The 115,343-nt window shown below is 57.0% G+C and carries 79 protein-coding genes and 1 tRNA gene (1 of these 80 running past the window's edge); 42 read left to right on the forward strand and 38 right to left on the reverse strand.

The window, feature by feature from the left end:
• A partial coding sequence (locus NB063_RS05100; protein WP_250927672.1) for a hypothetical protein occupies positions 1-223 on the forward strand: 223 nt, incomplete at its 5' end.
• Between the two features lie 24 nt (positions 224-247).
• Here NB063_RS05100 and NB063_RS05105 read toward each other — a convergent pair.
• A complete protein-coding gene (locus NB063_RS05105; protein WP_322975071.1) occupies positions 248-1,231 on the reverse strand; it encodes an ABC transporter permease subunit in 984 nt (327 codons plus the stop codon).
• Entirely contained in the window at positions 1,231-2,256 is a 1,026-nt protein-coding gene (locus NB063_RS05110; RefSeq protein ID WP_250927674.1) for an ABC transporter ATP-binding protein, read from the reverse strand. The genes NB063_RS05105 and NB063_RS05110 overlap by 1 nt, the downstream gene beginning before the upstream one ends.
• Before the next feature lie 154 nt (positions 2,257-2,410).
• Between NB063_RS05110 and NB063_RS05115 the strand changes: the two genes are divergently transcribed.
• Positions 2,411-4,747 carry a DUF1592 domain-containing protein gene (locus NB063_RS05115; protein ID WP_250927675.1) on the forward strand — a complete coding sequence of 779 codons (2,337 nt, stop codon included), beginning with the start codon at positions 2,411-2,413 and terminating at the stop codon, positions 4,745-4,747.
• Between the two features lie 405 nt (positions 4,748-5,152).
• On the opposite strand, the gene NB063_RS05120 is transcribed toward NB063_RS05115, so the two are convergent.
• Both NB063_RS05120 and NB063_RS05125 read right to left on the reverse strand, forming a co-directional pair.
• Positions 5,153-6,325, reverse strand: coding sequence for a M20 family metallopeptidase (locus NB063_RS05120; protein ID WP_250927676.1), 1,173 nt, complete (start codon positions 6,323-6,325; stop codon positions 5,153-5,155).
• A gap of 173 nt (positions 6,326-6,498) precedes the next feature.
• Positions 6,499-7,815, reverse strand: a complete 1,317-nt coding sequence (locus NB063_RS05125) for a DEAD/DEAH box helicase (RefSeq protein ID WP_250927677.1) — start codon at positions 7,813-7,815, stop codon at positions 6,499-6,501.
• Positions 7,816-8,847: 1,032 nt separating this feature from the next.
• Between NB063_RS05125 and rny the strand changes: the two genes are divergently transcribed.
• From rny to NB063_RS05150, 5 genes are all read left to right on the forward strand, one after another.
• The gene (gene rny / locus NB063_RS05130) at positions 8,848-10,416 is read left to right on the forward strand and encodes a ribonuclease Y (RefSeq protein ID WP_250927678.1); all 1,569 of its coding nucleotides are present in this window, start codon (positions 8,848-8,850) and stop codon (positions 10,414-10,416) included.
• 99 nt (positions 10,417-10,515) lie between these two features.
• Positions 10,516-11,844, forward strand: coding sequence for a leucine-rich repeat domain-containing protein (locus NB063_RS05135; protein WP_250927679.1), 1,329 nt, complete (start codon positions 10,516-10,518; stop codon positions 11,842-11,844).
• Between the two features lie 5 nt (positions 11,845-11,849).
• Positions 11,850-12,395, forward strand: coding sequence for a DinB family protein (locus NB063_RS05140; RefSeq protein WP_250927680.1), 546 nt, complete (start codon positions 11,850-11,852; stop codon positions 12,393-12,395).
• Between the two features lie 101 nt (positions 12,396-12,496).
• Positions 12,497-13,483, forward strand: coding sequence for an ion transporter (locus NB063_RS05145; RefSeq protein WP_250927681.1), 987 nt, complete (start codon positions 12,497-12,499; stop codon positions 13,481-13,483).
• Positions 13,484-13,574: 91 nt separating this feature from the next.
• Positions 13,575-14,405 carry a zinc-ribbon domain-containing protein gene (locus tag NB063_RS05150; protein WP_250927682.1) on the forward strand — a complete coding sequence of 277 codons (831 nt, stop codon included), beginning with the start codon at positions 13,575-13,577 and terminating at the stop codon, positions 14,403-14,405.
• A gap of 3 nt (positions 14,406-14,408) precedes the next feature.
• Here the strand turns inward: NB063_RS05150 and NB063_RS05155 are convergent, their stop codons facing one another.
• On the reverse strand, positions 14,409-14,963 hold the full coding sequence (locus NB063_RS05155) for a hypothetical protein (protein ID WP_250927683.1): 555 nt from the start codon (positions 14,961-14,963) through the stop codon (positions 14,409-14,411).
• Between the two features lie 250 nt (positions 14,964-15,213).
• Here NB063_RS05155 and NB063_RS05160 point away from each other — a divergent pair, with 250 nt between their 5' ends.
• From NB063_RS05160 to NB063_RS05200, 9 genes are all read left to right on the forward strand, one after another.
• Positions 15,214-15,777, forward strand: a complete 564-nt coding sequence (locus NB063_RS05160) for a sigma-70 family RNA polymerase sigma factor (RefSeq protein WP_250927684.1) — start codon at positions 15,214-15,216, stop codon at positions 15,775-15,777.
• Positions 15,778-15,784: 7 nt separating this feature from the next.
• Positions 15,785-18,355: a serine/threonine-protein kinase gene (locus NB063_RS32415; RefSeq protein WP_250927685.1), complete on the forward strand. Its 2,571-nt coding sequence runs from the start codon at positions 15,785-15,787 to the stop codon at positions 18,353-18,355.
• Between the two features lie 72 nt (positions 18,356-18,427).
• Positions 18,428-18,982, forward strand: coding sequence for a transcription termination/antitermination protein NusG (gene nusG / locus NB063_RS05170; protein ID WP_250927686.1), 555 nt, complete (start codon positions 18,428-18,430; stop codon positions 18,980-18,982).
• 255 nt (positions 18,983-19,237) lie between these two features.
• Complete coding sequence (locus NB063_RS05175; RefSeq protein ID WP_250927687.1) at positions 19,238-19,900, forward strand: FKBP-type peptidyl-prolyl cis-trans isomerase; 663 nt, start codon at positions 19,238-19,240, stop codon at positions 19,898-19,900.
• 32 nt (positions 19,901-19,932) lie between these two features.
• Positions 19,933-20,397, forward strand: a complete 465-nt coding sequence (locus NB063_RS05180; RefSeq protein ID WP_250927688.1) for a superoxide dismutase, Ni — start codon at positions 19,933-19,935, stop codon at positions 20,395-20,397.
• A gap of 12 nt (positions 20,398-20,409) precedes the next feature.
• Positions 20,410-21,747, forward strand: coding sequence for a hypothetical protein (locus tag NB063_RS05185; protein ID WP_250927689.1), 1,338 nt, complete (start codon positions 20,410-20,412; stop codon positions 21,745-21,747).
• A gap of 292 nt (positions 21,748-22,039) precedes the next feature.
• Positions 22,040-23,383 (forward strand): HD-GYP domain-containing protein, encoded by a 1,344-nt coding sequence (locus NB063_RS05190; protein ID WP_250927690.1) that lies wholly within the window; start codon positions 22,040-22,042, stop codon positions 23,381-23,383.
• A gap of 166 nt (positions 23,384-23,549) precedes the next feature.
• Complete coding sequence (locus tag NB063_RS05195) at positions 23,550-25,028, forward strand: succinate CoA transferase (protein ID WP_250927691.1); 1,479 nt, start codon at positions 23,550-23,552, stop codon at positions 25,026-25,028.
• Between the two features lie 36 nt (positions 25,029-25,064).
• Positions 25,065-26,099 carry a peptidase M42 gene (locus NB063_RS05200; protein WP_250927692.1) on the forward strand — a complete coding sequence of 345 codons (1,035 nt, stop codon included), beginning with the start codon at positions 25,065-25,067 and terminating at the stop codon, positions 26,097-26,099.
• Here NB063_RS05200 and NB063_RS05205 read toward each other — a convergent pair.
• Together NB063_RS05205 and NB063_RS05210 are read right to left on the reverse strand one after the other, a co-directional pair.
• Entirely contained in the window at positions 26,070-27,083 is a 1,014-nt protein-coding gene (locus NB063_RS05205) for an RluA family pseudouridine synthase (RefSeq protein ID WP_250927693.1), read from the reverse strand. The genes NB063_RS05200 and NB063_RS05205 overlap by 30 nt on opposite strands.
• A gap of 555 nt (positions 27,084-27,638) precedes the next feature.
• Complete coding sequence (locus NB063_RS05210; protein WP_250927694.1) at positions 27,639-30,092, reverse strand: sodium-translocating pyrophosphatase; 2,454 nt, start codon at positions 30,090-30,092, stop codon at positions 27,639-27,641.
• A 424-nt stretch (positions 30,093-30,516) separates the two neighbouring features.
• On the opposite strand from NB063_RS05210, the gene NB063_RS05215 reads away from it, so the two are divergent.
• On the forward strand, positions 30,517-32,736 hold the full coding sequence (locus NB063_RS05215; RefSeq protein ID WP_250927695.1) for a c-type cytochrome domain-containing protein: 2,220 nt from the start codon (positions 30,517-30,519) through the stop codon (positions 32,734-32,736).
• Positions 32,737-32,780: 44 nt separating this feature from the next.
• Positions 32,781-34,184, forward strand: a complete 1,404-nt coding sequence (locus NB063_RS05220) for a hypothetical protein (protein WP_250927696.1) — start codon at positions 32,781-32,783, stop codon at positions 34,182-34,184.
• Positions 34,185-34,206: 22 nt separating this feature from the next.
• Here the strand turns inward: NB063_RS05220 and NB063_RS05225 are convergent, their stop codons facing one another.
• The 4 genes from NB063_RS05225 to NB063_RS05240 all read right to left on the reverse strand — a co-directional run bounded on the left by NB063_RS05225 (position 34,207) and on the right by NB063_RS05240 (position 40,185).
• Entirely contained in the window at positions 34,207-37,146 is a 2,940-nt protein-coding gene (locus NB063_RS05225; RefSeq protein WP_250927697.1) for a protein kinase domain-containing protein, read from the reverse strand.
• Positions 37,133-37,777 (reverse strand): ECF-type sigma factor, encoded by a 645-nt coding sequence (locus NB063_RS05230; protein ID WP_250927698.1) that lies wholly within the window; start codon positions 37,775-37,777, stop codon positions 37,133-37,135. The genes NB063_RS05225 and NB063_RS05230 overlap by 14 nt, the downstream gene beginning before the upstream one ends.
• Positions 37,778-37,782: 5 nt before the next feature.
• Positions 37,783-38,805, reverse strand: a complete 1,023-nt coding sequence (ygfZ, locus tag NB063_RS05235; protein WP_250927699.1) for a CAF17-like 4Fe-4S cluster assembly/insertion protein YgfZ — start codon at positions 38,803-38,805, stop codon at positions 37,783-37,785.
• Positions 38,806-38,946: 141 nt separating this feature from the next.
• On the reverse strand, positions 38,947-40,185 hold the full coding sequence (locus NB063_RS05240) for an LOG family protein (protein ID WP_250927700.1): 1,239 nt from the start codon (positions 40,183-40,185) through the stop codon (positions 38,947-38,949).
• A 337-nt stretch (positions 40,186-40,522) separates the two neighbouring features.
• Between NB063_RS05240 and NB063_RS05245 the strand changes: the two genes are divergently transcribed.
• Both NB063_RS05245 and NB063_RS05250 read left to right on the forward strand, forming a co-directional pair.
• The gene (locus NB063_RS05245; protein WP_250927701.1) at positions 40,523-41,095 is read left to right on the forward strand and encodes a hypothetical protein; all 573 of its coding nucleotides are present in this window, start codon (positions 40,523-40,525) and stop codon (positions 41,093-41,095) included.
• A complete protein-coding gene (locus NB063_RS05250; protein ID WP_250927702.1) occupies positions 41,096-43,060 on the forward strand; it encodes a DEAD/DEAH box helicase in 1,965 nt (654 codons plus the stop codon).
• 302 nt (positions 43,061-43,362) lie between these two features.
• Here the strand turns inward: NB063_RS05250 and NB063_RS05255 are convergent, their stop codons facing one another.
• From NB063_RS05255 to NB063_RS05280, 6 genes are all read right to left on the reverse strand, one after another.
• Positions 43,363-45,966 (reverse strand): glycoside hydrolase family 2 TIM barrel-domain containing protein, encoded by a 2,604-nt coding sequence (locus NB063_RS05255; RefSeq protein WP_250927703.1) that lies wholly within the window; start codon positions 45,964-45,966, stop codon positions 43,363-43,365.
• A gap of 660 nt (positions 45,967-46,626) precedes the next feature.
• Entirely contained in the window at positions 46,627-48,294 is a 1,668-nt protein-coding gene (locus NB063_RS05260) for a DUF1598 domain-containing protein (RefSeq protein ID WP_250927704.1), read from the reverse strand.
• A 245-nt stretch (positions 48,295-48,539) separates the two neighbouring features.
• Positions 48,540-48,938, reverse strand: coding sequence for a Dabb family protein (locus tag NB063_RS05265; protein ID WP_250927705.1), 399 nt, complete (start codon positions 48,936-48,938; stop codon positions 48,540-48,542).
• 381 nt (positions 48,939-49,319) lie between these two features.
• Positions 49,320-50,666, reverse strand: coding sequence for a transcription termination factor Rho (rho, locus tag NB063_RS05270; protein WP_250927706.1), 1,347 nt, complete (start codon positions 50,664-50,666; stop codon positions 49,320-49,322).
• Between the two features lie 630 nt (positions 50,667-51,296).
• Positions 51,297-53,285, reverse strand: a complete 1,989-nt coding sequence (locus tag NB063_RS05275; RefSeq protein WP_250927707.1) for a sodium/solute symporter — start codon at positions 53,283-53,285, stop codon at positions 51,297-51,299.
• Positions 53,282-53,596, reverse strand: a complete 315-nt coding sequence (locus NB063_RS05280) for a DUF485 domain-containing protein (protein ID WP_250927708.1) — start codon at positions 53,594-53,596, stop codon at positions 53,282-53,284. The genes NB063_RS05275 and NB063_RS05280 overlap by 4 nt, the downstream gene beginning before the upstream one ends.
• A 387-nt stretch (positions 53,597-53,983) precedes the next feature.
• Here NB063_RS05280 and NB063_RS05285 point away from each other — a divergent pair, with 387 nt between their 5' ends.
• The 8 genes from NB063_RS05285 to NB063_RS05320 all read left to right on the forward strand — a co-directional run bounded on the left by NB063_RS05285 (position 53,984) and on the right by NB063_RS05320 (position 67,098).
• Positions 53,984-55,474 carry an anthranilate synthase component I family protein gene (locus NB063_RS05285; RefSeq protein ID WP_250927709.1) on the forward strand — a complete coding sequence of 497 codons (1,491 nt, stop codon included), beginning with the start codon at positions 53,984-53,986 and terminating at the stop codon, positions 55,472-55,474.
• A gap of 123 nt (positions 55,475-55,597) precedes the next feature.
• Positions 55,598-56,209 carry a DUF3467 domain-containing protein gene (locus tag NB063_RS05290; RefSeq protein ID WP_250927710.1) on the forward strand — a complete coding sequence of 204 codons (612 nt, stop codon included), beginning with the start codon at positions 55,598-55,600 and terminating at the stop codon, positions 56,207-56,209.
• Between the two features lie 201 nt (positions 56,210-56,410).
• On the forward strand, positions 56,411-59,950 hold the full coding sequence (locus NB063_RS05295) for a hypothetical protein (RefSeq protein ID WP_250927711.1): 3,540 nt from the start codon (positions 56,411-56,413) through the stop codon (positions 59,948-59,950).
• Between the two features lie 99 nt (positions 59,951-60,049).
• Complete coding sequence (gene purD / locus NB063_RS05300) at positions 60,050-61,369, forward strand: phosphoribosylamine--glycine ligase (protein WP_250927712.1); 1,320 nt, start codon at positions 60,050-60,052, stop codon at positions 61,367-61,369.
• 463 nt (positions 61,370-61,832) lie between these two features.
• Positions 61,833-63,236, forward strand: coding sequence for a UTP--glucose-1-phosphate uridylyltransferase (locus tag NB063_RS05305; RefSeq protein WP_250927713.1), 1,404 nt, complete (start codon positions 61,833-61,835; stop codon positions 63,234-63,236).
• Between the two features lie 144 nt (positions 63,237-63,380).
• Positions 63,381-65,000 carry an HlyD family secretion protein gene (locus tag NB063_RS05310; RefSeq protein ID WP_250927714.1) on the forward strand — a complete coding sequence of 540 codons (1,620 nt, stop codon included), beginning with the start codon at positions 63,381-63,383 and terminating at the stop codon, positions 64,998-65,000.
• Positions 64,997-65,770 (forward strand): ABC transporter ATP-binding protein, encoded by a 774-nt coding sequence (locus NB063_RS05315; protein ID WP_250927715.1) that lies wholly within the window; start codon positions 64,997-64,999, stop codon positions 65,768-65,770. Before NB063_RS05310 ends, NB063_RS05315 begins: the two co-directional genes overlap by 4 nt.
• Positions 65,764-67,098: an ABC transporter permease gene (locus tag NB063_RS05320; RefSeq protein WP_250927716.1), complete on the forward strand. Its 1,335-nt coding sequence runs from the start codon at positions 65,764-65,766 to the stop codon at positions 67,096-67,098. Before NB063_RS05315 ends, NB063_RS05320 begins: the two co-directional genes overlap by 7 nt.
• 82 nt (positions 67,099-67,180) lie before the next feature.
• On the opposite strand, the gene NB063_RS05325 is transcribed toward NB063_RS05320, so the two are convergent.
• From NB063_RS05325 to NB063_RS05345, 5 genes are all read right to left on the reverse strand, one after another.
• Positions 67,181-68,296 (reverse strand): EAL domain-containing protein, encoded by a 1,116-nt coding sequence (locus NB063_RS05325; RefSeq protein ID WP_250927717.1) that lies wholly within the window; start codon positions 68,294-68,296, stop codon positions 67,181-67,183.
• Positions 68,297-68,928: 632 nt separating this feature from the next.
• Complete coding sequence (locus NB063_RS05330) at positions 68,929-69,465, reverse strand: hypothetical protein (RefSeq protein ID WP_250927718.1); 537 nt, start codon at positions 69,463-69,465, stop codon at positions 68,929-68,931.
• Between the two features lie 122 nt (positions 69,466-69,587).
• Positions 69,588-71,033: a coiled-coil domain-containing protein gene (locus NB063_RS05335; protein WP_250927719.1), complete on the reverse strand. Its 1,446-nt coding sequence runs from the start codon at positions 71,031-71,033 to the stop codon at positions 69,588-69,590.
• A gap of 53 nt (positions 71,034-71,086) precedes the next feature.
• Positions 71,087-71,506 carry a DUF6384 family protein gene (locus NB063_RS05340; protein WP_250927720.1) on the reverse strand — a complete coding sequence of 140 codons (420 nt, stop codon included), beginning with the start codon at positions 71,504-71,506 and terminating at the stop codon, positions 71,087-71,089.
• Positions 71,507-71,837: 331 nt separating this feature from the next.
• Positions 71,838-73,568 carry a flagellar basal body P-ring protein FlgI gene (locus tag NB063_RS05345; protein WP_250927721.1) on the reverse strand — a complete coding sequence of 577 codons (1,731 nt, stop codon included), beginning with the start codon at positions 73,566-73,568 and terminating at the stop codon, positions 71,838-71,840.
• Between the two features lie 799 nt (positions 73,569-74,367).
• Between NB063_RS05345 and NB063_RS05350 the strand changes: the two genes are divergently transcribed.
• Positions 74,368-76,017: a DnaA/Hda family protein gene (locus NB063_RS05350; RefSeq protein ID WP_250927722.1), complete on the forward strand. Its 1,650-nt coding sequence runs from the start codon at positions 74,368-74,370 to the stop codon at positions 76,015-76,017.
• Between the two features lie 147 nt (positions 76,018-76,164).
• Positions 76,165-77,616 (forward strand): replicative DNA helicase, encoded by a 1,452-nt coding sequence (dnaB, locus tag NB063_RS05355; RefSeq protein WP_250927723.1) that lies wholly within the window; start codon positions 76,165-76,167, stop codon positions 77,614-77,616.
• A gap of 109 nt (positions 77,617-77,725) precedes the next feature.
• On the opposite strand, the gene NB063_RS05360 is transcribed toward dnaB, so the two are convergent.
• The 4 genes from NB063_RS05360 to epmB form a co-directional block, all read right to left on the reverse strand.
• Positions 77,726-78,172: a response regulator gene (locus NB063_RS05360; RefSeq protein WP_250927724.1), complete on the reverse strand. Its 447-nt coding sequence runs from the start codon at positions 78,170-78,172 to the stop codon at positions 77,726-77,728.
• A 21-nt stretch (positions 78,173-78,193) separates the two neighbouring features.
• Entirely contained in the window at positions 78,194-78,889 is a 696-nt protein-coding gene (locus tag NB063_RS05365; RefSeq protein ID WP_250927725.1) for an alpha/beta hydrolase, read from the reverse strand.
• Positions 78,890-79,352: 463 nt separating this feature from the next.
• A complete protein-coding gene (locus NB063_RS05370) occupies positions 79,353-81,041 on the reverse strand; it encodes an ABC transporter permease (RefSeq protein ID WP_250927726.1) in 1,689 nt (562 codons plus the stop codon).
• Between the two features lie 199 nt (positions 81,042-81,240).
• Positions 81,241-82,254, reverse strand: a complete 1,014-nt coding sequence (gene epmB, locus NB063_RS05375) for an EF-P beta-lysylation protein EpmB (RefSeq protein WP_407652549.1) — start codon at positions 82,252-82,254, stop codon at positions 81,241-81,243.
• A 280-nt stretch (positions 82,255-82,534) separates the two neighbouring features.
• On the opposite strand from epmB, the gene efp reads away from it, so the two are divergent.
• Positions 82,535-83,104 (forward strand): elongation factor P, encoded by a 570-nt coding sequence (gene efp, locus NB063_RS05380; protein ID WP_250927728.1) that lies wholly within the window; start codon positions 82,535-82,537, stop codon positions 83,102-83,104.
• A gap of 291 nt (positions 83,105-83,395) precedes the next feature.
• Complete coding sequence (locus NB063_RS05385) at positions 83,396-85,138, forward strand: hypothetical protein (protein WP_250927729.1); 1,743 nt, start codon at positions 83,396-83,398, stop codon at positions 85,136-85,138.
• 21 nt (positions 85,139-85,159) lie between these two features.
• Here the strand turns inward: NB063_RS05385 and NB063_RS05390 are convergent, their stop codons facing one another.
• Positions 85,160-85,363 carry a hypothetical protein gene (locus NB063_RS05390; RefSeq protein WP_250927730.1) on the reverse strand — a complete coding sequence of 68 codons (204 nt, stop codon included), beginning with the start codon at positions 85,361-85,363 and terminating at the stop codon, positions 85,160-85,162.
• A gap of 393 nt (positions 85,364-85,756) precedes the next feature.
• Here NB063_RS05390 and NB063_RS05395 point away from each other — a divergent pair, with 393 nt between their 5' ends.
• From NB063_RS05395 to NB063_RS05405, 3 genes are all read left to right on the forward strand, one after another.
• Entirely contained in the window at positions 85,757-87,202 is a 1,446-nt protein-coding gene (locus tag NB063_RS05395) for a sugar MFS transporter (RefSeq protein WP_250927731.1), read from the forward strand.
• Entirely contained in the window at positions 87,199-88,296 is a 1,098-nt protein-coding gene (locus NB063_RS05400) for an ROK family protein (protein ID WP_250927732.1), read from the forward strand. Before NB063_RS05395 ends, NB063_RS05400 begins: the two co-directional genes overlap by 4 nt.
• A gap of 126 nt (positions 88,297-88,422) precedes the next feature.
• Positions 88,423-90,747 (forward strand): GH92 family glycosyl hydrolase, encoded by a 2,325-nt coding sequence (locus NB063_RS05405; protein WP_261367225.1) that lies wholly within the window; start codon positions 88,423-88,425, stop codon positions 90,745-90,747.
• 107 nt (positions 90,748-90,854) lie between these two features.
• Here the strand turns inward: NB063_RS05405 and NB063_RS05410 are convergent, their stop codons facing one another.
• The 5 genes from NB063_RS05410 to NB063_RS05430 form a co-directional block, all read right to left on the reverse strand.
• Positions 90,855-94,751, reverse strand: a complete 3,897-nt coding sequence (locus NB063_RS05410; protein ID WP_250927734.1) for a PVC-type heme-binding CxxCH protein — start codon at positions 94,749-94,751, stop codon at positions 90,855-90,857.
• A gap of 724 nt (positions 94,752-95,475) precedes the next feature.
• Positions 95,476-95,871, reverse strand: coding sequence for a hypothetical protein (locus NB063_RS05415; protein WP_250927735.1), 396 nt, complete (start codon positions 95,869-95,871; stop codon positions 95,476-95,478).
• The gene (locus tag NB063_RS05420; RefSeq protein WP_250927736.1) at positions 95,843-96,130 is read right to left on the reverse strand and encodes a hypothetical protein; all 288 of its coding nucleotides are present in this window, start codon (positions 96,128-96,130) and stop codon (positions 95,843-95,845) included. The genes NB063_RS05415 and NB063_RS05420 overlap by 29 nt, the downstream gene beginning before the upstream one ends.
• A 42-nt stretch (positions 96,131-96,172) precedes the next feature.
• Positions 96,173-96,433, reverse strand: a complete 261-nt coding sequence (locus NB063_RS05425; RefSeq protein ID WP_250927737.1) for a hypothetical protein — start codon at positions 96,431-96,433, stop codon at positions 96,173-96,175.
• 156 nt (positions 96,434-96,589) lie between these two features.
• On the reverse strand, positions 96,590-97,123 hold the full coding sequence (locus tag NB063_RS05430) for a macro domain-containing protein (RefSeq protein ID WP_250927738.1): 534 nt from the start codon (positions 97,121-97,123) through the stop codon (positions 96,590-96,592).
• Positions 97,124-97,620: 497 nt separating this feature from the next.
• Between NB063_RS05430 and NB063_RS05435 the strand changes: the two genes are divergently transcribed.
• The 6 genes from NB063_RS05435 (at position 97,621) to NB063_RS05460 (ending at position 106,420) form a co-directional block, all read left to right on the forward strand.
• A tRNA-Ile gene (locus NB063_RS05435) sits at positions 97,621-97,694 on the forward strand.
• Positions 97,695-97,730: 36 nt separating this feature from the next.
• A complete protein-coding gene (locus tag NB063_RS05440; RefSeq protein ID WP_250927739.1) occupies positions 97,731-98,900 on the forward strand; it encodes a pseudouridine synthase in 1,170 nt (389 codons plus the stop codon).
• Positions 98,901-98,906: 6 nt separating this feature from the next.
• Complete coding sequence (locus NB063_RS05445; protein ID WP_250927740.1) at positions 98,907-99,764, forward strand: dihydroorotate dehydrogenase electron transfer subunit; 858 nt, start codon at positions 98,907-98,909, stop codon at positions 99,762-99,764.
• A gap of 3 nt (positions 99,765-99,767) precedes the next feature.
• A complete protein-coding gene (locus NB063_RS05450; protein ID WP_250927741.1) occupies positions 99,768-101,054 on the forward strand; it encodes a glycosyltransferase family 2 protein in 1,287 nt (428 codons plus the stop codon).
• Entirely contained in the window at positions 101,054-102,697 is a 1,644-nt protein-coding gene (locus NB063_RS05455; RefSeq protein ID WP_250927742.1) for a hypothetical protein, read from the forward strand. Before NB063_RS05450 ends, NB063_RS05455 begins: the two co-directional genes overlap by 1 nt.
• A 180-nt stretch (positions 102,698-102,877) precedes the next feature.
• Entirely contained in the window at positions 102,878-106,420 is a 3,543-nt protein-coding gene (locus NB063_RS05460) for a hypothetical protein (protein ID WP_250927743.1), read from the forward strand.
• 13 nt (positions 106,421-106,433) lie between these two features.
• On the opposite strand, the gene NB063_RS05465 is transcribed toward NB063_RS05460, so the two are convergent.
• From NB063_RS05465 to NB063_RS05485, 5 genes are all read right to left on the reverse strand, one after another.
• The gene (locus NB063_RS05465; RefSeq protein ID WP_250927744.1) at positions 106,434-107,888 is read right to left on the reverse strand and encodes an MATE family efflux transporter; all 1,455 of its coding nucleotides are present in this window, start codon (positions 107,886-107,888) and stop codon (positions 106,434-106,436) included.
• Between the two features lie 5 nt (positions 107,889-107,893).
• A complete protein-coding gene (gene nusB / locus NB063_RS05470; protein WP_250927745.1) occupies positions 107,894-108,337 on the reverse strand; it encodes a transcription antitermination factor NusB in 444 nt (147 codons plus the stop codon).
• Positions 108,338-108,639: 302 nt separating this feature from the next.
• Positions 108,640-109,050, reverse strand: a complete 411-nt coding sequence (gene queD, locus NB063_RS05475) for a 6-carboxytetrahydropterin synthase QueD (protein WP_250927746.1) — start codon at positions 109,048-109,050, stop codon at positions 108,640-108,642.
• Positions 109,051-109,245: 195 nt separating this feature from the next.
• Positions 109,246-110,049, reverse strand: a complete 804-nt coding sequence (locus NB063_RS05480) for a hypothetical protein (RefSeq protein ID WP_250927747.1) — start codon at positions 110,047-110,049, stop codon at positions 109,246-109,248.
• Positions 110,050-110,189: 140 nt separating this feature from the next.
• Complete coding sequence (locus NB063_RS05485) at positions 110,190-113,465, reverse strand: hypothetical protein (protein WP_250927748.1); 3,276 nt, start codon at positions 113,463-113,465, stop codon at positions 110,190-110,192.
• Positions 113,466-113,649: 184 nt separating this feature from the next.
• Here NB063_RS05485 and NB063_RS05490 point away from each other — a divergent pair, with 184 nt between their 5' ends.
• Positions 113,650-114,639, forward strand: coding sequence for a lysophospholipid acyltransferase family protein (locus NB063_RS05490; protein WP_250927749.1), 990 nt, complete (start codon positions 113,650-113,652; stop codon positions 114,637-114,639).
• Here NB063_RS05490 and holA read toward each other — a convergent pair.
• Positions 114,622-115,343, reverse strand: the 3' portion of a protein-coding gene (gene holA / locus NB063_RS05495) for a DNA polymerase III subunit delta (protein ID WP_250927750.1). 328 nt of this gene lie beyond the right edge of the window; the window shows 722 of its 1,050 coding nt (coding positions 329-1,050); its start codon lies off the right edge, out of view — the gene reads right to left on this strand; it ends in the stop codon at positions 114,622-114,624. The two genes, NB063_RS05490 and holA, sit on opposite strands and share 18 nt — an antisense overlap.

A 115,343-nucleotide genomic window follows, 5' to 3' on the forward strand; every position in this document is an offset into this window, starting at 1 on the left:
GTTATTTCCGAACAAGTCCTTAGGGTTATGTGGGACACAGTGTTTCGCGAATGGTCAGTCACCAAGTGAACAAGAATCGAAACAAAACGTGCGCAGCTTCTACACCCACGGCTTCGCAAAGATCGAGCTGCCCAGGCAACTTATCTCCAACCATTTGCCAAGCCGCCCCAGACTGCCACTTACCGCAGGTGACGAACACCAAGCCTCGCCGGCCGACGACTAAGTAATCGCCAAATGCGTGTTGCGGCTACAACGGCGCGGGCAGGTCTCGTTGTTGGAACCGGACCACCGCGATGATGTAGAAGACGCTTCCGATCACCAGCAGCAACCCTGGGTAAAACATCGGTGGGAACATGCCTTCGCCAACCGGCGTGCTGAAACTCCACGGCGACCAAAGATCACCGTCCCGAACGAGCGTGGTCATCTTCTGCGGTTTATAGCAGTTGAAGAACGACCACGACTGCAACCATGCGAGCGATTCGGCGGCTTTGCCCAACCCGAACATGACCAATTGAATCACGTACACCGTCATCACCGCGCCGATCGTCCGCCACCGATAGCGATCAAAACTGCTGAAACAACTACTCATCCCAAGCAAGAAGAAACCAAATACGAACAACTGAAACACAGCGGACGTGTAGGTTTCCGGTGCCACCCGTTCGCTCATCGGAAAAGAAATTTGAGTCGGTTCATCATTCGTAAGCGGCAGTTCGAATCCCAAGAATGGCACGCGGATCGATGGCGGGGGAACGGTTTCGGTCAACGTGGTGGTTTCAATCCCGACCGTCATGCCACCCCACAGCAAAAGACATAACGCCATCAAACCGGCGGTGCTGACCACGGCGTGTGACAACAGAAATCGCGTGCGACTGATCGGTTGGCTCAGCAACATCTCCAGTGTTCCCCGCCCGAGTTCGCCACTGACCACATCGCTGCCGCGTGCCACACACCAAATCACCGTGCACAAGATGACGATCGGTTCGTCAAACGTCATTCCCACGCGGCCGGTGTAAGTGAACAACGCATCGAAGGACACCGGGGCGAATTTTTCGTAGTCACGGAACTGCTCGATGATCGTTTGAAACTGGCCCATATCGAGCAGCTTCACGACCCACACCCGCACCCAACCGAACGCGAACAAGGCAACCGCGAGGAAAGAAAACAACAACGACGATTGGCCGATGTTCTTGCGAACCATCATCCGATCAATTCCAACGTCTCGCAGCCGGATCATGTCGACGCTCCCACGACGTCAGTAACTTTTTCCGCGTCTGCCGCCCAGTGAGAATCCGTTTCACTGCGTCCGAGGTGCACCGATTCATAGACCGAGTGCAAACCGAGGGGCTCGATCCGCACGTGCTGCAAATTCAGCGACGCGATCCAGGCAAGCGTTGGCGCCAAATCACCCGCCGTGTCGATACACACGACGCGGCCATGCGGCCCCGGCGCACTGATCTGGTATCTCTCGACACGCGAGCGAAGTTCCTCAGGAATTTCGGATCGCAGATCGACCGACTCCACCGTACCGCCATGCTCAGCCGAATCCGAAAGAAGCGCGGTGAGGCGATGTCGCTGAAACAAGTCTTCCATCACCAGTTTTCTAGCCAAGACGCCCTTGCGAAGAAAAGCAACCCGGTCACACGTTTGCTCGATCTCAGACAAGACGTGCGATGAAAACATGACCGTCCTCCCCTCCTCTCGTTCCGCCAAAACCAATTTGAGCACTTCGCCACGAACGGTCGGGTCTAGATTAGCGGTAGGTTCGTCAAGAATCAGCAGGGGCGTGCGTGGGCCAAAGACGACCGCAAGTGCGAGTTTCTGACGCATTCCGGTCGACATGAACGCGACCCGGCGTGAGAGGTCGAGCTCCAAACGCTCCGCAACGTCAAGTGATCGGGCCAGGTCGCCGCTGGGATGCATCTGCGAGAAAAACTCAAGCAACCCACGGCCACGCATGTGCCGTGGCAATCGGGCATCGCCAGGCAGATACGCCACGCGGGTGCGGACGGCAACAGAGTCCTGTTCGGGATCAAAACCGACAACCTTGCTCGATCCAGACGTCACGTGGAGATAGCCCAGCAACAACCGGATCAACGTCGTTTTGCCGGCACCGTTGGGGCCCAACAACCCGAATATCTCGCCACCGCGGACGTCGATGTTGCACTGCTTGAGAGCCTCAAAACTGCCGTACCGTTTGGTCAGATCCGTCGTCACGACGATGCTGTCGGGCGTTATCGAATCGGATGGAGAATCCACTGTTGGCGATCGCGGTGAAGGGAAGATGTGAAGGAAACGCGGTTCGGGTTGAATCTCGGCCGGCTTGCGTTGCCAAGTGAAACATACCTGCAACGACCTCGAGGCTGCTACAATGTGAAGCGATTTCTCGCCATGTCTTTATTGAATGTTGTCAATGCAGCAAATCGCGTCCCCGCCTCGTACCGGTCGATTGAGCTACCAAAATGCGATAGCCATCGCTCTGGTCTGCCTCGGTTGCATTGTGACTTCCGTTCCCGCCAAAGCAACCGAGGCGGAAAACGAAGCAATCTTCCAGAAAAAACTCGCCCCCCTGCTGAGGACGTACTGCTACGACTGCCACGGCGAGAGTGACGGGGAAGGCGACTTGTCACTCGCGGCCGACGATTCGGCTGAAAAGCTGATTCAAAACCGCGGGCATTGGATGCGATGCCTGACTCAAATTCGTCTGGGAACAATGCCGCCCGCCGACGCCGACCCGATGCCCGCGTCGATCCGGTCAGAGATGGCTGATCTGATCGAACAGCTCGCCAACGCGGTCGACTGCGTGCAAAATCCGAACGCCGGTAAGGTCGCGCTACGTCGTCTCAACCGCGCCGAGTACCGCAACACGATTCGCGACCTTACCGGGGTCGACTACGCCCCGGCCGAAGATTTTCCCGGCGACGATGTCGGATACGGCTTCGACACCATCGGCGATGTGCTTTCTCTGCCGCCGCTGTTAATGGAGAAGTATCTCGATGCCGCCGAATCGATCATGGGGCAGGCGATCCACACCCCTCCTCCGCCACTAATCTTTCACACGCAAGAAGATCCCCTCAAGCTAATTGGTGCCGCCAAATGGAACGGCAAAAATGAACTCACGATTTTTTCTAACGGCACGGTGGGCTTAGAGATCGACGCCCCTTTCGCTGGCAACTACACGGTGACGATCGTAGCCAGTGGCACGCAGGGCGGGGACGAACCCGTTCGCGCTGAAATACGGGTGGGCAAGAACAAGAAGGTCGTTGAAATCCCCGAAACCGAACCGACGGAAAAAGCTGCGAGCTTTCAACTCGGCCGAGGCAAACGCAAAATCGAGATCGCGTTTATCAACGACGCGTACGTCGCCAAAAAGTATGACCGCAACCTCATCTTGCACCACGTCGAAGTGCGCGGGATCGAAAGCGAGCGAGTGGCGACCACGCTGCCGGATCTTCCCGCGTCGCACCGCGTGCTGTTATTCCAAACTCCGAGCCGCGACCGTTCATTTGAGCAAGCCGCGACGGCCGTGCTGAGCCGATTTGCGAGCCGTGGATACCGTCGCCCCGTCACGCAGTACGAAGTTTCCCGGTTGGTCGAACTCGCCGACTCGGTGCGCTCGGGCGGTGGGAGTTTCGAAGAGAGCATGCAGGTCGCAATGCAAGCCGTTTTGGTTTCGCCCTATTTCCTGTTTCGTATCGAACGCCCTCGTAAACCCTCCGCCGATGGTGCGATGCCGCTGGTGAGTGAATACGAACTGGCCACGCGAATCTCGTACTTTCTCTGGAGCAGCATGCCCGACGACGAGTTGTTGCTTTTGGCCTACCGCGATCAACTCCGTGATCGCACAAAATTGTTTGATAAAGTCGGAAGGATGATCCTCGACGCGCGAGCGAGCCGATTTGTCGAGAATTTTGCCGCCCAGTGGTTGCAGCTTCGCAACCTCGACAATGTCTCTCCGGACACGCGCATCTATCGCGGGTTCGATGACGAGATTCGCCAAGCGATGCGGACCGAGACACTGATGTTTTTCTCCGAAGTGATGAAGAAGAGCATGCCGATTCCAACACTTCTGGACGCCGATTTCAGCTACATGAACGAACCGCTCGCAAAGTTCTACGGGATTGATGGCGTGCGTGGGGACGAGTTCCGCCGCGTCTCTCTGTCAGGAACTTCACGGGGCGGATTGTTGACCCACGCCAGCGTTCTGACCGTGACCAGCAACCCGACTCGGACGAGCCCCGTAAAACGTGGTAAATGGATCCTCGACAATCTATTAAACATGCCGCCTCCGCCTGCTCCTCCCAACGTCCCCGAACTCGAGAAAAGCATCCTTGCAGGATCGCTCCGTGAGCGAATGGAACAACACCGGGCCGATCCGGCGTGTGCGGCCTGTCATAACATGATGGACCCGCTCGGTTTCGCGTTAGAAAATTTTGATGCCGTTGGTCGTTACCGCACACGAGACGGGAAAGACGAAATCGATGCCTCCGGCGAAATGCCCGACGGAACCACGTTTCGGGGCGCCGAAGGCCTGCGTGAACTTTTGGCAAATCAACGCAAGGATCAATTCGTCCGCTGCTTGGCTGAAAAGATGCTGATCTACGCGCTCGGTCGTGGCACCGAGTATTACGACAAGTGCGCAATCGATGAGATCATGAACACGGTGCGTGCCAAAGACTATCGCTTCGCCTACCTGATCGCGGCGATCATCGAGAGCGATCCGTTCCAGAAACAGGGCTCACGCGAATAGCCTAATTGGACAGCACCACTTCCTGGCAGACCCACTGGAGTTTTCGCCTCTCACGTAGCTGAGTCTCTCCTAGGCTGTGAATCTATTCGCCGGGGGGCGAAGCAATGTGGCCGTTTGTTCGGGACATCGATTTCATTACTGCAGGATTTCAAAAGTAGCGAAACGGCGCGAGCCGTCCGGTAACTCGGGACAGAACAGCTTGCACCGTTTCGCTATAAAAAGCACTAAAACAATCGATGTCCCCCGTAAACGAAGCCTACGGGAACGCTCGTTCGCGGAGCGAACGGCCACACTAATAACTTCACAGCCTGTCCGAAGATCCGGAAGCAAGCTGCGTCCGCGATTCTCGGTCACCGAGAGATCGAGCTACGTGAGAAATAACGCTGTCCAGCTATACGACGCCGTTCAGCAGCACCAATGTCGGATCGCGTCTTGGTAAAAGCGAACGCCGTTTTCGAGTTGCTCGATCTCAATAAACTCATCCGACGTGTGCGCCTGCGCAATGCCCCCGGGTCCGCACACGATTCGCCGATTCAATTCGCCTAACACGCATCCATCGGTCGCATAACAGACCGCGTGCGGCTCGTTGGCTCCGATGTACGGTTCAGCCAACTCGCACAGCTCTTTTACAAACGGAGCGTCGCGATCCGTATGCATCGGGTCACCGCCCGAATAGAGGTCGAAGCTCAGCCCTAACTCTTCGGCGCGGCGACGAACACGTTCAACGATCTCGCGACCATCGACGCCAGGCATCGTCCGCATGCTCGCCCAAGCGGTGCAGTGATCAGGCACGATATTGACCGTCTTCATTTCGTCACTGACACCAAAGTTCCACGTCAACGTCGGTGGATCAAAGGCATCATTTCGCAGCGTCTCGTCTGTCCGACATTGTTCGTCGATCTCCAGCAGCGTTTGCAACATCGGCACCATCGCAACGTTGGCGTTGATTCCCATGTCGGTGCTGCTGTGGGCGGCTTTGCCCTGGGAGCGAATCCGCATTCCGACGATTCCTTTGTGCGCGTGAATCACGCTTAAACGGGTCGGCTCACCAATAATGCTGACAGGATCCAATGAAGCCAAATCGCGAAAAGCGGCGGAGTGATCAACGAGATACTGCGCCCCTTCGAACCCGACCTCTTCATCGGCGGTGCATACAATCCACAACGGCCGCATCTGGTCTGCGAGACTGATCGATTGCGCGGCATCCAGCATCGCAGCGAGCGAACCTTTCATGTCGCAGGCACCACGGCCGTAGATGCGTCCGTTCTCGAAAACGGCATGGAACGGATTGCCACCCGGCCCCGTCCATCGATCGGCGGTCACCGTATCGGTATGACAAAAATAAGCGAGCCCACCGGTACCGGACGCGAGCGTTTGCTCCTGTGCCGCAATCGGATCGCGCCGCGCCAACAAGTTGCACTTGCGCACACCACGCGGGTCCACATAGGTCGTGCGTTCGACCTCAAAATTCAGTTCCTGCAGCCACGCGGCAACGCAGTCAGACACCGGCTCGTTACTATTTCTACTAACCGAGTCAAATGAGATGAGCCGCGATAAATAGTCGGAAGCGGTAGACATGAACTCTATTTATCATGTTGTCAACGTCTCGAACAGATCCAACGCAAACGCAGCCCACTCCAGACGATCAATCGAGAATCGTCTGTGTTGAACAACGCCGCGGCAAACGTGGACTTCGCCAGCACGTGGTGCCAGCGAAGTACAACCGCGGTACGGCTGAGACGCGAGTCCGATTATCGAGCCGAGGCGTGACGCCCAGGCTTCTTGTTGCGTCCGAAGCTGTGATTGCTGCTCGATCCACCGGACCGTCCACGAGACGGGCCGCCACCGGAACGTTCACCACCGCCGGAACGTCCACGCCCCCGACCGCCACCACCACCGCCGCCGCCACGAGATTTCGGAGCGCCGCTGGGTGCTTCAAAACGCTCCTCAGGGTTTTCGATCTTGAGTTTCTGACCAATCAAGCTTTCGATCGCATGCAGTTCGCCACGTTCGTCGCCGGTGCAGAACGAGATCGCGATCCCATCGGCGCCGGCTCGTCCGGTTCGACCGATCCGGTGGACATAGCTTTCTGGCTCAACGGGCATGTCGTAGTTGATCACATGGCTGACGCCATCGATATCGATCCCACGTGCGGCGACATCGGTAGCCACGAGTACGTTGATTTGATCGCTACGGAACGCGTGCAAAGCTTTCTGCCGGGCGTTTTGCGTTTTGTTACCGTGGATCGCGACCGCTTGAATTCCGCTCTTGTCGAGTTTTTTGACCAAAGCGTTTGCGCCGTGTTTGGTCCGGGTGAACACGATCGAGCGTGTGACGTCTTTGCCTAACAACAACTCCGTCAGTGAGCTGACTTTGTTTTCACGGCGAACGATCCGCAATCGCTGCTCGATCAACTCGACGCTGGTCTTCTTCGGAGTCACATTGATCGACACCGGATTGAACAGCAATGAATTGGCGAGTTCGCGGATTTTAGGTGCGAGAGTCGCGGAGAAGAACATCGACTGCCGCTGACTCGGCAACGCGGCGATGATCTTTTTAAGCGCGGGGAGGAACCCCATATCAAGCATCCGGTCGGCTTCATCGAGCACGAAGATCTGCACGTCACGAAGGCTGACGTGGCCTTGATCCATCAGGTCGATTAATCGGCCCGGTGTGGCGATCAATACGTCCACGCCTCGGCGTAGCGAGCTGACTTGGCCGGCTTGGCCGACGCCACCGTACACGAGCGCGGAGTGAAATTTCATGTGTTTGCCATAGCGGCGAAAACTGTCGCCGATTTGAATGGCGAGTTCACGCGTCGGTGCGAGCACCAACGTGGTGGGGCGATTCGGAGCCGCACGAGGTTTCTCGTGACCGAGAAAATCGAGGATCGGCAATGCGAAGGCAGCCGTTTTTCCGGTGCCCGTTTGGGCACATCCGAGGATATCTTGGCCGGCTACCGCCGGTGGAATGGCTTGGGCCTGGATCGGCGTGGGCGTGGTGTAGTCTTGATCGGCAAGGGCACGTTTCAGGGGCTCAAACAGGTCAATCGATTCAAAAGTCTTCAAGGGTGTTCTTTTCAAAATGGTAGGTGAACGCTCGCAGAACCTGGGCACCGCAACAACAGACCGATTCATCTCTCTCTATTGGAGAGGGATCGCGTCCAAAGAACTGTGCCAATACAAACTGCGAGGGTGAGCGGTCGAGTCGTTCGTCGACAAAAGCCACTCACGGGAGGGAGCTGGTGCGGGAAAACGCCGTTGCGAGTTCCCGAAGACCTCGGACTAACAAGAAGAGTCACGAAATCGTTTGCACTTGCTGTCGCGAGTGCGGGTGGAGCAGCTTTCCAGAGCCGGTCGACGGGACCGTACAGGTTGGCAGCGTGGGCGACGTAATCGGACACCCGGGGGACGAGAGGCTGAAACCCTAGCTCAGCGGAGGAATCTCGTCGGTCGATCAAACGCTCGCTTTCGCAGCCACGTTTCTTGTTGCCGATCGACCTGAATTGGAATCTCGCCAATCCGTTTGGCAAGTTATCTTCTGCGGCAACTCTACACCCCGGACGGGCGGCAGCCAAGCCCAAACGAGCGATTTTGCCGACATCAACTGCCTGAGCGGTACATGTTGTGCCGGGAGGTGCGGTCGCGACGTTCGCGCGTTCCCCTGCAGGGGCGGGTGCATTACACTAATGGAATACACGAAGAAAACGTGAGTTCTTCCCGTTTTTTTCCTTAACTCTTTTCCACCAACCATCCCACGCTTCACTCGTCTTCGACCTCTGTTACGTATTCCGCTGCACTGAAACACGATCTCAGTACCGCACCGGCCAGATCGGAACAGGCGTTGTTTTCGAGGAACCGTCCCGGTTTGACCTTAGTAGATCTTTTTGGCGATGTGGCCCATCCTTTGGAGCTTTGTTTTGACGTTTCCCGTTTTCGGCGATCGCCGCCGCGTGGCTATCGCTGCGCGCTCAATCGGCAATCGATTCGTCACGTCCAACATCAGCTCGAGAACCACTCGTTTCGTCCGATTCAGCACACATGACGAACATGACTCCTTAGATCAAACGCCGGGCTTGTGGAAGCGGATCCTAAGCCACCATGAATCCAGAAGTCGCGACGACGATTCTTTATTGCATCTTCTTCTTCTTTCTCGGCGTCGCAGCCGTGTTAGGGATCGCGCAGCGTCACGCTGCGCGCCGAAACGCGCGGCTGCAGGCCGAGGCCGATGCGATCCTCTCGGTTGCCCGCCGTGAAGCGGAAAACCAATCCGCGCAAATTGTTCTCGATGCCCGCGAGAAAGCGCTCGCGATCAAAGCGGAAACCGAGCGTGATCTTGCCGCGCTGAAAGAGAAAGAACTGGCCCGAGATCGAAAACTCGACGCCCGTGAAGATCAAATCGCGGCAAACCAAGAGACGCTGCGCAAAGCACAACGGGGGCTCGAAAGCAGCCAAAACCGGCTCGCTGCGCAGATGCGCACGTTGACCGAACAGCGTGCCGAACTCGATCGTTTGGTTCAAGAAAACCAGCGTGCGCTCGAACACGTCAGCGGCATGACGCGTGAAGAAGCGTCGGCCAAGCTCCTCGAATCGGTTCACGCCGATCTCGAACATGAAATCGGAACCGCGGTGCTGAAGAATCATCGTGAACTCTCCCGACGGGTGGACGATCAAGCCCGCGAGATGCTGCTGACGGCGATGCAGCGTTATTCGTCCGCTCACACCGCCGACACCACGACCAGTACGGTCGGCGTGCCGTCGGATGACATCAAAGGCCGCATCATCGGCCGTGAAGGTCGCAACATCCGCGCGTTTGAAAAGGCCACCGGGGTGGACTTGATCATCGACGACACGCCCGGCGTGGTCGTGGTCAGCGGGTTTGATCCGGTCCGCCGCGAGATCGCCCGCATGTCGCTCGAAAAACTGATCGCCGATGGACGCATCCATCCGTCAAAGATTGAAGAGATTGTGGAACAGACCACTCAAGAGATTCAAGCGTTCATTGTCAAGAAAGGGATCGAAGCGGCTAACGAAGTCAACGTTTCGGGACTGCACGATCGCGTGATTGAGATGCTCGGCCGACTCCACTTCCGAACCTCCTATAGCCAAAACGTATTGCGTCACAGCGTCGAAGTCGCATTCCTATCTGGCATGATGGCAGAGATGATCGGGATGGACGGCGACGTTGCTCGCCGTGCCGGGCTATTGCACGACATCGGCAAGGCGGCGGACCACGAACTCGAAGGCGGCCACCCCAAGATCGGCGGCGACCTTTTGCAACGACACAAAGAAAGCGAAGAAGTCGTCCACGCCGCCCGGGGACACCACGACGAGATCGTCACCGAAAAGCCGTACACGATGCTCGTCGCGACCGCCGACGCCTGCAGCGCCAGCCGCCCGGGTGCTCGTCGCGAGTCGCTCGAACGATACGTCAAACGGATGGAGGAACTCGAAACGATCGCCCACCGATTCGATGGCGTTCAACAGGCGTATGCGATTTCGGCAGGCCGCGAATTGCGAGTGATCGTTGCCAGCGGTCAAATCAGCGACGAACGGGCCGCCGCGATCTGCCGCGACATCGCTCAGTGTTTCGAGAAAGAACTGACCTATCCCGGCGAAATCAAGGTGACTGTCGTACGTGAATCACGGTTCACCAGCACGGCAAAATGACCCCAAGGGATAGTTGCGTTCGCCGCACAAATCCATAAGTTGACTACGCGCCACCTTGCGTCCCGCCTCCGCTTCCTACCTACCCAGCGATCTTTTGCCATGACACGCACTTTCTTGAGCCTCCTGTTCGTCACGTTGTGCCTCAACGTCGGATGCCGCCGCGAGACCGCGTCGACATCGCCGGCCGAATCGCCGCAAGCCGCGACCGAGAGCATTCAACAACCCAGCAAACCGGCACCGCGTCCCGCCGACTCTCCCGAAGCGGTCGCGGCGATCGAATCGGCCGGATTTGCGGTGACCAAGGATGCCGAAGGGATCGTTGTCGAGATTGGCGGTGGTAATGACAAAGTCGATGACGTGGTCGCGCAGCTCGGTGGAGTCCCCAACGTGAAAACGCTGGCGCTGATCGGCCCGACCGTCACCGACAAGGGGCTCGAGAATCTTGCGAAACTGAAACAGCTCAAACGTCTCGACTTGACCGGATCGGCGATCACCGACAAGGCACTTGAAACAATTGGAAAATTGACCACTCTCGAATTTCTAGGGCTCCGCCGCACCGGCGTCACGGATGAGGGACTTGGCCAACTGACGGATCTCGATCGACTCCGCGCACTCGACTTGCGGAACACCAACATCGGCGATGACGGCATGCAGCCGATCACGGAAATGAAATCGCTTGTCGACCTGCAACTCGAAAAATCGAAGGTCACTGACGCCGGCTTGGTGCAACTGGCACCGTTGAAACTGAAGGCACTGAACTTCAACTACTGCACAACGATCGGCGACGAGACGATGGCAGTCTTGGGTAAGATGCCAACGCTGGAATCGATCCAAGGGGACTACTCGAAAGTCAACGATGTGGGACTCGAAAAACTGAAATCGCTAACCAATTTGAAACGGCTCCGGCTTCGGGGCTGCGACGTGACAGGCGACGGAATCGAACACATTCAAGGGAATTCGAAACTCGCCCGCGTCGAACTGCGTGACTCATCACTGGATCGCAAGGGCCTCGAGATTCTTTCTGGAATGCAGTCGATCACGTTTCTCGACATGAGCGAATGCCGATTGGCAAAACCCGACGACATTGCCTTGTTGGGCAAACTCACCGACCTGACTTACCTGGGCTTATGGGAAACCGCGACGAATGACGAAACGATCGCCGCCTTCGGTGACTTGACGAAACTGCAAGAACTGAATCTGAAATCCGCTTCCGTGAGCGACGAGTCCTTGCCAACGCTACTAAAGTTAACCAACTTGGAACGTCTCAACGTCGCCGGAACGCAGTTCACCGACGAAGGATTCTTGCAGCTCGGTTCGCTGCCGAACTTGAAGTACCTCAACGTTGCCAATACCAGCATCGGATACGACGTGATCGACAGCCTTACCGAGTCGCATGAAGGACTCGAAGTGGTGGATTTTGAAAACTAGGTAACATGACGCATAAAACCCGACGCCCTACACAGTCCGACCTCTCGCTGGAGGCGCACTGGAATTATGTCAACCGGATCGAAGGCGAGTGCATCATGAAGGTGCTCGCCGATCAGCTGTATTGGTTCTGCGAATTGGGCAGCTGCCTTTCGGCGGAATTGATTGACCGCGTGCATTCCCCTTACACATGGACCGTCCGACAGGTCGTCGAACATTGCGTCGATGCCGAACGGATCTTTGGTGACCGGATGCTGCGCATCGCGGCGGGTGACGAGACAAACCTTCCCTGCTGGGACGAGAACGCGTACGCCGACGCACGATTTGGTTTGGGGAACGTCGGCCACCTGATCAGTGAACTCGGGCACCTGCGTCAAGCCAACTTGGTGCTACTCGGCAGGATCGTTCCCGCAGCGTGGGATCGGGTCGGCACCGTGGATTCCCATCCGATCACCCCACGCGGGATCGCTTGGTTGGCCGCCGCCCACGTGCACCATCACTTCGAGATCATCGAGAAACGATGTGATATCTCGCCACAGCGCGGGCCGATGTAGCCTACCGATCGGTAAGGTATGCTGTTGGGCTAAGACGTGAACACGCGTTGGCCTGCGAGTAGGGTCGCGCCGGGCCAGCACTTTTCTCCGCCACGACTGCGATGAACACCCAACGACGCCCCAAATCCGCCGAGGCATCTGCCGCTTTGATTCGCCGGCGACTGGTGCAACGTCCTGAACAGCCGGGCGTTCGCCAGCAGATGTATGACATCATTTTCGAAGCCGACTGTGCTGCGGGGCGGGCATTCGACGTCGGACTGCTAATCGCGATCATCGCCAGCATTATATTGGTTTCGATCGAAACGCTGCCCGCGTACCAGAGCATCATTCCCGCCTCCGTCGAAGGGGAACTCGCTGCCGTTGACCCGTCGGTCATGGAATCGAACATCCCGTTTTGGCTCGTCGCTAGTGAGTGGTTCCTAACGATTCTGTTCACGATCGAATACGTGGCGCGGCTTTCATGCGTCCGTAGACCGATGCGATACGTGACGAGTTTTTGGGGAGTCGTGGACCTGCTCAGCATCCTGCCCAGTTATCTGGTGTTCTTTGTCGGCACATCGGTTCGGTCGTTTGCGATCCTGCGGAGCGTTCGGTTGCTCCGCGTCTTCCGTATTCTGAAACTATGGCGGATGATGAGCCAAGCGGACGAACTCGCCGATGCGGTTTGGCAGAGCCGGGATAAAATCGTCGTATTTTTGGCGGTCGTTCTGGTTGCCGTCACGATCAGCGGCACGTTGATGTATCACATCGAAACGGTGCTGATCGAAGACCCGACGGACAGCGATTTCACGTCGATCCCACAGTCGATGTATTGGGCAATCGTCACGATGACCACGGTCGGATACGGTGATGTTGTGCCCCACACCACCATTGGGAAAATCATTTCCGCGGTTTTGATCTTGTTGGGCTATAGCCTGATCATCGTGCCGACGGGATTTGTCAGCGCCGAGTTGTCCCAGCGATCAAAACAAGAGGGCATCGACATCCATCCATGCCCCAACTGCTCCGTTTCAAGGCACCGCAGCGACGCGGACTATTGCTACCGATGCGGGGCGCATTTAGAAATCCATCCGCCCCAGATGACGTAGATAGGTTTTGGAGTAGCATGTCACACGCGACTGCCTCTCGCCGTCTGATTCCTTCCACCTTACTCATCTCGCCCCTTTTGCTCATCTCGTTATGCCCATTGCAGTGAAATGCGGCTGTGGAAAACAGCTCAACGTCAAAGACGAACTAGCCGGCAAGGCGATCAAGTGCCCCGGCTGCGGGAACGTGATCAAAGTGGTCGCCGGTGGAGCCGCCCGCCCCGCGGCGCCTGCTCGTCCCGCGGCCCAGCCCACCGCTGCCCGCCCGGCCGCACCCGCTCGCCCAGCCGCACCCGGCCCCGCCGCAACCTCCTCTTCGACCATGGACGACTTGTTCGCCGAAGAAGGGATGGACCGGCAAGTGCACGCGATTTGCCCGGCATGCAACAAAGAGCTTGCGCCCGGCGCGGTCCTCTGCACGAAGTGCGGATACAACTTGACAACAGGCGAAAGGCTCAACGCCCACCTAGTCGAAGGCGTCGACATCGATAAGGGCACGATGGCGTTGAACAAGGCAGCCCGAGATATTGAGGCGGCCAAAAAAGCTCAACAAGACATGATCGGCAAAGCGGGGATGCCCCCTTGGATGCTCGCGTTGGTGCTGTTCATTTTGGGCAGTGCAGTCAGCATCGCGGTGCTCGCCGTCAACGCATCGCGTCGTGAAGAAGCGATCACGTTCAAACCGATGCAGATGTTCATGAACCTCGGCGGGGCGGCGTTTCTGCTCGTGTCGATCGGCGCGTTGCTGAGTTTGATCGCATTGGCGTTTCGCACCGACCGCAAACAAGGCTTTCTGACTTTGACGATCGTTTACCTGTTCGTCTTCCCGTTTAAACACGGCAAGGGAAGCTGGAAAATTCTCGCCGTTGCGTTGCTGTGCGGCGGAATCGCGGGTGCATTCTTCGCCGGCGCTTCCAACATGTGAGCCTTAGGGTTCCACCACTAATCGGACTCGGCGGATTTCGCCGCTAGCGGGATCACGCGCGTCCTGCGGCGTGATCGGCCGAAAACCACCGCGATCGATCACACGACCGGCTGGCGCGGGGGCTCCTGGGAACTGAACGACACAAAAATCGTCGCTCCATGCCGCCCCGAGTTCTCCGGGGTCATCGACAACACCGTCACCGTTATCGTCCCACGTTGCCCATCCCGGTTGCCCGTCGTTTCCAGGCGTGATCCAGACGGCCAAGCTAGCATCCCAAAGATCGGTGCCGGATCGTCGGAGATTGATCTGGGATTGGACGGCGTCAGGATTTTTCTCCCAATTGGCGAACGAAATCCGCCAAGGCACCGCAGCCGGACGTGAATTCGTTTCGCCGGCTCCGCCCGCAATCAGTACGTCTTGAGTTGCAACCAACTCCGATGCAGCCGCGGCCGCGCCATCCGCAATCGCACACGTGTCGGAAACACCTGACATCAGCCAAACGCCTCGCCAGACTGCCAGACAAACGACAAGGGCGATCGAGATACGAGAGATAGTCATGATGCGATCGTCGTCGTTAACGTGATGATTCCAACGCATTATTCAGATAGAACCGTGAATTTCAAACGGCCCCGGAGAGAAAACCAAACGGTGCCACCGGAATTATCCGACCGCTGCCATCCGGCCGTTTCTACGAGCGGTTTGAGCATTCCATGTCGCTAATAGGTGTCGTTGACGCAACTTCGTGTAGAATGCAAACCATCGCAACTCTTGCCTCCTCACTTTCTATCGTCATCACGCTTCCAATCACATGGCTTCCGTAACCGAAATCTTGCAGTCGAGCCAGAAAGGCGATGTGAAGAAGACGGACCAGCTGTTTACGGTGTTGTATGACGATTTGCACAAAATGGCGGGCCGTTTCCTTCGCTCGGAACCCCAGCGGCAAAAGCTCAGCAGTTCGTCGTTGGTCCACCAGGCGTATGTCCGCATGGTCGATCAGAACGAGGTCGATTGGCAGGGAAAAACCCACTTCTTTGCCATCGGTGCGACCGTGATGCGGCGAATTCTCGTCGATCACGCCCGGCACACCCGGGCCCAGAAACGCGGTGGGGGATGGCTGCGGCGGCAACTCGACGAAGAAATCACGTTCGTACTTGATCGCGATGACGACGTCGTTGCTCTCGATGAGCTGCTCAACACGCTCGCCGAGCTAAGCCCGCGCCAGGCAAAAATTGTCGAATTTCGATTCTTTGGCGGGTTAGCGATGAAAGAAATCGCGAACGAACTCAACCTGGGTTTGCGCACCGTTGAGAAGGACTGGGCGATGGCACGGGCCTGGATGAGACGCGAACTTCGAGATCCCGACCAGGAGTAAGGGCGTTGTGGACGCGAAACGCTACCAGCAGATCCAAGACATTTTTTGGAAGGCTGAAGAACTCCCACAACAGGATCAGGAATCGTTCGTTCGCGAATCGGCAGGCGACGATTATCAGCTGATCGATGAAGTCCTCTCGCTACTCCGCGAGCACGATGCCGATGCCGCGTTGCTCGAGGGACGATCCGTTCAGCCGGTTCGATTGCCAGGATCGACCAAAATCGGGATCGCCGTTGAAGACAGGCAAGAGGCAGCCTCATATGTGGGTGGGGAGGGCAGCGGTGAGAGCGACCGCCCTGACATTCGAAAAACAGTCCCGATGGATCGCCCGGACGGTCCGCCTTCTGAATTCTCCGGTAAACCACCCAGTGGTGCCAACGCTTCCGGTTCGGGAAAAGCACCGACGACTAAAAAAGGGCCCAAAGGCGACTCTCGCCGAAACGCTGGCCAACGAACCGTCGGCGGTTCCCAGCGGACACACGCGGCACCACGACATCCCAAAACGCCGCGTGAGAAACGCAAACGCCGACCAGGGTCCGATTCGAGAGTCCCCGCGAACCTGCCAACGTCGATTGGTCCAAAACGGTTTCGGTTTTCATGGCTGCCCCTATGGATCGCAATCGTGCTTTCGGCCCTCGTTCCGATTTGGTTTGCCGCGTGGACGATCGGTAGTCGACAAATCGAACAGGAAGAATTGGCTAACCACCGGCTCCTGTCGTCGGTGCTCGAACGATCCCGTTTGCAATTCGAAAGCCTCCTTTCGACCGACCGTCAGATCAGCGAACGGATCGCCCTCGAAGCAAGTGAGGGGGCCATCGTTCAGGATGGATCTCCGGGGGGCGATGCCAGCCACGCACCGACGGTTTTGAATGCGTTTATGGCGAATCAAGACCAACGCGAACGAGACGAAACCACGTTCATCATTTGGGACCGCACCTTCCGCATCGTGGCCAAGTCAACACCCCACGACGTCCCTGACGAGTTCTGGACTGCACGCTACGCGGGCCCCGTCTCCCGATGTCTCGAACATCAATCGGTATTCATCGGTCCCGCGACGAGGCACAGCCTCAATAGCCAAGGGGCACGCGATGTCGTCCCCGACCACGGCGACGGTTGGATGTTTCCGATCAAGGACCACGACAACCCCGAAGACGTTCTCGGCGTGGTCCTGATCACGCGGCATGGGCTGCGGTCGGTCATCAATGCCGCATTCGAAGAGCTTTCCCTTGAAACGGGCGTCGATGTCTATCTGGTCGATCGACAAGGCATCATGCAGACCGAGAGCCGATGGGTCCTGGCTATGCGTGATCGAAACGAGCTTCCGAACGATCCGAACAAACCGTTTCGGGTTGCCGAGTACACTCCGTTGCACAAGAGCGCCCCCAACAGTAGACAAGTCCAACCGTTGACGGTTGCGGCCGCATCGGTCAGTACCAACCGCGGCAGTATCGTGTACCCGTCTGCGTACCCCAGTTATCACGGCGGCTACACTTCCGGTGCATCGGTTTGGTTACCCGCGTGTGAGCTCGGAATGATTGCGGAAATTCCTGTACAACGCTACGTATCGGCGTTCTCGTTAACTTGGCCGGGCGCACTCCTGGGCAGCCTCTTGGCATGCGGCGTCGCTTCGGCGGTAACATGGTGGCACCAATCGAAGATTCATTCTATTACTGACGCCCGGCAACCACTCGGCCGATACGAAATTCGACGCGAACTCGGTTCCGGCGGCATGGGCGTCGTGTACTTAGCCCGACACAAAGAACTCAGCCGCGACATCGCGTTGAAAGTGCTCCGTGGCGACCGCCAAGACGAGGACGACCGGCAACGCTTTGATCGCGAAGCACGTTTGGCTGCATCGTTGTCGTGTCCACACAGCGTCACGGTGTATGACTTTGGATACACCGCCGATGATTCCGCGTTTTGTGTGATGGAGTTGCTGCACGGGCTTACGCTCGCCGAAGTCGTTGCCCGCGGTGGGGCGCAGCCTCCTGGCCGTGTTGTCTGGATCATGCAACAGATTTGCCAATCAATGCTCGAAGCACACGGCAAAGGACTCATGCACCGCGACCTTAAACCGCAAAACGTGATGCTGCGGTTCGACAGTATTGTCGGCGACTGGGCGACCGTGTTCGATTTCGGCTTAGCCAAACCGATTGAACCCGATCACGACGTTTTTCAAACCTCGGAAACCGTTTGGGCAGGGACCCCGATGTACATGGCTCCCGAACGTTTTCGCGACCCATCGTCGATGGATCCACGCAGCGACATCTATTCGATCGGCTGCATCGCATACTACTTGCTCGCCGGGAATCCGCCGTTCGCGGAGTGCGATCCCGAATCGATGTTTGCCTTGATTATGAGTGAGCACCCCATCAGCATCGCCACCCACCGCAGCGAAGCGATCGACGATCGGCTGAACCACTGGGTCAACGAATGCATGAGAAAAGACAAGCGATCACGTGCCGAGAGCATTCCGGAACTGATCCGTTCTCTGCAAGAGATGTCCGATGACATGCCGTGGAACCGCAGCGATGCCGACACGTGGTGGACCACGCACGCCCCAGAACTGCACGGATGACTGGTCACCTCCGGGTGAGATATGTTATGCCAGCTTTTCACTGGCCCTTTTCGTTTCCTTTGCTGCAAATCCATGCCGATTCTGCCTCCCGAACCTGACATTTTCCCCGACGACTTACTCGATCAACCTGAGTCACATGATTCGCCGTGGTGGTTGCTTTACACGCGAACGCGACAAGAAAAAAAAGTGCTGCGACACTTGCGCGAAGCCCAGATCGGCCATTACGGACCGATGATTCCGCAACGGACGCGTTCGCCGGCCGGCCGGATTCGCACCTCTTACATCCCGCTCTTCTCAACCTACGTGTTCCTGCGTGGGGGCGATGAAGAACGGCATGCGGCAATCTGCACCGGATGTGTTCTCAAAGCCGTCGAGATTCTCGAGGTCGAAGAGCTTATTCAAGATTTAACACAAATCCGTAACCTTATCGCCCTCGGCATACCGCTGACGCTCGAAAGTCGTCTCAAGCCGGGTGCAATCGTCCGCGTGAAGAGCGGCGCGTTCCAGGGATACGAGGGAACCATCATCCGACGAGAAAACGAATCCCGCCTGCTCGTTGCCGTCCGCTTCATGGAACAGGGCGTCAGCGTCAAACTCGAAGACTGCCAGGTCGAGACGATCGGTTAGTCCGAGACCGCGGCGCAGCTGCATCAGGTCCGTTCACTACTTCTAGCCATGTCAGGGGAGTGCACGGGTCGCCCGACTTGGTATTCTGGGGGATGGAGTGATCCGCTTGCGACGCGCATTTGCCGTCGCGACGCCGGATTTGCTTCCCACCTGGGACTCACTCGAGTCCCAAACTTCCTGCCCATTCCATACTCGGACGACACCAAACCCATGCGATTCACGCTACTTTCACTATCCCTTTTGACACTGCTGACAATGACAACGTCGACACACGGACAAGACACCGAAACCACAGTCGACGACACAGTCGGTTACTACCTGGGCTTCTCGGTTGGGCAGTCTTTTGCCCAACAAGGCTTTGAAGCAGACGATTTCACTTTCGCAGGAATGCAACAAGGCTTGACCGACGCCTTGACCGGCGAAGCCCCTACCTTGACAGATGAACAGCTCGCCGAGGTCCAAGGCAAAATCCAAGCGATTTTGCAAAAACGCCAAGCCGCCCGCGAGGAAGAAATGCAAAAGCAGGCCGTGCTGAACCTGGAAAAGAGCAACGTCTGGATGGAGCAGAACAGCAAAGCGGAAGGCGTCAAAGACCTCGCCCAAGGGATTCAGTACAAAGTCATCAATGAAGGCGAAGGCGGCTCACCATCACCTCAAGACACTGTCCGAGTTCACTACACTGGCAAACTGACTAATGGAGAAGTCTTTGACAGCAGTGTTGCTCGCGGCAAGCCCGCCGAGTTCCCCGTCAACGGTGTCATCCAAGGCTGGCAACTGGCATTGCAAAAGATGAAAGTTGGCTCGAAATGGATGCTCTACATCCCGCCAAACATGGCTTACGGCGAACGTGGCTCGGGATCGGCAATCGGCCCGAACGAGGTTTTGATCTTCGAAGTTGAACTGCTTGAGATTCTCTAATTCACCCCTGCGATTTTGAAGAGGAATTGAAAATGTTGCGTTGCATTACCTTGACCGCGCTGCTGCTCGGAAGCCTTATGGTTGCCTCGACCGCCGAGGCGCACTGCCAAGTTCCCTGTGGAATCTACGGCGACCAAATGCGTTTTGAAATGATGCTCGAAGACGAGCACACGATTTCCAAAGCCCAGATCGAACTGAACACGCTCAAACCAACCGACGCGCAGTCGATCAACCAATTGACCCGGTGGGTGACCACCAAAGAAGATCACGCGTCGAAGATCCAAGAAACGATCGCAAGCTACTTCATGGCTCAGCGGATCAAGGCTGACGATCCTTCGTATCTGAAAAAGCTGTCCGCCGCTCACGCGGTCATGGTCAATGCCATGAAAGCGAAACAGTCAGCCGATCCGGCAACGGCGAAGGCCCTGGAAAAATCGATCTTCGATTTCTATCGTGCCTACGAAGGCAAAGAACCTGAGTTCGAGCACAGCCACTAATCGCGTTCCGACGTGAATCCAACACCACCGGCTCCTGATCAACGACGAACGCGTCGCTATTGGCTCTCAAAGTCTCGCGGCGCGGCCAGTTTCGGTCGCGGCGTCCGGTGGTGGTTTTGTTCGATCGGCCGAGTTCAATGGTCGATCGCGTTGTCATTGCCGCTCGCGGCAATCTCGGTTTTCTTGATCGCGATGGCCCCGAGCATGTTCGGTGGTGCCGACCACAGCGATACGGGGTCGTGGGCCGTGCACCTCGCCTTCGTGTGGTGCATCGGGCTGTTCATCCAGGCGGCGATCACACAAACGCTGTTCTCGGTTCGACCGCCCGCGAACACGATCAACCAGATTCATCATTTCCCACCTCTGCCCACACACCTCGCCAGCCACAGCGTCACGCTCACGATTGGCGGCGTCTGGATCGCGATCCCAGACATCGACGCTTCGCCCTCGCCCGAGGAGTTCGTCGATCACGAGCATAATTCGCTCTTCGCCGACGCACCCGAAGAACTGTACCTTCGCGACAACAGCCAAACGATCCTAGAATCGTTCGGTGGTGCTAGCCGGGTGCTGCTGCTGTGGTCGGCCGTGCTGATGTCACTCGGCGTCGCTGCGTTGATCTGTTTGCTGTTCGATCGGTTCAGCTTGTATTCGTTGCCGCAATCCGCCGAGGCGGGTGATGCCTCCGACGCTGCGATCGCACTGGTTGATCGCGTCTGGATCGCTTCGGCGTGGATCTTTTGTCTGCAAGGGTTCTGGCAATTGCTGCCGGTCCCCCAATCACTTGGGCGAGTGGGTTGGTCAGCCGTCATTGGACTTTTCTCGGGGGCCCCGAACGACGAGGCGGGCGATCGAGAGAAGGCGACTCATGCCGCGAGAATGGCTAGATGGGGCATCGTTGCATTCGCGTTGGTCACCTTGGTCGGCGGTGTGATGGCGATCCATGCCAGCGGAATCAGTACCCAGGCCGGAGGTCGAGCGTTACCGGCCTTCGCAGGTATCTCGCTCCTGGCCGTTTGGCTGTTCGCTTCGACACGCGGCGAAGATCTGTTCGCGTCACAGATGACGTTAGCGGCAAACGGCGAAACCGGCGTCATGAAATCTCGACTCGGAATTCGCGCCGCACTGCAACGTCGAGAATACAAAAAGTCCGAGAAGGAACGAATCCGAAAACTCAGGGAAGCCGCCGATCGAGAACACTCCGAAGCGAGCGATGCGGCCCGGGCCGACGAGATCCTGCAACGACTCCACGCCAACGGCCCCACGTCACTGACGGACGAGGAACGTGCCATTCTCGGCCGAGTCAGCGAAGCGATCCGACGAGAAAGGGAACGCAACCAAGACGGAGGTTGAGCCGCCACGCCGACCTAAAAGAACAGCACCACAGAGGTATTCATGGACGGGTCTACGGATGTCCTCGTCCAAGCAGACCACCTTTTCGGGTGGTTGGCCCGCGTGACGCACACGCCGTCCAACCGGCACGACCGGAAATCTCAATGGTAAATCGATTGACGCGAGACCCGTTTTGCCGTGTTGCTAACCCAAACATCGGTTTGACGTGGCATATGGTTTTGTCGGAACACCTGCGATTACGCGTGCGTCAATTTTCCCTATCCGGCCCATATCCCTCACCGCAGCCCGATTCATGCAATCACGTCTCAACACGACCGCGCCTCTCGGTGGCCCTCTGCACGTGAGCGACGACAACGTTCCGTGTTCAGTGGACGACACCGATCGCGGCCAAGTCGAGGCCGAACTGTCACTGCTATCGGACATCGAGTCGCTTTCGGCATCGCTTGGTGAAAAGTTCGAAGAAATTCGAATGATCCACGATCTGACAGCGCGGCTTGAGCTTCAGGACGACCCCAGCGAAACTTGCCAAGAGCTCCTTGAGCAGTTAATCGTTTGCGTCCCCTGCGAAACGCTCATCATTCAGCTCGATCCCGATGAGGACGATTTCCTCGGCGGAGGCATTCAGGGAATCGGCACTCCGATCGCTCTGAGCGATCTCGACAAGATCGTCCATGCGGCGATCAGCGAGAACGGTCTCCAACACCGCAGCGGCAACGTCTCAGACGCCGGGTTCTCATTGATTGCCCCGGAGACCGATGCGGTTTCGAACGGGCGACGTGTCGGTGACCGGCCTGATTGGCAAAAAGAAACCGTGATCGTCAACCAATCGGACGATGAAGCGTTGGTGGGGCGCCGGGTCGTCTTGATGCCCATCGCCCGCGGATCGATACGACTCGGACGGCTTATCGCAATTCGTCAAATGTCGGCAACCGAGTTCGGCACGATCGAGGTGGATTTGATGCGATCGGTGCTGATGGTGCTCGCATTGCATCTGATGAACAAGCGGCAATTCCACGAGATGCAATCCATGCTCGAGGGTACCGTCCGATCACTCGCATCGGCCCTCGACGCCAAAGACGCCTACACGCACGGACACAGTTCCCGTGTCGCCGACTTGGCGGTACAACTGGCACTTCGTCTCGGTCTTGGTGATCGTTCGGCCGAGTCGCTACAACTGGCGGGGATCCTACACGATATTGGCAAGATCGGAATTGATGATTCGGTGTTGAAGAAGACGGGATCACTCACCGAGGAAGAATTCGACCAAATCAAACGCCACCCCATGCTGGGCTACGAGATTCTCAAAGACATTCGGCCGTTTCGCCACATCCTACCGGCGGTTCGACATCACCACGAATCATGGGATGGCCGTGGCTATCCCGACGGGCTGGCCGGTGATGAGATTCCCCGCGATGCCCAAATCCTCGCTGTCGCCGATGCGTTTGACGCGATGATCAGCGATCGTCCGTATCGTCGAGGCATGCCACTGGCAAAAGTCCGTGAGATTTTCCTCAAAGGCCGCGGCCAACAATGGGCCGCCGACGTGGTCGACGCGTTGCTGCAGAGCAACGATTTGATGCAGGCTTATGCCGAGCAACGTCCGTTTGCCCGGCCTGACCTGGAGGCGCCGGCGTAGCCAGCTGCCAATAACGAATCGCATGGGTTGGTTCGATAAACCCATCGTCCTAATTGTCGCAGGGGCTTACCTAAGCCTCCGATTCGCTTGAAACTATGGTTTGTCTTCTGCGATAAACATCGCACATCAACCATCAAGAAACGCGACTCTTTAAAGGACTTTCCCCATGTCTTTGCCATTCCCCACCATGTCTGCCGAGCAGGCCGCAGAGTTGGTCGAACATGGAATGATGGTCGCCATGAGCGGTTTCACTCCCGCGGGATCCGCGAAAGCGGTCCCGAGAGCAATCGCCGTCCGCGCGAAGGAAATCCATCAATCTGGTGAACCATTTCAAATCCGCTTGCTCACCGGTGCGTCAACCGGCGCGAGCGTCGACGAACACCTCGCCGAAGCGAACGCCGTCAGTTGGCGTGCCCCGTATCAGTCGTCGCGAGCCATGCGGAAGCGGATCAACGCGGGTGAAGTCGATTTTGTCGACATGCACCTCTCGCACCTTCCTCAGTCCGTGATGTTCGGGCACTTCGGTGACATCGACGTCGCGATCATCGAAGCGACCGAGGTCACCGCCGACGGAAAAGTCTACCTGAGCACCTCGGTGGGCGCGTCACCGACGTTTCTGAAGAAGGCAAAGAAGGTCATCATCGAGCTCAACCGGGGGCAATCCCGCGACATCGGCGACATGTCTGACATCGTGATCCCCAGACGCCCACCGAACCGACTATCCCTATCAATGAGCCATCCGCTCGAACGGATCGGTAAGAGATACGCCGAGGTCGATCCGGCCAAGATCGTCGCGATCGTCGAAACCGACCAAGCCGATGAACTCGGGGGCTTCACCGACTCGGACGAACTGAGCGAAAAGATCGCCGGCTACGTCGTCGATTTTCTCAGCAACGAACTCGCTTCGGGACGGATCCCATCGAGTTTCCTACCGCTGCAAAGCGGCGTCGGAAACGTTGCCAACGCCGTCACCGCGGGCGTCGGCAAAAGCCCTGACATCCCGGACTTCTTCATGTACACCGAAGTCCTCCAACCGGCGCCGTTCGACTTGATGCGGAGCGGCCGCTTACGTGGCGCCAGCTCCTGCGGTCTCACGCTATTGCCCGAACAGATGCAGGAGATCGCAGACGACATCGAGTTCTTCCGCGACCGAATCGTGCTGCGTCCGCAGGAAATTTCGAACAACCCCGCCGTCGTGCGACAACTCGGCGTGATCGCCATGAACACGGCACTCGAAGTTGATTTGTATGGGCACGTTAACTCCACACACGTCTGCGGCCAAAACATCATGAACGGGATCGGCGGTAGCGGTGACTTTGCCCGCAACGCTTATCTCTCCATGTTCGTCTGCCCGTCGGTAGCCAAGGGAGGCAAGATCTCCGCCATCGTGCCACTCTGTTCGCACACCGACCATAATGAACACTCGGTGCACGTGATCGTGACCGAACAAGGGCTCGCCGACCTGCGTGGGCTGGCACCTGGTGAACGGGCACGCACTATCATCGATAACTGCGCCCATCCGATGTACCGAGATTATTTGCACCAATATCTCGATAAGTCGACCGCTGCCCATATCCGCCATGATCTGCAACACTGTTTCGATCTGCATCGCAACCTGATGGAAACCGGCAGCATGCTTGCTTAAGCTCAGTCGGTCATCAATCGAAACACGCTAGGGATTATGAACGAGTTCCTCCATCTTCTGCGCGCTTTGGTGCGTGAACCCTCCGTGGTCGGAATGGAGGACGCGTTCTTCCGAGTGATCCGACGTGAACTTGAGGAGTGCCCCATCCGGGTCACACGATTCCACGGGCTGTTGGTCGCCGAAGGCGCCGAACCCGAGAGCACATTCGTTTCCGCGCACGTTGACCGACACGGTCTGATGTGCACCGGGCCAAACGAATTTCAATACGCCGCCTTCATCGCCGGAAACCGAGGCGAACTTACCGGCGATTCGATCTCCGAACAGTTCATGGAAACGATCGCTGGACGATTCCAAGGACAACGCGTTCAAGCCCACACGCCCTACGCGGGTTCGTATCTTGGACAGGGAAAGATTATCCAGTCCTACATCTGCCCGCGTCGAAAAAACCTGATTTTTGAACTCGACGGACTCGATTTCCTCCAACCGGGAACCCCGGTCGCGTTCTTGGACCGACTGAAGGAAGCCGATGGCTTGATTTCGGCTCAGTTAGACAACGTGGTTTCGGTCGCGATGCTGATCGAATTGATCCGGTCAGGCTTCCAAGGCACCGCCTTGTTCACCGCCGGGGAAGAAGCCGGGCGGAGTTGGCGGTTTGCCGCCGAATGGTTCCAGCGACACAACATACGCACGAATCGCTTGATCGTTCTCGACACGAGTCCGTTTCCGACCGTCGATGACTTGTTGATCCAGGATGTGGTACTCAGGCATCGTGATGCGAATGCGGAGTTTGACATATCGCTCACTGCGGAAATCGAAAAGACATGTCAAGAACTCGGAATCACATTCCGGTACAAAGACACCTACATCGAAAAAATCAATTTAACTCGCGAGAAACCAATGTCGCTCGGACGAACCGAATTGGGCAGATTGATCTCCGCATCAGGCGGCGACATACGAGGCACAACCTTGCAGTTGCCCACGTCGGCTTATCACACCCAACTCGAAACGGCGAGACTCTCCAGCGTGGATGCTACGCTGAAATTATTGGGGCGTCTCACTGCCGTTGGTTGATTGGCGAAGCAACGCCTGACTCGCCATTGCCCAGGCCGGTGCGGGACTTTGATACCGAACCGATTGGCGTGACTTCGGATGGGTGAGTGTCAGTTGCCAAGCATGCAAACACATCGGCGGCTGATCGATGCGTAACGTTTGCGCGAGCGTCGTTGGATGCGCCCCCGAGTCGTTTGCACGGTTGTAGAACGGGTCACCCATCACCGGAAAACCGAGGGCGGCGGCGTGAACCCGGATCTGATTCGTTCGACCAGTGATCGGCGAGGCGTGCAACAGCGTCGTGCCATCGTCGAATCGTTCGAGACAGCGAAAGATCGTCTCGGCGGGCAGTCCGCGATCGTGTGGGATTCGCGCCCCGCCGGTGCCACCGTCGCTCGCCGGATCGACATGTCGGGCATGCCCGATTTTCAAATCACAATGGTAGTCGTCCCACGGTACGTGCCCGCAAACACGGACGAGATACTCTTTCGTAACCCGACGTTGCTCGAATTGGGGTTGAACGAATGCGGCCGCAGAAGACGTGCGAGAGAACACGACAACTCCCGTCGTGTTGGCATCGAGCCGATGGGCGATCCGCAGTTTTCCGTCAGGATAGACGCGTTCTAATAACTTCGACAGCGTGTTGAGATTAAAGCGACCACTGGGATGCACGGGCAACGGCGCCGGCTTGTCGACGACGAGCAATTCGGAGTCTTCGGAAATGATCCCGATCGTCGCCCGCACTTCCGGTTCGACAAAATCTCGCATCGCATGGCGGTACTGGCCGCCAACGCGGACGCGATGATTCTCGTTGAGAGATTGTGAATCCAGGGTGATATCCCCTGCCTGAATCCAGTTCAGCCAATCTCGACGAGGTGTCGGCGGGTGGTACTGACGAAGAAAATCGATCAGGCGCATGCCCGACTGTGATTCACGAACCCGAATCGTTCGCTCGTTGAGGTAGGGCTGGCAGCCTGGCAAGGTTTCAAATTGGATCCGTTTCATCATTCTCAATCAAAGGCATCGGGGACGCCTCGCAACTTTATCCGCGGATCCAAAATCTCTCTACCACGCCGGACGATCGAGGAATCGATGGATATCGACAAAAATGCCTGACCAATGATGCGGTTCATGCCCTGTTACTTCGTTGACGCTCCCGTCTGGCCGCACACCCCGATCCGATTCCTAGGTCCTCAGCAAATTGTGCGAACTCTTCATCGGGGACCTCTGTCGCGAGACTCATTTCCACAAGTTCGAACACCGGAAAATCTCCAAAGGATGAGAGCGGATTCTTACATTCCCGGCATGACGCTCGACGTAGGCAGTCCCCACTCGGCCAGCTCCGCCTATGTCGACCAAACTCGGCCGACGGTTCAAGTCCAGCTGAACGGCAAAACCGAGCGGTTCGTGATGTCACGGGTCAACGAAATCATATTTTCCGGACACAGGGAATCCGGACACAGGGAAAACGACGTTTCGAAAACACCAGCACCATCAAGAACACTGCCTACGGACACTCAACGAAGTCGAGACTTGCGTTGGCAGCATTGCCGGGAGTGCTCAGAAGATCTCGAGTGCCACCAAGGAATAACGCACGATCAAACCGGCAACCACGACGCTGACCATGCTCATGAGTTTGATCAAGATGTTCAAGCTCGGGCCACTCGTGTCCTTGAACGGATCACCCACCGTGTCACCAACCACCGCGGCTTTGTGAGCAGCGCTCCCTTTGCCCCCGTGGTGTCCGGCTTCGATGTATTTCTTCGCGTTGTCCCACATCCCGCCGCTGTTTGCCATGAACACGGCCAAGCAAAACCCGCTGGTCAAGCACCCGGTTAACAACCCGAGCACCCCACCAACTCCCAACAGCAGACCGACAACAATCGGTAGAAGCAGGCCGAGTAAACTCGGCAAAATCATTTCCCGCTGCGCCGCTTTGGTACTGATTTCAATCGGGCGTTGATAATCCGGCGTCACCGTGCCATCCAGGATCCCCGGGTTTTCTTCAAATTGCCGCCGCACCTCAATCACCATTCCATTTGCAGCCCTGCCCACCGACTTCATCGTCATCGCACAAAACAGGAACGTGCTCATCGCCCCAAGGAAGATGCCAACGAGCACCCTCGGATTCATCAGCGTGGTGTCGAAGTAATGCAGAAAGTCTTGCAACGTCGCTTCGGAAACATGGACGCGTTCTCCTTCGATCGCGGTGGACACCACGTCATCAGTGATCCCATCTCCGCCGGCGACCGCATGCCACGAGGCCCGTTGTTCGGGCGTTTCCGAGCGTGTCGGCATGATCAAATACGTTTGTGTTCCCTCCGGCGTTTTTTCGATCATCAAACTATTGTTGAGTTTGAAGTAACCGTCTCCGGAAACCTCCGACGCGACGTCTTCTCCCCAACGATCAAACCCGTCTCGCACCCCTTCCACATACGCCGCCAACAGCGCCAACGCCGTCAATGCCGCCGAACCGATCGCGAATCCCTTCCCGGTCGCTGCCGTGGTGTTACCAAGACTGTCGAGAGCATCCGTCCGCTCCCTCACGATGGGTTCGAGTCCAGCCATCTCGGCGTTGCCGCCTGCATTGTCAGCGATCGGACCGTAAGCATCTGTCGCCAACGTGATCCCAAGCGTGCTCAACATCCCCACCGCTGCCAGGCCGACACCATACAATCCGAGCGAGAATCGATTGAGATCATTGAAGTGACCACCGTTGGCGAATCCGAACGCCAGAAACATCGCTGCCGAGACGACCAACACCGGAAACCACACGCTCAACATCCCATCGGCAACACCGCCGATAATAATGGTTGCTGACCCCGTCTCCGCTTCCGCCGCGAGATGCTGAGTCGTCGCATACTCGTCGCTCGTTACCCGTTCGGTCCACCAACCGATCGCCCAACCGGCCATCAGTCCGACGATCACACTGATCGCGATCCCCGGAATGAGGTCAAAAAACATCGTTCCAGGAACACGCGGCATCAACCACATAGCGAAGAAAACAGATCCGATCGTCACCAGCAGCGACGAAAGGTTGATCCCGCGGGCGAGAGCTTGCAGCAGCGCTTTCTGAGAAAGTTTGTCGCCAGTCTTAACCGCGTAAACGCCTGCGATCGAACACAGGATCCCGAGCGATGCGATCGCCAACGGCAACACCATCGCATGCAATTGAGCGGACACAACGTCGCCACCTTCGGGCAACATTCCCTGCTGGGTCATCGCGGCAACGCCGAGCGCTGAGGCCGCCAAAATCGATCCCGTGTAGGACTCATAGAGGTCCGCCCCCATCCCCGCAACGTCTCCGACGTTATCGCCGACGTTATCCGCGATCGTCGCCGGGTTCCGTGGCGAGTCTTCCGCTAGACTCTGTTCGACTTTTCCGACCAAGTCGGCACCGACGTCGGCGGCCTTTGTGAAAATGCCACCGCCCACCCGGGCAAACAACGCCTGGGCACTCGCCCCCATCCCGAACGTAAGCATCGTTACTGAGATTTGGTGTAGGCTCATTTCGGCATCTTCACCACCGACCAGCGGCACGCCCCAATAAAGAATCGCGAACCAGATACACAAGTACAGCAACCCCATCCCGACGACGGTCAGTCCCATCACCGCGCCGCTGCGGAAGGCGACCTGCAATCCGTCATTGAGTGACACTCGGGCTCCGGCGGCGGTGCGACTGCTCGCCTGCGTGGCGGTTCGCATCCCAATCCAGCCGCACAAACCGCTGAAAAGTCCCCCGGTCAAAAATGCGATCGGCGAAAATACGGACAACACCCGCAACCCGACCGCCGCAAACGCGAGTAACAAGGTCACCGCCACAAAAACGATCGCGACTACCTTGTTCTGCTGATTCAAGTATGCCCCCGCGCCGACGCGAACACTCTCCGCGATCGCTCGCATCTCCTCGGTGCCCTCATCCGCTTTCATCATTTGCTGATGAAAGTACCTAGCCCAAAACAAGGCGAGCACTGATGTTCCTGTCGCAAGTGACCAAACTAGAATCGCGTCCACTCGGTTATCCTCCCTAAGTTGCGTAATAAAGGTTCTATAGATGCCCTAAATGGTAGCTTAACAGGATCACGAGTGTCCGGTGAGGGCGGGCATCGATTTTCCAATTCTCCCCACTCGCCCACAGATTCCGTGTCCGCTCCCGCTATCAAAATCGCATCCTTCAGATAAGCGTTGGTCAGAACATCTTTCGCAGCTCGAGGGATGGACGCCATCACACGCCCCGCCAACCCCGGATGAGCTGCCGAGTGTCAGACCAAATTGCCATACGAAAACATGATGAACACCAAAAGATCGCACTGCAATCACCGGGCCGGTTGCCGTCCCGCCCGCTTAGCGTAGTAAACTAAGTAGGTGCCACCTGGACCGGATCGTGTCCAGCCCGCGTCTCCTCATCGCACCTTGTCCTGAATTGAGTCGCTCAACCATGTCATCTTCACATTGGTTCTCCCGCGTTTCCGTGCTCACGGTTTGGTTCGGATCGATCGCAATCTTATCAGCCGGTTCGCTCGCCAACGCCGACGACGACGGGGCGAGCAAGTCATCACGGTTGGCAGCCGACGTCAAAGAGTTGCTGCGTTCTCGCTGCTCCCAGTGTCACGGCAACCACCAAAAGCTCGCGGACTTGAATGTCCTTTCCCACGAATCGCTTCTCGAAGACGACCAAGTCGTTCCGGGCGACGCGAGCAATTCACGTTTGTACGAAATTTTGCTTGAGGAAGATGAAGACACGCGGATGCCCAAAGGAGCCCCGCCGCTCTCCGAAAAAGAACTCGCACTCGTGCGACACTGGATCGAAGCCGACGCGCCGGCGTTCCCCGCCGACATCAAACAACCGATCGAACAGGACCGTGACGATTCGCTCAACCAACTCGTCGGGGTTGACTACGTCCTCAAACAAATCCTCGCGCACCAACGAACGCTTCCCGTCGAAAAACGCGTGCGGATGCGTTACTTCAGCTGCAATCATTTGATCGCCGGCGGTGCCACTCGCGAACAACTCGACCTGCAACGCAAAGCACTCGCCAAAGCGGCCAACCATCTTTCCTATCAAACACGCATCGCCCCGCTGACGATCGTGGATGGCGAAACGGCCACGGTTTTCGCGTACGACCTGCGTGACCTCGGATGGCACGTGCAACCGTATCGCGACGCAACCAATGCGGCCAACCGAGCGGAATACAATCTGTTTGACCTCGTCTTGCTCGAATACCCCTATTCGATCGGGTACGAAGCTTCGGAGACTTACGATCGGCTCGCGATGGAATACATGCATCCCGCCGGCATGGTTCGCCCGATCCCTTATGTCCGCGTAGATTGGTTCTGCAGCACCGCTCTGCAACCGGCGCTCTACAACGATCTGATGCAGTTACCGCGTCATCTCGATCAATTGGAAAAACAACTCGGTGTTGATTCACGTGCCAACATCCGCGACGGCATCGCCCAACGCGGAGCGGTCGCGGTGTCCGGCGTTTCGCACAACAACCGTGCGATGGAACGTCACCCATCCAATCACGGGTCCTATTGGAAGAGCATCGACTATGCATCGAGCAAGGGACGTGACAACTTGTTTGCCGATCCGATCAATCTGCACGGTGCGGGCGGTGAAATGATCTTCTCGCTACCTAACGGGTTGCAAGGCTACTATCTCGCAACCGGGGATGGGCTGCGACTCGACGCGGCACCAACGACGATTGTCACGGACAAATTCTCCGAAGACAAAAACGTCCGCAACGGGTTGTCTTGCATCCGCTGTCACGACCGCGGCATGAAACCGTTTCGCGATGACGTCCGGGTCTCCGTGATTGATCTGCCCGGCAGCTACGGTTTCGATAAACGCAAAGTCGCCGAACTGTATCCGCCCAAAGAAGTCATGGACGAACTGCTCGAAGAAGACCGGATACGTTTCCTCACGGCGATGAAGAAAGTGAACGGCGACGACTCCGACAACGAAGCACTCACCCCGGTGGCACGCCGCTTTCTCGACGCACCGATCGCGTACCACACCGCGGTCGGTGAACTTGGGCTGCAAAGTCAAAATGCGTTCGAGGGGATGTTCCGCTCACCCCAGTTCGCGGGCGCCGGCCTCGTGCCGCTGAGTAACAACGGCGTCATCCGCCGGGACATGTGGGAGGACTACTTCCCGTCGATCGTCCAATTCCTCGGGCTCGGCGTTCCCGTGATTCCGATCGACGGGATCACACGCCCAGATTTCCTGGTGGACAATTCCAACATTTCCGTTGCACTGACCACGTCCAACGCCAACAACCTCTACAGCCCTGGCGATGACCTCGTGATCTTCGCAAAGAACGAAGGTCACACCACGGTCTATGTCGAAATGATCGGCACCGGCGTCGGGGGAGAGAAAGTTGTCCTCGTGCCAGCTGGCAAAACCCTCCAACCGGGCGAAACCTTGCGGTTTCCCGAGAAAGGTGCCCTCAAAGTTCAGTCCACGCTGGGCAACGAAGCAATCACCCTCTTTGCGAGCTTGGATGAATTTGCCGCCGGACAGGTTTTGCGAGCAAAGAACATGGCCGACCGCTACGTCCATCCGTTTTACAGTCTGAACGTGCATGGCGGCATCGCTCAAATCAACCACAAAGCCACCAAGATCGAAAAGCATACGATCACCATTGAGACTCGTTAATTGCCCGCCTTCAACTCATCACGTTTTCGATGAAAGTCATCACGATGAAAACCAAGTTTGGCCGACTTCTCTTCGCCGTCCTCATGATCGGCATGAGTTCCGTGTTCAGTCCGCCCGCGAACGCCGCCGACGAACTCGAAAGGGAGTTGGTCCGTGTCTCCAAAGAGATCCTCAAACACGCCAAGGCGGAAGGCTACCGAAATATCGGCGTCCTCAAATTCGCCGTCGAAAACAAATCAGACCCCTTGGGTGGACATGATTCCGCGCTCGGCCGTCGATTGGCCAATAAACTCGAAATGGCCCTCATTCTGAACGTCGACATCACCGACCCGATCGGCGTCGCGAAGCATGCTAGCGACACGGCGGCCACAATCGCGGGAGCAAGCCATGTCTCGAACTCACTCGACGCACGCCAGCGACTGTTCACGAAGAACTACCCCATGTCATGGGGATCCAAGGACTTGCCCATTGATGCCTTCTACACCGGTTCCGCGGTTCTGACGCAAGATCTTTCCCAAATCGTCGTCGGGATTCGAGTACTCGATGGCAAGACCGCATCACTCGAATGGCTGCCGGACTCGCAATTCAAAACCAAACCTGGCTTCGACGAATTAATGGATGCGGGCCAAAGTTTCACCACACGAGGCATCTTTGACGCTGCCAATATCAAACTAACCGAATCAGAGCGAAAAGAGAAAGCGACCGAGGCGGCGACGTTGACATCTCTCGACGTGTCAGACGCATCCGACCAGCAGCGGACCAGCAGCAAGCATCCGCTCTCGGCCGACAATCCTGATTCACCGGTCAAGTTTGAAGTCCACTACGATAACCAACCTCAACCGATTCGTATCGAGGGAGGACTCGCCTTCGTTGCCGAACCCAAAGAGCATCAAAATGTCATGTTTGTTGTCCGTCGCAAGGGCAACGAGCGTCCGCGTCTCGCCGTCGTCGTCAAGGTCAACGGGGAAAACACCCTGAAGAAAGAAACGTTACCTGACGCGAAGTGTGGGGCTTGGATTTTTGAACCACACATGGATGTGTTCGGCATCAAGGGTTACCAAATCAGTCAAAACGAACGGGAACCGTTCCACGTGCTATCAAACAGCGAGTCGATTGCAAAAGAAATCGATTACGGCTCCCACGCGGGAACGATCTCCATTTCGGTATTCCCGGAGCTCAAGACGCAGCCGAAATCCGATCCGATCACGCCGGCAAACGATCTGCTCGCCCTGCTCGAAGATGCCGAGCATCCCACCGACAAACCCAGCACTTTGGCGGCCCTTCGCTCGAAATTGGATCCGTCGTTTAACCACCTCGCCACCCGAGGTTTGATCGCCGGCCAAGGACGGATCAAAGCGGAGGTCGAAAAGACAACCATGAAACGCGATTCCGTTCCACTGATGACGGCGACGCTTCGCTATTACAGCCCGAGCGATCTTCCCGAGTAAATCTAATCCGCTCGGGTTCGGTCTATCCGAACCGCAATACGCTATACGTTTCGGCCGCTTGTTCGAGCAGCGTCATCGAAGTCATCGCCGGATGTTTGCACAAAACCAACGGCAGCATCGGCAACTGAGCCGCGATCAGCCGTGCCAACAACAGATCCGGTGGCTCACGCTCGGCGAGATCATTCCGTCTCAGTTGCAAGATCGCCGCATTGATCGTCGGTCCAAATGGGCCATAGGGCAATTCAGACAAACGCTTTTCGCGGGCGGCGAAATATCCCATGCCACCGATCGTCGGCGACCATTCCAAATCAGAATCCAATTTGGCGGCCTCAATGAAATTACTCGACTGCTCATGGATGTCGATCAACAGTCCGCGTGCGAACCGGTCTTCTTCCATAGCCACGTTGTCTCGGATTAACCCGATCGCCGATTGAATGGCACGATCAGCATTGCCGCGGAACCACTCGGCACGGGCAAGCTCGGTTTTCAAAAATCGCGAGGCCGGGTGCAAACCGGTAGCCCGCCGCATGAACTGCATCCCTTGCGAATCTTCCAACTGAATAATCTTCAGCCAACCCGCCTGATGATGGACCTGCCAATGATTCGGACTCGTTCGCACGAGACTGCGGAGAGTGTCGTCGGCGGTGTCGAAGTCCGCAAGCACCTGGTAATTCAACATCGCGCGTGCCAACAACGCATCGCGATTCCCCGGTGACAGCGCGAGTGCTCGGGAAGATGCCTCTTGGCTGAGTGAAACCAGATCGTTCGCCTGTTCATCGTCCTCGCGTGCGGCAAGACTGATCGCGGTGAGGGCAACACCCGCGTGCGCTTGGGCGTAATTTGAATCAACGGAAAGGGCATGTTGAAAACACCGCAACGCCGTTTTCATGGCCTCGGCGGTGTCGGGATCCGAAAGCGTACGTCCTTTGACAAGGCACGTAAATGCTTCCGGATTACTCAGTTTGCCGTTCTCGTCGTTCTGCGATAGTTCGCGTCCGATCGCAGCGGCGAGTTCCTGGGCGAGTTCAGCCTGTTCGATCAAGTTGTCGCCCGCAGCGGTCGGAATCACCAACCCTTCGATCAGATAGCCCGTCCGCCCCGAGATGATGTCAACGTTCACCGTCATGATTCGCTTGGTACCCGTTGCGTCGAGCCCGATCGGGTCCGGCCCCGCCTGAGTGAGCGAGAAAGTCCCCGTCACCAATGCGTCAACTTCGAGTAACCTCGCCGCTTCGCGAAACTCTTCTGGCTGCGTCGCCGTGATCGGCACGTATTTGGGAACCGTGATTCCATCGATTCGCGAAAGTTCGTTGACGAGCAACCCAGACAACAATTCTCCTTGATCGAGCATGCGATCGGGAGGAACGGCGTCATCGTTCGAAATTGTCGCGGCGCTAGCATTCTGGAACCGCAGCACACCGATCGAACGGATCGCTCGCAACTCTCCCTTCGCCTTTCCGGGTAGCAACGTCGCACCGAGCACGCCACCAGCGACCGCGCCGCCTAATAGTTCGACCAACCGACGTCGGCTGATCACGACGCTTCCATCATGCCTCGCCTCGTTGGCACCGATGAGCGTGGAACCGTCCCGACTTGGGTTACGAAGCCCCGGGCCAGACGACTGTAACGTGTTGAGCACTTCCGCAGCGGAAGGTCTCGCCGACGGATCCTTGGAAAGCATCGAAAGAATAAGATCCGCCAATGCGACGTCGTCGCGGCGACGCGCGGGATCGGCGAGCGGCTGCTTTTCCAGCACCGCGGTAAATCGCTTCGTTGCCGTCTCGCCTGAAAAAGCAGGTCGCCCAAACATCGCTTCAAACAAGACACATCCCAACGAAAACACATCAGCGGCGGGCGTGATGACTCCCCCGCGCGCTTGTTCGGGGGCCATGTATCCAGGGGTTCCCAAGATCATGCCGACACGGGTCGCCGAATCGTTGTCAGAGATTTTGCGGGCGTTCTCAGGCGTCAGGATGGGCGAGAGGCCCGAGTCCTGTTGCCAATTCGTCGACCCCACTCGCGAGAGGCCAAAGTCGAATAACTTCAAACTCGATCCAAAGCCACTTTTCGAGTCGCCGCTGTTGCTCCCGCCCTCGCCATCAGACGTCGACGGCCGCGCGCGATTCATCACCATCACGTTTTCGGGTTTGATGTCACGATGGATCACGCCGCTTGCGTGAGCGACCGCGAGCGCGTCGGCGAGTTGGATGCCCCAATTGCGAATCTGCTGAGTCGTGATCGGCTCGCTCGCGATTCGATCCTTTTGCATCCGGTGCATCAATGTTTCACCACGCAGATGCTCCATCACGACATAAGGCATGCCCTCATAGACGCCGATGTCAAACAATTCCACAATATGCGGGTGGGTCAGTGCAGCGACCGCTTTAGCCTCACGCTGGAATCGCTCGACCAAGACGTGTGATTGTCGATCATGCAACGAGAGCATCTTGATCGCAACACTCCGATCCAATCGTGTATCGGTCGCACGATAAACGATGCCCATCCCGCCACGACCAAGCACGCTGGTCAACAGGTACGGACCGATCGTGTCACCGAGGTTAGGCAGATCATCGGGAGTTTCGTCGGCACCATGTTTGTCGGCTGCCGCTATTCCGATCGCCTCCGTCGGCGCACCATGAACATCACCTGGGGTGGGATGACCATGTTCGGTATCACTCGTTGTGCTACCTGCCCCCGCAGCGATCTTGGCGACGTCCAACTGACCACTCGAAGGCCCACCTTCACGATGTTCTCGCATCAGTTCTTCTAAGATTGCTTCGAGTTCGGTACGAAGCAGCGGCGCGTGCTCGCCGCCATACCGCTCGACGAGTGGAGCGATCTCGGTCTGCACACTTTGGGGGTCGCCCCCGGTGCGTAACACTTCTCGTACGCGAGATTCATACTCAAGACAGATCGCGTCGAGCCGCGCCAGTTCACGAGCAGGTAGATCACTGAGTTTCATCATGCTCCTCCTCCGACTCGCGCTGTTCCGACCACGTCTTGCGAATTAATTGCAATCGACGCTCAACCGCCCGCTTGCTGATGTCCAAGCGCCCGGCGATTTCATCGACCAAATATCCGTCCATTCTCAACACCGCGATCTCTCTCAATTGTGCGTCAGGCAACGCGTCGAGCAATTGTTCACAAGCTTCCGCCAGCTCGGCTCGCACGTCGGGCCGCGCCGCATCATCTCCGCCGCCCATCTGTTCCAACCCGGCCGGCCCCGCATCGCCTCGCGCGTCGAGGAAAACCGATTCTCCTCGAACGTTGCCGCCACCTCTCTTTTGACGTGTCTGGCGGCGTAAATGTGCGTTCACTTTTCGGCTGGTTAGCGTGATTAACAATCCCCACAGGTTATCCGGCCCAGCCAAATCAGGAAACTGATCCCGCCGGACCCCCGCGATGAAACTATGGAACGCTGACAACGCGATGTCCTCCTCATCGCCCGTGCGACGAAGATTTTTGGGTAATCGCGTCCCCGCGAGCCTTACGAGTGGATGGAAGTAACGTTCCCACAGAATGGTCGTTGCCTGCTCGTCACCGTCACGAACCTGGTCAAGCAACTCCGCAAATTTCTCGAACGTGTATTCCATTGCCTTTAATTCTCCACCACTCTCGCCACGAATGTAAGCTCGCCGATTGTTCCGGTCGCTTCCGCTCCGGCATCAAAATGGCTGCGTCGGGCAAAGCCAATCGCTAAGACACGAGGCTGCCCACCATCCTGCGAGTCTATCCTCACGACGCTTGTGAGACGACCGACCGGTTTTTCTCCGCCCGCGAACAACTTGGTGTCCGGCCCTGGTGGAGGGCCATCACCACCCCCCTCGATTGACCAGCTCACCAACTTCTTTTGGACCTGACCAAGGGCATCTAACCGAGCGATCGTTTCCTGGCCGAGGTAACAACCTTTCGTAAAAGAGATGGTTTCCTCCTCGCGGCTGATTTCTTGCGGAAGGTGCGTGTCGTTAAAATCAGTCCCGAACCAAGGGTAGCCAGCCGCCACCCGCAATTCTCGAAATCGATCATTCGCGACATCGCCTGCGAGTTCCGCGAAAGTGGCGTCGGTGGTACCTAACCTCCCGCCCAACGCGTCAGAGATCCCCCGGCTCGATACATCGTCAGCCTTCTCGGTCAGAACCAGCAGGCCGGAAAACGGACTCCCCGTCCCGATCCAAGGCACCCCATATGTCGGAACCGACCGAACCTCTTTCGAATGACCGCCGGAGGAATCACCACGAGGGTGCAGTGAGATTTCCGAACGATAGAGCGGGTGGGTATTCTTCTTGTCCGGGGGTCGGGCGACTCGCGTGTCTTTGGATTGAACGACCAACCAAGCCTGAAATTCTTCGTCGCGTACCTGCGGCACGGCATCTTCGCGGATGGTGTATCGATCCATTTGAGCGGCGATGACCGCTGACTGACCGGCAGCACCGATCAATCGGTAGCCCTCATTGGTTCGGAACACCAACACGTGTCCGATGCATTTGCCTTTGACATTCGTGATGAATGTTTCAACGCCCGGTCCGTTCGCTTCGAGCGATTTGACTTCGTTGGTCGTCAGGTTGTGCAAGATCGCCGCGGCATCTTTGCCGACGAGATCGAGCACGCTGAGGGGAGGCATTCGTAGAATCAAAATATGCGTCTCTCGTTATGGTAATGTTGCGGCCCCGGAATGCCCCTCCCGCCGACCGATCGCTTCGAATCGGCGATCGACGACAACCTGGAGTCCGATGCAGGGGTTGTGACGTCTGTTCTCGCTTCGCTATCGCGAGGACATCAGTGACGTCTGCGTCTCTGCATGACCGTTGATTTGATTGATTAGCATTCGTAACCGTCCGAGTGAGCGACGGTTGAAGTTGAACACCAGCCGGGGATAAGCAGCGAGTTCCTTTTCGCCTGATTCCTCAGGCAACGGACCTCGCTGCTCATAGGTTCCTTTTTTCACGATATCGGCAAAGTCCGTTCGAATCCGTTCAAGCACTTCGTCGCTCAACGGCGCCCGCAGTCGCAGCACCAGCTGATCACGAACGTATCGCATCGAGTGATACACCTTGTAGAAAGTCAGCAACTCATCGACAGCTTCGTCGACCGAATTGGTGATCTTGTACAACGAGATGTCTTCGGGGCTGATCATTCCATTCTGCAGGAGCTGCTTTTGAAAGAACACGCCGAGGTCTTTCCAATAACTGCCCTCGGGATGATCCAGCAGAACGAGCGGGATCATCGTTTGTTTTCCCGTCTGCAACAATGTGAGCGTTTCACACGCCTCATCCAGGGTCCCAAAACCACCCGGCAGACAGACCACTCCGCTGCACTCTTTGACGAACATCAATTTGCGAGTGAAGAAGTACTTCATCGTAACGAGTTTGGGGTCGTTGTCGATGTATTCGTTCGCCCCCTGCTCGAACGGAAGCATGATGTTGAGCCCCATCGAAGCGTCGCGACCGGCGCCTTTGTGGCCCGCTTCCATGATCCCGCCGCCGGCCCCGGTAATGACCATCCAGCCGTGAGCCGCCATCCGCCGACCGAGATCCACGGCGGACTGGTAGTCAGGCTGGTCGGGAGCCGTCCGTGCCGAACCAAAAATCGTGACCTTGCGTCGTCGCCGATAGGGTCGGAACACCTGAAACGCGTATCGCAATTCTCGTAGGGTTCGCGACAGGATCTTGATATCGCCGCGAGCGGTCTCGTCACGTTCGAGTCGCTCGATCGTGTGCCGCATCACCTGAAAAAGATCTTGCGAATTCACTCGTGAAATCGGTTCATCGGCCGGTTGTGGGCGATGCAACTCGTCCTCGCCGATCGCCTCACTGGGCAGCCGCTGAATTTCCTCGCCTGGGTTATTTTTGCGAGGCCGACGTCGTCCTCGCGGTCGAGGTTCGCGGGCGGGCGGTGGTGTGGGCTCAGCAGGGGGTTCGGCAGCGGGCTCTGATGTGGCTTCCAGGGGCTTTTTCGTCGATCCGTCCTGATCAGATGGTGGGGGGGGCTCTGAGCGATTCATCGTTGATCCTTTGTCAAGTTCTAGGCAATCCTGCATTCACGGCGATTCAAACAAAACGCCATTTAGACGACATTTCTCTTTTGGCGCAGATTCTACAGGGATCGCACGACCGGCCACAGCCACACAACCCCAACAGTTAGGAAGCCTAGGAAGCCGGGGTAAGCTGCGGACGCCCGGGGGCCGCGTAATCCATGCAATCAGACGCATCCGAGCGACCCGAGGAAAAGGAACTCGGTAGCTCAAGTTCCACCGAAATGGGTGCCGATGGTGGAGAGAGTGTCGACGAGGAGGGAACCTCGCCGAACACGTTCACCGACTGGGGGGAAGACGACAAGGCATGGGATCAAGCAAGGACGCTGCTGCGGCCACGACCATCGGGTATTTCACGACCGTGGAATCCGAACGCACAGGATGGACCGGCGGGCTGCTGGTTCTCAATGGGGCCGGACGACCGCTCGAGTTTCAGTGCACATTGCCGATTCGGCCCTCGCGAGCCCATGAAATTCTATTCGGCACGACCCTTCGCCATCATCTGATCAGCGAAGTGATCGGCCCCACGCTGCTGCAAAAGTGCCGTACCCCCATCTCGCTGCTGTGCTGCGGGCAAGCCGAAGCGGTCTCTCTGCAGGAAAATCTGCCGCCGTCGGCCGCCACTCTGCCGGGGAACTCCGCGGTTCGTTCCACCGTCGTGGCGATCATCCAACGCGATGATGATAAACGGTCTCGCGAATTGGACGGACATTGCCGCATCGCGCTTGGCAATGCGAATTTGCACGTTGCGATGGAGTGCCTCGAAGACGCCGAAATTGCGATCGCGGGTTTGAACGATATCATCGACACCTTTGAACCGTTCGAACGCATCACTGAAGCGATCCGTGAAGCCCAGAGCCAGATGGCGAGGGCGGCGTGAATGTGGTTTCGATCCAAACCTGAACCAACGAACGGACAGTCTCCGGCAGCACCAACCATCCCGGTTGGCACTCTGCCTCCCGAACAGGCCACCGCTCCGCAGGCACCAACCGGCACCCGGCCGACGTTGACGTGCGAAATCGACGAGATGCTCAGTTGGTCGATCTTTCCTGGCGACACGGTCTCCCTGGAAGGCACGGAGGACTCGGCAGACGTTGATACGTTTCACTTCGGCGGGTTCGAAGTGCAAACGCGATCGCTAGCGTTATCACCCCTGCAAACCACTCGGGTGCCGATCAAACTGCCGAAACTGCGTGCCGCCACCAACGGATTCCTATTTCCCGAAGCCGCGTCATGGATTCCGAAAACGCAAACCGCGACGACCGCTTCGGTTGCCGGCCGGATTGGGTCGGACGATTCCGGTGAGAACCAGTCGGCCAAAAAGCGGACTCGCAAGATCGGCAAGCACGCCCGGATCAAACCGCCCAACGATATCGTCAAGCTGCAAGACCGGCTTTACTATCTCTTGCAACCACCCCTCGACTTGCTCGTCGGCAGCGGACAACTGAACTTCCCGTTCGAACCATTTCCCTACCAACTCGACGGAATCGCGTTCCTGTTTCCAAGGTACGCGTGTGTCCTGGCCGACGAGATGGGACTTGGCAAAACGATGCAGGCAATCAGCACCATGCGAATGCTGTTGTGCAGCGGTGAACTGCGCAACATTTTGCTGGTCTGTCCCAAACCCCTGGTCAGCAATTGGTTGCGCGAATTCGGGGTTTGGGCTCCCGAGATTCCAGTCATGGCGATTGAGGGCAATGCGGCCAAGCGAGAGTTTCAGTGGCGCGCGACCAACGCGCCTGTAAAGGTCGCCAATTATGAATTGCTGATGCGAGACAAAGAGATCGTGCTCGAAAGCGGGTTGCACTTTGATCTCGTTGCGCTCGATGAAGCGCAGCGAATTAAGAACAGCAATAACACGACCAGCGAAATCGTCCGCGCGATCCCACGAACACGTTCGTGGGCGTTAACCGGAACTCCTGTCGAAAACTCACCCGATGACCTCGTGGGCATATTTGACTTCCTTTCGCCCGGTTATCTGACCGCCGGCATGACGTTGCCTCAGATGGCCCGCGCCGCCGGAGACTATATCCTTCGCCGCACCAAAGACATGGTGCTCGAAGACATGCCGCCGAAACTCTTTCGTGACGCTGACATCGACCTAACCCCTGAACAATGGGCACGCTACGAAGCCGCTGAGTCGGACGGGATCATCCACCTCGAAGAACTCGAAGAATCGCTGACGATCCAGCACGTGTTCGAACTCGTGCTACGGCTCAAACAGATCTGCAACTTTGATCCGGTCACCGGATCGAGCGCGAAATTGCAACGTCTCGAAGCTGACATGGAAGAAGTCGCCGCAAGTGGTCACAAAGCGATTCTGTTTAGCCAATGGACCAAGACGATCGAGAAGATGCGTCCGACACTCGAGCGATTTGGCGTGCTGGAATATCACGGAAAAATCCCGCACAAGAAGCGGGAAACCGTCATCGACCAGTTCAAACATGATCCCGATAAACGCATCATCTTGATGAGTTATGGCGCCGGCAGCGTGGGATTGAACTTGCAGTTCTGTCGCTACGTGTTCTTATTCGACCGTTGGTGGAACCCGGCGATCGAAGACCAAGCGATCAACCGAGCCCACCGCATCGGCGCCGCTGGCAGCGTCACGGTGACTCGCATGATGGCCGCCGGCACGATCGAACAACGAATCGCCGCGGTGCTCGATCAAAAACGCGAGATGTTCGAAACCCTCTTCGCCGCCCAAGGCGAACCGGCCAGCACGCAGGACCGAGCCCCCACACCCGCCTCCAACAGTCCGCTAACCCGAACTGGCGGCCTCACCCGAGACGAAATCTTCGGCCTCTTCGACCTCAGAGCCCCCGGCGGCAAAAAAGTCGCATAGGCGTCAGTGAGAAACACGTAGCGAAGGTGAGTTAGGAAAGTGGTGTCAGTGACGGGAATCGGAAACCGACATGGACGCCTCCAATAACACCCACCGTCACCTCTCGCATTAGTTCACTCGGAATCCCGAACGACAGACTACACGCGCGAGAACGCCTGAACTTGCAAACGTTGCCGAAGTGTTGCCCAATCCATGAGCAGATGCAGTACCGAATGGGGCGGCGTGGTGAAGATCGATGTTGGGGTGCGATTGTGGAACGCTGATCGGGCCGACCAATCACTCCAAGATCTGATCAACGGCGACTACAGTTCGGTGGCTCGGCTGACGTTGATCTGGCATTGCACTGGCGGCATGCCATCGGCTGAAGCGGAGAGTACGATCTCACCTGGTTCGCCATTATCCGCGACAATCGCCAGAGCTAGGCCATTGAAGGTCGTGACAACGTTCTGTTGAAAACTCTCATGGCTCATCGGGTCGCCGTTGCCGACCGCGAGCAATCGTCCAGGACCTTCCACATTCAACGTCACCTTGGTCGCCGCTTTCGGAACGAAGTGCCCGTCCGCATCCTGGATGCGAATTGTTACATACGACAATTCGCGTTTGCCAGCAGTCAATTCGGATTGATCGGGCAACACTGACATCGCGTTTGCGTCACCGGCAGTGTGCGTGACCGAGGTACGTACTACTTTGCCGTCCTTGGTCGCAACCGCTTTTAACTCGCCCGGTTGATACGGAACAAGCCATTCCATGTGCATGTCGTTCTCGGCTGTGAAATGTCGACTGCCGAGTGATTCACCATTCAAAAACAATTCAACGCTATCGCAGTTCGTGTAGCACCAGACCGGGATCGTGGTGCCCTCCATCCCCGGCCAAGTCCAATGCGGAAGCAAATGAACCATCGGTTCCACGGTCCACTGGCTCTGGTAAAAGTAGTAGGTGTCTTTCGGAAAATGGCACAAGTCGATGATTCCGAAATTGCCCAGCACGCGAGGCCAACCACCGGATTCACCGATGTAATCAAATCCGGTCCAGCGAAACTCGCCCGCCACGAACGGCAGCGTCTTGCTCAATCGCCACGAGTCGCGGGCGGTAATCCGAACTCCTGCGTTGTCGTAAGAAGATTCATACCGATCATGAGTGTCGGAGAAGGCTTCTGCAGGAGTCAGGTGCGGCGGCTGGCTTTGCTTTTCGCGAAACCGGGACTGTGTTCGGTACTCACCGCGAGTCTGCAGAGTGTGAGGGACTTCCGATGCATAGATAAAACGATTAGGAAATTGCTCGTGATCGGCCTCGTATTGGAAACACGAACGACCACCGCCGTTGTACCCAACCAAGTCCAGCATCTCCGCGAAGCCACTTTCGTTGGCACCGGCAATAAAATTACAACCTGCCGTGACCGGACGAGTCGGATCCAGCTCGTGACAGAGATCACTCATCCGCTTAACCGTCTCGAGTTCACCGTGCTTTTGAGCCTCTGGCAATTCATTACCGATGCTCCACATGATCACAGAGGGGTGATTACGGTCTCGCAACAAATGATCCGTGAGATCTTTTTCCTGCCATTGGTCAATGTACGCGGCATAGCCTTGTTGTGATCGACGACCGCAGACCAGCTTGCCGTCTTCAAATCCCCATCCAAAACGCCACTTATCAAACGTTTCGTTGATGACCAGGAAGCCCAGTTCGTCGCACATCTCCAACAGTTCCGGAGGTGGCGGATTGTGGGCCGTACGAAGCGAATTGCATCCCATTGCTTTCAACATTCGCAAGCGGCGGAGGAGGGCTTCGTCCCAAAGTGCTCCACCCAACGGTCCCAAATCATCGTGGTTGCAGACTCCTTTGAAGAGCATGCTTTTTCCGTTCAGAAAAAATCCCTGGTCAGGGTCAAACCGCATTTCGCGGACGCCAAAGGGGGTCTCGTATCGATCCGCTAAACGGCCTCCAGGCGCCGTGCCACTCGAATCTTCTGCATCAACTAATTCCGTTCGCAGCGTGTAGAGACTTGGCGAATCAGGTGACCACAACTTGGGATTGGGCAATTCGATCGTTTGCGAGAGCACCTGCTCGGCACCACCGTCCAACTTCACGACATCACTGCCAGATGCCACAACGTTACCGTCCGCAGCAATGATCTGCTGTTTGACAATCACGTTCTTAGGCGCGGTATCGCTATTGTTGATCGACGTGTTAACAGCAACCGTTGCCTGCGACGATGTAATCGTTGGCGTGCTCACCTGAGTTCCCCACTGCGGCACGCGCAGATGGTCGGTCGTCGTCAACCAAACGTGGCGATAGACCCCTGTTCCCGTGTACCATCGCGATGACGGTTGTTTAGCGTTGTCGACGCGAACTTCCAAAATGTTCTCGTCATCAGCGGTGAGATACGGCGTCAGATCATAGTGAAAGCTGATATAGCCATACGGACGTTGACCAAGATGATGTCCGTTGATCCAAACGTCGCTGTTCATGTAGACGCCGTCAAAGCAAATCGAAACCGCTTTGTCTTTGGCCCCCTCTGGCAAACGGAATGTCTTGCGGTACCACCCGATTCCGCCAGGAAGATAGCCGCCCGGACCTCCGCTCTTGTTGGACTTGTCAAACGGCCCCTCGATTCCAAAGTCATGCGGTAGATCAATTCCGATCCAGCCTTCCTGATCCAATCGTTGCTCGGCCAAGGAGTCCCCATCCAGTTCGCCATGGTGAAACGACCAGTCCCGATCGAAATTCTGACGCGACCTCGGACTGTCATGCGCCTCAGCGGTACGAACCGCGATGCCCGATCCCGCAATCAGGATCGCCAACAGCAGCCACCACATCGTCGCGGGAGTCCCTGAGATTGTTATCTTTGCGGCAACAAATCTGACCACGAAATTCCACGCACCCGCCACCTTTTGCGGACAAAACATCGCTCTAAACCATCTAAGCAAACTACCCGCTAGAAGGGAGTACTTCTTAGGTGTTTTCACTGACTGATAGGCTGAACGAATCATAAGGCTCATCTCATTGAGTGTTGATTTGTACTTTCCATGCGGCCAAGGACATACAATGCGCACAAACGTCTCTTTAAGGCTTCGCTTAAGCGGAAATCCACCGGTTTCATGGGCCAGAATAAGATCACCAATTCGCCCTATTCGCAAGCGTCGATACCACGTAATCGCATAAGGGAAGCGAGCATAACCTAGGCCTGCTGTTAGAGTTCACGGATGTGTTCGCAGGAGATTGATCGCGTTGTTGCAGCGGCCCAGCGTCACAAAGGTTCCACGCAGGAGGGCACACGCCTCTCAGCGTCTTGGACGATTTGGGCCAAGCGTCATAGAACTTGCACACGTAGTCCTGGCCGCAACGTCCCAACCACGATCGGCTCAACGACCGCCGCGGTTTCCATCACAACAACGGTGGGCAAAGCTGTTTGGCTGAGCCAACGAATGGTCTTTTTAGCGGAACGACGCAAGCCGTCCGGTTCCGCGTCACCGGACGGCTTGCGCCGTTCCGCTACATTTGCAATCCCGTAGTAATTAAATCGATTCCCCCAGAAGCCGATTTACGGGAAAAGAAGCGCTGTCCACTTATTGCTTCGCAATCTGGCCGTTCCACCACCATCGGTTCGTGGGTCGTTGATCACGTAGATTCGCGTAGGCTTTCAATCCGGGATAGTCCATCGTTCGAAGCGGCAGCAGTTCGTCTGAATCGATCTTCACGCCACCGCTGGCCATCAACACCTGATGCTGTTTCTTTCCTTTGCGGTATCGATGCAACACCGCGATCGAATCGACCTGAGTCGGCGGTTGCAACTTCTCAGCTTGGTCAGCGGCAAAATACATCACCGCTCGCTGCAACGTTTCATGATCCGACGTCGCTGCCATCCTCTTCCAAAGCTCGGCGATCGCGGTCGCTGTGTAGACAGACTCTAACGCGCCATAGAGCGGGTATTTGGCACGAATCCCTCCCCAGTTCTGATTGAAATGGTCGACGAAGGCGAGAGAGGCATCATCGATCACTCGATTTCCACGCGCACCATCGAGTTGCGCTCGTTCGTTCTCACCACTCAGGCGAATCGGCGTGCCGGCAATCTGGATGATCTTATCGCCGTCGACATCTGTTGCTCGAAGGTCGATCGCACGTGAGGTGAACCACAATCGCAACAGCAGATCCGTCGGTGGAGTGCCGTCACCGGTCGATGACATCAGCTGTAGATAGTTGCGAACTCGTTCCGGCATCGGTTCGCTCCCCAAAGCCAGACGCTTCATATGCCGGTCGGCTTCCACCATCAAGTAAGCAACTTCATGCGACGGCGTGGTTCCGAAGACGATGATGTTTTGACGCCCAAGAGCCGCTGCGAGTGAGTCCGCAGCGAGCCCCATCGGAACTTCGCCACTCACAATGCGTTGCCCCAACGCGGCCGCCGCTCGCAGTCCATCGGGCGTCGGATCGATCGTGCACCCATATGGGACGCCACTCCGCGCCGCCTGCAATCCGACCGCCATTGAGACCAAACTCATTGGCGGCAGACCGGTAGCGCGATCAACTTCCCAACCATCCACTTCTTCGAATCCGGCAACCGGTCCCGCTAAAATCAAATCATCGCTCGTCACCATGACGAGTGTGACTCGTGACAATCCGGCCATCGCACGAAACGCTTCGAGATCCTCGTCGGCCTGCGGCGATTCGCTCGAAACAAACCCCTCGCCGTCGTTCTGCGATCGATTTTGTTTAAGCAGTGAACGCGTCGCCAACGCCTGCATCATTCGCCGCATCGATACACAACGGGCTTGGGCTGGCAAACGCCAATCATCCTGATTGCCAACATCACGTCCCACATCGGGCCGCGCCGGCGCGAGCATGCCGGCGATCGCGGTAGCGTGATCTGACTTCTTGCCACTGGGCCGCTCGTAATCTTTGAGCAAACCACGAGGATCGACCATGACACCCTGCGGATAAGGAGCCATCGTCCCGACTCCGCCGAGGGCCTCCCACGAGTCAGGCTCCACGGTTTGTTGAATCAACGTCATCAGCGAATCGAAGTCCGCCATCGAACCCCCACCCTGGGCATTGTTACCGCCCGCCTGGTCTTGGCCACCAGCACCAGGATTCGCTCCAGGGAAAACTTCGCCACCGGCTTGTTGCCCACCGAATTGTCCAGAAAACCCAGGCTGTTGAGCATCAACCCATTGCAGGGGCCACAGACATACCGTGGCGAACACCAACATCACCCCACCGGCTGAACTCAAACGCATCACAGCTTCCCCGATTAGCAAAAGAAAAGACGCGGCCCCACCTCGATCGAGAACCCGCGTCTTCGCAATGTATCAGGTCGGTCAGCGCCGGGGAAATTTTTTCGTCCAGCACACTTCCTTTATTACCCAACTCGCTAGAGCATTTCCATTATTGTTGTAGCCACCGTCGCCCGACGGTGGACCACGTTCTGGCGAACGTAGCTACCTTTGAAAACCTACGTCATTTATAGAAACGCTCTAAGTGATTACTGAGCCCAATAGTCGACGACGACGACCTTTTCCATGTGAGGCTTGAGAACTTCAACGAATGCTTTGTGCGCCGGATGGGGGAGGTACTCAGCGCGCCCTGCTTCGTCGGCGAACGAAACGAGAAAGCAATGGGTCAGTCCGTCGTTGAGACCTTCCGGGCTGTTGTTGACGCCGTGCTCGAACTCCACAATCGAATCGATCTTGCCGGGCAGCTTTGCGAACTCGTCAACGACATTTTGGATTTCAGCTTCCGAACTCGATTCTTTGAAACCAAACATCACCACGTGACGCAGGAGCTTGGATTCTGATTTCGCGTCGGAACCAACGGCCGCAACCTGCATGGTAGTGATCGCAACGAGACAGAGGATAACGAACAGGGACAGAGAGGTTTTCACGATCAAGGTTCTCAACCAGAAAGGAGTGAAATGGTTTTGGAGTCCATCCATCCTACCCGCTCGACAATTCAGGAAAACCGAAAACGTCGAAAGAATTTGAATCACTCAAAACGGTGACTCGATGGCGAAGCTGTCACTCATTCAAAGCGCATCGATCGCCAAGCCAATTGCAAACTGAATTGAGAAAGAGTGGGTCGTATTGATCTTGCGCCAACGCGTCGGGTTATTCAACCAACGCATCGCTTCGCAATTAGGAAACTGCGGATGATGAAAACCCAACAGGCGAACCACTCGGCCAGCATGATTTGACGCCAACCCCAACTTGATCCGCCGCGAAAGATTCATCGCGGCATTGATGCGAATATTGACAACGCCTTGAAACTAGGCCAGCTTCGCGCCCGAGATCAGCTTCAAGAAGCCTACGTTGTCATCGAAACGCCCAAGCTGTTTCGTTAACTGTTCCATCGCATCGACCGGGTGCATTTCACTCAGCGTACGACGCAACATCGAAACGGTTTCGTAGGTTTCTTCATCGAGCAACAATTCCTCGCGACGCGTCCCTGATTGCGAGATATCAATCGCGGGATAAACACGGCGATCGGCGAGCCGGCGATCAAGCACGACTTCCATATTCCCGGTTCCTTTGAACTCCTGGAAGATCGCTTCGTCCATCCGACTGTTCGTATCCACCAGACAAGTACCCACAATCGTGAGTGAACCGCCTTCTTGGAACGCCCGCGCGGTCGCAAACAGTTTCTTGGGAACATCCATCGCGCGGATATCCAATCCGCCGGTGCCGGTAGCACCACCACGTCCGGACTTACCGACCCATTTGTTAAACGCGCGAGCAAGTCGAGTGATCGAATCGAGCATCAAGAACACATCTTGCCCCGATTCGGCCAAACGCTTCGCACGGTCGATCGCAAGTTGGCTCAAACGCACGTGGCTTTCCACGTCCATGTCCAAACTACTTGCAATCACTTCGCCATTGACAATGCTGCGCCGCATGTCGGTGACCTCTTCAGGTCGCTCATCGATCAGCAACACCATCAACTTAACGTCGGGGTGATTTTGCGAGATGCCCTCGGCGATGTGCTGGAGCATGATCGTCTTTCCACTGCGCGGTGGTGCAACGATGAGTGCACGTTGACCGCGGCCGAGCGGAGCGAGCAAATCGATGACGCGATTGGTCAGCGGAAGTTTGCCCTTTTCGAGTTTAAGAAACTCTTCCGGATTGATCGCTGTGAGATCATCAAACAGCGGCATCTCGGGGTACTTTTCAGGCGGCTGCCCGTCGACGTCGAGGATCTCTCGAACGCGAGGACCTTGCTGCCGTTTGGCTTGCTGCACCATCGTGTGCAACATCACGCCTTGGCGGAGTCCGAACTTTTCAACCATCGTGCCGGGCACGAATGGGTCCGTTCGCTCGCGGGTGTAGTTGTTCGTGGGGCTTCGCAGGAAACCGTACCCGTTGGGGTGCATTTCCAAGATGCCGGCCCACTCTTCGAGCGGAGCGTCACTGACGAAGTCGGCTGGTTCTCCGTTGGCACCGCCATTTTGCGATCCGCCTCCGCCACCTCCTCCGCCGCCACCGCGACGCCGCCGGCGGGTCCGAGGCTTACCGCCTCCGCCATTGTTGTTATTGTTGGAGCCTTCTCCGCTACCTGCGGAACCATTCTGAGAGCCGAAACCACCTCGGCCGCGTGATGAACGCTTCTTTTTTGCCATCTTTTAATCCAGGTAAACCTGTCTCGGTGTTTTCACGAGGAAAACGTTTGTGGTGAATTCGAAAAAGCAACCACTCGGTCGTGACATCGTCTCCGAACGGAAACAACAACATCCGAGGCGCAACGAAAGCACCGAGCCGATTAAGGCAACCAACAAGAGGAACCGCGTTTGAAAAACGAAAATTGAGGTCGTGTGCACTGAAGGTGGCGGTAACACCATCAGGGCGACCAATGTGTTCGTGTGATCTAATGCTCACACAAACGGCAAGTCCTTGCCAAAAAGATTCCCATCCAACGAGTCAGGGACACACCTGTTACATTGTCAAACCGGGTGTCGCACCAAAAGTGTGAGACGGTTGGAGAATTACTCCGGCCCGGCTATCGTGCCAATGATTCGAATATTTCGCGATCGACGCCCAATCGAAACCATCGTTTATGGATTGATTGGGTGAGGCCTCACGCTGAAAACAGTAAATAGTCTTCGAGTTTTCGGGGGCCATGGAAAGATCGGTACAGTCGGCGGGCTTAGAAAAATCCCGTAACCGAACCAATGCCATTTACCCGAAATATAGGCGACTCTTGGGAGGTGTCAAGGCGAGTTCGCCTCAAATTCGCCCGCCTGCCGGTTTTTTCAACTGTTTGCCGTGCCGTTTTTTCCGGTCATCAGGGACACCACCACCAACGTCACCAACGCCAGCGGAATGGTGACAATTCCAGGTTGGCTGAATGGAATCGGACTACTCGCCGGATCGATCCCGTAAACCTTGCCGAAGGTGTCTGCGGACAACAAGATCCATCCCAGCGAACTGAACATGCCCACCACGACACTCGCAATGATCCCGGCCGCAGTCGTGCGTTTCCAGAACAACAACATCACCAAAGCCGGCAAATTTGCGCTCGCGGCGATGCTAAACGCCCAACCGACCAAATAACTGACGTTCAGGTTTTGAAATAGAATCCCCAGCAAGATGGAAATTGCCCCGACCACCACCGCCGCGATCTTGGCTACCCGGACTTGATTCCCTTCGGAGAAATTGATTCCCAGTACGCCGCCGAGCAAGTCGTGGGCGACCGCACCACTGCTGGCCAGAATCAACCCGCTGACGGTCCCCAGCACGGTCGTGAATGCGATCGCCGAGATAATCGCAAACAATAAATCGCTGATGCCGCGGGCCAAAAGCGGCGCCGCCATGTTGCTGTTGGTCACATCGAGCGTGCCGCTGGCCATCGCCCCGAGCCCCAAGTACAGCGTCAACACGTAGAAGAATCCGATGCTGGCGATCCCCACAATCGTGCTCTTCCGCGCTGCGGCGGCATCCTTGACCGTGTAGTACCGGATCAAAATGTGTGGCAGCGACGCGGTCCCGCAAAACAACGCGAGCATCAACGACAGAAAGTTAACGCGGTCGGCCCAGCGACCGCTGCGAATCCCCGCAAATGTCGGATGCTCACCCGGACGCAGGACCCGAGCGCCATCAGTCGGCTTCTGATAATAGACCATCGATACCGTTCCATCGGCGTGCGGAATCCGGTCGCTGCCCCACAACACCACTTCGCTGCGACGCAGCACGTCAAAGAACTGAACCGGTCCGAGCGGCCCGGTCGTCTCGGCATCGCCATCGCTTGACTTCTGCGATGAAAACTCATCAGGCAAACGGCTCAACTGGCCAACGGGCTGCAGCGTCCGTTCGCCTTCTTGATCACCCATGGGTAGCCCGCCGATCAACGTGACGCCGTCTGCATTGACCGTCTGCGACTGTGCCTCCATCAGATAAACACCGTCACTACGGACGTCGACTTTATATACGTCGAAACCGTCATCGACCGTTGATGCAAAGCGGACATATTGGCCCGAATTCAGCCAACCGTCTTCCGAGTCCCCGCCCGCAAAAAGCGAACGCCCCGCTGCTACAGCAACTCGCCCCGCATCATCAATCTCACCGCTGGCGTTGACCACCCCGGAATCGAGCGGCCCGATCGTTTCAAAAGCATCGCGATCGGTTTGAAACCCTTGCTTCAACACCAGCACGACCAACACCGTGCTGAAGACGACTAACAACGAGCCCTTGAGAAACTGCACCCACGTTGTCGACACCATTCCGGCCGTGACCACGATCGTAATGACGACGCACCCGACCAAGACTACGCCCACCCAATGCGGGAACCCGAGCAGCGGCTGAATCAAAACGCCCGCGCCGACCATCTGCGGGATCAAATAAAACACGCTGACAATCAACGTGCTGATCCCAGCGGCTGCTTTGATTCCACGCGAATTGAACTTCGCATCGAGAGCATCGGCAAAGGTGAATCGGCCCAGCCGTTTCATCGGTTCGGCGATCACGAACAACGCCACGATCCACCCGGCGAGATACCCGATGGAGTACAGAAAACCATCGTACCCATAGGCCGCGATCATCCCGCAGATTCCCAGGAACGAGGCGGCCGACAAGTAATCGCCCGCGAAGGCGACCCCGTTGATGAACCAAGGAATCTGACCATGCGCGGCAAAATACCCCGCAGACGATTTCGCTTTACTGCCTAGATAAAAACTCAGTCCGACGGTGAAACCGACAAACAGAAAGAACACCACCACTGCTGTAATCGAGGGATCATAAATCATTTCGTGTCCCCCTCGCCGTCACGTGACTCGGCACTTGTGCGATCCACTGCTGCACTTTCTGAATCACCCCGCAACGCGAATCCGTAAATGAATGCCATCACGATCGCGACGATGATCAGCCCAAACCCATAAACGATCGCGAGATTCAAACCCGCTACCACGACCGTCTCCATCGTGTCAGCGGCAAAAGCGTTGAGCAGAACGAAGCCGAGGTAGATAAGCGTGTAAACGGCAAACAGCGATAACCCTAAACGCGACGTGGCGGGTAGACCGCTCGAGCCTGACGGTGATTCGGATCGGTTAGCAGACAAAATGGTCAATTCTTCTGTTAGAAGTCTCGGGAAGTAAAAACTTTCGCCAAAGGATAACTGATCCCGAGCTCTATGTGTTTGCTCGTCTACACACCAATTCTTCGATCGCATCCTCGCGATGTTCCTACGAACCCTAAAATACTGAACAACGGCCGCGGCATACTGAACAACAGCAGACCGCTGTATTGGCGATTCGATTCGCTCACCGATCGACACAAATGCCGACACCGAGCGTTTCTCGACAAACCTGGCATGGGTGACGTAGGATCTTGATTCCACCGCGAACAAGATCGCCGAAACCGATACCGGAATGCTGTCCAGTTTTCCGTTGGACAGACGCGCCCCATCGCCGCCCCATTTTGCAACGCGACACAGGACATCCCCCCATTGCGAACCGGAAACACGATTCCCGTCGCTCGCCAGCTCGATCTGATTCACTCCTGCGATCTCTCGCCGGTGTTTGATCGGTTGCGAATGCTTCCGCACTGTTTGTGGCTGGATTCGGCATCCGACAACGGGTTCGACCGCGGAAGGTACTCGTTTCTAACTGCTGACCCTGTCGCGTGGTGCAGCGCGGACATGGACTCCCCCAACCCCTGGCCCGTTCTGCATGAATGGTGTCGCAAGCTTCAACACTTGGCACCTACATACACCACCCGATCTGACGAGGCCACCGCTGCACTGCCGCCATTCTGGGGTGGCATCGCAGGCTTGCTGGCATACGAATCCGCTTGGTGGCTCGAACCGACACTTCGTCACGATCCCAAACGGCATGCTGATTCAACAACACCAAACACAAGCATCCCCGGACTCGCGATCGGCCTTTATGACTGGACAATCGCGGCGGACCACCAACTCGGCCAAGCCTGGTTGCTGAGCACGGGTTTGAGCGAAACCTTTGAGCTCGATCCTGACCGAGCGAATCATCGCGCTGACCAAGTGATGCGGTGGATCGAAGGCGAAAACACCTCCTTGGCCGGCAATGACACGAAACCGTTCACAGGGGCCGGGCAGACGGGTCGACAGGCCGTGACGAGCAACTTCACCGATGAAAGCTTTGCCGCTGGTGTCCAGGACATTGTTGAAAGGATCCACGGCGGCGACTCGTTTCAAGTCAATCTCGCTCAAACGCTATCGCATCCCGCGACCTGTGGTTCGGCAGAACTGTACGGTCGACTCCGCCGAATCAACCCGGCGCCTTATGCCGGATATTTTAACGCCGGCGAATACCAAGTCATCAGTTCGTCTCCAGAAGGTTTCCTGCAGGTTCGTATCGGCTCCGAGGGCGAACGCACCGTCGTGACGCGGCCGATCAAGGGGACGGTAGCTAAGACCGGCGACGAAACGCTGGACACGCGACTCGGCGCTGAGTTGCTCGCCAGCGAAAAGGATCGTGCCGAAAACATCATGATTGTCGACTTGATGCGCAACGATCTCTCGCGCGTGTGCACCGACGCCAGCGTCGAGGTGACGAAACTTTGCGAACTCGAACGCTACCAGCGGGTTCAACACCTTGTCTCGACGGTGCGTGGCGTGCTCGATCCGGATGCCACCGTCGCTGACCTGCTGGCAGCATGTTTTCCAGGCGGCAGCATCACGGGTGCGCCCAAGGTGGAAGCGATGCGGACGATCGCTGAACTCGAAAATCGTTCACGGGGGCCGTACTGCGGATCGCTCGGATACGTCAGCCTCAGCGGCGCCGCGGATTTCAATATATTGATCCGCACGGTGACCCAGCGGCGGACTTCCTCCGGTGCGTCGGTTTGGGATTTTCCGGTCGGCGGCGGGATCACCGCCCGCAGCGACCCGAAACGCGAAACGGAAGAAACCTGGGTCAAAGCGGCCAGCCTCCTCGAAGCGATCACCTCGGCAGGCTAAGTTCACTCCCTCCGAGTGTTCGGAGTCGTGTTACGGCGATCCGTGTCGCAGATCGCCGCCGCCTCAATCCCCCACTCACCCAGACCTCCACCTGATTGGTCCTCCCATTCACTGGCCCTGCTCATGAATTCCGAAAACTCTGAACCGACTCCCGAAATTCCCGCACCGGACGAAAATCCCGCGCTCCGCGCCCGGGTACCCGAGCACGTCGCCGGCGGATGCTTCAGCACCGGGGCGATCGTGATCACCGGCCCCAACGAATTCATCATTGATTTTTTACAAACGATCGGCCGGCCCCATCGCGTGGCGTCGCGGGTCGTGATTCCCCACGCCGTGATGCCTCAGTTCGTCGAAGCTTTGCAAAAAAATCTTGATATCTACCGGGGCCGATTTGGGGATCCGCCGGCCCCGCCGACCAATCAGAACCCGGATCAAAAACGCCCTACTCCACAAGAGATCTATGACGACCTCAAGCTGCCCGATGAGGTTTTGTCGGGGGTATATGCCAACGGGGTGATGATCGGACACGGGGCGACCGAATTCGGCCTGGATTTTTTGACCAGCTTTTTTCCGCAATCCGCCGTCAGCGCCCGCGTGTTTTTGGCCTCAGGCCAGATCCCTCGACTGCTCGAGTCGCTCAAAGGCGCCGTTCGTCAGATCCAGGAACGGCAGAATCCACCCCCTCCGGGCCAGGAACCGGGTGGCCCAACCGACACACCCGATACCGACACCTGAATCGACATAAGTCCATCGACTTGAGCGGAACCCCGAATCGCTACCAACCGCGATGACAGTGAACGACTCTGCGACGATGCGAACTGTCGCACCCCCGCCCGCTTTGTCTTTTTCGCACTTTTGCTAAGCTGAGACGCAATGAGAAAGATGCCCTCGGGGCGACTCTCACTTACAACCGTGTCCGAGTTCGGGAGACTCTCCATGTCATTGCTTCGTGACCCCGCAGATTTGCAGCGAGCTGTGGGTTGGGACGCCAGATTGGCTTCTTCGCCAGCGGAACGCCAACGCCGTCAAAGCTATCTGACTTTTCAACTCGCGATGGCGGGATTGACGCCACCACACGAATCGGAGCAGGAGCACCCCGAATGGGCACTTCCTCCAGAGCTGCTGGAAAGTTTCCGCGAACGCAACGCGATCCTCAGTCAACACCAGCCGCCGATCGACGGCCGCATCGAAGCATTCTTGGCAACTTACTTTGCCGGCTGCAAAGAAGTCGAATCACTCAAACTGCCCCATCGCTCGTTATCTCTTGACCGCCACGGCTTGGCCAGAGAACTCAGCCTACCGGTAGGTAAAAACAACTTCGAAAGCGATCTGGTGAAATCCTATCGCTGTTTCAACGGCGTCTTAAATAATCCGAAGTCGGACCGCCGAACCACGGCGGGCACTTTTCACGTCGTCGAAGGCGGATTGCCCATCCCCGGTGACAAACGTGCCGTTCCCAAGGAAACCTTCATCAAGCTATTTCAAGCGGCGATGAAACCACCGGCTGAGGACTTGATGCTGCCGTACACCGCCGACATGCATGATCCGGCCCGCACCTGGGTCTCACTCATGCTGCGACCACTCGTGGCACCGGCCGTTCCTGGTGTGAGCGAGTTCAAGACGATGGAGACTCGATTCTTCACGCCCGGCATCAACTGCAGCAACCTCGACTTCGTCGAATCGATCTTTGGCAACGCCGGCGACCCACTCGTAGCCGGCGGTGACGCAGGACTCGATGTGGTGCACTGGAGCGGCCACACCGGGTGCGTGATTCTTGCCACCCACCTGGTCAAACTGACCAAGAAAGAAGTTGGCCTGCCCCATTACGATGATGCTACCGAACGTCAACGACGCGACCGGATGTGCTGGAAGTCCGAATCCGAACTCTACAACGACGGCTCGGCGTTCAAGCTGACCTGCCGTGACGAGTCCGGTGTGATTGTGACTTTGATCGCAGACAACTATTACGGTTACTGCAAGAAAGAAGTCAAAACGCAACTCAGCTACGCGGCCAATTTGATGGGCGGAGCTGAAGAAGAACACGCCGGTGGAGCTCTCGCGTTCGCCTCCTATTCGCTCGGCGATCACTTCCAAGTCAAAAGCCGACTTTACAACGGCCAGACCTTTGCGGAGGTCGCCGAAAATTGCAGTGACTTCATCGATATCCAACCCGAAGGTTACGGAATCGATAAGCTGCATCCCGAGGTGATCTACATTCCCGAAAGCGCATTCGCGTCACTGCACCATCGGCACATCCGTTGGAAAGATGCTGCGGGCGTGACGCAATCGATCCCGTTGTCTCCCGAGCAAATCTACATCGCACCGAGCGGTTACAAACTGCAATTGGCGAAACACTCCAACGCACCGAGTTGGCGATTGATCGGAACGGCCGGTGAGGGCGTGTTCTGCCACAAACCATGTACCGTGAGCGGTGGTGGTAAGAGCGAAATCAGCAAGAGCCTTCGCGACTACATGATCTACGGCCCGATCTTTGTCAAAGACCACGACAAAGACTTCGCTTTCGTCGACGAGATTTTTGCGAAGGATTACAGCACTCGTTGGGCTCCCGGCGCCGCTGGTGCGAAGGTCTACGCAGAACGCCCGACCCGCAGAGTGCTCGACCCGAAACGGTCGCTCGGTAGCGTCATCAAACTGCTCACCCCGTCGCCCGAATACAACGATGCCTACAACAAATGGCTGGAAAGCATTCCGGAACACGTTTACGCAATCGCTTTGATCGTCAAACGATTTATCGGCACCAGCCCCGAATCGAACTGGCGCGAGCAATTCCGCGTTGATATCGTCAACGGATCACCCGGTCACGAATTGAAGATCGGCGACCGCACCCTTGTGGGAACCTACTTGCGTGTCGGCTTGATGGACGCCCGCTGGCGAACCTTCAAACTCCGCCAGGACTTCATCGCCGCGGCCAAGGTGCAGCGTGAAGATGACATCTCGGCAAGCATCATCATTCCCGCCACCAGCATCGAGAACTTGGGGTCGATGATCGCCGAATCGGGGAGTTACAAGTTTGTCGAGAACTGTGAATATCGCTTGTTCCAGCGTCCCGACGACGCGGTTCATCGCGGACTCGACAAGCAAACCGAATTGGACCTCTCTGGCCCAGGCAACTTTATTAGTAACTTCGAACCGCTGACGAGCAGCCAAGCCCGCGACATCACTCGCGATGCGATCGAGTTCGATAAATTCACCGGCCCGATGGGGCAGTTGCTCGAAGAGGCGGCGGCCGCCGAAGATGGTTTCGTCGTCAGCACCGCTGACCCGCGAATCGTCAACGGTGCCCGCACGAAGAACCCACGGTATCTCCAAGATCGTCCCGACATGGTTCGTTATCTGGATACCTACGTGGCGATGCGGGGCATACAGTTGAATCGCAAACTCAAACCGGGCGCACCCGTGCTGACTCCGGTCGGCGCCGTGCTCTCGGGACGTCGCAATAATCCACCGGATCGTGACGCCGGCATCCGTTCGCTCGCCGTCTACTCACCGCTGCACTACCAAGAGCTGCCTGAGTTGATCATGGATTACGTGTGCTCACTGACGGGCAAGAGCCCGAGCACCACCGGTGCGGGCAGTGAAGGCGCACTCACCAAGGGTCCGTTCAACGCGTTACACCCCGCGATCGACCTGAACTCCGCGATCGTATCGATGGTGTTGACGCAGTTGGGCGGATTCAGCACGCCGGCGGGATACATCGGGCCGCACTTCGAAGTCGGCCATGATATCTCGTTGTTGATCCCAGAAGTTTGGTGCCGTATGTCTCCCGCCGAACGCGATCCTAAGAATCTCATCGCCGACGGAATGCTCGAAAAGATCGAAGATTTCACCTACAAAGGCACTTTGATCCCCGGCAGCCGATTGGGCTATCGAATCACGGAAAAGTTCGTGCGGACTTATCTCGCACGTGTCTTCGACAACCCGGTCAAAGTCTTCACCGAATCTATCCTGCGTCCCGAAACGCAAGACGAAGATTCGTTCGCCGACGGGATTTTGCAGATCGCCGAAGCCCAAGCTCGTGTATCGAAGAACTACTACAACGATTTCGGTTACGAACTCGCGTGCCCGCCGTTGCGAGCGGTCCTCGACATCATGGTCAAGGGCGAACACAACGGGCACACGATCGAGTCGCCCGAAGTCCGCCGGTTGTTTGACCGCGATGTGCTGATCTCCAGCGATTGGTATCAGCGGCGTTTGACGACAAAACAGGCTCGTGATATCGAGCACTGGAAAGCCTGCGAAGAACGGCTGAAGACGTACATTGCATGCCGGGAAAATGTCGAGGCGGTCGAACGTCTCGGACTGAAGGCACGTTTGGCGTACGCCTCCGAGCAGCGTCAGATCGCCGAATCGGACAAGTATGTCAAGTCGCTCGTCGGCACGATCGGGCTCGACCCCATGTCTCCGACACCGACCGATCCGGTTATGCTGGACAAGCTTGCTACCACCACTTCGTAAGAGTCGCGAAACCGAACTCGCCGGAGTTTTGAATTAATCATCCATTGATCCAAAGTCTGGCGACTTCGGGCCACACCTTTCCCCACCTGTCCGTCTTCCATGAATTCAATGAACGTTTTGATCGTCGGCAGCGGCGGTCGTGAGCACGCGCTGGCGTGGAAAATCAACCAGAGTCCGCGGGTCGACAAAGTTTTTGTCGCTCCCGGCAACGCTGGCACGTCCGTCGACGCGGTTAATGTGGACATCCCACAGTCCGATCACGAGGCGCTGATTGAATTTGCAAAGTCGAACAACGTGGGATTGGTCGTCGTCGGCCCGGAAGCACCGCTGGTCGCCGGATTGGTTGACGACATGCAGGCCGCGGGGCTGAAGGTGTTCGGCCCATCGAGCGCCGCGGCGGAACTCGAAGGCAGCAAAGTGTTCTGCAAGAACCTGCTGCGTTCGGCTGATATTCCTACCGCGGACTATCGCGCTTTCCGCACCGCCGATGACGCGATGCGATACATCAAAGACCGCTACAGCGAACCGACCGATCCGGTCAATGTCGTCGTCAAAGCCGACGGTTTGGCCGCTGGCAAAGGCGTCGTCGTTTGCGAAACACGTAGCGAAGCACTCGAGGCGATCGACCGGATCGCCGCTCGCAAAGAGTTCGGTGCCGCTGGCAAAGAACTGATCATCGAAGAGCGATTGACCGGCCCCGAAGTCAGTGTGTTGGCGATCACGGACGGCGAAACCATCCTCACACTCCCGACGGCACAAGATCACAAACCCGCCCACGATGGCGATACCGGCCCGAACACGGGCGGCATGGGTGCATATTGCCCGGCTCCCGTTCTCGACGAACAAACACTCGCCGATGTGGAATCCGGTATCCTCGTCCCAATCGTTCACGCGATGAAGCGTGCCCGACGCCCGTTCAAAGGCGTCTTGTACGCCGGCCTGATGCTCACCCCCGCGGGCCCTAAAGTCCTTGAGTTCAACGTCCGCTTCGGAGACCCCGAATGCCAACCGCTGCTGATGCGTTTGCAAACGGATCTTGTGGACGTGATGGAAGCAACGGTGGACGGGCGCCTTGGTGAACTCGACGGTTTGACGTTTGACCCTCGTCCTGCGATCTGCGTCGTGATGGCCAGCGAAGGCTACCCGGGCAACTATGAAAAAGGACACACAATCACCGGCATCGAAAACGCCGACGCGATGGAAGACGTCAAAGTCTTCCACGCCGGTACGAGCCTAGTTGACGGCAACGTCGTCAACACCGGCGGACGTGTCCTGGGCGTCACCGCCATGGGAGACACAATCAGCGCGGCGAAGCTGCAAGCGTACAAAGCGGTCGCCAAAATCCGTTGGCAAGGTGCTTGGTGCCGCAAAGATATCAGCGACAAGGCACTCGCCGTCGTCCAACTCGAACGATCTTGAAATTGCAACGCGTTTCGACGCTAGCGTCAGGTTGTTGCCCTCCGGCACGACGCGAAACAACGTGTGGTTGAATCGAGATTCAGGATTTGAACGATCAATTCGTAACCCCAGCCTTCAGTGAGGGATTACGTACCATTCCTCACACGCGTGTCGAGTTTCGAAATCAACACGCCGGTAAGCGGCCTACCAGCGTGCACTGCCCGGGGGCTTTACAGGTCACAGCTCACTCGTAGGTTTTGTAGTCCAATGAAACGAATTGCCCGCTAAAGCATTTTCATAAACCATGTAGGTCGACATCCCACCGGACCGCCTCGATTCGGCCGGTAGGAACCGGCTCTCCATCCCCTCTTAGTTTTCAGTATGCTTTGAGCGGCGTCAATTTTGCATCGCAACGGTTCTGACCGCGAACCGTATCAAGTCTCGTCCGCCCACCGTTTCCGAAACCTTCTTTTGATCACGTGTCATGCCCACCAACATCGAAGAACTCACCGAGATTCTGGCTCCGTATAATCAGACCCACGTGCTTCGTTATTGGAACGAACTCGACGCGGACGCGCGGGAGTCTCTCGCCGCCCAAGTCCGAGCGATCGACTTGGACGAATTGGAACGTCTGATCAAGGGCGAAGACGAGCAAATTGACTTTGCCGAAATGGCCAAGGGTGCCACGCTCCCACTGGCCGTTTCCGCCGACGGAACGGGAGTGGATTGGTCGCCCGAAGCAGCCCGGAAACGTGGCGAAGAGGCCCTCCGAGCCGGTGAGATCGCCGCCATTCTCGTCGCCGGTGGACAAGGCACGCGGCTCGGTTTCGATTCGCCCAAAGGCATGTTTCCGGTCGGCCCGCTGAGCGGACGAACCCTGTTCCAAATTTTCGCTGACCGTTTGCTCGCGACCCAACGCCGTTACGGTGTCGCGATTCCCTGGTACATCATGACCAGCGAAGCGACCGACGCGGACACGCGTGCCTATTTTGAATCGAACGACAACCTTGGTCTCGCCGCAGACCAAGTCATCATTTTCAAACAGGGCACGATGCCCGCCGTCGATGCTGAATCCGGCAAACTACTGCTTGCGTCGAAAGATTCCCTCGCACTCAGCCCCGACGGACACGGAGGCACGCTCCGCGCACTCGATCGCAACGGATGCTTGGAACGAATGAAAGCGAACGGACATAAACACCTGTTCTACTTCCAAGTCGACAACCCACTCGTCACGCTCTGCGATCCCGAATTTATCGGTCATCACTTGCTTTCTGGAAGCGAAATGACCTCGCAAGTCATTCGCAAACGGTATCCCAAAGAGAAAGTGGGCAACGTCGTTCAGGTCGATGGCCGAACTCACGTGATCGAATACAGTGACCTGCCCGACGAAGCCGCCGAAATGACCGACGAGACGGGCGGACTCAAATTGTGGGCCGGCAGCATCGCCGTCCACCTGTTCGATGTCGCCTTCCTCGATCGAGAACGTAACAACGCCACGTCGCTGCCGTTTCACCGGGCGAACAAGAAAGTCCCTTATCTCGCCGAGTCAGGCGAATTGGTCGAGCCGGAGACCCCCAACGCGACCAAATTCGAAACATTCATCTTCGACCTGCTGCCATCCGCTGAACAGACGATTATCTACGAAGTCGATCCGGCCAAGGCGTTCGCACCGGTCAAGAATGCGGACGGTGCCGAAACGGACACCCCTCTGCTCGCCAAGCAGGCGATTGCGGATCTGCATCGTGGCTGGATCGAACAGGCCGGCGGTAAGGTGGCTCCGGGCGTCAAAGTCGAAATTAACGCTAAATACGCACTCGATGCCGGGGAACTGGCTGCGAAGTTACCGGAAAATTTTGGGGTCGACGCGGACCAATATTTTGACGCGTAACTAAGCTATTAGGGACGACCCATTGCGGCCGGCAACCGTAGAAAGACCAGATCGTTTGCGAGAAAAACCGATCACTTCGGCGTCGGGCGGGGTTTCATCCTCACCGATTAGCGTCCCGCCTCCCCAAGCTTCCCCTCCTTCCCCATGCTTTCTCCCACCGAGTCTGTCCTCCACGGACGCGTCCAGCGTCGTGGTGGAGCGAAGATCGTATTGTTGGTATTGACGGCCCTGATCGCGGGCGCCGGATGGTACGGGTACGACGTCTACACCGAGCGTCAGAAACAAATTTCGCCGGATTCCCTGATCGTCAGCGAAGTGACGAGCGCCCCGTTCGACCACACGATCATCGAGCAAGGCGAGATCGAGAGCAGTAGCAACACCGAAGTCGTTTGCGAAATTCGATCCCGCGGCAACGTCGGAACATCGATCTTGTGGGTCATCGACGAAGGCACCCGCGTCCGAAAGGGCGACAAACTCGTCGAACTCGATTCGTCCAACCTCGAAATGGAACTCAAAGAGGACCGGATCGAAGTGATCACCGCCGAGGCAAACTTGGCTACCGCGGTCGCCCTTCTCGAACAGGCCAAAATCTCGCGTCAGGAATACCTCGAAGGTATCTACGAAACCGAGGAGAAAGCGATCCTCAGCGAAATTGCGGTCGCCGAACAGGAACTCCGCAAAGCACAACTCGCCTTGCAAAGCAGTGAACGTCTGGTCGCCAAAGGGCTCGTGAACGCCCTGCAACTCGAAGCCGACAAATTCGCGCTCGCCAACACGAGAAACCAGCTCGACGCTGCGAAGGGACGATTGCGAGTACTCCAGGAGCTGACCAAACGCAAAATGCTCGTGCAATACGACAGCGATATCGATGCAGCAAAAGCGAACTTGTCCGCCGCCGAAGAAAAATTGCTCGAAGAGCGAACCGAACTCGCCGAAATCGAACAGCAAATCCAGATGTGCGTGATGAAGGCTCCGACCGATGGCGTCGTCGTTCACGCCAACAAATTCAGCAGCCGGGGTGGAAACGCGGAGTTTGTTGTTGAGCCGGGTGCGGTGATTCGCGAACGCCAAGCGATCATTCGGCTGCCCGACCCGACTCGCATGCAGGTGCGATGTAAAGTCAACGAGTCCCGTATCACGCTTTTGCGAAAAGGCATGGCGGCCAAGATCCGCATCGATGCCCTTCCCAATATGGTTCTCAAGGGTCACGTCGCGAAAGTGAACCGTTACGCCGAACCGGGAAGTTGGTTCAGTTCCTCGATCAAAGAGTACGCCGTAATCGTTGAAATCGTCGACCCGCCGGAAGTCATCCGAACGGGCATGACCGCTGCCGTCGAGATCTTTGTCGAACAGCTTCCCGAAGCGATCCAAGTTCCGATCCAAGCGATTTACGAACACGACAAAAAGATGTTTGCGCTCGTCCAAACCGGCAAACAGAAATTCGAAACCCGCGAAGTCAGCATTTCTGCGACCAATGACACCATGGCCAGCATCACGCAGGGGCTCGCTCCCGGTGAACAAGCTGTCTTGAACCTTCGCGATCATTTGTCATTGATGGACTTGCCCGATGTCGTCGTCGAAGACAACAGCGACATGGTTGCCCTTCAGTCTCCGCCGGGAGACTCCAGCATCGCGGATGCCGAAACCGAAGCTGACGAGGAGGTGGAGACGATTCCCCAAACGATGCCGACGAATACCCGTCGTGGCGACGGCAAACAGCGTCCAGGCTCACGGCCCAACAAACCGGAAAACCCAGCCGCATGAGCGGTTCGTCTCTCGCAACGCGCATCGAAGGATTGACGAAAGAATATGTCCTCAAAAGCGAGACGGTACGCGCACTGCGCGGCGTGTCGTTCAACGTTCCCGAGGGCGACTATGTCGCGATCATGGGTCCGTCGGGCAGTGGCAAGAGTACGCTGCTAAATATGCTCGGCTGTCTTGATCAGCCTACCGCTGGAAACCTCTATCTCGGTGCCGACAACATTAGCCTGATGTCGGACGATCAACTCGCCGAAATCCGCAGTCGTCGAATCGGTTTCGTGTTCCAGTCGTACAACCTGATTCAACAACTCACGGTAGTCGAGAACATTCAAGTCCCGTTGTATTACCAGGGACTCCTCGGAGCGAAAGAACGCAAACGCGCCGTCGACCTGGCGGAACTGGTCGGCCTCGGCGACCGTCTCGACCACCGGCCCAATCAGCTCTCTGGTGGTCAACAGCAACGCGTCGCGATCGCGCGGAGTCTCGTCAACGACCCCAACTTTATTCTTGCGGACGAACCGACCGGTAACCTCGACAGCGTCACCACCGACGAAATCTTGGCGTTGTTTGACCAACTCAACGGCGAGGGGCGTACGATCATTCTCGTGACCCACGAAGACGACGTTGCCGAACGCGCCCGCCGCATCGTCCGCCTTAAGGACGGCATGCTCTACAGCGACGAACCGGTCAGTGACGAACGGCGCACGCTCGCCAAAGAAATGCAAGCTGCCGCCGCCCTCGCGGTTAAGAACAAACAGGGACTGACATGCTAATTTGGCTTCGCACCATCCGCATGGGAATCAAAAGTCTCACGCTGCACCCGCTTCGCACCGGCCTCACAATGCTCGGTATCCTGATCGGCGTTTGGTCGGTGATCGTGCTCACGGCGATCAGCCAGGGCGCCAGCGAACAGGTGCAAAAACAAATCGAATCGCTTGGTGCGACCACGATCATCGTCCGCAGCATCAAGCCGCCTGATGAAAAACTCGCCGGGATGTCGGCTACCAAGTACGGTCTGCTCCGCAGCGAGCTCGATCAGATCGTCGCAACACTACCGACCCTCGATACCGCCATCCCGATCCGTGAAATCAAACGACAGTTCACGCGCGGCGACCGACTCATTTCCGGCCGACTCGTCGGATGCACCCCCGGCTACAAAACCGTCAATCGCTTGAAACTGCAAAGCCGTGGCGGCCGATTTCTCACCGATGCCGACGGCGCTCGCAATGAAAACGTTTGCGTGATCGCATCCGACATCGCCAGAGAACTGTTCCCGTACGAAGATCCTCTCGGCAAACGGTTGTATGTTCCCGAACATACCGACTACTACCGCATCGTCGGTGTTTTGGAATCACGAAACGCGTCAGCCGCGATCGGTGGGTCATTGGATTCGCAAGAATTCAATCGCGATGTGTATATCCCGCTTCAAACAATGCAGAAACGCATCGGCGATACGATCGTTACGCGGCGCAGCGGCCAGTTTCAGATTGAGATCATGGAACTCAATCAGATCACAATGCAGGTGCAGCGGGTCAGCCAAGTTCGGGCAACGGCAAAGGTGATCGAGAGTATTTTGGGACCCAAACACAGTGATCTGGGTGACATCGCGGTCGTCGTCCCGCTCGAACTGCTCGAACAAGCCCGCAATTTGCGTTTGATGTTTCTTGGAATCGGTGTGTTGATCGCGTGCATCTCCTTGCTCGTCGGTGGCATCGGAATCATGAACATCATGCTCGCCTCTGTGACCGAACGGACGCGCGAGATCGGCATCCGCCGCGCCCTCGGCGCGAAACGCCGGGATATCGTGCGACAGTTCTTGATCGAAACGATTTTATTATCGTTTGCCGGGGCTGCTCTCGGGATCGCTCTCGGTTTTCTCGGCCCTCCGATGTACCGCGGCGCAATCTTGATCATCTCAACCAGCTTTCCCGATCAGTTCGCGGCGTTGCCCAGCGCGATCCGAGACTCTCAACCTTCGATCGTCTTGGAAACCATTCCGCTGGCGGTTGTGATCGCCGTCGCGGTCGGATTGATCAGTGGACTGTATCCGGCAATCCGTGCTGCTCGCATGAACCCGATCGACGCACTCCGCCACGAATAGGCGAGCGGCTCGGTCGGTTGGCGGCGGATCGTTTCGCGGACAGCCTCGCTCGCCACGAATTTGCTCGAAAGCACTCGAACGTTTACGCCGGTGCAGGGCGACCGTAGAAAAACCCTTGGGCGAGATCAAATCCGAGTTCAGCACAGGCTTCCGCCTCTTCGACCGTTTCGATCCCTTCGGCGAGTGCGGCGATATCCAGGTCCTGCACCATCTTCACGAGCGACTGCAACATTCGCATACGGTTCACATCGTGAATGTCGATGCCGCGAATCAACCCGATATCAAATTTGACAAAGTCCGGACGAGCTTCAATCAACTCTGCCAGCCGGGCTTGCCCTGCGCCAAAGTCGTCGTAGGCCAATCGAATGTCGAGATCTTTCATCGACGCGTGCAATCGACGCATGAACGCGGGATCGGTCACCGCCGCCTCATGAATCTCCAACACGATCGTGGAGTTGGATGCCATCGTGCGTACTTTGGATAACGAATCAATCAGCGATTGGCCGTCTTCCATTTCTTTTGGATGGGTATTGACGAACAAGGTCGGTTGGTCGGGAATCTCTCTGCCCACTCGCAAGCCCTCCCAACGAAGCAGACGACTCAATTCGACTTCCAGGTTGAGCTGTTCGGCAGCCTGAAACATCGCACCAACGGATTCGAGACCGAACACGCTGCCACGGCCGAGAATCTCAAAACCGATCGAGCGGGCTCCCTTCAAAGTCACGATGGGTTGGAAATGCGGACGGACAAGCCGTTGACTCATCAGTCGATCGAACTGAACCAACGCGAGTGCTTGATCACACACGTTCTCAGAAATGGTGCCCGCCGTCATTCCGGTCGGTGATTGCCGACGAATGCGGAACGGGGCTTCGGCAAAGTGAATCAGATCTTCGTCACTGACAAACGTCGGTTCGGTAATCCGATTCCCGTTGACGTACGTGCCATTGGTACTATCGAGATCGCGGATGACCAATCGTCCGTCGATCAATCTCAGTTCAGCATGATTCCCACTGACAGTTCGAAACTGCAGCTTCATTGATGTTCCCGACTGTCGCCCCACCGTAAACGGCTGGCGATCAACCGGCGTGTGCTGGAGTGAATCACTCGGTCCGGTCGGTCCAGACAAAAACCATACGTCCTCGTGCGGAGAGACGCTGCGGCGAATGGAGTCGAGCGATGCGCTGTCGACAGCAGTCATGACAACATATTCAGCTTTTAAAGGAAGTTCATACAACGAAGGCTCCAACCCCAAACCGAGTTTCGACTCAGGCTTGGCTGAGCAGCGCAACCAACCGTTTGGCAGCGGACGCTCTTCAATCCTGTTGAAAAACTAGGTCACAAAAATGCGCTACCGCTGAATTGCCGCCACGAATCTGAATAAGAATCACATCATGTGTTCAGTATGAGCACGGACTGTCACGTTTTGATTCCGGTCGTAGCGATGAAGCGGATTACGAGTTGAAACAGCCCCGAGATGGCTCCCGAAATAACCGCTTTCACCCTACCAATGGCGAGTCGGTTCAAACTCAAGACGGGGGAGGAATGTGTCGCAACCACCGGCTGTTGACCGTGACACCGAATCAACCCAAGTAATCTTGGATCATCGTTGGCCGATCAAGTCCTATTCGATGCAAAGAAAATCGGACTGCCACCTTAGCGAGCTCCTACTCGACATTAACTCGCACCTAACCTTCCAGATCACGCCAACAAAAGGTCGTCGCGGACGAGCGGGCATACGAGCGCATGCAAAAACCCGACGTGCCTGCGAGATCGAGGGTTAGTTCTCTCGCTCGGCACGTCGGGTTTAGACGATCGGTTGTGATGTGCGGTTTATTTCGGTCGTTCTTGGTCTAACCAATCGTTGACGGTCGCGACCCTCTCTTCGGGTTCCCGTGGGGCAGGCGACAGCAGCGAACTGAAGAAGCCCGGCTCTTTTTTGGTCTCGGCGGTATCCGACGCCCCGGCAAACATGTTCATCGGATTCAAACGGGCCGGGTTAAAGGTTTCCTTCGTTCGCTGCCATGAGCGTGAAGCGGTTCCCTTGATATCGCTGACCAATCCTTCCTTGCGTTCAACGATTCTTTCTTGATCGCTGTTGGGAACTAAAAAATTGGGAAGACGGAAGGAAGGCATCCTCCAGTTCATCGGGTTGAGCTTTTGAAACCCCGATGGTTGGCTATCTTGCGCCGAGGCGGGGCCGACGTTGATAAGCGAAATCCCGAGAGCCACGAGGATTGCTGCAATCAGACGCGATTGGTTGGCAACACCACGCGAACGTGATTGTGGGGGGCTGTTTTCTTGGCGATAGCTATTCAATGAAAGCTCCCGGCACGGGTTCAAAATTGAGGTTGATTTACGAAACTGCATGATCGCACTCCACGCTCACACGTATCTTCGATGCGGACATTTGTTTGTCCCCCCGCATATCGCCATTTGAGGGAAATGACCGCAAGACCAGTTTTCAGAAAATCGGTTTGCAACCGCAAAAATCACCAACCACGCCCGCCGGTGCGCTGGTTGGTGCGTCGGTTTGAACGCTGCGCTGCACGCCGCGCATGCTCGCTCATCGCTCCCGCTGCGGCATGTGCCATCGCGTTAATCATCACTTGCGTCATCGGGTTCGTCGCCACAGAGGTGATTTTGTCTACCGCGGTCGGCCCCCAACCCTGGTTGCGACGGATCGACGCCCACAACTCATCCACGTCCTGAACACTGCGAACACGATCGAGCGACACGCCGAGATCGAGTGCATCGGAAAATTGGCAGCGGGCGCGATCGTATCCCGATGCCCGGAACCGCTGAATCAATCGCCCAACCGCGTTATGAACTTCCTGTGCCTGACGCAACACGTCATGGTGCCGCGACGTGCTCAGGTCGTTCTGATCGAGCATCGACTCGATCCCCCGTAGCGACGCGACAATCTGGTCATCGGTCAGCTCAGGTGTCCGCCGTGCCTCTTGACGCAGATCGCTCGTTTGCGTGTCAGCAAGCATGCGTCGAAAGAGATCAATCGCCTCGCGATAGAACTCACAACGTGGGTTTTCCAGTTCATTCAACTCGGCCATCGTCGACTCGCAATCCGAGGTGGCGGTTTCAAGCATCGCCAACGCTGACTCTCGCTCCTTTGCGAGCGATTCGACCGCTTTGACCTGCGCCATCAACCCGAACTTTTTCGCCGCGCGGTCGCGACTGCCTTGCAGTTCGGTCAGGACCGTTCCCAACGCCAATCGGTCTTCGGCGATAATCTTTCGCATCGCCGCCGGTGTGTTGGTCAAATAGTCGTAATTGTGTTTGGCTTCGTTATATCCGATGTACTTCGCGATCCAGCGATCCATCGGGCGGGTCATCCCGCGATGGTGATATTCGCGTGTCCCGAAATCGCGATCCTTCAAATACGAAAACAACTTGCATTCGTTATAGGCAGGTAACTTTCGCGCTGCGTCCTGGCTAATTTCATCGAGATTAGCTTCCGCTCGTTGCAGGGCGATTTCCGCCTCCGCGGCACGATTGGATAACTCAACAAACTCAGGCAACTCGGCGAGATAGGCTTCGACCTCCGCAGCCACTTCGCTTTGTCTTTGCTCGGCTTGATCGAGCCGTTCGTTGACTTGCTGCAGCGTCTCTTCCAACCGGTTGCGATAATTGTCTTCCTCCTGCAACTGCTCCCGCAGCTCTCGCACACGACCTTCTTTTCGCAGCAGGATCTCGCGCATCGTTGGACGAATCTCGACCCAGGTTTTCTGAACCGACTCAGGCGACAAATCGGGCAGGTAGTATTCGGCGAGTTTCGTGAGCGTATTTTCGCGATCGTCTTGGAGCTTGTCGCGTTGCTGTTCGATTTGCCCCATCTGACTACGCAACCGCTCGATCCGAGCCGCGGTTTCGTCATAAGCTGAGATAAGCTGGCGATGAACGTGAGGTCCAGGGATCGGCATGAAAGATCAACAGCGAAAGAAAATGAATAGAGAGATCAGCAACGTGGCAATCGCTACAAGAAAAACCACGCGCCGGCGGCACCGGCGGCAATCGCGACTGCGGAAATGCGATAACGCCAGATCCAGCAATAGGCCATTAATTTCTTGAATCCGGGCTCTGGCGATTCGTAAGTATGCAAATTTGCCAGATATTGATCGATCGCGGCATCAATTTCCGCCTCAGTGACACGGTCACCCGACAATGCCGCGGTCCGCATCAATTTTTCGCGAAGACGAACACGGACTTCGTCGTGGCGAAACATCTCTTCGGCCGTCTCGCGCTGCTCGCGCATTTCGCGAGCGACATCCATCACCCGCAACGTCTCAGCGATGGTCATGTCCTCGCCGGGCAATTTGGTGTGGGCGCGTTTGCGATTCAATTCGCTGGTCGACAGTGGCGGCTGAGGTGCCTGAGCTTGAGCACTCTTATTCATCGTATTCAACCCAACAACGTAAACGCCCGCCAAAGCGGACGACCGGACGCGCCGATGCCCCCTGCAATCACGTCATACAGGACCCATCTCAACATGGCCGCATTCTATCCTGCGAAGGCATCCCGGTGCGAGTATGGGGTCGTACTGACAGATAATCGCGTTGCCCGCAGAGGGTCGAATCACGCCCGCATGGATGTTTGCACGCTGCCAAGAACGCACGGTGGGGCACCGAACCCGTGCGGCAACCGGCGAATCTCAGATCGTGAGACACGCCCTCAACATCCGCGTCGTGAATGAGCGCAAAGAGGAGCCTAGACGAGTCGCCAGGAGACTAGAGCGTTTTCTCATCAACGTCGTCTTCGAGCTCTTCATCGTCCTCTGACGAATCATGATCTCGGAGATACGTGCGTTGCGACTTCGGCAGCGGGTCAAATGCAAGCTGATCCACCAACACGCCTTGCTCCTTTGCCATCCGCAAAGTCGCGACCGCATCGCCGTAACCGCCACCGACCTCGGTGATGCCGCGAATCAACCCCGCAAGATTTGCTTCGACTTCGGCAAATGCGTCCGGGCGTCCGGGACGAAAACGGCTGATCCGCAGCCGGGTGCCGCCCTGCGTCTGATTGACCGGGGTCTCGGCATCGTGTGCAGCCACCCGCCGAACAACCAATCCTGCAGGGCCGATGAAGAACGATTGCAGATTCAGTGGCGAAACCTCGCCCATCAGTACAATCTCTGGCTTCCGCGTCAAAGAGGCCACGACGGCGGGAGGCCCCGATGATTTGATTTGATACAAACGAAATTGCCCTTTCAAATTCTCGCCGCCGAGCGAGTCGCGCGCATCTTTACGATCACGCAACACCGTCATCGCACCGTAGCGTGTTTCCAAGCTGCTCTCGTCGAGCAGTCCCTGCAGTGCCGAGACGGCTTTCGCCTGCTTCAGGCCCAGCATCGCCGACAACGCCGGGGCACGAAACGCGGGCTCTAAGCGGATCCCTTCGACGAGCGGCTCGATCGCTTCGGCACGGTCGAGATAGGCGAGCGTCTCCGCGGCATAAAACCGCAACTCGGGGTTGGATAGTTTGGTCGCTTCCACCAATGTCGGGATCGCGCCTTCGCCGATCGCTTCGAGCTGTAAGGCTGCGTCGGCGGCTGTACTAGGCACCCGCAACTTTTCCCCAAGATCGACGAGCTTCGCTTGCGTGCTACTGGATTCGGGGGCCACCGTGATCGCTCGCACCACCGCCATCAGACGCTCTTCGTGCTGGCGATAACGTGGGTGAACGTCAATTTCGACAAAGTCGTCCTCGACCGCTTTGGCGATCCCACGCCGTGTCGTTCCGTCAAAAAAGTAAAATCGATTGTTGATCGCGTCCGCAATCGCCTTCGCGATTTTCACGTGCTGATATTTCGGCCGAATCACTAAACCGAGTTTGCGATCCGATTGCACCAAACCGCCCGAGAGAACCCGGCCAGACACATGCAGCGTGGTGTCTTCGGTTCCGTCGAAATCGCCGCGGGTGAGAACCGGCCCGGTCCCGATCGCCAACACATCGCTGCTGCGGATGGAATTGTTAAGAATTTGTTGATGACGTAAGCGCGTGTCCAGTAACCAGCCGCCGTGTAGGTTAGTCGCCTCGGTCTTCGGTGGCGTCAATATTTGCAGATCAATCGAGTCGCCCCGGCGAGCACCGGGCGGAATCAAACCGCGAACCTGCACCAATGCGTTGTCGTCACGTTCGAGAAACTCGTTCGGCTCGGCGACTTCGTTGCGTTTCATCTCCTCCAACAATCGATCTCGGAACGTCGACGGTAGAGCTGGACCGCCCGTCCCCGGCAATTGGTTCACCACCGCCACGCCATCGACGCGAATTTCTTGCAAACCATGTGGAACCGCAGCTTCGCGGATCAGCTCGGGCGGTTCGGGAACTTTGAGCAATTTTTGGAAATGTTCGCTATCGTCTTTGTTGCCGCGATTGAGCCAGGAGGCACAACCAACCGACAACGTGACCCCGAAACACAATACTGCTCTGCAGACGAAGAGAGTTGGGGCTCGAGACATGGTGCAGTTCGCTATGGGCGGAAAAGGGAGAATCATGGTCGTTAGCGTCAAAAGATTCGCTAGAGCTAGCCAAATCGGGAGACACAACACAAGATCATCTGACCCCACTCCCCCCAATCGTGTGATCTGGTTTCGCCGATTCGATTCGACGCGGCCCTCAGCGACAGTCCCACCCGGCGAACCCTCTCCCCAATCGACGCAAACTACCCACCCTGCAAAGTGGCATTTTGGGGCCAGTCGCGGGCGGACTCCTAGGGTTGAATTTCTCGGTTCCAGCGACGTCGCGGATATGTCGAATGCGGGTTGGATTTTCAATCTGGCACCAACACCACGTTGCAACTACTCTGCTGGCAAGAGTTTACCTTCTCGACTGGATCGTGAAGTTTTGATGCAGATCAGGTTATCGACAGATTTTCCACTAGTTCGGAAAGTCGGTTTGCCGACTGTTAAGAGGTGGCGAAGGGATTGGTTGAATCCGATCAACCCGTTATTTGCTACGCCTAACCTCCAGCGTGAGAGCGCTCGGCAAACGGACACGAAAACTTGAGCGATACGGTTTGACTTGTTTGCTAGCAAACCTAGAATCTGCCTCACTCGTCGCAGGAGAGCCAAATGGTGGAAGCGACAGAGACATCCGAATCCGGTCGGGTTATGAATACCGTTTTTTGCTGAATGAAACGCGTTTTTCCGCGCTGTCTTGAACAGTCGGAAGCTCGCCGGAGTCTTTTCGAATTAGGAGGGGTGATTTTTCATCACCTCTTCCGTCACCATCATCCAAGAGGGAGTTGTCGCTACCGGTATGTCGTCGACGCAAGGCAGCATCGAGACGCAGGAGGCCATCGAGCGATTTGCTGATGCCTTGCGACAACGCATAGGGACCGATCGGTTCCGGCTTTGGTTCACGCACGGGATCCGCTTCGACGTTGAGCACTCTGACGATGGCGATGAGGTCATCGTGTTGCAAGTCAGCGGCCCGTTTGCGGCTGATCGCATCTCCAAGAACTTCACCACCGAACTTCGTGCTGCTTCCGTCATGGCACTCGGTGACCACGGTCGCTTCCGCTTGGAAATCGACCAAGCCACCGAACAACCTTCACTGATCGATGGTGAAGAGACGGACAACAAAAAGCGTCGGGGACGCCCCAGCAAAGCGGAAGCGAAATCCACAACCAGCGGATCGAGCGGTCGCGGCACGGCGAAAATGAACACGCGTTCGCCATCAACGCGCAGCCGCAACAAGTCAGCCGGTGCAGGCAAACTTTCGACCCTGCTTTCCGATTCCAAACTCATCCGCGGCGCCGATGAGTCTGGAGAAGCAGAAGACGAAGACGGGGATTCCGAACCACGTTCGCGCAACAGTTCACGCCGCGCGCCGAGCGAAACCGCCGGCACGCCGCTCCCCGAGTCTTTGCCGACCGCCGGCCGCACACTCGACAGTTTTATCACCGGACCTTGCAACGACTTCGCGTTCTCGGCGGCAACGATGGCCATGTCGACACCCGAAATCGCGACTCCGTTGTTCTTGCACGGACCAACCGGCACGGGCAAATCACACTTGCTCGCGGCCATCGCCGAAGAGTTCCGTCGTCGCCGACGGATGCGACGAGTGATCGTGTTGACGGCTGAACAATTCACCAATGATTTCGTCGGGTCGGTTAACTCCACCGGACTGGTCAGCTTCCGTCGTAAGTATCGCGAAGTCGATGCGTTGCTGATCGACGACGTCCATTTCCTGGCATCAAAAACCGCGACACTTCGTGAAGCCCTGTACACGCTCGAAACGCTTGCCGCCGCTGGCAAGCCACTCGTATTCACCGCCAACTTACCACCCGCTGATATTCGTGGGCTGACCGGTGAAGTCGCCGGGCGGATGGCTTCGGGATTGGTTTGCCCGTTGCTCGCCCTCGATCCGGCAACTCGCCTGAATCTGCTCACCCGTTTGGTGAAAACCCGCTGCGTACTCGATTGCGACCCCGCATTGCTCGCGGAGGTTAGCGAAGCGGTCGGTGGCGATGCGCGTGCCGTTACCGGCGTGGCGAACTTAATCGGCATGCTGCAACGAATGTTTCGCCGCGAACCCACCATCGACGAAATCCGTCAATTCGGCGGGGATCTGATGCGAAACACGCGTTCGGCACCTTCGCTGCGATCGATCGAAAAGGCCGTCTGCGAAGCTTTCGGGCTTGAAGGCGACGGGCTTCGCGGTAAAGCTCAGACAAGACGGGTCAGTGAACCGCGAACGCTCGCGATGTATTTGGCCCGCCAACACACCGGAAGCGCATTCACAGAAATCGCCAAACACTTCGGACGCCGTAGCCACACGGGTGCTATCGCCGCCCAACAAAAGGTCGAAGAGTGGCTGGCCAGCGGCAAGTTCATCGGCGGTGGCGACGCAGCAATGGCAGCGGCCGATGCCATCGCGCGTGTCGAAGCGAGGCTGCGGGCGTAGAATAAACGAGAGGTTTCGATCCCTTTCGCGTCCCACCCGCCCGATGTTCGCTTGGCCCAACGTTGGCATGGCCCGGCGGCGAGCGACCGCCGACTTAAACCGTTCACCTCTTTCGTTTTTTCCCTTTCAAAAATAGCTATCGCACGGATGATCAAAGACCAAAACCCAAAGGGCTCGGGATTTCGCGACAAGAAAAAGAAAGAGGTCTCCGCGAGCGAAATTCTGCAACGGCAACCGCCGTACGAACTCGAAGCGGAAATGGGCGTGATCGGCAGCATCTTGCTGATGCCCGACATCTGTGACGAGATCGCGTCGCTGCGTGCCGACGATTTCTACGACGACGCCAACCGGATCATTTACGGTCACCTGCGTGACATGTACGACACCGGCGAGAAGATCGACATCACGCTGCTCGTCTCCCGCATGCGTACTTCGGGCGAATTCGAAAAGGTCGGAGGTGCCGCGTATCTCGCCCGCCTTTCGGGTAGCGTTGCGAACGCCGCCCACGCGGTCTACTACGCTGAGATTGTTACCGAAAAAGCGGTCTTCCGGCGGCTCATCGAATCGAGCACCGAAATCCTCCGCGAAGCCTACGAACAAACCAGCACCGCAAAAGAACTCTGTGCCCAGGCGGAACAGAAAGTCTTCGCGATCATGGACGGACGCTCCTCCAGCGCCGTGTCGGCGATCAGCGACGTGCTCCACCAAGCGATGGATCGCATGGAAGCTCGTATGCGAGACGACTACGTCGACGGCGGTGCCGAAACCGGCCTGACCGATTTCGACCAGATGACGGGCGGTTTGCACTCCGGCGAACTGATTATTCTCGCCGCTCGCCCCTCGATGGGTAAAACGGCACTCGCCATGAACATGGCCGAACACGTCGCCTGCATCCAACGCGAACCAGTCCTCTTCGTTAGCCTCGAAATGTCGGCGATCGAACTCGCTGACCGACTCCTTTGCTCAATGGCACGCGTTAATGGGCACCGCCTACGAAACGGAACGATCTCCTCCGACGACCGTGACCGACTCGTCAGCAAAGCGAACGAGATCAGCCAAGCCCCGCTCTTCGTGGACGATTCGCCAAGCCGTACCGTCAGTGAAATTGCTGCCGCGGCACGACGGATCAAACGACGCCAAGACGGCCTCGGAATGATCGTAATCGATTACCTGCAGCTGATCGAACCAGATAACTCACGCGACCCACGACAGGAACAGGTTTCGAAAATCGCGCGGCGACTCAAAGGGATGGCACGGGAACTCGAGGTCCCATTGCTGTGCTTGTCACAGCTCAACCGGCAAGCCGAAGAAGGCAAAGACCACCGCCCCAAACTCAGCCACTTGCGGGAATCAGGAGCTATCGAGCAGGATGCCGACGTTGTGATGTTCGTTCACCGGGAGGAGTACTACCACCGCGGCGATGAAAAGGCACAGTACGCCGGCCAAGCCGAAATCATCATCGCCAAACAACGTAACGGCCCCGTTGGCGACGTCGACCTCACCTGGGAAGGCGACTTCACGCGATTCTCAAACCGAGCAGCTGAACACCACAGCGAGTTCGATGACTACCGCGAATTCACCTCACCGGGCGGATTCTAAGCTCGACACGCGGCGATCAAGAACCGGAAAGCCGACTCGCGGTAACACGGCCTCGCGGCCCTGACTATCGAGAACGCAGACACCGGCGAGCCCTCATGCACGAGACGAGCTACTCGCTCTCGGTCTGTGGCGGGTTGGCGAGCAGTTTGGCAACGGCGTCCAGCAAGCGATCCATCGAGAACGGCTTGCGAATGTATTCACTCACACCGAGCAATTCGGCATACGCTTGATGCCGACTTCCCTCGTTACCGGTGATCATGATCACCGGGAGCGGCAGGTCGAGCTCGCGGCGCAGCTTTTCCAACACCAAAAAACCGCTGCGTTTGGGCATCATCATGTCCAAAATCATCAGACTCGGACTCTCACGTTCGGCTAGCGCGAGACCTTGGTTTCCATCGCGAGCCACGATCACCTCGTAACCGGCTGATTCCAACGCGTAGCTCACCGTTTCGACAATTTCGGCATCATCATCGACCAACAACACTTTCGGTCCGCCCGGTTTCGGTTTATCTGCTTCAGGTGCCGGTTGTGTTTGTTCGTTCGTCGATGGGTTCATGTTGCAATTCGCTCAAGAGGATCAATTCGCCGAAAAATCCACCAAGGTGAATTCGGAGCCATCCATTGGGGCCTCGCCGACACAGGCCTCGGTCGGTTTCGGAGCGATGATCTTATCAAAACACCAGCGGTCGATGTCCTTCAATGCCACAGTATTCATAACTTCGTCGCCGCGATATTGCCGAATCTCGACTTGGGCCCGAATGCACTGCGCCGCCGTGATATCCCGCTGCATCAACTCAGGGTCGTCATCGACGCCATTGATCGCTTGTTGCCACAGCATCGGCATGCGTCTTTCTCTGAGTCGTTTAAAATTTTTAAACACACCTGACGCGTCGGGAAAGCGGCCACCCATTCGGACCACACCGGCAAAGCGATCGCTGTGCAGCAATGCAATTTGGCAGGCAAGCGTCGCCCCACTGCCGTATCCGGCAAGCACGACACGATCGGAATTGATCGAGTATTCCTCGGCCACTTGATCGATCGCATCCAACACAACCTCGCATGCCTTAGCGGTCGCATCACGTCCACAAGGCCAATCAAATCCACAACCACGAACGTCGGTAGCACGGGTCGCTCGAACCCCCAAGCCCACGTAGTTACGCGTGCTGATGTGCGGCAGCACCTGTTCGATCTGACGCTCGTTGTGTCCCGCCGAATGCAACCAAACCAACAACGGATACTGATAACCGTGCTGGTAATGCAGAGGAGTAAGCATTTGCACACTGTGCCGTCGCTTCATGCTCGACAAACGTGGCCCCGTAAATGACTTAGCCGCTGGTCCATCGCAATCACTACACGACTCACCTTCTGCGTCATCACCCGGATGTTGCTCTGGTCCCGAAGTTTCCGAGTGCGGTTCTGACATCCAACGGCGTGAAAACGAACCACTCATCGGAAGTCCTTGTCGAAGAGGAACGGGCAATTAAGCACCCGATTATCGGATGCCAATTCAATCAAAGAGGAGTGACATGAAAGCTAGTTTCACAACCCCTGGTTTGTCAACGCCGAAACAATCACCGGTGCAAAAGTTAACCGACATCCGACATCGCCAACAAAAATGCTAGCAAACCATCGCATGCCGATGGTGTCGCTTGAAAGACACACCCACCCTAGCGCAAACAAAGCGGATTTACCGCATGTCGATGATTGCGATGTGCAATGACGCACGCGGTGATCATTCATTCAAGGTGACCACCGAGACGCTTCATTTTTATTGAAATCATAAACATTGCGATCATAATCAACACGACACTGCAAACAAAATACCCGATGACCAACATCGGGCTTCCCGCATATGCCGCCGACGTTTCATCAACACGCAACAGATTGCGATCCATCGGCAACGCGAACAATGCGCGAAACGGACTCGTCACACCGATCACATCAATCCACCCTCGCGTCGTTGCGGAGAACCCGAGCGTCGACGCCAACGTGCTCAGCCCCGGTGGGATCACGTAAAGTACAATCAGCACGACGTACGTCGTCATCAACGCCATCGCGGTGCGGTTCTGGTAAAGTGACGCTGTGATCGCGACGAATGCGTTGACCACAGACACGATGGCGGGCACCGCAAACAATCCGAAAACGAAAAACCAATTGGTGTAATAGTCCGGATTCAATACCAACCCGAGTAACATTGGCCAGACCAGAAAACTGGTCAACACAAACGCGACGCGGAACCCGACAATGAACTTGCCCCAAAAGATCTTCCACGGTGACAACGTCGTCGTCAGCAACAAATCCAACGTCTGACGCTCTCGTTCGCTGGTAAACGATCCCGCCAAGAAAACAGGGCCAACCAACAAATTGAAAACAATCACGTAGACCGCAAACCACGGTGAATACGGCGTTTGCCAAAACAACAACACGCCCATCAAAGGGATCGCCAGTAGAATGCTGATTTGAATCACCAGCCTCAACATCAACGTGCCTTGGCTAAAGATTTCTCCGTGAATCTCTTTGTCGTAAACCGGATTGGCACCATCCTCCATCAACGTATCACGGCGAGGCGGCGCGAATAATCGATCGGGAAACTGGTCCGGCTGAATCACCAACCCGACCGCCTCGGCTGCCTCTTGTTCGAGGTCAATGATTTCTTTGCCCTCACTGCCAACGTCCGGCGGATACAACAGACGGCTGGCCGTCGCCGCTGTCATCAAGATCACTGCCGAGATCGCAAACGCGGGAACCACAAAAACGATTACCTTGAGTCGCAGCAACCCGTCCGCGGCCAGCGACTGCCACAACAACACACCGCCGATCACCAAAGGCAAGATCACCAGATAGCTGACGACTAACGAATTGCTCGTCCGCGAAAAATAGCTGCTGCAAAAAACTCCGATCGCGCCGAACAAGATCACCGACACGAATAAGCCGAGGTACGCCGCCGCAACCTCGTAAACGCTCACGCCACCGAGAGGCAGAAACAACACGATGATCGGCAACGACGCCACGATCAAAAGCGCCAAATGCGTCAGCGCCGCAACCAACTTTCCCAGCACGATGGCACCGGGACGCAGCGGACTGGCTAATAGCATCTCGTACGTTTGCCGTTCCTTTTCACCCGAGATCGTTCCAGCTGCAAAGCTCGGCGCGATCAACGACGCGATCACGTATTGCCCTAGAAAAAAGAGATCGACTAATCGTCGCGCCGATGGAGGACTTTGCGTCAAATCCAATCGCTCGTCACTCGGCCACGCGATCAATGTCACCGCAGCGAGCAAGACCTGATACACGGCCAACAAGATAAAGGCCCGATTGGTCCGCAAATTAACCAACAGTTCACGCTGCAAGACCGGATTGTTTTTAAAACCCAATCCCGCGGGTAGATTCCACCGCGTCGGCAATCTCGATAAGAAAGCGTTCAAATTCTATGGATCTCGTGGCTGAGTGATAATCGCTGAGTGATGATCCACGTGCGATCGACAATGACGCGACAAGCAAAGGCGTCCAAACAATCGGGTCGAGCCGCCAGCCCGCTTAAGATAGCATATCGTCTGCTCACCAACCGGTGCATCCGCAGATGGCGAGCTTACCGACACGCCAATCTCCGACCTGCGAGCCGAGTTACAAACGCGTTTTGGACTTCTCGCCCGCGATCTCCGCCACGTAACGCGGCACCGCAAATCCCGGTAGCCGCGATTCTAGCTGGCTGATCAATTCGCGACCACGCTCGGCGTCGACCTCAAAGTGGGCCGCGCCGGATACGCGGTCGAGTTGATGCAGATAATACGGCATCACGCGACACTCCATTAACGCCCGTGACAAATCCTCAAGCGTTTGCACATCGTCGTTAACACCTCGCAACAGCACCGATTGGTTCAAGACGGGAATCCCCGCATCGACCATCCGCCCCATCGCCGCGGCGGTCTCCTCATCAATCTCGGCTGCGTGATTGCAGTGCACCACCATCCATGCGGTCAATCGTGAATGCTGCAATCGCCTCGTCAGAAACGAATTGACCCGCGAAGGAATCACGATGGGCATCCGCGAATGAATCCGCAATCGCCGCACGTGTCCGATCGCCTCGATCTTTTCGATCAGCGCATCCAATGCGGTATCCGTCATCGTCAACGGGTCCCCGCCGCTGAGGATCACCTCCTCGATGTCTGGGCGACCTCGCAAGTATTCCATCGTCGGCTCATAGGCATCGCTCCGCGAACCGGCCTCCTGATAGGGAAACGACCGACGAAAACAGTAGCGGCAGTGCACACCACACGCCCCCGTCGTGATCACCAACGCCCTGCCCGAATACTTGTGCAAAACGCCGGGAGCCACGTTCGCTTGCAGATCGCCTACCGGATTGGAATCGAACCCCGCCACATCCATCCCCTCGCTATCGACGGGCAGCACCTGCCTCAGCAGCGGGTCGCTCGGGTCGCCGTTACGCATCCGCGACGCAAATTCGCGAGGCACAAAAACCGGAAAACCGTAGTCCGCCCCCGCTTCCGTCGCGTCCGACCCCACAGCATCGAGCCCCACGACGCGGCGCAGTTCTTCCGAGGACCGGATCGCACTTTGCATTGACGCGAGCCATTGATGGTCGTCTTGGAACGCTGATTTGTTGTTCGCAGTGACAATTCCTACCGCCTCGGACCGCCCGGTCTGGTGACCCGACCGGCCCCGAACGGCCCGGTCTTCGTCCGCCGACTCGCTCGGCCCCGGCGGCCGCAACGGCGGCGACGGTCGTGCCGTCACCGATTCGCTCCGCGGAAAATCTTTGTCAGATAGGGGCAGGACAATTGTGCCTTCGGTCGCTAAACTTTCCGCCTTCGGATTCACCGAGGACGCTGATTCGCTAACGAAATGGCGATAGTCCTGATTCACAGATATTCTTTTCCGTTTGGGAGTGACGCCCGCCGTGGCAACGTACAACACTAGCGATTTTCGCAAAGGCCTAAAGATCCAAATCGACGGCGAGCCGTATTTGATGACCGAGATGATGTTCGTCAAACCCGGTAAAGGCAATGCGCTGTACAAGTGCAAAATGAAAAACCTGATCCGAGGCACCACGCTGGACCGCACCTACAAAGGTGGCGACTCGCTCGAATCCGCCGACGTCGAAACCACCACGGTCCAATTCCTGTACCGTCAGGGCGAAGACTACGTGTTCATGGACGGAGCAACCTTTGAACAGTACGAAGTCACCGGGGACGTTGCCGGAGACATCTGGAAATACATTAAAGATGGCATGGAATGCTCCATGACGCTCTACAACGGCACCGCGATCATCGTCGAGCCGCCACAACACGTGCAACTCGAAGTCATCGAAACCGCACCTGGCACCAAGGGTGACACGGCGACCAACGTGACGAAGCCTGCCAAGATGGAAACCGGAGCCGAATTCCTCGTTCCCGGATTCATCAAGGAAGGCAACGTCGTCAAGATCAACACGCAGTCCGGCGAATACGTCGAACGCGTCAGCAACTAAGCGTCTGACGCACGAATCGCCCGGTTATTCCGAGCGAACGTTCCATCAATAAGCAGTGCCAATCGCCGCACAGCTGATCCGGCAGGTATTCACCTGCCGTTTTTTTTGCGCCGATTCTAGTGTCACGCAGGACTGCCCAGCGTTCGCCTGACCGCCGCCCCCCCGACTTCCTGGCACAAAACCGCCGGTTTTGTGCGCCGGCGAGGGCGTCATTTCGATTGAAACCGCTACAATTTGATTGTGTCCGGCCGACTCCGCCGCGTGACTCGCACTTGCCCACGGATCATCAAAATGTCTCTGCAGCCCACCGAAACCATCCTCTCCAAAGTTGATTCGGCACGCCGGCGGCTGATCCTCGGTCGTTTCGGCAGCACGCTCGCGGTGACCGTGTTCGCTGCACTGCTAGTCAGTACCATCGCAATTGCGGCAATGGCGGTCGTACCACTCTCGACGCTCACCGGCTTGTTCGGCATCCAATCCGATGGAACCGGCGGAGGCGTGGAGCCCAACCAATGGGTCACCGCTTGGGTGGTCGCTTCGCTCACGCTGGCCGTTGTCGCAGCGGGAATTCACGCGTGGTGGTTTGCACCGTCCCGCGCAGACGTCGCCACCGAAGTCGACCGCCGATTTGGATTGCGTGAACGACTCAGCAGCTCGCTGGCCGTTTGCTCCGAAAACACCCCCGACCGCGATCCCGCACAACCCCGCTCGCAGTTCACCGAAGCCCTCGTCGATGATGCCACCCACCGTGCGCGTTCACTCAACATCGCCGAGAAATTTCCGCTTCGCGCCGGACGTTCCGCTTGGCTGCCTCTTTCGCTCGTTCCAATTCTCGCCGCGATGATCATGGTCGTCGAACCGGCGACGCCCGCGACTCAAACCATGGCCGCGACGGACTCCTCGGAAGTTCGCCAAGTGAAATCGGTCGCCGCGGAACTGAAGAAACGCATCGCCGAACAACGCCGCGCGTCCGAAGCCAAGGGGCTCAAAGAGGCTCAGGAGTTGTTCCAAAACATGGAACGGCAGCTCGATAAGATTACCAACAGCAAAACGCTCAACCGAAAAGACGCGTTGATCCAGCTCAACGAAATCAAAGACCAAATCCAAGAACGCAAAGACCGTATCGGCTCCCCCGATCAACTCCGCCGAACCTTATCTCAAATGAGAGGCGTCGATGGCGGGCCAGCCGAAAAGATCGCTGAGCAGATTCGAAAAGGTGACTTCGCCAGCGCTGCCGAAGAGATCCGAAAGCTCGCCAAGGACATCAAAGACGGCAAAATGGGCGAAAAGGAAATCAAAAAGCTCGCCGAACAATCTAAAAAGCTTGCCCAGCAAATGAAGGACGCCGTCAACGAACACGAGCAGAGAAAAGAACAACTTCGAGAACAAATCGAGCAAGCCAAACGGGAGGGCCGCAACGAAGACGCGGCGAAACTGCAGGAAAAACTCAATAAAGCCGAAGCCGCCGATTCGCAAATGCAACAGATGCAGCAGATGCAGCAGATGGCCAAAGCGATGCAGGACGCCGCCGACGCGATGCAACAGGGCGACTCACAAGCCGCCGCAGATGCGATGCAGGAAATGAGTCAACAACTCGGCGAGATGCAAGCCGCGATGGAGGAGCTCGAAGACCTGCAATCCGCACTCGATGACCTCGCCCAATCCAAAGATCAAATGAATTGCAATGGATGCAACGGCGAAGGGTGCCAACAATGCATGGGCAACGGATTCGGCAATGGCCAGTGGCCCGGGTTCGGCATGGGAGAAGGTCAAGGCAAGGGCGATCGCCCCGAAGAAGAAACCGATACGAACTCTTACGACACTCAAGTCCGCGGCGACGTCAAACGAGGCAAATCGGTCATCGCCGGATTTGCCGACGGTCCCAACCGCAAAGGCCTCACCCGCGAAGAGATCAAGAGCGTGATCGAATCCTCGATCACCGAAGAAGGCGACCCACTCGAAGATCAAGTCCTCCCGCGAGACGAACGCGAACAAACACGCCAGTACTTCGAGAGCTTACGCGAAGGCAGCTAAGCACTCCCACGCTCCGAAACATCACCTCGCGTCGAATCGCGACTCCGAATCGGCAAAAATCTCAGGCGGTAGCTCGGTGTAATACATGGCCGCCGGGTCGATCCCCCGCGCATCGAGTCGCTCGAGATAGCGACGCGGTCCCGGTCGTCCGGCCACCCATGGAAGCGCAATGAGCCAGACCGCCGCGAGCAGCATGACGACCATCAACAGTTTGAGATAACGCATACCCACGCTCCTTCCACCGTTGCCAATCCATTGCTTACTCGAAGACCTGCCACGGACGCTCACGAGGCCCGCCGCTGACACCCTTGATCCTATCTCAATTCGCTGCCCGCGAACACTCAAACCAGCGGTGTCCCCCGCCGGATTCCTCCGACCTCGCACGTGACCGGAAACTCTCTCAGAATTCCTGACAAAAAACCGCACCGTAAGGCGGTTGAATACTCCATAGACCGTGGTATCGGGGCGAATTCCGAGATGCTATGCTGCTGTCCTCTTCTTCATACACCGCGGCAGCGAGCGAGCCCGATCCGTTGCGAGATCAGGGCGATTCCGACGAACAGCGGACCGGTGCGGTTATGAGCATTTTTCCCGTCACAGGATTTTGATAGGGCCGCGATGACAACGAACGAAATCGAAGCAACACCAGACTACCGCAAGCCCTTCATCACGATCACGATGCTGTTCTTCCTGTGGGGCTTCATCACGGTGATGAACGATGTGCTGATCCCTTATCTCAAGGACAGCTTTAGCCTGAGCTACTTCCAAGCCGGGTTGGTGCAATTCGCATTCTTCGGAGCGTTCTTCTTTGTATCGCTGATTTATTATTTCGTGTCCCTTTCTAGCGGCGACCCGATCAACCGCATCGGCTACAAGTTCAGCATCATCGTCGCGTTGCTGATTTGCGGCTCAGGATGCGCCATGTTCTATCCCGCGGCTGAGTTTCGAGCGTACCCATTTTTCTTGGGCGCGTTGTTCTTGCTCGCCACGGGAGTGACCCTGCTGCAAATCGCGGCCAACCCGTACGCAGCCATCCTCGGCAAGCCCGAAACGGCATCGAGCCGGTTGAACTTGGCCCAAGGTGTCAACTCGCTCGGCACCACGATCGCGCCCATCGCAGGCGGTCTGCTGCTCTACAAAGTCTTCGCCACCGATGGCGAAGTCACCATCGACTCGATCAAAATTCCTTATCTCATCTACGGTTCGCTCTTCGTCCTGCTGGCAATCATTGTCTGGCGAAGTCACCTGCCTAGCTTTACCAAAGCTGAAGAGGAAAGCAGCGGCAGTCTCGGCGCCCTGCGTTTCCCGCACCTCCGCTTCGGCATGATCGCGATCTTCATGTACGTCGGCGGTGAAGTCGCAATCGGTAGCTACCTGATTAACTTCATGAAACATGAGAGCATCATGGGGCTACCCGAATCGACCGCGAGTATCTACCTCGCCTATTACTGGGGCGGTGCCATGATCGGCCGTCTGTGCGGTGCGATCTCGCTGAGCGATATCGAAAGCCAATCAAAGAAATACGCTGCGATGATCGCCACCGCCGTTATCGTGTTCTTCGTCGTCTATTTTGTTACCGCGATCCGACTCGATGACGGTGTGTTCACGATGGCATTCATGACCCCCGGACAAGTCGCACCGTTCTTTCTGTTGATCGCGCTTAACTTCGTCGCCTTCGTGTTCGGGCAAGGCAACGCCGCTCGGGCGCTCTGGGTGTTCTCCGCGTCCATGATCGTGCTTCTGAGCATCGCGGCATTCACCGGCGGATCACTCGCGTTTTGGGCGGCTCTCGGCACCGGCCTGTTTAACTCGATCATGTGGTCGAACATCTTCACGTTGGCAATCAAGGACCTTCGCGAACACACTTCGCAAGGTTCGTCGCTGCTCGTGATGATGATTGTCGGTGGCGCGATTGTGCCTTTGATCATGGGCGCAGTCGCTGACCAGGTCGGCATCCAACTCGCCTTCGCGGTTCCAATCATTAACTACTTCTACATTGGCTTTTACGGTCTGATCGGCCATCGACATGTCGTTGCTGACGCTCAACCGGAGATCGCCGCATGAGTGATGACCGCATCGTCTTAACGCTCGACGCGGGCGGAACCAATTTCGTCTTTTCTGCGGTCGACGGCAGCGGCGAAGTCGTCGAACCGGTGCGTTTGCCCGCCGAAACGAAAGACCTGTCTAAAAGCCTCGCAACAATCAAAGATGGCTTCGCTCAGGTCGCCGAGTTGTCCCCGCGAAAGCCCGTTGCGATCAGCTTCGCGTTTCCCGGCCCCGCTGATTACCCTCGTGGCATCATTGATAATGTCGGCAACCTGCCCGCCTTCGCCGGCGGCGTGGCGTTGGGACCGTATCTCGAAGACCAGTTCAAGCTGCCGACGTTCATCAATAACGACGGCGACCTGTTTGCCTACGGCGAAGCGATCCAAGGATTGCTGCCCGACGTCAACCGTATGCTCGAAGTCGCCAACAGCCCGAAACGTTATCGAACGCTGTTTGCCGTCACACTCGGCACCGGTCTCGGAGGCGGACTGGTTCACAACGGCGAACTTTTCATCGGTGACAACTCAAACGCCGCCGAAGTCTGGCTGCTCCGCAATCGCCTCCGGCCGGACTGTTTCGCCGAAGAAGGTGCGTGCATTCGAGCCGTCCGTGGCAGCTACGCGCGACTGACCGGAACGTCCTTCGACGACGCTCCCACCCCGCAAGAGATCGCAGCCATCGCCGACGGCGACTCATCCGGCGATCGCAAGTCCGCTGCCGCCGCGTTTGCGGAACTGGGCCGTGTCGTCGGCGACGCGCTCGCCAACGCCATGACATTGCTCGACGGCCTCGTTGTCATCGGCGGCGGAATCTCAAACGCTCATCGAATTTTCATGCAACCACTCATCGATGAGATGCAGAGTAAAATCCTGACCTATGACGGTCGCGAGATGGACCGCATCGTCCAAAAAGTCTTCAACCTCGAAGATGCAGAGCAAACCAGATCGTTCGTCGCCGGTGCAAATAAAATCATCACCGTACCTGGCAGCGATCGCCAACTATCCTATGACCCGATGAAACGAATCGGCATCGGCGTCAGCCGGCTGGGAACCAGCACCGCGGTCTCCGTCGGCGCGCACGCGTTTGCCCTCAACGCGATTGATTCCAAATAAGCCTGAGGGATGTTGGTACCTCAACCTGCCTCGATCGCATGCCGCGTCACGCTGCGCGTTCACCCTCCTTCCTTTGACTGACACCAAAAATCGAGCCCGCGAATCATCGGCAATTCAACCCCACTTATGAACATCATGACAACCATCATTCGCACCACCTTCGTCGCCACACTCCTGAGCCTCTTGTTGCCGGGTAGCCTGTTGGCCAAGTCGCCCGTGGACTGGGTCAATCCACTAATCGACACCCATCAATCGCGGTGGTTCTACTTCAACTCAGCGTCGCGTCCGTTCGGGATGGTTAACTTGAGTCCCGACACCCAAACCGAAGGGTCCTGGGACTCTGGCTATCTCTACGGTGACAAGTACATCCGTTGTTTCAGCCACATCCACGCTTGGCAAATGTCGGGCATCGCCGTTCTTCCGATTGTCGGCGAGATGACCGGTCATCAAGGAATGGATATTTATCAATCCGAGTTTTCCCATGACGATGAAGTCGTCCAAGCCGGTTACCACAAAGTCCACCTCAAAAAATATGATGTTACCGCTGAGTTGACATCAACAGTCCGCACCGGGTTTCACCGCTACACGTTCCCGTCCACAGACGACGCTTACATCCTGTTCGACGTCAGCGCCCTTTTAGGCCACGGCCCCATGGTCGAAGCCGAGGTCACGCGAGTCGATGACCAGGAAATCTCAGGCATGAGCGTGATGAAGGGCACAAGCCGGCGGAAAAAAGACACCCCCGTCTTCTTCGTTGCCCGGTTCAGCCAACCCTTTACCGCGATGGGCGGCTGGGAAGACGGGTCCGTTGTCGAATCAACCGATGCCATCAGCGGCAAGAACGTTGGTGCGTTCACCCGATTTGAAACCAAAGCTGACACACCAGTCTTGATGAAAGTGGGCATCAGCTACACGTCCGTCGAAGGCGCCCGACGAAACCTAGATGCGGAACTCTCGCACTGGGATTTTGACCAAGTCGTCGACGACTCAAAAAACGACTGGAATGAGCACCTCTCACGGATCCAAGTCGAAGGCGGAACCGACGCTCAAAAGACAAAGTTCTACACCGACTTGTGGCGTTCGATGCTTGGTCGACGAATCGTCAGTGATGTCGACGGCGCCTACTGCGACATGACCACGGACCAACGCCAAGTCCGAAACATCCCGTCAGGCGACGATGGCAAACCTGCGTTCACCATGCACAACTTTGACGCCTGGTGGGGCAGCCACTGGAGCCTCGACATTCTCTGGCCATTGGTCTGTCCGGAACGTTACAGCGACTTCTGCAATACGTCGGTCCAGATGTACAAGAACGGAGGCTTGATCCCCCGCGGCCCTTCCGGCGGCAACTACACCTTCGTCATGATCGGCGATTCGGCAGCGCCCGCAATCACCGCCGCTTACGCGAAAGGTATTCGCGATTTCGATTACGAACTGGCGCTCGAAGGCTTGGTCAAGAACACCGGGCCCGAGGGAGGCCGTTACTACGGCGGCTACGCGACAAAACCGACTCCGTCCGTCTACGAAGAGTATCAAGAGAAAGGCTACGTCTCGTGGGGCAACTCACTCTCGGGAGGACACGGCAGCGCCGTGACCAGCCTCACGCTTTACAACGCCTATCACGACTGGTGCATCGCCCAAATGGCCAAAGGACTCGGCCGCGACGACATCTATGAGAAATTCATCACGGGTGCCAAAAACTATCGCCATGTGATTTGGCCCGAAAAACAATCCGCCTGGGTGCGTGAATCCGATGGCAGTTGGATGAAAGACTTCAAACCGCGGGAAATGCGTTTTGAACAAAACGGCTTCTGCGAAACCAGCGCCGCCGTCACCACCTTCTATGTCCCTCACGATCCGATGGGACTCGCAGAATTGCTCGGTGGCCCCGACGCAGCCGCCAAAAAACTGAACGAACAATTCGAAAGTGCCACCGAGCATAAATTCCATTTGCGGGGCCGCATTCACGGTAACGCCTGGGTTGACTACGCCAACCAAGACGGAACCGGCATGGCACATTATTTCAACCGTATCGGTTACCCATGGCTCAGCCAGAAGTGGGTACGAGCCGTCCACGAGGCCGCCTTCAGTGGGACAGATCCGTACAGCGGCTACAACGGCGATGAAGACCAAGGACAAATGGGTGCGTTGAGTGCACTGATGGCGATCGGGCTGTTCCAATTCGACGGCGGCTCGGGCCTCGATCCCCAATACGACATCACCGCAACGATCTTCGACAAAGTCACCCTTCAACTCAGCCCGAAATACTACAACGGCAACACGGTCACGATCGTGACCAAAAACCAATCACCCGAGAACGTTTACATCCAATCCGCCACCTGGAACGGCGAGCCACACACAAGCAGCATGATCTCTCACAAAGATCTCATCCAAGGTGGCACGCTCGAACTAACCCTGGGCAGCGAACCCAATAAAGCTTGGGGCAAGTAACAGCCACACCACGACGTCCTCGGTCACGCACCGCCGTAGCCGATACGGTCATCCGCAGAACTCACCATGAGTTCTGCTACCAAGACGAGCCAACCCGATCGGCAAACCTACTTCTTGATCTTCGCCTGTTTCTTTAATTGGTTCAGCCGCTTCGTGCCGCCACTGCTGACTTCCATCACAAAGCGAGCGAGATCCAAAAATTCTTCGCGGGTCTGCAGGGTGTTGGCGAGTCCCGCAGGCATCGTCGACGTTGTTGATTTAATCACATCATCAACGTCATCCATTGAAATCACCCGAGGTTTGCCCTGATCCGCTGAGATACTCAGCGTGATGTTATCTTCGGTCTCCTCCACCAAGAACCCAGACAGGATCGCCCCGTCGACCGTGATCACGTTCACCGTCTGATAGCCCTCGAGAATCTCTTTCGAAGGTTTCAAAATCGACTCGATCAAATACTCGTCCGTCGTCTCTTTGCGAGACAACGTCAGCTGCGGTCCGAGTTGGTAGCCCTTGCCGACGTCGTGGCAAGTCGCACATCCCGTCTTCTCCCAATAGAACAATTTTGCACCGCGGATCGCGTCACCTTTCTCACGTGCGTCACGAACCAAGTCCGAGAGCGGTTCGGTCAACAACGTCTTTTCCAATTCGCTATCTGCCCCCTCCTCTTCGATCAACTCAGGACGACTTCCCTCGGGAAACGGATGCATCTCGAGCAACTCTTCCGGACTGTAGAACCGCCGACGTTCTTTCGTCGCCGCGCGAACGCTCTTGACGTCCTCCGGGCGAATTTCGCTGGCATCGTTCCCCCAGCTATTACGGACATAGGTCAGTGCGGCGGCAATTTCCGCATCGGTAAACATGTCCCCGATCGCCGTCATGGGCGGCACGCCCTGATCGGGTTGGAAAACCTTTCCGCGAACGCGGATTTTTCCCCAGATCCCATGCAGCGTTAGCTTGATCAAACGCTCGGGATCACCGTTCACCCATTCACTTCCCGCCAGCGGTGGATAGATCCGAGGGATGCCTTCACCATTTTCACGGTGACATGCGTAACACGATCCTTCTTCAAAAAAGACCTGCTGCCCCAAATCGTACGTCCGTGCGAATTCTTTGTCTTTAAACTTACTGGATTTCGTTCGGTAATCCGTCAGCTTCATCGCACCTTCCAACTTGCCCGCGAGCAACTCGCCGTACTCCACCGAAAGGCTTTCCGGATCAAACTCTTTGCGTTCGACGGCCCGCTCCACTTCTGGTTGAAGCAATAAAATCGCGCTGTTGAGGGCATTACGAATCCAACGATCCGTCGGCTGGGTCGCAACGGTCAACAAAATCTCGGCGCCCGCTTCGCCGCCAAGCCAGGATGCGGCCGACAAAGCCTCCAAACGCACGCGCGGATGCTCATCGCGAGCCGCAACGACCAAGTAACGTTCCGGTTGATCGAGCAAGTGCAGACAATGACGCACCACGCGAACCGCCGCTGAGCGAACTCGGTGATCTTGCGCGCGGAAACATCGATCCAACAACTCCGTCGACGGTTCGTGTTGTCCCCATGTCGCCCACAGGGCTTCCAAAACGAGACGCTCATCACCCGCATTCTCATCCGCGAAGTTGTTCGCCGCAGCGAGGACGGCGGCCTTGTCGCGTCCTCGTAGCTCTCGGTGTGAACGCTTACGTGCGTTCAATTCCGGCAGCTTCATGTTCTCAAACAACTGTTCGATTTCAGCACCGACAATCGTCGGCGGCTCGACGAGCGGCAAGCCCTTGTACTTGATCTGGTAGATCCGCCCGTACTCCGAATTCCGCATCGGATCGCGGGCACTGTGCTGCATGTGGCCGATCAACGTGTTATGCCAATCGATGAAGTACAAACTTCCGTCGGGAGCCACCTCGAGGTCGCAGGGGCGGAAATTCCCATCAGAAGACTGAATCAAATCCTGCCGAAACTTCCCTTTGATTTCCACACCATCTTCGACCGTATCGTACTGCTTGATCCCAAGAAAACCGATCGTGTTCGCGTACAGATAATCCCCTTGCACCTCGTCAGGAAAATGACTGCTGTACAGGAATTCCGAACCCGAGGTCGGACGTGCATGGTGTTCGTAATTGAATTTCGAAACCTTTGCGATCTCCATCGAATGCGGGACCTTGATCGAATATCCGAGCATCCAGTACTGCGCACCACCCGATGCATCATTGACAAACGTTTGTCCATATTCGTCGTGAGCCACTCCCCACGGATTCGACACGTCCGATTGCATGACACGTTCGAGCTTCCACGACGACGGGTCAAATCGCCAAACCCCGCCGTCCGTCATCCGCTCCGGCCCCCACGGCGTTTCGACTTGCGAATGCAGGAATCGCCCTTCGCACATGTAAATTCCGTTGCCGTTATCAACGTCGAATGCCGAAATCGCGTGGTGCGTGTCATGGGGATCGAAACCGTCTAGCAGATACTCCATCTTGTCCGCATGGTCGTCCCCATCGGTGTCCTGCAAAAGCACCAAATGTGGCTCTTGAGACAGGTAAACACCTTCAGGTGCCAATTCAAATCCGATCGGCATATGCAGCCCATCAGCGAACACGATCTCTTTGTCCGCACGTCCGTCTCCATCCGTGTCCTCGTAGATCAATATCATGTCGTTGGGTTTCGAATCGCCCGGCTTGTAGTGCGGATAGCTCGGCAATGTGGAAACCCACAATCGCCCCCGGTTGTCAAACCGCATCTGCGCGGGGTTGCCGAGATTCGGGAAGTCTTGCTCCGACGCGAATAGCGACACCTCGTACCCTTCGGGCAACGTGAACTTCTCGAGGGCCTCCGTCTCGGCCTTCAGGTATTGACCCGTACCGTTCTTTTCGCTGAGCCGGAAGTTCGTCTCGACCGAAGAGAGCGGACGCGTGATCGAATCGTCCACTTCAATCGTAGCGGACTTCCCTTGTGCGATCGCCCACACGTTCCGGTCTCGCAAGACTGTCATTTGTCGAATCTTTTCGATCTCCTCGGGATAATTGAAATTCCCGTACGGCGCCCAGCGTCGGCCATACGCGTGCACGCCATTGAGCATCCGATAGTCGTTCCGCCAAAACCACGACTTGTCCTTGACGGCTTCGTGGAGCAATGGATTCAGCTCGCGTGCATCCACTTCCGTGCCAAACAGCTGCCCCATCATCAGCGGCGCGAGCTTCTCGTAACCCAACTCAGAAAGGTGCACACCGTTGATCGTCAACGGATCACTCGAACTGTTGAACCACTCCAGCGTTGGAGAAAACAGATCAAGGAATCCCACGTGTTTCTCATTCGCGACCGTGCGAATCGCATCCGCGTACGCTTTGAGAATTGAGTTTCGTTGATCAGCACTCGGCAAATCAAATTCAGCCAATTGTTGCATCGCAATCGGAGTCGCCAACACAAGCCGCGGTGGTCGGGTGGCGTCTCGCTCGTAGGATCGCGACAAAGTGTGATCGACGAACGCCCGCAGTTCGTTCTTAAAATTCTCGACGCCTTCCATCCCATCAAACGACTCGTTGAAACCAAAGAACGCAACGATCGTACTCGCCTTGACGATGGTCAGCCATTCATCCGGTTTGGGATAATGCCCTTCACCGTAGTGCGCCCGGATCTCAGGTCGAAACTTCTCAGCACCGGCAAACGCCCACGGATCCTCGTTGCCCGCTTCGGGTCGGAAAGCCGGCGTGTGGCCGGGAAAGCCCATGTTGCGGAACGTCAATTCCTTGTCGGCGAACTGCTGGTGAAGCGCGGTCTCGAACGAATTGAAGAGCTCCATCCGCGATGCAAGTGCGTTGCCCAAGAAGACGATCGTTTCGCCTTCGCGCGGAACGAACGGCAACTCCGTCGGAGATGCTTCAACCTCGATCGGCAGTGGTTGAAGATATTCAGGCCGGACGCGTTCGTTTTGCTGAGTCTCGTTGTCCGTCAAAGCCGTAATCACTTTGGGAACGTAACCATCATCGGATGCCGACTCTTCGGCTTTCGCTTGCGCAAACATGCATGCCAGCAAGCCGCAAGATAGAGTGAGGCGAGTAAAGATTCTTGCAAGAACACGAAATCGAGAAACAGGTTTCATATGCAGCGCTGGACCTTGCTGGCGAGAAGATTCTCACTCAAGGCGGTAGGAGGTGGGAAACGGGAGGGAGAGATCATTGTAATTCATAATTCCCACCCCGCATTCATGCAACAAGGTGAACCAATTAACCAATCTATCCGCCGCCGTCATCACAGCCCTCTCAAACCCGCGTACCAAGCACGTCTCGTTCCACCACGCTCAATACCAAAACGCTGGATAACCAATCACTCGGCACGCCGTACTTACGATTCGCAACATCCGCAAACGAATCTATCGACCTAACCAATTCGCCGGCCACGAACGGCAAACTTAAATCGACACACCAATTACAGGAAATCTATGTTGCACGATCTTCATGATGCCAATCCGCTTTTCAATCGACACGCCGCGACGCAAACGGCGTTGGACGCGGTCTGTTGCGTACCGGACAAGTCGTGGTCCTCACATTCGCAAAACAGCAGGATGTCGGGAGCAAATCAACTGCGACTACGCATCCAAGAAAAACTTGCCCAGCCTTCATTTCCACGTCGTTGCATAGATTAGATGCCTCCCCGCGAACTGACAAACGGATAGTCGGTTCTGTACCATGATTCCTGCGGGCTTGACTGAGTCGTGCGAGATTATCCGTGGCTCCCATAGACGGACACTATGAGCCTGTCTCAATTTCGACCGCCCGCAGCATCCGCTCTGCTAACTCGTCGCCGAACATCTCATGCAACGCATCGGACAATAAGTCGTAGTCAGATTGCTGCGGCACGGAACCAATCGGGTAAGCCCATCCGTCAGATGCCGGCTCGACGGTCAACCCGCCAAACGACTCGGGATACTGCGCGATCCAAGACTCAATCCGTTCTGACTGATGGTCTGAAAAGTTGCGATAAACCTGAGCGTTACCGATAACCGCTCCACATAAGAACGCGACTGGGATCGCTGCCAACGCGAAAAGGCAGACGAACGCGGGGATCCAAAATCGGAACGAACGGAAAAGCGCGCGATTGGCGCCGTCTCCGCTGTCACTTGGCGGCATGAATGGTTCGCTCATCCTCGACCCCGTCAAACTCGCTTTGCCGAAACGCCTGCGGTGCCATCCCACAACGGACTAACGTCGCAACAACCAACAAGCTTACCACGCCGGAACGCATCAAACGAACTTTGACCGCAATCGCAATCACCTCCCACGCGACCGCGCAAGCGAAAGGGGCATCGTCCTTCGCAGCTCGACTCTTCGCCAGCAAACGAATCAATTCCGGCAAGGAAGATGACGCGATCGGTCTCCAAATGCCATCAAGCCAAAAGTGCACCGAAGGTCATTGCGTAAAACCATGTCGCACACTTCGTCTTACCTATGCGTGCCGCACGTCGCGAATTACAAGCCACCCGTACTCGGGGCACGAATCGACGACGAAAGAGCATTCAACGCCATCACGAATAAAGGTGCATGTTGGTGTTTCACCCGCGCCGATCGCCTGATGCATCGCGTAATGAGAGCCAGAGCGATAAGGCAGGTAAGAAAGCACGCCCTTCGCGTCCGGAAGCGTCGCAGGATCAAAAACGCCAACAACACCATCCTCGTATCGGAAATCAATTCCGTCTGATGTATCCATCCAACAGGTCCTAAGACGGAAGTTTTTTACGACATCGCACCCAACGAAGCTGACGCGTCTGAACTACGGAAAATTGTACCAAGGCCAACGCCCGTTACCAAAGAGCGAAGATGTCCCGAAGGCCAAGTGTAGAGGCTATGTTGGGCGTCCAATCAACTACGAGAGAAGTCGTAATTCGGTTAGACGTTCCTTGTATCGGCGATGGTCATCCGATTGAAAGCAGCAGAACGTCACCCATTCTGGCTGATCGTGGGCACGCAGCCAGTTGACGACGGCGTCAATTGCAATTTCACAGGCCGAATCAGGTGGAAATCCAAAAACGCCTGTGGAGATACAGGGGAACGCCACCGAAGCAGCGTTATTCTCGGCGGCCAATGAAAGTGACGAGGTGTAGGCGTTTGCGAGCGTTTCGCGGTCAGTTTCGATGTCATGAAAGATTGGACCGACTGCGTGAATCACGAATTTCGCCGCGAGGTTAAAGCCATCGGTAATTCTGGCTTCACCGGCGGGACAAGGTGCCAGCGCCATCGAAGCGCGAACGAGCTCCGGCCCGGCAGCACTATGTACCGCACCATCTACGCCGCCACCACCACGGAGCGCTTCGTTGGCAGCGGTTACGATCGCATCGCAGTCGAGCGAGGTGATGTCACCGAGAAACAGTCGAATGCGGGATTCAATCGGGGTCGCCATTTGTCGAGCCTTTGACGCCTAACGGAAGGTTTTCATAACACCGCGTTGTACGAAGCGAGCGCCGTCTGTACGACCGACATTTGTACCAAGCCGATCGGTTGTCGCCAAAGATCGAGGCTTCTGCGCATGGAACTCGTGTCGCAAATGCGGCCAGGGTTGGACTCCTTGGAATCCGTGACGATGTCTGCGGATGAGTCTTGGCTCTGGCGTGGAACGCAGACTGAGCCTGGATTTGGTGTTAGCTGGGAGCTGGAGCTGGAGTTGGGAGTTGGGAGTTGGGAGTTGGGGAGAGAGGATTGGCAGCAGGGGTGGCGAGGTTGGGGGCTGGGAGAATACGGTTGCCGCGTCTGTCGCTCGGGAAGGGAGACGATTACAATCTTCGCTGCCGTATGCCGGCATCCACTCGCGAACCCCCCCTCTGTCGATCCATGATCACGTGTTTGGGGAGCGAGTGGAAGCGTCCAATTGGCGTTCTTCACGGCTATCGACGGCATTCCGGGGCTGTAGCTCAGTCGGTTAGAGCTGGGAACTCATAATTCCTAGGTCGCGGGTTCAAGTCCTGCCAGCCCTACTTTTTTGTCTCTCGCCCGCCCTGTAAGCCAGCTTCATGCCCCGCCAACCCGCCCCCCGCAAGAAGCAGTCTCCGCGCCCCGATGACACCAAACGGCTTAACCAGGTGCTCGCTTCGGCGGGCTTGGGCAGTCGCCGCCAATGTGAGGAGTTGATTCGCGAAGGGCGCGTCGTGGTCGATGGCGAGGTGGTCACGCAGTTGAGCGTCAACGTCAACCTCAACAAACAGAAAGTTCACGTCGACGGCGTGCTGCTCAAGCCGCAAAAGCTGGTTTATTACGCGGTCCACAAACCCGCCGGCGTGGTTTCGACAAACTCGGATCCACAAGGCCGCGTGCGCGTGATCGATTTGGTCCCGCCAACCGAACGCGTCTACCCGGTCGGCCGTCTGGACCGCAGCAGCGACGGGTTGATCCTGCTGACCAACGATGGGGACCTCGCTCAGTCGCTGGCGCACCCAAAATTCGGCGTCCAGAAGGTTTACCGCGTGACGGTAGCCGGCGAGGTGAAGTCGGAAACAATGCGGAAAATGCGTCAGGGGATCTACATCGCTGAAGGCTTGGTCCGTGTCGACGGGGCCAAGATCATCAAGGCTCGCAAGAAAGCGACGGATCTGGAAATCCACTTGCGGGAAGGGAAAAACCGCGAGATTCGGCGGATTTTGGCGAAGTTTGGCCACAAAGTTCAAACGCTGCGTCGGATCGCGATCGGGCCATTGAGATTGGGCGACATGCCGGCCGGTGCGTACCGAAAATTAACACGAGAGGAAATCGCCAAGCTCCAAGCGATCGCATCTCAGGCGACTGCAGCGCCGCCGGAAAAGCCATCGAAAGAACAAGCCGCCGGGAGAGGCGGCGCAGATCGCCGGGGCCCGGGAGTCGGCAAACCGCGAGACCTTGCACCTGCTGCGGGGAAACCGCGTGGCGGCAAACGCCCGGCTGCGAAACGTCCGGCCGCAAAACGGTCGGTATCCGGCGGCGGTGAGATCCAAAAGCGAGAAAATCGACGACCGGTCAAAGCGGTCAAGCGTCCCGCGAAAATGCCTTCACGCGATTCGCTGCGGGTCGGCAAAATCATCGTCGGCGACGAAGTCGTCACGGACACGACGTCGGAACCGAAGCGACCAGCCAAACGCGGAAAACCCTCGGCCAAGAAATCATTCAAACGATCAGGCGGTGGCGCTCGCAAACGTAAAGGAAAACGATAGACCAACATGGCTTCTCTGCACGCGAAACATTACGCCGACTCCATCGCTCATATCACCGGACCGCTGACTGCCAACGAGCAGGTTGCCGAGAACACGTACCTGTTGCGTGTTCGCGCGCCACAAATTGCGGCGACAGCCACACCGGGGCAATTCGTGATGATCCGATTAGCGGGCTTGGACGCTCCGTTGATCGGACGAGCGTTCGCAATCTACGACATCCATGCTGACGCCAACGGAACGCCGGAATCAATCGATCTGATTTACCTGCGAAAGGGTGCGTTGACTGTCCCCTTAGCTGCCTGTCCCGTCGGCACGCCCGTGTCATTGTGGGGGCCGCTGGGCAATTCGTTTCGCGATGCCCCGTGCGATCGATTAATCATGGCCGTGGGCGGGATCGGCCAAACGCCGATGCTGGTAACCGGCCGCGACGCACTCGCCCGCCGATGGGCTCAACGTGTCGAGTTGATCTACGGCGCCCGTCGCTCGTCACTGTTGGCGGGTGTGGATGATTTCCGGGCGGCAGGATTCAATGTGACGACATGTACCGACGACGGATCGGAAGGCCGGCAAGCACTCGTGCCGGATGTGTTGGCAGAGCGACTCGATCAACTTGCGAAAGAATCGCCCGACGAACGGATTCGGGTGCTGACCTGTGGCCCTGAGATTATGATGGAAAAGGTCGCGGGCGTTTGTGTGGAACGCGGCGTCGATGTGCAGGTATCGATGGAGACGCCGATGGCGTGTGGAATCGGGATCTGCTTTTCTTGCGTTGCGAAAGTCAACCAGGACGACGGAAGCTGGGATTACAAACGCACGTGCGTCGACGGCCCGATTTTTGACGCCGAGCAATTATGTTGGGAATAGCTTTTGAGTACGCAAACCGACCGTTCGTCGACCGAATTTGATGCGGCGGTACTGAGCAATCGTCCGCCTCATCCTCAATCGAGAGCGACGACGCAGGCCACACCTCCCGACGAGGTCGACCTATCGATCGTCATCCCCGCGATGAACGAAGAGGAGTCGCTCGAAACGCTGCACACGAAAGTGGTTGAGGTGTGCCAGCGGGCGGGGAAGTCCCTCGAAATCATTTTTATCGACGATGGTTCGAGCGATTCGACGTGGTCGAAAATGAATTCGCTCTCGCGACAACACGCCGGCACCCGTGCGATCCGCTTGCGAAGAAACTTTGGAAAAGCGGCAGCCCTGAGCGCGGGCTTTTCGATCGCTCGCGGTAAAGTCGTGATCACGATGGACGCGGACTTACAGGACGATCCGGATGAGATACCGCGATTTCTTTTCGCCTTAGCGGGTCAGCCGGCTGATCAGTCGGACTCGATCGCCGAGACACTCTCGCCGCGGGGGCAACAAACTACCCCACAGAGCCCTAACAGTCCCTACCAATCGGAGGGAACGGTGACTACACTCGACGTCGTGAGTGGGTGGAAACGTGTGCGGCACGATCCGTGGCACAAGGTGCTGCCCAGTCGAGTGTTTAATGCATTGGTTAGCGGAATAACAGGCGTGCGGCTACACGATCACAATTGCGGATTCAAGGCATACCGGCGGGAGGTTCTCGCTGAGGTGGATCTGTATGGCGAGCGGCACCGTTTTATCCCGGTTCTCGCTGCCGCCCGCGGTTGGAAAGTCGGCGAGATCGAAGTGTTGCACCATCCGCGTGTTCACGGGCGATCCAAGTACGGCTTGTCTCGACTGGGAAAAGGATTCCTGGACCTGATGAGCATTTACTTATTGACCGATTACGCCCGCCGGCCGTTGCACCTAATCGGCTCCGCGGGGCTGGCCTGTTTCGCGTTCGGTTCGCTCGGAATGTTTTACCTGAGCGCCCGCTGGGTCGTTTCCCGCATCGACGGCGGTGACCCGTTGCACCTGCATTCGACAGCGATTTTTTACTACTGCATCTTGGCCGTGCTGCTGGGTGCCCAATGCGTGCTCGCCGGACTGATCGCGGAGCTGATCGTGTCGGTATCGGCGGCGCGGGATCGATCGCTGAGGTCGTTCCAAAAGGGGACAGCCGCGGTTGGCAACGCAAACGTTCCGCTGCATCACGTTTCGTTTAGCGTCTCGGAAGTCGCGGGGTTCGATGATGAATCGTCCGGTGACACGGCGGTCCGATCGACCGGGGCGACTAGTTAATGCGAAAGCATGATGTGCCGCGCGAGAAGCGGTTTCGAATGCATTTGGTGCTGATCGCGGTCACCTTAGCGCTAGTCGCTGGACGCATTGCGGTGGTGATCAACGCCGAGGGCGATGCCGCGGTTTTGAGTGCGAACGATCGCAGTCGCTGGGCCAGCGTTGCGGCATTGGTCGAACACAACACGTTTGCGATCGACGATGTGATATCGATTCGCGGTAAACGTGGACATCAAATCTGGGACACAATCGACAAAGTCCGGCACATCGGTCCCGATGGACGGTTGCACTACTACAGCAGCAAACCGACGCTGCTAACTACGATGGTCGCGGGTGTGTATTACGTGGTGCACAATGCGACGGGCATCAGCATGACGGAGCAACCGATTTACATGCCCCGGCTGTTGTTGCTGCTGATCAACGTTCCGGTGATGGGGCTGTTTCTGGTCACGATGATGCTGAGCATTGAGTGGTCGAGCGCTTCAGATTTTGCCAAACGACTGGCGGTCCTCGCGAGTTGTTTCGCAACGATGCTAACACCATTTGCGATCTCGTTGAACAACCATTTGTTCGCGGCGGCGGCGACTTCATTGACGCTGTACCTGTACCTACACGTGAGCGAAAAGGTCCACGATTCATTCGGGGGCGTGACGTATCGTCCGCGGTTTTGGCCGTGGGTGACCGCAGGCAGCGCGGCTGCGTTTGCGGTCGCGTGCGAACTGCCGGCGTTGTCGATGTTTGTGTTATGGTTGGTCCTCTTTGGGGTCCTGATCCCGCGATCGATCCCGGGTTTTCTCGTCGGCGCGACCGTCGTTGCGGTGGGGATTTTTGGCACCAACTACTGGGCCCATCAAAGCTGGCGAACACCCTACGCCCACCGTGGGACCGGCGACGTGGTGGCTGAGTTTGAATGGTTGAAGGATTCGGCGCTAACTGCACCCGAGGCAGAATCAGCCCTGACGGCCGAGCTCGCGACGCTAGACGTCTTTTCGGCAGCGGAGTCGATCAAGGCCCGAACGCTGCAATCCGGTGGCTATGAGATCCTCGCAGAATTTGCGGAGGGCGGCGAACAGCGACAACAACAGTGGAAGGTGCAACCGCAATCTCATGCCGGTTCGTCTTCGGCTTGGGCCGTCGCCAAATGGGATGACTGGTACGACTACCCGGGCAGCTACTGGCGAACTGGAAAACGTCGGGGAGTTGACCTCGGCGAGGCAAGCCGCGGCATCTACGCGTTCAACGCAACATTGGGCACCTACGGGATTTTCTCCCTCACACCGATCTGGCTCCTGATGCCGCTTGGGCTGATGTACAAATGCGCCAACGGGCCGCGGGATAGGCGGTATTTGGCGAGTGCAATTGCGTTAGTGACCGTCGTTTGCTTTGCGTTTTATATCGCCCGGCCTGAGATTGACCGCAATTATGGGGGCGTGAGCGTTTGTTTCCGATGGATGCTATGGTTGGCTCCTTTGTGGATCTACGCGATCATCCCGGAGCTGAATGAGATGAGCGAATCGCGGGGGGGACGCTGCCTCGCCATCGCATTGCTGGCGGCCAGCGTTTTCTCGGTTTCGACCAGCCTGGATTCACCTTGGCAAAGTCCGTGGTTGTACCGTTTTGCGTCGTTTTTGGGCTGGTTAAGCTAGGAAATCAGCGGGTAGTATCGGCGAAGTCTTTTTCAGGCGGCAGGATGCCGTTCATCGGTGCGATCCAAGTGGACGGTGCCCGCCGTTTCGGCTGGAAATAGACATCGTTTTCTCAAGGATGAGATCTCTCCGTTGACGTCTCCGGAACCCGTTTCGCAATCCCGACCACCCCGTAGCCGTTTGAAAACGATCGCGGTGCTGGTGGTGGTATGTTTGGCGATCGCGTTTGTGGCCAAGACCATTGGCCCTCAAACGCTCGGTGAACAAGCACGGCGTGTGTTCGAACGGCAACTTGCTGATCACTACCAGGACTGGGACGTCTCAATCGGACGCGGAATCTATCGGCCGGGGGTGGGATTTCAGTTTGAAAAGATCAGTTTCACGCCGCTTTCCCAACCGGCAACCGGATCGCAGCCGCTATCGATTACTGACGCCATTTTGACCCGTTGGGGCAGTCAACCGGTTGTCGAGATCGATCGCATGACGGTATTTGCCGACATCGACGCAAAAAAACTACTCGATCAGCAAAACCCGATGACGACGAAGCATGTTGTGGTCGAAGGGATCAACGCAGACATGCGTTTGAAATCCAACGGCGAGCTTTCGCTGGCCGGACTTTGGCCGCCCCCACAGCTCGGTCCGGTTTGCCCTCGCATTGATCTTCGAGGAGTAACGCTAAATCTGTCGGTAGACCCCAAACCGTCTCCGACATATCTCGGTGGCCGGTCCAAACCTGAAGCCGAACCAGCGAGCGAACCCGAGCGACCGATCCAGTTCCGTTGGCCTGAGATTACGATCGAAAACACCTGTGATTCCACGGTGCTTGCCAACGGCGAGCGACATTTCGTGTTGCGTGGGGACAGTGACTTGTGCGGCGGCGGCACACTAGAAATTTCGCAAACCCTTCGTCAGGGCAAAGTGATTCGGACAGTGGCCGCGGCAAAGGTTTCGTCGCTGCGTTGCAGCAACACGTTGGTGGATCGGTTTGCGACTTGGCTGCCGCACCGACCTCCCACTGGTGCCCGATTCGACGTCGTCGGTGACCTGAGCTTCCGTTTTCAAATGGGCGAAGGAGGGAAAGCCGGTGCTCTCTCTACGGCGCCGCCGCTCGACTACGAACTCGACTTCGTCCTTCGCAGCGGGCAGTACACCGACAAGCGGTTGCCGGGTTCGGTGGAACAGTGTTCGGGTCGACTCAAAGTCACGCCGACCAAAATTGAATTATTTCCAACTCGCGCGATGCTGGGGCAAGCGGTCGTTCAGATCCGCGGGCAATCGAACATCGCAGTGACTGTTGTTGCACCAGAGAAGTCCTTACCGTCACCAGCGTTTCGATCCAGTTATTCGGCCGCACGCCAGGTGACCGACGACGGAATGTCGTTTCGTATCGGGGAATCACTTTGGGTCGCCCGCGTTTGGAATTGCGACTTCACCGTGGCGGCGGATAACTTAAGAATCAACGACGGCTATCGCCCTTTGATGCCCGAGAAGACGGCGATGCTATACGATCGCTTTCGCCCTTCGGGACAAATCGATTTCACCTCACGGTGGTTCAACCCGCAACCGCTCGCACACATACCTTGGTCGGTACAAGCGGATGTCAACTGCGAGGGCGTTGGCGCTCAATTTGACAAATTCCCGTATCCCGTCGAAGGGTTGACGGGGTTAATCAAAATCGCTGACGGACGAGTGGACGCCCGGCGTTTGACCGGATTCGCCGGCGGTCGGCCGATCCACTGCGAATTCAACGTACCGATGAAGTTGCATCCGGATGCGGAGGTTTCACCCGCGAAGTCGATCATCATTCAATCCGACGGCGCGATTCCAATTGACAGTGCGTTGGTATCGGCGTTGACGCCGCGTGAGTCGTCGGATGTGGGCGATGTCGCAACAGAAAAATCGAAGCTGGAGTCGTTCATTCGCTCGCTGCATCCACGCGGGGCGATTGAACTGGCATCCGCATCGATCCAAACGGATGCGGCAGGCGTCACGAGTCGACGATTTGACCTGAGGGTGATCGGCGGAACGCTGCGTTATGACCAATTCGCCTACCCGCTATACAACGTCGCCGGTCGCATCCAAGTCCAAGACGATCTCGTGCGGATGATCGGTTTCACCGCAAACAACGCCGGCGCCGCCAAGATTGCGTGCGACGGGCTGTATGAAATGTCCAGCGATCCGGAGCAGTCCGAACTGAATATGCGTTTTCGCGTCGCCGATGTTGCGATGGACCATTCGCTGCGGGTGTCGCTGCCGGAATCATCACGCAACATCTGGGAAGCGATCTCGCCCGCGGGAACACTCGATCAACTCGATGTTCAAATCCACCGTACGGGTTCCCAGCCGATCGAACTCTCACTCAATGCGGCCCACCAAAGCGAAGCTCGTGTGAATCCGAACGCACTCAGCATCCGCCCCAAAGCGGTTCCTTACCGGATCGATATCGTGGGTGGCCGCGTGGACTATCGCGATGGCGCGGTAACAATCACAAACTTGCGTGGACGACACGATGCGTCTCGATTGATCGCAGACGGCGTATGCCGACCGGATGCGTCGGGACGATGGCTGCTGACCTTAGATCTGCACAGCGGATGCCGGCTGATTCCTGATGAAGAGCTGATTGCGGCGCTTCCCGAGCAGATGAGATGGGCGATGCATGGCCTCGACTTGCGCGGCCCCCTTGGACTGCGTGGCGTGACCAACATCTTGCTGCCCGAATCGGACTTGGAGTCACCGGCGATCAATTGGGATCTGGCTCTGCAACTCGAAGGCAATCGGATTGCGGACGTCGGTCCGGTCCATTCGCTACGCGGCGAAATCATGGTCAGCGGTATCAAGGACGGGGAACTCTTGCGGGCGGGCGGCAATCTCGCGATCGATTCATTACACGCCTATGGACTGCAAGTGACGTCACTGCGTGGCCCGTTTTCGATACTGGGAGACGAGATGCGACTCGGGACGCTGTCGACAGGTGTCGACCCAATCACGGGCAGGCCGTTGTATGTCACCGCCGAATCTCAACTCGCGGCAGCGAACGATGGCGTGCAAACGGGTCGGCCGACTCCGATCGTGGGCCGAATGTTTGGTGGACAGCTCGACGTTAGCGGCACTGTCGCGCTTTCGACAGGTGATTTCGACGTCGGCGTGTCGATGGCCAACGGGCAGCTCGCGACGATACTCGCGGAGATGGGGCAAACCCGTTCGGGGATCACGGGTCGCTTCGACATGAACTCACGACTCGACGGACGACTCGGCGATTCCGACCTGCTCAAAGGATCTGGCACGGCGCGGGTCAGCGGCGCAAACATCTATGAGCTACCGCTGCTGGTTCAAGTCTTAAACCTGCTGCGAATCACGCCCACAGAAGACGTCGCGTTTACCGACGGTGAGACTGAATTCGCGATCTTTGGCGAGGACATCAATTTCAATCGGTTGTCGATGTGGGGCGATTTGGTTGCTCTCGATGGCAGCGGAACGCTGTCACGTCTGGAGCACCTCGACCTGTCGTTCAACACAAAGGTAAGTCCACAGAACCTGTTCAGCAAAGTGATCAGCCCGCTGCGAGACAACAGCTACACGTTTTGGACGATTGAAGTCGACGGTCCGATCGGGGCCCCGACGATCCAACGCTACGCGCTGGGTGGCGTGAGCCAAACGCTCGAGTCGTGGTTTCCCGGGATGATTCGGTCGACCACCGCCGACACGTCAGCGGTAAACCGTTGACCGCCTTGCCGCATCAGACCATCCGCATTCGCTTCCACGAGCCTTGCAGATAACGAGCCGACATGGCACCGGCCAGCGAGATGACCCAACACGTCAATACGATCCACCACCATCGCAGCGTGACGGCAACAGATTCCGACATCGTGGTTGCCACCCCCTCGACACCCTCTGGCAAACTGGTTCCCCATAATGCCGGCTCCCAATCGGGCTCGAAGAAAACACCGAACGCAAGAGTCGCGAGCGACACCGTGAGCCCGGCGAGCAAGACGAACCATGTGTCACCAGCCCCTCGGAGGGCACCTGCCAAAATCAATTGGGTCGCGTCGAGCAACACGTAGATGGCCACGAACCCGAGCAGAGTTTCGGCAGTTTGCAATGCCAACGCCGCATCGGCGGGAATCGTCGAGTCCGATTGATTCATGGCATAGAGCGAAATCAAAGTCCCGGCGCAGAACCAGTACGCCAAGGCCCAGGCGGCGGAGTATGCCCAGGCGACCGTCAGCGCCGCCCGCACACAACGGATCGCGGGCTCGGGTCCGCTGCGGACCAAATGCTGCCCCACCAGAACCGAGGCGGCGATTGACATCCCAACCAATGGAATGAACGCGATCATATTGAAATTAATCGCCATCGTGGTCGCTTGCAGTGGCACGTCCCCGAGCCGCCCGATCATTAACACGATGACGGAAAACGCCCCCGCTTCGGTGACATACATCAGACCGGCGGGGAAGCCGAAGTAGATCAAACGCCACATCATACGCTGGTCAAAACAAAGACCGCGTACGATGCCGTACGTCTCGCGAAATTGGGGTCGCAACAAGATCGCAGCAAAACAGACCGGTTTGAACCAAAACGATAAGACGCTCGCGATTCCGGCGCCGGCGATCCCCATCTCCCACAACCGCGGACCTTCACCGCCCCACCAAGCCGGGTCGATGCCGAAGATCAAGATGTAATCGAGCAACAAATTGATTACACCGGAGATCACGCTGACGATCGCGATAGTTCGCGTCCGATGCGTGCCGCTGAAGAAACCAGACAACGCGGTCTGCAGAACTTCACCGGCGCCGCCCCACATTAAGATCTGGAAATAAATCGACTCCAGCGGAATCAGCGCCGGCGCCTGCTGCGTCCATTTGAACAACGTCTCGGCGTTGTAACCAAGGACGAGGAAGAGCGGCATTGTTGCCAGTGAAAACCAAACCGATTGCCATAACATTCGACCAATCCGGCTGGGCCGCCCCGCCCCGACGTACTGACTCGCGATCGCGCCGGTCATCGACGCGATCCCCACGAAGACGCAGATACTGACCCAGAACAAATTTCCCGCTGCCATCGCAGCACCCATCTCCGCGGGCTCGTGCTGGAACAGCAACGTGCGGTCGACGAATAAAACGAGCGAGAACATGCCCGTGCTAATCATCAAGGGAACCGCAACGCGGAACACCTCAGCGTAAGCGGATCGCATGGATTCTATTCCGAAGCGACGGTGCTTTTCTCAGCAGCGGTTTTCTTGAAGAGTCGGTCGAGAACACCGTTGATAAAACGCGGACTGTTCTCGCCCCCATAGCGACGAGCGAGCGTCAGGGCTTCTGATATCGCGACTTGCCCTGGCGTCTGCGCGAACAGAATTTCGTACGCACCCAGTCGCAACACATTCCGATCGGTGACGGGCATCCGCCCCAAAGCCCAGTTGGTCGACAATCGCTTCAGCTCGCGATCAATTTCATCACGGTGGGCCATCGTGCCATCGAGCAACTCGGTCGCGAAGGTGATAAGCAGGTTTCGGCCCTGCAACCGCGACCGAATGAAACGGCGCGACGCAGCCGCATCGCGCCAATCGTTCAGATCGGCTTCGTACAGAAGTTGAAGGACAATTTCGCGTGCGCGTCGTCGTGTAGCCATGCACGATAACATGCCTGACAACGATAGTGGATGTCAACGGGGACGAAAATTCACCACATCGCTGCGGCAGTCTTAGTACGCTTTGAGACGCAAAAACACGACGAAATCGCCTCCGCGAAGACGCGGCTCGTGAACGGCTCAGTCGAATGAATCTGCCCCTCGCTCGACCTCGCGTCCCGGCACATCGATTCGACGCATACCGATCAATGCTGGCGGGACAAACGCTGAGACGCCGAGACAGTGAACATTTGTCGCGACCGACAATCGCGAAAACGAACCCACCGCTTGCCCCCGCCGCTTGCGAAACATCGGCACTAAAGAGAGACCTCCGCATAGGTCTCTTCACTTTCCCATAACCGAACCTTAAACGCACTCGCACCGGTGTCACTGAGAATCAGCGGACAGGCGACCTCCAGGAAGTGTTTGGCCATGTTTTCGGCAGTCGGATTGCTATCGAGTTCATAGATGCGGTGGGGCACCGAACTACGGATTGCGTCGAGCCCGTTTTGGTCTTGGTCCCACAACACAAAAGCGTGGTCCCAATTGTCGTCGATCCAAGTTTTGCACTTCGTTTTGAGTTGCTTGAAATCGAGAATCCGGCCAACCGCGTCTTGCTCTTGTCCGGTCACGTAGACCTCAAGCACGTAGTTGTGACCATGAAGGTTTTGGCATTTCCCTTCGTGGCCGACCAAACGATGGCCCGCGCAAAAAGTGAAACGGCGCATGATGGAAATCGTCACGGTATGGCTCTCGGCTCGAAACGTTCAGCGGGCAAGAAATGGGACTCAGCAATCAATTAGATCACGAACCCATGATAGCGTTCCGTCGAGTTCCCGCACTCCCCGCCCCCCCGTGTCAGGCGAGTGCCCGTGCATATGGCAAGCCACCATCAACGGATGCCCCCCTATCCGTGACACGTGTTAGCGAGTCTTCGCCTCGGAGTCTGGAGCGGCGTTTCGGCTTTCGGTAGGCCGGTACGAGACGAAGCGATGTACGGGGCCGCGTGGTTGGTATTCGTGGGACGCTTCCGACCCAACGCGTCCCGCCATTTGCAATTGGCCAGCGATCAAGTTAACCGATTCGATAACGAGCGGTTTGATCACAAACCGTGGGTCTTCCTGAGGAATCTCAACGAGAGCGATCGGTCCCGCTTCGGTAAAGTCCCAACGGATGTCGAGATCGCCCATCGCGGCCTCTTTGCTGATTTTTCGGACAAACGGTTCCAGCGGCAGAGGCAACGCGCCGGCCTTCAAGTCTGACAATGCGATCGCGAGCAAGTTCGGCTCTTCGGTCATCTCGACACTCAACCGACATGAAACGACGGTGTCCCATCGGTTGGACGTGTATCGTGCGGCGGCAAAGAGCTGCCCATTCTCCAACGCGATCGCGGGATCAGAAACACCATGCGCAAAGAGTCGCCCGAACCGCTCGGGGAGTTCGCTCTGCAGCCACGCATTAATCTCTTCTTCGCTAAACGACGTTTTCCAAAACATCCCTTGCTGCGTTTGCAGGCGAACCTGTTCGACATCATGCTCGAGTTGGTTCCGAGCAATTTCAGCAATCGCCTCCGATTGATTCCTCGCCCGACTGTAAAACTCGGGAACTTGTTTGGATTGAGAAACCGCCCACCAACTCGCGCCAGAAGCAACGATGACACAGGTTGCCACGATGCAGAGCGACAAACGCACCCACCGATTCGCGAAGGTATTTTTAAAGCGGCTCATCAGATCTCCATTGCAGGACGACGGCGGAATGAGGCGATGCCGTGGTTCTGCACCAAGGCCGGGTATTATTGGAAGCGGTAAATGCGTTCAAAACAACCGAATGCGGTGCTGTGGGGAGCGATAATTTTGTTGATTTTTCGCTAGAACCGCAGGGGATTCGGCAGCCACCTGCGAAGCCTGCCGGCAATCGTTTCGGAGGCTTCGGACTCTATTTTCGTGGCATCGGATGACGGATCCGGCTCGGGTGTTACGGTTGAATCGTTGGCCGGGGTTCGCTCGGGCGAGCCAAATGGAGGCACGGGCGAGGGATTTTCTGTTGAGGGCACGGTAGGAGCCGCTTCACGCCACATGGGCGTGGGAAGGCCGCCGACATCAAACGGAAAGCGACTACGAACCCCATCTCGGCCCGTTGCGTCATCGGGGACCATGGAGACCGTGGTGTGGTGAGAGATCCTCAACAGGTCGTTGGCCCAGTAGTTTCGTAGTAGCGCCGCGGCGGGTTTTAAATCAGAATGCTGGAGCCCCTGCACGGCGAGATACGCAAGACTCTGCAGTTCCGAGCGTTCCGCCGCACTGGCAAAGTAGTCGGTGACGATCACGTCATCGATCCAAACGGTTGTCGATGAGAAGTTATCAATCGTGACTCGAAGATTCTGATCTTTCTCGCAATCAACATCGAGCCATTCCAGGACCAGACGCCCGACGTGCCATTTTCCGTCGCTCGCGACTTTCAGCGTTTCACTGCGTCTGATCGGTTGACCATTTCGCTCACCTTCGATTGCGACGCGAATCTCCGCCATTTCCGGCGGCACTGGCTGAGCCGATGTGGCGGGATCGCTGATGATTGGTGCCTGCCCACGAACTGACATCGAGATCCCGATACGTCCGGCAACTGGACGCCCAACCTCTCGACTGATCAACCAGGACGAGGCTCCTGACTCGGTCTTGCCGCACATGCGGATCGACTTTCTGCCTTCGCTGAATGCAACCGAATCGATGGCGACCGCGTCGGCAGGATGATGGGCATGCATCCAGCCGGGGATGCCAAGTTCGTGACGTTGTTCGAACCCACCATTGACGAGCAGATTGCGACACGTCGGTTGATTCGCCTCAAGCGATTGGACAGGCGTCGGTGGCGTGCGTTCGCCCAATTGATCGAGAGCAGTCCCATCGCTCGACACCGTTCGTTCGCGCGACGAAGAGCGACTGTCCCCGGACGTAAATGCGCGTCCCATGCTCCACCGGTCGGTCAACCACAGCGAGCCGGCCCGGCTCGACACGGTTTCGTCAGATGTGGATGCGCCCGGCGTCGAAACGTTCTGCGCGTTTACACCGCCCCTCGAATACCGAGAGCCGGCAACCATGGTTTGCGCTGGAGACCTCGCAGTTGATGTCATTCCGGCGAGCTCGCCGAGCAATCCAAGATTTTCGACGATCGACGTCACTTGGCTGGTAAGCAGTGCAATTCGCGAGCGAGCGTCGTCTGCCTCGGAGGCGAACTGAATCGTTGGCGAGATCCGGTCGGAGGCGCAACAAACGCTCAGCGATGAGGCGGGAACCACGATCGTGGCACCACCGCTGCGAACGATCGGCAGTGTTGTCCGAACACCATCAATCGCCGTAGGTGGCTGACTCGACCACGCCGTGATTTCGGATAGCGGAAACGTTACCCGCATCGGCCATGGAGCACGATTGACACAAATCAATACACTGCCATCGCCGATATTCGCATGGCGAATATGCACCAATGAACTGGAGCCACCACGCTCGTCGTCGGCCTGCGAGCTCGTTAGCCAACGCGAATCTTCATCCCAGCAAGATCGCCAGAGCTGGATCGCACCACGCACCGAACCTGACTGCGGAAGCACTTCACCGTTGAGAAGCGATTCGTCAATGAGCAGGTCGTGCCGGTAGATCCGTTTCAGTGACATTGACGCGGTATGGCGGATCGTCCACTTGGACCAGTCCTGAAGCCACGTGTTCGCAGCGAACGCTTCATCGCGTCGCAGCAGCGGCAATGCAGTCGGGTCGTTCGCCAATTCTGCGGTGGTGGTTGCCTCACGAGAAGTCTCATCAATCGAACATTCCCGGCATCCGAACCACAGGATTTCGGCTTTGTCAGCGGCATGAAGGGCGGGCGGAAAATGACCACGGATCGTTTGGGGCGATGGACGTTGGAAGTTAGCGACTCGCAAGCGAGTCTTCTTTGACGGTGCACTCGCGGGCGATTTGACAAGTTCGAGAATCACCTCGTCGGCCGCAGTGGCATTCACCTCGGCTGGCGACGATTCGCGTGGAACGATTTGCCACGATTGCAACCCGAGCCGGTTGGCTTTTGCTCGCACGCATCGCATCAGTAGTTCGCGCAATTCGCGTTCGTCACCTGTTAGCGAATCGTCGGTTGCATCAAACACGATTCCGTCCGCAGACGCGGCGACGATGGTATCCAAACGCTGCTGAATCGTTTCCATGATCGAGGCCCAACGTTGCGACGGACTCGCTCCATTTCGCTCAGCTGCGGCGAGCCCCCAGGAGAATCGCGAGGTCAGAGAGCCGCCCGGCTGGAAAGCTCCGTACTCCACATCGATTTCCGGAAATCCATTCCATCGCACCAGACTTCGGCGATGAGTCACGGCCTGTGCGGGGGAGTCAGAGGCCGAAACGGCTGGCACGTCCACTGCTGCGGCATTTCCGACGGAGGCTACCGGCATTGGTTGAGTTTGAGCGGGCAAGACGATCAGCGGCCAGGATTCAGGGGTGACCGCGGCCGAGTTTGCATCGCTGCGATTCTTCAGTAGGCCGCGATCGAGATACAGAAGCCCGCGCCAACGCGACGCCGCGGGCGAGTGGGTATCCAAACGCAATTCATACACGCCTTCGGGGAGAGACTGCGAGAAACGAAATTCCCATCGGCCGCTGTGGTTGATCGCCGATTCAGTTTCATCCTGCTGCACCATGACTTCGTCAGCACGGATGAGCGGGGCTCGCTCGATAACCCGGCGATCGGCAACGGAGGTCACGACGAGGCTGCAGGGGGCCCAATGGTTTTCCGGCAAGGGCGTCTCGTCTTCACTGCGGCAGACGATCTCGCCGTGAATCGGAGTATCGCTACGGTAAGCGAGAGAGGGACGCACCTGCGCAGCATTTCGCTCGAACTGAGCAGCGTCCTCAGCCGATCGCAAGACCGCTGATAAGACGAGTTCTGGACCGGTGACTTCCGCGTCGGGATCGGTGGAGGTAGCTGGGGCCCCGGTGGAATCGGACTGTTGAGGAACGGACTCCTGCCCGATCACACCGGTGGGGGTGATGACCAGACTCCCCACAATCAGAACTCCGGCGACGATCGCGATGCGAAGGAAACGGCGAATTGCGGGACTAGGAAGGAGAAGTTCGATCACAGTAACGACGTCGCTCACGCTCGAATAGGTTCATGGGAGTGACTGGAGTAAGCCAACTCAAAAGTAGCCATTTTTTGGGACTGATCACAAGTCCGTTTTCGCCGGTGTGAAACACGTATTAATCGCTCTGGTGTTGGATGCGGGGGGCATGTCAGAATGCGACGAGGCATCTATCCCTCCCCTGCTCCCCACGGGAAACCCCATGACGTTGAAAGGGCTGACAAGTCGGCTGGTCGACGCGACCGCGTATGCGGCCGTGCGTGGCATCGTGTCGGTGATTCAAGTGCTGCCGATGGACATGGGTGACCACCTCTGTCGGGCGCTCGCGACTCTGTTGACCGGTCCGATGCCGATCCGTGAACGAACGATTTCGGAAACGCTCGACAAGATCTATCCGACGGTTGGGCCAGAAGACGCGCGGCGATTGACCCTCGCGATGTGGCACCATTTGATGTTGATGGTTTGCGAAATCGCGTGGGCGCAGCGACGATTGCATCGCTCGAACTGGACTGAACATGTCAGCTTTCGCGGCAACCGTGAGATGCTTCAGGCGAGCTTCTCACCGCGTGCTTCAGTGCTGGTTAGCGGTCACTTTGGCAATTTCGAAATCGGCAGCTACACGCTGGGGCTGATGGGCCTGAAAACGCTCGCGATCGCCCGCAACCTTGACAACATTTACTTGCACCGGTGGGTCGAGCGATTTCGTGGAGCGAAGGGGCAACGCCTCGTCGACAAAAATGGGTGCGCACCGATCGTCGAACAATTCATGCAGGAGGGCGGGACACTTTCCTTGCTGGCCGACCAACATGCCGGCGACAAAGGCTTGTGGGTGGACTTTTGTGGCGTGCCAGCGTCCTGTCATAAAGCGCTTGCGCTGTTTTCGCTGGCCAACGTGGCACCGATGCTCGCCGTCTACACGAGGCGAGTGGATGGTCGGCCGATGCAGTTCGAATCGGCACTGATGGACATGGTTGACCCCGGTGTGGTCGATGCGGAGGGCAACCCGCCTCCGGAATGCGAGTCCGTCGAAACGCTCACGGGCTGGTACAACCGACAACTCGAACGCATCATCGACTTGTCACCGGAGCAATACTGGTGGCTGCATCGACGCTGGCGAACGCCTTCGCCGCGGGTCGCCAAGCGATTGGCAAAGAAACGCGAAGCGACGGCACAATTACGCGCTGCGGGCTAGTCGCATCACGAGTTGCTCGAGCATAAACCGATCGCGGCCATCGGCGCTATGCGTGCCTTTGAGGCGAAGGTCGGCATCGAGCATCCAGCCGAGCAATTGCTTCGCCCGGGACCGTCCCATCGTTTGCAGTTGTTTCTTAGCTGCCTGAATTTCCGCAGGACGCCGAATCCCAGCAAGCGCCAAAACATCTTCGAATTGCCACGGACGGCCACTCCGCTCGCGATGCTCAATGATCGTCGTCGCCATCCCGAGTCGCCGCAGTGACCAAGAGATTTGAGGCAGCAGCGCGATCGCCTTTTGGCCTCCGGTGAACAGTTTATCGAGTTGCCGGAGAGCTTCCGCCGCATCTCCTCCGGCAATCGCATCGGTAATCTGCCAGACCGTCTTGCCCTGCCAACCAGCGACAACGTCACGCACGAGCGACTCTTCGATCTTGCCCCCGACGTCCACGTAAAGCGCGAGTTTGGCGATCTCGGTGTCGAGCATGCCAATTTCTTCGCCAAGCATTTCGATCAACGCGTCGGCAGCACCGGCGGCGAGTTTGACCTGATGCCGCGCGGCCACGTATCCGGTCAAAAACTTGCGTCTCGTTGCGGCAGTGACCCCTTGTTTGGTGTCCGTGTTGTTGCCGCATGCAACGAGCAGATGATCCTTGTCGGCCGCTTTGTAGAGCCTTGTGTTGCTCGCCAAAGAATCAAGTTCGA

Source organism: Aporhodopirellula aestuarii (assembly GCF_023701485.1).
GTDB lineage: Bacteria > Planctomycetota > Planctomycetia > Pirellulales > Pirellulaceae > Rhodopirellula > Rhodopirellula aestuarii.

Excerpts from the sequence above, each read along its gene's own strand:
- NB063_RS05325 (WP_250927717.1), bottom strand. The coding sequence starts at position 68,296 with ATGACTGCTGTCGACAGCGCATCGCTCGACTCCATTCGCCGCAGCGTC.
- NB063_RS05360 (WP_250927724.1), bottom strand. The coding sequence starts at position 78,172 with ATGAACCCATCGACGAACGAACAAACACAACCGGCACCTGAAGCAGAT.
- NB063_RS05350 (WP_250927722.1), top strand. The coding sequence starts at position 74,368 with ATGTCGTCGACGCAAGGCAGCATCGAGACGCAGGAGGCCATCGAGCGA.
- NB063_RS05240 (WP_250927700.1), bottom strand. The coding sequence starts at position 40,185 with ATGAATCGCTCAGAGCCCCCCCCACCATCTGATCAGGACGGATCGACG.
- NB063_RS05345 (WP_250927721.1), bottom strand. The coding sequence starts at position 73,568 with ATGTCTCGAGCCCCAACTCTCTTCGTCTGCAGAGCAGTATTGTGTTTC.
- NB063_RS05365 (WP_250927725.1), bottom strand. The coding sequence starts at position 78,889 with ATGCTTACTCCTCTGCATTACCAGCACGGTTATCAGTATCCGTTGTTG.
- NB063_RS05190 (WP_250927690.1), top strand. The coding sequence starts at position 22,040 with ATGCAATCACGTCTCAACACGACCGCGCCTCTCGGTGGCCCTCTGCAC.
- NB063_RS05175 (WP_250927687.1), top strand. The coding sequence starts at position 19,238 with ATGACAACGTCGACACACGGACAAGACACCGAAACCACAGTCGACGAC.
- dnaB (WP_250927723.1), top strand. The coding sequence starts at position 76,165 with ATGATCAAAGACCAAAACCCAAAGGGCTCGGGATTTCGCGACAAGAAA.
- NB063_RS05385 (WP_250927729.1), top strand. The coding sequence starts at position 83,396 with ATGTCTCTGCAGCCCACCGAAACCATCCTCTCCAAAGTTGATTCGGCA.
- NB063_RS05405 (WP_261367225.1), top strand. The coding sequence starts at position 88,423 with ATGAACATCATGACAACCATCATTCGCACCACCTTCGTCGCCACACTC.
- NB063_RS05180 (WP_250927688.1), top strand. The coding sequence starts at position 19,933 with ATGTTGCGTTGCATTACCTTGACCGCGCTGCTGCTCGGAAGCCTTATG.
- NB063_RS05390 (WP_250927730.1), bottom strand. The coding sequence starts at position 85,363 with ATGCGTTATCTCAAACTGTTGATGGTCGTCATGCTGCTCGCGGCGGTC.
- NB063_RS05225 (WP_250927697.1), bottom strand. The coding sequence starts at position 37,146 with ATGAAACTCAGTGATCTACCTGCTCGTGAACTGGCGCGGCTCGACGCG.
- NB063_RS05465 (WP_250927744.1), bottom strand. The coding sequence starts at position 107,888 with ATGCGATCCGCTTACGCTGAGGTGTTCCGCGTTGCGGTTCCCTTGATG.
- rho (WP_250927706.1), bottom strand. The coding sequence starts at position 50,666 with ATGGCAAAAAAGAAGCGTTCATCACGCGGCCGAGGTGGTTTCGGCTCT.
- NB063_RS05305 (WP_250927713.1), top strand. The coding sequence starts at position 61,833 with ATGCCCACCAACATCGAAGAACTCACCGAGATTCTGGCTCCGTATAAT.
- NB063_RS05340 (WP_250927720.1), bottom strand. The coding sequence starts at position 71,506 with ATGAATAAGAGTGCTCAAGCTCAGGCACCTCAGCCGCCACTGTCGACC.
- NB063_RS05120 (WP_250927676.1), bottom strand. The coding sequence starts at position 6,325 with ATGTCTACCGCTTCCGACTATTTATCGCGGCTCATCTCATTTGACTCG.
- NB063_RS05200 (WP_250927692.1), top strand. The coding sequence starts at position 25,065 with ATGAACGAGTTCCTCCATCTTCTGCGCGCTTTGGTGCGTGAACCCTCC.
- NB063_RS05320 (WP_250927716.1), top strand. The coding sequence starts at position 65,764 with ATGCTAATTTGGCTTCGCACCATCCGCATGGGAATCAAAAGTCTCACG.
- NB063_RS05315 (WP_250927715.1), top strand. The coding sequence starts at position 64,997 with ATGAGCGGTTCGTCTCTCGCAACGCGCATCGAAGGATTGACGAAAGAA.
- NB063_RS05230 (WP_250927698.1), bottom strand. The coding sequence starts at position 37,777 with ATGGAATACACGTTCGAGAAATTTGCGGAGTTGCTTGACCAGGTTCGT.
- NB063_RS05145 (WP_250927681.1), top strand. The coding sequence starts at position 12,497 with ATGAACACCCAACGACGCCCCAAATCCGCCGAGGCATCTGCCGCTTTG.
- NB063_RS05150 (WP_250927682.1), top strand. The coding sequence starts at position 13,575 with ATGCCCATTGCAGTGAAATGCGGCTGTGGAAAACAGCTCAACGTCAAA.
- NB063_RS05255 (WP_250927703.1), bottom strand. The coding sequence starts at position 45,966 with ATGTTTTGTCCGCAAAAGGTGGCGGGTGCGTGGAATTTCGTGGTCAGA.
- NB063_RS05160 (WP_250927684.1), top strand. The coding sequence starts at position 15,214 with ATGGCTTCCGTAACCGAAATCTTGCAGTCGAGCCAGAAAGGCGATGTG.
- rny (WP_250927678.1), top strand. The coding sequence starts at position 8,848 with ATGAATCCAGAAGTCGCGACGACGATTCTTTATTGCATCTTCTTCTTC.
- NB063_RS05275 (WP_250927707.1), bottom strand. The coding sequence starts at position 53,285 with ATGATTTATGATCCCTCGATTACAGCAGTGGTGGTGTTCTTTCTGTTT.
- NB063_RS05445 (WP_250927740.1), top strand. The coding sequence starts at position 98,907 with ATGGCTTCTCTGCACGCGAAACATTACGCCGACTCCATCGCTCATATC.
- NB063_RS05215 (WP_250927695.1), top strand. The coding sequence starts at position 30,517 with ATGTCATCTTCACATTGGTTCTCCCGCGTTTCCGTGCTCACGGTTTGG.
- NB063_RS05440 (WP_250927739.1), top strand. The coding sequence starts at position 97,731 with ATGCCCCGCCAACCCGCCCCCCGCAAGAAGCAGTCTCCGCGCCCCGAT.
- NB063_RS05480 (WP_250927747.1), bottom strand. The coding sequence starts at position 110,049 with ATGAGCCGCTTTAAAAATACCTTCGCGAATCGGTGGGTGCGTTTGTCG.
- ygfZ (WP_250927699.1), bottom strand. The coding sequence starts at position 38,805 with ATGCCTCCCCTCAGCGTGCTCGATCTCGTCGGCAAAGATGCCGCGGCG.
- NB063_RS05335 (WP_250927719.1), bottom strand. The coding sequence starts at position 71,033 with ATGCCGATCCCTGGACCTCACGTTCATCGCCAGCTTATCTCAGCTTAT.
- NB063_RS05310 (WP_250927714.1), top strand. The coding sequence starts at position 63,381 with ATGCTTTCTCCCACCGAGTCTGTCCTCCACGGACGCGTCCAGCGTCGT.
- NB063_RS05295 (WP_250927711.1), top strand. The coding sequence starts at position 56,411 with ATGTCATTGCTTCGTGACCCCGCAGATTTGCAGCGAGCTGTGGGTTGG.
- NB063_RS05245 (WP_250927701.1), top strand. The coding sequence starts at position 40,523 with ATGGGATCAAGCAAGGACGCTGCTGCGGCCACGACCATCGGGTATTTC.
- NB063_RS05415 (WP_250927735.1), bottom strand. The coding sequence starts at position 95,871 with ATGAGCGAACCATTCATGCCGCCAAGTGACAGCGGAGACGGCGCCAAT.
- NB063_RS05290 (WP_250927710.1), top strand. The coding sequence starts at position 55,598 with ATGAATTCCGAAAACTCTGAACCGACTCCCGAAATTCCCGCACCGGAC.
- NB063_RS05205 (WP_250927693.1), bottom strand. The coding sequence starts at position 27,083 with ATGAAACGGATCCAATTTGAAACCTTGCCAGGCTGCCAGCCCTACCTC.
- NB063_RS05195 (WP_250927691.1), top strand. The coding sequence starts at position 23,550 with ATGTCTTTGCCATTCCCCACCATGTCTGCCGAGCAGGCCGCAGAGTTG.
- NB063_RS05395 (WP_250927731.1), top strand. The coding sequence starts at position 85,757 with ATGACAACGAACGAAATCGAAGCAACACCAGACTACCGCAAGCCCTTC.
- purD (WP_250927712.1), top strand. The coding sequence starts at position 60,050 with ATGAATTCAATGAACGTTTTGATCGTCGGCAGCGGCGGTCGTGAGCAC.
- NB063_RS05155 (WP_250927683.1), bottom strand. The coding sequence starts at position 14,963 with ATGACTATCTCTCGTATCTCGATCGCCCTTGTCGTTTGTCTGGCAGTC.
- nusG (WP_250927686.1), top strand. The coding sequence starts at position 18,428 with ATGCCGATTCTGCCTCCCGAACCTGACATTTTCCCCGACGACTTACTC.
- NB063_RS05260 (WP_250927704.1), bottom strand. The coding sequence starts at position 48,294 with ATGCGTTTGAGTTCAGCCGGTGGGGTGATGTTGGTGTTCGCCACGGTA.
- NB063_RS05115 (WP_250927675.1), top strand. The coding sequence starts at position 2,411 with ATGCAGCAAATCGCGTCCCCGCCTCGTACCGGTCGATTGAGCTACCAA.
- NB063_RS05250 (WP_250927702.1), top strand. The coding sequence starts at position 41,096 with ATGTGGTTTCGATCCAAACCTGAACCAACGAACGGACAGTCTCCGGCA.
- NB063_RS05425 (WP_250927737.1), bottom strand. The coding sequence starts at position 96,433 with ATGGATACATCAGACGGAATTGATTTCCGATACGAGGATGGTGTTGTT.
- nusB (WP_250927745.1), bottom strand. The coding sequence starts at position 108,337 with ATGTTATCGTGCATGGCTACACGACGACGCGCACGCGAAATTGTCCTT.
- NB063_RS05490 (WP_250927749.1), top strand. The coding sequence starts at position 113,650 with ATGACGTTGAAAGGGCTGACAAGTCGGCTGGTCGACGCGACCGCGTAT.
- NB063_RS05400 (WP_250927732.1), top strand. The coding sequence starts at position 87,199 with ATGAGTGATGACCGCATCGTCTTAACGCTCGACGCGGGCGGAACCAAT.
- NB063_RS05410 (WP_250927734.1), bottom strand. The coding sequence starts at position 94,751 with ATGTTTGCGCAAGCGAAAGCCGAAGAGTCGGCATCCGATGATGGTTAC.
- NB063_RS05330 (WP_250927718.1), bottom strand. The coding sequence starts at position 69,465 with ATGCAGTTTCGTAAATCAACCTCAATTTTGAACCCGTGCCGGGAGCTT.
- queD (WP_250927746.1), bottom strand. The coding sequence starts at position 109,050 with ATGCGCCGTTTCACTTTTTGCGCGGGCCATCGTTTGGTCGGCCACGAA.
- NB063_RS05430 (WP_250927738.1), bottom strand. The coding sequence starts at position 97,123 with ATGGCGACCCCGATTGAATCCCGCATTCGACTGTTTCTCGGTGACATC.
- NB063_RS05455 (WP_250927742.1), top strand. The coding sequence starts at position 101,054 with ATGCGAAAGCATGATGTGCCGCGCGAGAAGCGGTTTCGAATGCATTTG.
- NB063_RS05135 (WP_250927679.1), top strand. The coding sequence starts at position 10,516 with ATGACACGCACTTTCTTGAGCCTCCTGTTCGTCACGTTGTGCCTCAAC.
- NB063_RS05220 (WP_250927696.1), top strand. The coding sequence starts at position 32,781 with ATGAAAACCAAGTTTGGCCGACTTCTCTTCGCCGTCCTCATGATCGGC.
- NB063_RS05140 (WP_250927680.1), top strand. The coding sequence starts at position 11,850 with ATGACGCATAAAACCCGACGCCCTACACAGTCCGACCTCTCGCTGGAG.